Consider the following 110088-nt stretch of genomic DNA (forward strand, 5'->3'; position numbering starts at 1 on the left):
TTCGAGTCGCCGATGCCCCGCGGCTTCGAGACGCGCGAGCGGGCGATCGAGGCGGCCAAAGACCACGTCCGGACGCAGTTCGCCCGCGTCGGCGTGGCCGAGTCCGACGTCGAGATCGAAGTCATCAAAGAAGAACCGGGCGCTGAACATCCGTAGTCGGCCCCGAGTCACTACGTTCGGTCCCGACGCTCCGCTTTCTCTTTCTGCTACTCCAGATCGCCCCACCGAACCTCGTCGTAGCGCTTGACCTCGTCGCTGTCGAGCGTCTCCGAGAACTTCCGTCTGAGCGAGGACTTTTCTCTGGCGCTGATGCGGGCGAGTTCGTCGGCTTTCGCGACCGCCTCCGGCGGGCCGCGACGGGCCGCGACGTCGCCGAGAATCTGCCGGGTGATCGCCTCGCGAGTATCTTCGTCGCGGGCGAACGCGTAGGGCGTCTCGACGCGGTAGAGCACGTCGGTCTGGGGCTCGTAGACGACGAAGAAACACGTCTCGTAGAGCTGTGGGTCGAGTTTCCGCTCGACCCCGTACGCGTCGCCGTCCGTCGCGACGGTGGCGTCGACGCCGCCGCGGGAGACGAACCAGTTCGTGAACGTCAGTTCGTCCGTCCGGCGCCCCTCGGGGCCGCGGGTCCGCTCCCGTTCGGGTGCCGCCGTGTCGTCGTCGCGCCGTTCGAGTAGTTTGGTAAAGAACGCGGCGTCGTCGGTCCACGGAACGTCGATCTCTCGGTCGCCCTCCCGAAGCGTGCCGACGATCCGTTTCGAGGCCGGATTCTTGACGAAGCCGCAGATCGGCACGTCGCGCTCGACGAACGACTCGACCAGCCGGACGTAGTTCTCGACGACCGAGCGCGGTTTCAGTTCCTCTGAGAGGGCTCTGAGTTCGGCGTCGCGCTCGCGCCAGTTGAGCAGTTCGACGGGGTACAGCGGGCCGTCGAGGATCAGGAGGTCGGAGACGGTCTCGGCGTGCTCCAGCGCGTGGGAACTCTCGGCGAGGTAGAGCGCGAGCGCGTGGACGATCCCCTCGGCGTAGCGGTTGACCTTCGGGACCTGCATCACGCGCCACCGGCAGTACCCCTCGTCGACTTTCCGCCAGGGTTCGTCCAGCGGGACCGTATCGTCGGTGACGTGGGTCGCCGCGACCATACTCCGGTGGCGGTGTAGCTCCAGATCCGAGGGGACCGACGCCATCGCGGCCTGTGCGAGGTCGACGACGAGTCCGTTCTTGAACGTCGTGGGGTTGATCGTCCCCGAATCGAGGCCGTGGACCGTCTCGAACGGTGCCGACGCGAGCGCGACGTCTTCGGCGTCGACCGCGCGCAGTCGCTTTTCGTCTACTGGTTCGGCGACGACGCGCCCGTCGGGGCCGTAGAGGGGATCGAGAAAGCCCTCCCAGATCCGCGCCGCGACGTCGACGTGGTCGGCGTCGTCCACGTGGCGCGCGAGGTACGCCGCGAGGTCCGCGATGCTGTCGACGTGGACGGGGTCGAGTGTCACGTCCGTGTCGTGGCGACAGAGAGAGAAAAAGCCCCCGTCGTCGCCGTGAGAAAAGGCAATACGTCTCGGGGACGTACCGGCGTCTGTGACAATCTCTGCGGTGGGGTTCGACCTCGACGAGACGCTCGCCGTCCCGACGCGGGATCGGGCGACGATCCTCGGGGACGCCGCCGACATCGCCGGTGCACCGCCGCTCTCTCGGGAGGCGTATCTGGAGGCGCACGCACGGAACCTCACCGGTGAGACCCGCACGCCGATCTTCGCGGATCTCCTCGCCGACCACGAGACAGACACGGATCCGGAGTCAGTCGCGAGCGCGTATCGGCGGGAAATCGCCGACGCGCTCGTTCCACTGCCGGGCATCGAGGCGTTTCTCGACCGCCTGCGCAAGGAGTACCGGGTCGGCCTTCTCACGAACGGTCCGCGCGTGGCCCAGCGCGACAAACTGGGGATCCTGGGCTGGACCGACACCTTCGACGCCGCGCTGGTGACCGGCGAACTCGACGCGGGAAAGCCCGATCCGGCCGCCTTCGCGGCCCTCCTCGACGCCCTCGGGACCGACGCAGCGGAGACAGCGTACGTCGGTGACGACGTCGACGCCGACATCGCGGGCGCGGCCGACGCCGGACTCACGCCGATCCAGGTGCTCTACGAGGGCGGGCCGGAACCGTCATCGCGCGCGACCGTCCACCTGCCGAGAGAGGACCTCGCGACGCGACTGCCAGGACTTCTCGACGAACTCTGAGACGCGTCGCTCGCAGGCAGGCCCTACTCCGACGACGACGACGCGACCGCCCGGAGCGCCGGGAGCAGCCACTTGACCTGCGCGCCGTCTTCGACGAACACGAGCGTCCGCGGCGGTTCGACCGCCTTCGGCCGGACGCGAAGCCCCTCCTCGCGTGCCGCGTCGGCGACGTCGTCGACGGCGGCTTCGAACTCCACGCGAACGCGTTCGGGCTGGACGAACACCGACGCGACGCGGGTGCTATCGGCGTCACCGTCGCCGCCGTCGTCGCCGCCGTCGTCGCGCTCCGCTCGTTCGATTGCGTAGGCGAACGCGCCGTCCGGCGTCGGCTCGACGTCGGGATCGGCGTCCGTAACCGAGAGCGACCGCAGATCGTCCTCGTGCCCGGTCACCTCGGAGGCGAGAAACTGCGCGATGCGACGCCCGTCCGTCAGTCGCTCCTCGACCATACTGGCGCGTTCGACGCGCGGCGAAAAGAGGGCTCCGTTCGCCGACGGCGTTCACTCGAACGACGCGCCGAGATCCGCTTACTCGCTGAGATCGGCTTACTCACCGAGATCCGCTTTCGCCGCCTCGATCGCGTCGCCCGCGTCGATGTCCTGTTCGCGCGCGTACAGCGCCGCCGCGGCCTCCACCGAGACACCGAGTCGCCGCTGGCGGTCGTTCACCTCGGCGACGACGTCCTGTTTGTCGTAGCCGGCGGCGACGAGGGCGTCGAGGATGCGCTCGAAGGCCGACTGCTCGCGGAGGATCGACTGGTCGGGCTCGTACTCCTCGGGGACGACCACGTCCGCGGGCTCGAACTGCGCGACGATCCCGCCGTCTTCGCGCGCGAGCAGCCCGCGACCCGCCGCCACGTCGATGAGCCGCTTTGCCTGATCCGGCGAGAACCAACTCCGATCTAACGAGAGCGCGACGACGAACTCCCCCTCGCCCAGTCGCGTCGTCCCCTGTTGTTTGAACGGGACAGCGACCGCTACTTCCAGGCTCATATCACGTCTGGATACGCGCCCGCACAAGGAGTCCTCGGTTTCCGGTCAGTACTGACTGGCCGTGCCGAGCAGCAACAGGAGCGTCGCGATCACGGACGCCACGCCGCTCGCGGCGGCGAGCGGGACCGCGGAGACGATGCCGACGACGCCGCCGCAGGCGAGACTGACACCCATCCCACCGAGCACGTAGTCGAATCGCGTCGGAGCCTCCTGCGGAACGGCGTCGACCATTCTGTAATTAGATATAATTAGAACCGAAAAGGAATATCTTGTGGTCCCGCGCGGTCGCCGTCGCTACGATTCCGATGGCGTGTCTGTGTCCGTCGATCTCGACGTGAGCCCCTTCAGCGCCCACAGGACGAGCAATGCGCCTTCGATCCGAGCGACGGTGTACACCCACGACTTCACTTCGGCCTCGCCCCTCGTAGCGAGACCCACCCAGAAATCGGTGATTCGACGGGGTGCGAGCAGTTCGGCGATACCGAGCGCGAGTGCGGCGGCTCTGAGGAGCATACGATCTATCGTGTCGGAACGGTAATACGTCTTCCGTCGGGTCACTCGGACGAAAGCGCCGAACCGCCGGGCTGCCCGGTCCCGGTCACGACACTTGCGTCGTCGCCTTCCGACTCAGCGGTGGCTCTCTTCGGCGTCTCAGATGGGCCGGGAAAGACGATCGTCGCTCCCGTCATAATCGGAGCCAGGAGACCGGCAGTGACGACTTCTGGGTCCCCGAGTGGCCCCTGTACGAACACTTCTGTCCCGGTCTGGAGGTCGGCGTCGGCGACGGTGTCCGACGCAGCGGCGAGCGCCTCCGCGTGCGAGTAGGTCCGGCCGGTAGCCGCGAGCAGTGGGTCGCCGGGCGTGACCGTCGCGGGGTGGATCGCGGGGTTCTCACTCCAGACCTCGGTCTCCCAGTGAGTCGTCGAGGGGTCTGTCGGCTTATCGCCGTAGACCGCGAGGCGGTGGCCCGGCGGCAGATCGAAGTCGTCCTCGCGCTCTGCGGGTGTGACGACGGCGCGAGGGACGGTTTCGCCGACATCGTCGGCAAAGCGCGTCACCGCACCCAACTGCGCCGCGCCGAAGAACGTGAGCACTGGTTCGGGGAGCGCCTCCGGCACCACGAGGACCTCGTCGCCCTCGCGGACGCCGAGGTAGCGGAGGACGTTCCCGGCCTTGTAAGAGGTCGTGATGAAATCGTAGTAGCTGTACGTCCGACCGGGGTCGTCGGCCCGGAGCGCGAGGCCCGAGGTCCGGCGCTCGCGAGCGACGAGGTCGCCGACGATGTCGGGATCCACGCACGGCGATGGGAACTCGGCATCGGCGTCGTCGTCGGAGTCTGCATCCGAGTCGGCGTTCATACCAGTGGGTCGTCGCCGGGGTGCAAAACGGCGTCGGCCGCCGCTGCTCCGATCGTCAGGGCGCGCCGGCCACGACGAACGTGCTCGATTCGTCGGCGTGGAGCTGGCGGCTCGACGTCGGCGCGACGCGGACGACGTCGCCGGGGGCAAGTGACACGGTGTCGCCGTCGACGGTGATGCTGCCCGCGCCGTCGACGAGGTAGTACACTTCCTCGTGGCCGCCGTCGGCGTGGTCGTGTTCCATCCCGCTCCAGTCGGCGTCGACGTCGACGACCGTGAACCCGAGGTTCTCACAGTCGAGTTCGTCGCGGAGGAAGTACATTCCGGGCGCTTTCTCCTCGCCGTCTTCGTAGGTCGCTTTCGTGTAGGACATACAGAGAGTGTTCGGTCGAGAGACACGTGAAAGTGGGGGCCGCGGGGAGCACGGCCGACAGTGTGGAAAACTGCCGGGTCACACCAGTTTAGGGCAGTGTAGTGTCGCTCTGGCCGATAACACGTGCGTCTGGCTCGTCTTCGGCGCGCCGCGGGTCGGCACCGTCGACGACTCCAGGCCTACGTCGTCGACGAGGAGGAGTAGCGAGAACACTCGCAGAGCGGAGGCGGTGCGGTCGCGGTCACGGAGCGGTAGCCGAGCAGTAGCGGAGCGGTAGCCGAGCAGTAGCGGAGCGGTAGCCGAGCAGTAGCGGAGCGGTAGCCGAGCAGTAGCGGAGCGGTAGCGGTTCGGTAGCAGTCGCGGTGCGGAGGCGGTCTCCCCGTGTCAGTACCGCGAGGCGAGCGGGAGTGGTCTGCATAAGTTCTGAACTAGCCGGGACAAACGACGAGAACCACGACATCTCACCGTAGTCTCCCAGCATCTCCGTGCCGTGGCCAGCGTCCATCAATGGGTTCAACAGTTCTGCTGATCACTCGCGCTCGCCTCGCGGCTTTTTCCCTCTAGGTTTTTGCGCGGTGGGTTCCCGCAGCGGCGCTCCGCGCCGCGAGGAAACTCACCGTGGAAAAAGGTAGATTAGAACGAGTTCTTGATCTTCTCGAAGAAGCCCTCGTTGACGTCGATGTCCTCGCCGCCGGCCTCGGCGAAGGCTTCCAGCGCTTCTTTCTGCTCTTCGTTGAGTTCCTCGGGCGTCACGACCTGCACCTGCACGTAGAGGTCGCCGTGGCCCCGCCCCCGGAGATGCGGCATCCCCTCGCCGCGGATCCGGAACTCCTCGCCGCTCTGGGTGCCGTCCGGAACGTCGAGGTCGGTCGTGCCGCCCACGGTCGGGACCTCGACTGTGCCGCCGAAGACGGCCTTCGGGAACGAGATCGGGTGGCGGTGATAGAGGTCGTCGCCCTCGCGCTCGAAGTCGTCGTGCGCGCGGACGGCGACGTCGATGAGGAGGTCGCCGTTCGGGCCGCCGTTCTCGCCGGGCGCGCCCTCGCCTTCCATCCGGAGCGTCTGGCCGTCGCGGATGCCAGCCGGGATGTCGACCGAGAGCGTCGCCTCCTCGCGCGTGACGCCGTCGCCACCACAGGTCGAACAGGTCTCGCTGTAGGTTTCGCCCGAGCCCTCACAGCGCGGGCACGTCTGCGTCTGCTGCACGCGGCCCAGCGGGGTGTCGCGGACGGCCGTGGTCTGACCGCGGCCGTTACACTCCGGACAGGTGTTCACTTCGGCGTCCTCCGGGTGACCGCGCCCGTTACATTCCGAACAGGTCTCGGGGCGGGTGATCGTGAACTGCTTTTCGACGCCCTCGTAGACCTCCTCGAGGTCGAGCGTGACTTGCGTGCGGAGGTTCTGGCCCTGTCGCGGGCGGTTGCGCTGTCGGCCCTGCCCCTGACCGCGGCCGCCGCCGAAGAACTGGCTGAAGATGTCCTCGAAGGGGTTGCCCTGGCCGCCGCCGCCCATCCCGCCGAAGGGATTGCCCTGGCCGCGACCGCCGGCACCGCCCGCGCCGCCGACGCCCCCGCGCTTTTCGGCCTGTTCGAAGCGCTCGTGGCCCAGTTGATCGTACATCTGGCGCTTCTCGTCGTCGGTGAGGACCTCTTTGGCCTTCTTGACCTTCTTGAACTTCTCCTCGGCGTCCGGCTCCTCGGAGACGTCGGGGTGATACTCTGCGGCCTTCTTCCGGTAGGCCTGCGTGATCTCGTCCTCGGTGGCGTCCCGGGAGACACCGAGTACGTCGTAGAAGTCCTCGCTCATTCGTTGTCGAATCCGTAGTTGGTTGAACTACTTCAACGGAACGGGTCGCAGAGAGGACGCCGTGGCCGAGCCATCTTGGTCGGACCCCACAGCAGGTCCTCGTGGCCGGGCTTTTGTACACCGCGGGTGAGAGGGCAGGTATGAAAGCCGTCCAACTGACCGGGCACGGCGACCGCGACGTCATCGAATACGACGAGTTCCCCGACCCAGAAGTCGGCCGCGACGAGGTGCTCGTCGACGTGAAAGCCGCCGCGCTGAACCACCTCGACATCTGGACGCGGCGCGGACTCCCCGGGATCGATCTCTCCTTCCCGCACATTCCCGGGAGCGATATGGCCGGCACCGTCGCGGAGGTCGGTACGGACGTGACGCGCTTCGAGCCGGGTGACCGCGTCGCGCTCATCGCGGGCGTCGCCGGCGACGACGCCGAAGGCAGCGGCGCTTCGTTCCCGCGGCGGGACGATCCGACGCTCGCGCCGGACTTCCACATCATCGGTGAACACAGCCGCGGCGTCCACGCCGAGTACGCCGCGGTGCCGGCTGCGAATCTGGTTCCGGTTCCCGACCACGTCGACTGGGAGGTTGCCGGGTCGGCGTCCCTCGTTTTCCAGACCGCCTGGCGGATGCTGATCCACCGGGCCGAACTCCGGGCGGGCGAACGCGTGCTGGTCCACGGTGCGTCCGGCGGCGTCGGCCACGCCGCGGTCCAGATCGCCGACTACGCCGGCTGTGAGGTGTTCGCGACCGCCTCCTCCGAGGAGAAACTCGCGTATGCGGCCGACTGCGGGGCGGACCACGGCATCAACTACGAGGAGTCGGACTTCGCCCGCGACGTCCACGACCTGACGGACGGCCGTGGCGTCGACGTCGTGGTCGATCATATCGGCGAGGCCACCTACGACGACTCGCTGAAGAGCCTCCGGAAAGGAGGTCGATTCGTCACCTGTGGGGCGACGACGGGGCCGAATCCGGACGCCGCGCTGAACCGGATCTTCTGGAACCAACTGGAGGTGATCGGCTCGACGATGGCGACGCCCGAACAGGCCGAGGAAGCGCTCGAACTCGTCTGGGAGGGCGTCCTCGAACCGCGGATCCGGGCGACCCTGCCGATGAGCGAGTCCGCGCGCGCCCACGAGATGATCGAGAACCGTGAGGGCTTTGGCAAAGTGGTCGTAATTCCGGACAGTGAGCTCTGACGACGAGGGATACGTCCATCGGCCTGGTGGCGAGGAGACGGCAGCCAGCGGCGCCTCGGCCGACGCCGAGGCGGACCCCGATGGCTTCGGGATGCGCGGCTGGGTGCTCGTCGGCGTCCTCGTCGTCTGCACGCTCGTCGTCCCCGGTGTCATCTACATCCGCCCGGGAATCCTCTCTGCGATCGGCATTCCCTACATCGCTTCGTTGCTCGTGCTCCCGCTCGTTCCCGCGGCCGCGCTGGGTCTCACGGCAGTCTGGGCGATGACGGCCGCGACGAAAAACGAGTGAACGTCCGGCGAGTGATCCGATTTCTCGACGATGTAAACTGAATGCGCTTCGACTTGTAGGTTTCCAGAAAGACTTATCAGTATGTATGTGTGAGAACATCTCGCACAGATGTTCGAAACGTTCTCCACGAGCTACTACCTGGGACGACTGTACGTCGAGCCGTCAGATCGGGACGTCCCCGCGATCCAGCGGGCGGATCACGAGCGGGTAAACGAGCACCTCTACGGCGACGAGGGGCTCTTCCGCACCGACGCGCCGCTCGTGATGAAACTCGATCGTGGCCACATCCCGGTCCTCGGCGACGACGAGGTCCCCTCGGGAACGCTCGCCGTCCCCGAATCAGTCACTGACGCCGACCTCCCGGCCGAACGCGACGTGTTGCTGGCGCGACCCGACCGCGCGGCCGAACTCCTCCGGTACTCGGGCTATCGTTTCGGCGACGACGAAGCCGTGGCGTGAGGTGGGGCCGGTAGTGACCTCCCCGACAGCGCTTATTTTTGGTCGTTGCTCCGGTGTGTCCCGCAGTCTGAACGGCGACTGGAGCGCCTGCCGACCTGAGCAGTCGACGGTCGTCTCCGAGAACCGACAGTATAAGTGGCCCGGGGTCGCGCGTCGTGGTATGCTCGACGAGTTGCTCGGCCGCGCAGAGCTCAAAGCCCGGATCGAGGAACTAGAGGAGGAAAAACGCCACCTCGAACGCCGCGCCGAGGCCGAAGAGGAGCGCCGATCGGAGGCCGCCCGGAAACGACAGGAGGCCGAGGCGGAAGTCAATCGACTCGAAGACCGGATCGAAGGGCTCGAAGAGCGGGTCGAGCGGCTCTCGGGCGACGAGACGGCCGACGTCGACTTCCGCGACACTGAGGCCCTCCGCGGCGAGCGCCGGGATGAGGTTCTCTCGCGACTCGCGTCCTTCGAGACCGGACCAGAAGGCGCGCTGACCGCGATGGTTGACGAAGAGGTCCCCGAGGCCGTTTCGGACGCGCTCGGCGAGCGTGCAGCGCTGATCCGTCGCGCCGCGCCCTGCCTGGTCTGCGTCGACGACGCCGGGCTCGTCGCTGCCGCGCTCGACCCGCCGACGCCGCCCGCGCCGTTCGCCGCGTGGGATTCCGAGTTCAGGCTCGATCGGTCGTGGTTCGCTCCCGCCGCGCCGACCTGGGTCGCCCTCGTGCGCTCGGATCTGTTCGCGCTCGGGATCTACGACGGCGACGCCGTGACGCTCGTCGACGACATCGAATCCGACGTGATGGGATCGCACTCGAAGGGCGGGTTCTCGCAGGCACGCTTCGAGCGACGGCGCGACCAGCAGGTCGACGATCATCTCGGCCGGGCGCGCGACGCTATCGAGACACATCTTGATTCGGACGTGCGCGACGGTTCGATCGGGCTTTCAGACGACGCCGATCTGGTCGTACTCGGCGAACAGACGGTGCTGGGACAGTTCACCGACCTCGCCGACCGGACGGCTGCCGTCGACGCCAGTGGCGCCCCCGGCGAGGCGCTCCAGCGAGCGGTTCGAGAGTTCTGGACGGTCCGGCTGTCGCTGCTTTGATAGAGAGTATCGGAAGTCCTCATATAGCAGCGCCTGCAACTGAGTACATAGCCAATCGCACGACCGCGTGCGATTCGGTGCGTGAAGACTTACAAACGCTACGATAGATTTCTCTCCGGACGGTACGGCGAGACTCTCCGAGCAGTTACGACAATCCGTATGAAGGGTGTCCAAACCACGAGGATTAAAACCGCCCTCGGCCTCGGTTCAGGTATGACCGCAGGTTCAGACAGCGACGACCCCGAACGGGTCGTCGTCCTCGCACACGAGAAGTTCCCCGAGCGGGCGAAGACGGCCACGGGCGTCCTCAAATACGCCGATTACGACGTCGTCGCCGTCCTCGACCGTGACCGCGCCGGAACGGTCACGACAGACCACCGGCGCGACCTACCCGAGGTGCCGATCGTCTCCTCGATGGCGGACGCGCCCGAGGCGGACACGCTCCTGATCGGCATCTCGCCGATCGGTGGCGACTTCGACGACTCCTGGCGGCCCGACGTGCGTACCGCGATCGAACGAGGCTGTGACGTCGTCGCCGGCCTCCACTACTTCCTCTCCGAAGACGAGGAGTTCGCCGACCTCGCCGCCGAGCACGACGTCGCCCTCCGCGACGTGCGCAAGCCGAAAGCGGACTTGACCGTCGCCGGCGGCCAAAGTGCCGACATCGACGCCGAGGTCGTGCTGACGGTCGGGACGGACTGCTCGGTCGGGAAGATGACGGTCGCGCTCGAACTCGTCGAGGCCGCACGCGAACGCGGCGTCGACGCCGGATTCATCCCGACGGGCCAGACGGGCATTATGATCGCCGGCTGGGGCAACCCTATCGACCGCGTCGTCTCGGACTTCACCGCGGGCGCCGTCGAGGAGATGCTGCTGGAAGTCGGCGACGACTACGACGTGCTGTTCGTCGAAGGACAGGGCAGCATCGTCCACCCGGCGTACTCCGCGGTTACCTGCGGCATCCTCCACGGTTCGATGCCGGACTCGATGGTCCTCTGTCACACGGCGGGTCGTGAGGCGATCCACGGATACGAGTCGTTCTCGCTCCCCGCGCTCGACGAATACGTCGATCTCTACGAAAACCTCGCCGCGCCCGTCCACGAGGGTGCGGTCGTCGCGGGCGCGCTGAACACTTCGGACATTGAAGACGACGCGGAGGCGCAGGCCGCCGTCGATGCCTACGCCGAGGAACTCGGTCAGCCGGCGACCGACGTCGTCCGGTTCGACGCCGACGCGGTTCTGGACTCGATCCTCGGGGCGGAGTGAGCGATGCTCTCGACGGAGTTCGAGCGCGTCACGCTCCCGCTCGCGGACGCGTTCACGATCTCGCGCGGCACCCAGACCACCGCGGAGAACGTCGTCGTCCGGATCACCGACGACGAGGGGGCCACGGGCGTCGGTGCCGCCGCACCCTCGGCCCACTACGGGGAGACGGCCGCAACCGTCGAGGCGGTCCTGCCCGACCTGCTCGCAGTCGTCGAGTCCGTCGACGACCCGCACGCGATCGCGGCGATCGAGCGGAAACTCCGCGGCGTCGTCGAGGACAACCCGGCGGCGCGTACGGCGGTCGACGTCGCGCTGCACGACCTCGCCGCGAAGCGCTTCGGCGTGCCGCTGTACCGACAGTGGGGTCTCGACCCCGATGAGGCACCGAAAACGTCGTTCACGATCGGACTCGACGAGACCGACCGAATGCGCGAAAAGACGCGTGCAGCCGTGGACGACGGCTACGACGTGCTGAAAATAAAACTCGGTACCGGCCGCGACGAGGAGATCGTCGCCGCCGTCCGCGAGGAAGCGCCCGAAGCGCGGATCCGCGTCGACGCGAACGAGGCGTGGACACCGCGGGAGGCGGTCCGGATGACCGACCGACTCGCCGCCTACGACGTCGAGTTCGTCGAGCAGCCGGTTCCGGCGAGCGATCCCGAGGGCCTGCGGTTCGTCTACGAGCGTTCCGCGCTCCCGATCGCGGCCGACGAGTCCTGCGTGACGCTCCCGGACGTCCCGGCGGTCGCCGACCGAACGGACATCGTGAATCTGAAACTGATGAAGTGCGGCGGACTCCCGGAAGCGCGGCGGATGATCGCCGCCGCTCGCGCGCACGGACTGGAGGTGATGCTCGGCTGTATGATCGAGACGAACGCCGCCATCGCGGCCGCCTGTCACCTCGCACCGCTGCTCGACTACGCGGACCTCGACGGGGCGCTTCTCCTCGACGACGACGAGTACGCGGGCGTGCCGATCGACGGCAGCGAAATCCGTCTCGACGCGCTCGCGGATCGCGGGCTCACAGGGACGGGCGCACGCCGGTCTGAATGAGTCGACTCCCGCCGCGCAATCCGACGCCTCCGCAGGTTCTTATACCAATCCGACGACAGCGGGCGTGTGCGATGACGCTCGTCCCGCGTCGGGCCGCGGTCGTTCGGCACGTCGACGTGGGATTGATTGTCGGTGCCGACTGTTCGCCAACTCACAGCGACGCGTCGCGGTCGTGTCAGGCCGATCGCTGGACTCGGCCCACCACAGTCGCGACTCTCGGCCGCGTCCGTTCCGCCGGACACACACGCTTAACCGCGCGCGACGAATAGTCGGACGTAGATGTCCCAGGTCACGCTCATCGGCGACCGGCTCGCGTCTCCGGGGACGGAGTTCGTCTACGAGGGCGAGTCGTCGGCGTGCGAGGGCTGTCCCTACCGACAGCAGTGTCTGAACCTCACCGAAGGCGTCCGCTACGAGGTGACGGACGTTCGCGAGAACGGACAACTCCTCGATTGCGCCGTCCACGATACCGGCGTTCGCGCCGTCGAAGTCGAGCCGGCCTCGATCACGGCCAACGTCGCCTCGAAGGGAGCCTACGCCGGCAGCAAGGTGACGCTCCCCGGCCCGTGCCCCCACACGGAGTGTCCGAGCCACGAGTACTGCGTACCGGAGGGTGCGGACTTCGAGACGGAGTACCGGATCGACGAGGTCCGTGGCGACCCACCCCACGAGTTCTGTTATCTCGACCGAGAGCTGACGCTCGTCGAACTCGCCCCGCCGGAATCGTAGTCGGAGAACTCGTCTCGCGTCGTCGTTCGACAGCCGTCGCTTCAGATCTACCCGGTAGGTCCGGATGTCCTCCTCACGCGAGCGTGCCGAGCCGATCGGCCGCGTAGCCGAACACGTCCTCGTAGCCGTACGCCGAGAGGAGCACCGGATAGAACTCGCTGTCTGCGCTGTAGGACTCTCCATCGGCGGCGGCGACCGGATCGCCCGGCGCGACGCGCTGGAAGTTATCGACGAAGACTCGGTAGTCCTCGGCGGGGTCCTTCGGAATCTGATCGAGCAGGCGGAAGACCGTCACTTCGTCTTCCTCTCGCCGGGGTAGCGACAGCGGCGGTTCGACGTCGCCTTCGATCGGCGCGGGCAGCACACCCGTCGCCGACAGGAACGCGCGAACGAGCCAGTAGGCGTTCGTCGCAGCCTCCTCGGTTCCCTGCAGACCGGTCTCGACCTCGATCGTGTGTGCGTGATCGATGAGTCGACCGCCCGCGAACGAGCCCGTCTCGACGAGGTACTCGATCGGGAGGTGCGGACAGATCGCCCGCGACACCGCGCCGACCTCGTCGACGAGTGCGAACGGCTCGGCGTACGACTGCGTCGAGTGCAGCGAGAGGACAGTCTTTCCTCGGAGTTCGCGCACGAGATCGTGCGCGAGCCGGCCTTCGTGCGTCGTTGCGTTCGGATCGCCCGGGAACGCCCGGTTGAGGTCCTCGTCGAGGTAGCGGACGTCGGCCGCAAGCGCCTCCTCGTTGGCGACGATGAGCTTTACCGGCCGCTCGACGTCCGGATCGGACGCGACGAAGCGTTCGATCGCCCGCTCCCCGCAGGGTTCGTCCCCGTGGACTGATCCGACGACGGCGACCTCGGGTGTCCCCTCCCCGAGTTCGTAGATTCGCATTGATTCTCGTCAAGTGACGGAGAGTCAAATCTCTTTGTTTGTGGGGCCCGAAGCAGCGAACGTGACAGACCACACCCGCGACGACACAGTGGGGCCGCCGACGACCGGTACGCCGACCGGTTGGGATCCGACGCGGGCCGCGTCGAACGGGTGGGAGCACGGGACGCTTCGCCGGGCGACGATCCACGGGGTCCGACTCTACAACTCGGGGGCCTTCCACGAGTCGCACGACTGCTTCGAGGTGGAGTGGTACAACTACGGGTCGGGGACGACCGAAAGCGCGTTTCTCCACGGAATGGTCCAGGTCGCCGCCGGCGCGTACAAGCACTTCGATTTCGAGGACGACGACGGAATGCGCTCGCTGTTCCGTACCGCGCTGCAGTACCTCCGGGGCGTCCCCGACGACTACTACGGCGTCAACGTCCACGACATCCGAGGGACGCTGGGCGACGCACTCGAGGACCCGACAGTCCTGGAGGGGTGGCGGATCGAACTCGACGGCGAGTATCCGGCGGCAGATAGACTGGACCGCGAGTACGCCGAGCGGCTAGAGTAAGCGGACGACGGCAGTCACGCGCTGTCTTCCACGTCGCTCGCTCGCGCCAACTCCTCGAAGGCCGCCCACGAGGGATCGACGTCGGGATGTGCAATCTCCGCACCGTCGACTGCGACGCCCGTGCCGGATTCGACCGTTCCAGCGACGCCGACCGGCGTTCCTTCTGACTCCAGCGCGCCGACGACGTCCGCAGTGCGATCGGGATCGACCGTCAGCACGAGCGTCCCGCCGGTGGTCGCCTTCCACGGGTCGATCCCCAGCGCGTCGGCGGTCTCGCGGACGCCCGACAAGAGCGGGATGTCGCCCGTTGAGAGCTCGAATCGGACGCCAGCACCGTCTGCGACCTCGACGAACGCGCCGAAGAGTCCGCACTCGGTCGCGTCGTGCATCGCGTGAACGCCGCCCACCGCGGCCGCGGTCATCGCGTCGCGGACGCAGGACGCGTCGTCGAGGCGGGACTGCGCGGCCGCGAGCGTCGCCGCGTCGAGGTCGAACTGATCGGGGAACAGCGACGTGAGGAGCCCCGTGGCCTCCACGCCGGGACCCTTCGTCACGAGCACGTCGTCGCCGACGCGTGCGCCGTCCGGGCGGATCAGGTCGTCGTGATCGCCGACGCCGAGCGCCGTCGCGCCGCCGACCCACGGGAAGGAACAGCCGCTGTAGCGGGCGGTGTGGCCGGTGACGACCGAGACGCCGAGGTCCGCGGCCTCTCGGTGCATCGACTCCCACAGGGTCGCGAACGACTCGTCGTCGAAATCGGGCGGGAGCGTGAACGAGATGGCGAGATGAGAGGGAGCGAGTCCGGAGACAGCGACGTCCGCGAGGACGAAATCGAGCGCGAACCGCCCGGCGCGCTCGAATCCGAGGCCCGGAAGGACGGAGACGGGATCGGTCGCGATAGCGACGGCCGTACCGTCGAGATCTAACACGCCGAAGTCGACGCCGTGCGTCGGACCGAGCGCCACGTCGCCGCGGTCGGCACCGAGACGCGGGAAGACGTACTCGTCGAAGAACGAGCGATCGACTTTGCCGAGATCCGCCATATTCGACGGTCTCTCCGGGGCGATTTGAACGTGGCGCTGTCGTCCGATCGTCAGCGGAGACCAGTCGCTCACGACGTTGTTTCGACAGTCGGCCGCAGGGGTTCGCCCCCCGACCGACCGGCTCATGAAGGGACGCGAGCGCGAATCCAACGGAGCTCATCCCGCCGGCGCGACGACCTCGCGTCACCTGACCCTTTCCCGGGTCCGTATAAGTATCTCGCTAAGTGTACTCTTAAGATATATATAGTCCGAGGGGCGGCGATGGAGCCAACTGCGACACCGAAGCGATCGCCGGTTGGAACCGGAGAGCGGAGTTAGGGGGCCGTGCGAAACTGCCGCGTGAGTTCGGCCAGCACCCGATCCGGCTCTTCGTGGTGCAGCCAGTGCGTGGCGTCGTCGAGGACGACGAGTCGGCTCGTGGCGCAGTAGGCTGCGCTCTCTGCAGCCAGCGATTCCAGGAGGAAGTCGTCGTTCGCCCCCCAGAGCACGAGCGTCGGCGGCGTCACCCGTTCGGTTCGTGGGCGGGGGTTCGCACGACCCATCGCTCGATACCAGTTCACCATCGATCGATACGCGGCATCGACGCCCCAGGCCGTTCGATAGCGCTCGAAATCGGTCTCGTCGAACGTTCCCGGGCGGCTGGTTTGTTCGAGAACGTCGGTGAGAACGCGCCAGTTTCCGGCAGGTGCAAGCAGTTCCGGGACCCGAGGTAACTGGAAGAACCCCGCATACCAGCTTCGCAAGAGCTGTCGCGGATTCCGGGTGAGCGAGCGCCGGAACGCCGTCGGGTGCGGGACGTTGAGAATCGAGAGCGTCCGGAGTCGCTCGGGCGTGTGGAGGCCGACCCACCACCCGACGAGCGCGCCCCAGTCGTGTCCGACGAGGTGGGCATCCTGGATGTCGAGCGCATCGAGGAGTCCACAAACGTCGCCCGCGAGCCTGTCGGGGTGGTACGCCGAGACGGAGGTGGGCTTCTCGCTCCGGTGGTAGCCGCGCTGATCGGGGACGACGACGCGGTAGCCTGCGTTCGCCAGCGGTTCGAGATACGCGTGCCAGCCGTACCAGAACTCCGGGAAACCGTGAAGCAAGACGACCGGTTCGCCGTCTTCCGGCCCGGCGAGGACGGTGTGCAGCCTCACGTCGCCGACGTCGACGAATCGGGACGTTCCCGGGACGCCGACGCGGGACGGCGTCAGGTCGCTCGCTCGTCGGAGCCGCGTTTCCAGCGCGGTCACTGATCGGGGTCGACCGAGATCTGATCGACGAGCGCCTCTTCGACGGAGTCACGCTCCCACTCCCGCGGTGTACTGCCGCCGGCCTCGGCGCGGATCTTCTCTTCGAGGAGGTTCACTGCAACCGTGTTCGCTCCCTCCGGGACGATGAGGTCGGCGTGGCGCTTCGTGGGCTCGACGAACTGTTCGTGCATCGGCTTGACCGTCGAGAGGTACTGATCGATGACGCCCTCCAGATCGCGCCCGCGGTCGATCACGTCGCGTTGGATACGGCGAAGGATTCGGACGTCGGCGTCGGTCTCGACGTACAAGCGGAGATCGAGCATCTCGTTGATCTCCTCGTCGTAGAGCGCGAAGATCCCCTCGACGACGATGACGTCCGTCGGTTCGACCGTCTCGGGATCGTCGGTCCGATTGTGGGTCTCGAAGTCGTAGGTCGGCATCTCGATGGGCTGTCCTTCCAGGAGCGTCGATACCTGCTCGCGGATCAGTTCCCACTCGAAGGCCGACGGGTGGTCGTAGTTGACGTCCTCACGCTCCTCGAAGTCGAGGTGGCTCAGATCCTCGTAGTAGTTGTCCAGCGGGATCCGCGTGACGTCGTCGCCGACGTTCTCGGTGATGAGGCGCGCGACGGTCGTCTTCCCCGCGCCGGTGCCGCCCGCGATCCCGATGACGAACGAGGGGATGGTCATCTCTTGATGCGCGGGTCCCCGAGCGCTTGAGCGTGGCGATTTGGAGGTCTGCTGGTGCGCCTTTGGGACAAGTGAACACATCCGAACCGGACGAGACTGGACCATCACTGACACGCCATCCCAAAACGTCAGGAGTCGATCAGTACGCCCCCGCGCTCGTCTCGACCGGGAATAGCAGACACCGGGTACGGACGGATCTCACCACGTGAATTGTTGTCATTGTATAGTGCATATACCCGAACGCACAGTATTGTAACGGATACATTTATACGGAGGAGTCCCCTTCCGAGGGATATGGCACGTGATATCGTACGGCGCGACTTTATGAAGCGCGTCGGTGCGGCTGGTGCAATCGGTGCAACTGGACTCGCTGGCTGTATTGGAAGCCCCGGAGAAAGCGGCGGCGACGGTGGGGGTACCGAAGGCGGAGACGGTGGCGGCGAAACCACGACGACCGGCGGCGGTGGCGGCGGCAGCGGCGGCCCGGAAGGCCTCGTCGTCATCGGGTACCCCGAAAGTGGGATTCAGTTGTTCCGTGACTACTACAGCCAATCTGACGGTAGCGAGGAGATTCTCGTTCCTGACGGCCTCCGCGACGGTGCGATGCCGGGCCAGGTCGGGAACGATATGGCGAACGTCACCGGGACGGCCCCGGCAGCCGGCGGGCCGAACCAGGAGGCGTTCAACACGCTGTTCCAGGACGAGTACGGCTCCTCGCCCGGCGTGTTCACCTCGCAGACGTACGACTCCGTCGCGATTCAGCTCCTCGCGAACGCCGCTGCCGGCGCGAACGACGGCACGGCGATTCAAGAGCAGATGCGCCGGATCGCGAACCCGGACGGAATGACCGTCACACCCGAGAACCTCGTCGAGGGCGTCGAGGCGGCCGCCAACGGCGAAGACGTGAACTATCAGGGCGCGTCGTCGGCGACGAACTTCAACGAAGACGGCGACCCGGCGTCCGCAGCCTACTCCATCTGGGAGTTCGCCGACGGCGGGACGAGCCAGGTCGAAGTCCAGAACTTCGAGGGCGAGAATCCCGACGGCGCCGGTTCTTCTGCCGATAGCGGATCAGGCGGCAGCGACCGCGAGATGTCTGTCGGAATCCTGCTTCCCGAGACCGGTGACCTCGCCTCCGTCGGACAGCCGATGATCCAGGCGGCACAGATCCCCGTGACGCAGATCAACGAGGCCAACCCCGCCGGCCTGTCGGTCAACGCGCAGATCGAAGACACCCAGACGTCGCCGAGCGCCGGTACCTCGGCCGCCGAGACGCTCGCGAGCGCCGGCGTGCCGAGCGTCTGCGGGTCGGCGTCCTCGGGGGTCAACGTTCCCGTCTCACAGCAGGTGTTCATCCCGAACGAGATCGTCGGCTGTTCGCCGTCGTCCACCGCGCTGTCGGTGTCGAACCTCGACGACGACGACTACATCTTCCGGACGGCGCCCTCGGACTTCCTGCAGGGCCGCGTGATGGCGCAAGTGATGTCCGAACGGCTCGGCGTCAGTTCCGTCTCGACGCTGTACGTCAACAACGACTACGGCCAGCAGCTCTCGGACCGCTTCAGCAGCGTCTTCACCGAGCAGTTCGGCGGCGAGGTCTACCACAAGGTCGCCTTCAACAAAGGCGAGTCCTCGTACTCCTCCGTCATCGAGACGGCGCTGTCGGGACCGGACAGCTAGAGCGACCCGTTCGATCGATTCCGGATTTTTTCGACGGCGACAGCCGAGTAGCGTCGCGAGCGATCGCTACCCGGCACCGTCTGCTGTCGTCCGAGGTCGGTACCTGACACTGTCTACTGCAGTCCGTGGGATCGAAAAGAAGGTGCGACGGCCGTGTTATCCGCCGAGGAAGTCCTGACGGACCTGCTCGTCGTTCAGCAGCACGTCGCCGTCGTCCATATACCGATTCTGGCCGTTCGCGAGGACGTACCCACGGTCACAGCGACGGAGCGCCTCCTTGGCGTTCTGCTCGACCATCAGGATAGCCGTCCCGTCGTCGTTGATCGCGTCGATGCGATCGAACATGTCGTCGACGAGGTCGGGCGCGAGGCCCGCAGAGGGCTCGTCGAGCAAGAGCAGCGAGGGATCGAGCATCAGCGCGCGGCCCATCGCGAGCATCTGCTGTTGGCCGCCGGACATCGTGCCCGCCTTCTGGGTCTGTCGCTCCTCGAGGATCGGGAACCGATCGAAGACGGCGTCGAGGGCGTCCTGTGGCACCTCGTCGAGGATGTACGCGCCCATCTCCAGGTTCTCGCGAACCGTCAGCGACGCGAAGACGTTGTCGTTCTGCGGGACGTAGCCGATACCCTCGTGGATGATCTCCTCCGGACGGAGGCCGGTGATGTCCTCGCCCTCGAAGGTCACGGTCCCGCCCATATGGGTCGTGAGCCCGAAGACGGACTTCATCACCGTCGACTTGCCGGCCCCGTTCGGGCCGACGATGGTGACGTACTCGCCGTCGGCGACGTCCATATCGACGTCGGTGAGGATCTGGAGATCGCCGTAGCCGGCGTCGAGATCCCGAACTTCGAGTAAGGACTGGTCTCCGCGCTCCGGAATCGTCTCACGGGAGACCGCGGCGTCGTCGCCGTCGGCTCTCCCAGTCGTGTCGGCGCTCATACGTTCCCTCCGAGGTAGGCCTCGATGACCTCTTCGTTCGCCTGTATCTCCGCGGGCGTGCCCTCCGTCAGGACCCGGCCCTGGTGGAGGACGATGACGCGTTCGCAGTTCTCCATAATCAGGTCCATATCGTGTTCGACGAGCAGGAACGTGTAGCCCTGCTCGCGGAGTTCGTGAATGTGATCGAGGAGTCGTCGCTCCAGCGACGGATTGACGCCGGCGAACGGCTCATCGAGCAGCAGCATATCCGGGTCGGTGAGCAGCGCCCGCGCCATCTCCAGGAGTTTCCGTTGGCCGCCCGAGAGGTTCCCGGCGTACTCCTCGGCGATGTGGTCGATCTCGAAGAACTCGAGTACGTTCCAGACGCGATCGAGCAACTCGGACTCCTGCTCGATGACGTCGCCGCGGAACCCCGGCGTCACCGACCGCCACAGCGCCTCGCCGCGCTGGTACTTCGGTGCCAGCATCATATTCTCGAGCACCGTCATCTCCTGCAGCTCGCGGGCGATCTGGAACGTCCGGACGAGCCCCCTGTTCGCGATGGCGTGGGGCTTCTCCCCGGTGATGTCCTCGCCGTCGAACGTCACGGTTCCGGAGTCCGGCTGGAGCATCCCCGTGATGAGGTTGAACGTCGTCGACTTCCCGGCGCCGTTCGGGCCGATCAGTCCGGTGAGGCTCCCGCGTTCGACCTGGAAGGACGCGTCGTCGACGGCGGTGATCCCGCCGAAGGACTTCCGCAGACTGTCCACCTGCAGCGGGTACTCCTCGCTGACGCTCGGGCCGCCGGAGCCGAGGTTCAGTTCCGTCGGCGCGTCGCCGACGGCACCAGCGCCTGACGTGGCTCCGGATTCGACACCCGGTTCGTCGCCGTCGCCCGCGTCGGCCGCCTCACTCATCGGAACCACCTCCGGATTCGCCGCCATCGGTCTCCGCTGTTCCGCGCGCACGTGCCGCGGTCAGCGGGATGCCGGCGGCCGTCTCCTTGCGGTAGCCGAGCATTCCTTCCGGTCGGTTGTGCATCAGCCAGATGAGCACGAGTCCCATAAACACGAGTTGGAGTTGTCGGATGCTGTCGATCGTGTAGAAGAACAGCGGTGCCGGATCGAAATTCGAGATGAGCGGCGCGATCGCCGGGCCGAATCCCGACGGCGCGTCCGCGTTCGGCAGGACGGTGTCGACGAGGTTCTTCAGGTACCGCGGCCCCTGATAGAGCAGCGCGGCGAAGACCGCGCCGCCGAGAACGCTTCCCGTGTTCGAGCCCGCACCGCCGATGATCAGCGCGATCCACACGAAGAACGTGATTCGCGGCCGGAAGAAGTTCGGCGTGACAGCACCGCTCGTCATCAGCCAGAGGATGCCCGCCAGGCCCATCAGCGCACAGCCCAGCATAAACGCCTTAATTTTGAACCGGTTCGTGTTCTTCCCGAGCGAGTTCGCAACGTCCTCGTCCTCACGGATGGCCTTGAGGACGCGGCCGAACGGCGATTCGCCCGTGCGCTTGAGCAGCCAGTAGAACGCCGCGACGAAGAAGAGCAGCACCACGCCGTAGACGAGGCCATCGACGACGGGTTTCGGGTTGTTAGGAACGAGCACCTCGAACGAGTCGACGAAGCCCAGATACGCGTCCCAGAGGCCGAAGAAGCCGAAGAACGCCTCCAGCGGGTCGGTGAAATCGAGGATGAGCCCCGATCCGCCGCCGAAGCCGACGCGCTCGCCGAGCAGTTGGAACTGCTGGAGTTCGCCCGAGAGGAACGAGAAACGGACGATTTCGGACATCGCGATCGTCACGATGGCGAGATAGTCCGCCCGCAACCGGAGTGCCGGGAGCGCGATCACCAGCCCGAGAAGCGCCGCCGCGACCATCCCGGCGATGATGCCGACGACGAGCGGCAGTCCGAGCCCACCGACCTGCGCCGCGCCGCCAGATTCGTAGAGCGGTTTCGAGACCAGCGCCATCACGTAGATACCGACGGCCATGAAGCCGACGATACCGATGTTGAACAGCCCGGTGTACCCCCAGTGGAGGTTGAGCGCGAGCGCGAGCATCGCGAAGACGCCGATGTAGAACGTGAGGACCGCGATGGTGTTGAGTTGGCCGCGCAGCGAGTAGCCGAGGCCGACGCCGATCAGGACGTACGCGATGTAGATGACGACGAGGACGCCCACGATTAGCCCGGCGTCGCCACCCGGTAAGCGAGCGGAGACGTCGTCGCGGACGCTCATGCTGTCGACCTCCCGGAGAAGATGCCCTCTGGTTTCACGAGCAGCAGGACGATCATCACGGCGAACGCCGCCGCGCGGGCGAACGCCGACGGGATCCAGATGACCGACACCGACGCTGTCAGCCCGATCGCGAGGCCGCCGACGATGGCGCCGTAGATCGAGCCGATGCCGCCGAGGATGACCGCGGCGAAGATGAGGAGCAAGAGGAGCCACCCGTCGTTGAAGCCGAGTGTACCCTTCCAGAGGATGAACATATAGCCGGCGACGCCGGTGAGGCCGCCGCCGATGACCCACACCGAGCGCACGACGCGCTCGGTCGGGATGCCCGTGATCTGGGCGAGGTCCTCGTTGTCCGCCATCGCCCGCATCGCCTTCCCGAGTTTCGTCATCTGCAAGAGCAGGTGCACGGCGAGCATCAGCCCCCCGGCGACGACGACGAGCGCGATGTCGTGGGCGTTGATGCGGACGGCCCCGTCGACGAAGTACAACGAGAGCGACGGCGGCTGTGACGTCGTGCCGCGGACGCTCGACCCGAAGACGAACTGCATCAGATACCGCAGCGCGAACGCGACGCCGACGCTCGTGATGAGAAGCGTGATGCCGTCCTCGTCGCGGATGGGCTTGAAGACGAGCCGATCGATGCCCAGTGCGAGGACGACGGTGGCGACACCGGCGACGAGCGCGCCGGCGACGACGGCCAGCGGCGTCCCGGTGACGCCGATGCCGAGCGTCCCGCCGAAGACGGACCCGCCCGCGCCGACGAGCAACAGTGCCCCCACGTCGGCCCGACCGAGGCCGGCGACGAGGTACGTCGTCGCCCACCCGGAGAACGCGCCCGCGGTGATGAAGTCACCGTGCGCGAAGTTCGCGAAGTTCAGAATACTGTACGTCATAGAGAGCCCGATGCCCGCGAGACCGATCACCAGCCCGCGCATCAGCCCGTCCCAGACGAGCGAGCCGACGCTGCTGAACGACGTCTGTCCGGTCGCGAGACCGGAGAGCAGGTCGTACAACAGGATGATCCCGACGAGCGCCAAGAGAACGGAACCGGGCCGTGCCACCGCGAACTGACGTCCGCGTGTGTATGTCTCGGCGATACCCATTGATAACTATCCTCACGATGTTTGCGGTCGGGAAACGATGATAAGTCTTTCTTCCCGCGGTGACGCGCCGACGTGATTCGGTCCAGTATCGGGGAGGTACCGGACCATTCTAGCGACTGTCAGGTCCAGTTGCCCCCCTTCGTCACCTCTCATCCACCGATTCGTTCAAGCCGCCGGGGTGTCTCAACGGGGACGATGACGTCGCGCACGCGACCGTTGCTCGGACTCGCGACGCTCGTCGCGGGTATCGGCACCGCCGGAAGCCTGTATTTCAGCCTCGGGCTGGGGCTGGTCCCCTGCGAGCTCTGCTGGTACCAGCGCATCCTGCTGTATCCGCTCGTTGTCGTTCTGGGCGTCGCGACGCTCGAAGACCGTCCGGGCGTCGCTCGCACCGTGCTACCGCTCTCGCTGCTCGGCCTCGGCGTCGCGACGTACCACGTGATCCTCCAGGTCCGACCCAGCGTCGGTGGGACCTGTTCGGTCGGTGGCGGCTGTTCGTCGATCCTCTATCCGATGCTGGACGGCCTGTTGACGATCCCGCGGCTCTCGCTGATCGCGTTCGTGCTCGTGACGGCCCTCGTGACCGCCTCCTGGCGGCTTCGCGGCCGGGCGTGGCCCTAAACGGGATCGTCGCCCGACGTCGTAGGGTCGATCATCGGGCGCGGGTAGTCGACGCCGAGTTCGACCCCGTATCTCGCCTGTTCTGATTCCGACAGCGTCCACGGTTCGTGAGCCTTCTGTGGGACGAGCCCGTCGAGTTCGGGAATCCAGCGCGCGACGTACTCGGCTTTGGGGTCGTACTGGTGGGCCTGCGCGAGCACGTCGAACGCCCGCTGTCGGGAGTCGTTGCCGACGCCCGCGATGTACGCCCAGTTGCCGTAGTTCGAGGCCGGATCGTAATCGAGGAGTTGGGTCTCGAAGTACGCCGCCCCGCGTCGCCAGTCGATCGTGAGGTCGTTCACGAGGAAGGACGCGACGTTTTGTCGTCCGCGGTTCGAGAGATATCCGGTCGCGTTCAGTTCGCGCACGTTCGCGTCGACGAAGGGAATACCCGTCTGCCCGGTTCGCCACCGTTCGAACTCCTGTTCGTCCCATCGCCAGTCGACGTCGTCGCGTCGTCTGAGACCGCCGGGGGCGAAGAACTGCGCGCCGTGCTTCGCGAGCTGGAACTGAAAGAAGTCCCGCCAGCGGAGTTCGAAGAGCAGCCAGTACGTCGAGTCGTTCGAGACTCGCTCGCGCTCGTAGCGCTTGACCTCCTCGTAGATACGTCGCGGCGAGAGACAGCCCTCGTTGAGCCACGGCGAGAACTTCGAGGAGTAGTCGGGACCGACGAGTCCGTTTCGCGTCTCGCGGTACTCGCGGAGGTGGTCGCCCTCCCAGATGTACGACGTCAGGCGGTCGAGTGCGGCGTCTTCGCCGCCCGGAAAGGGGTGGACCGCGCGCTCGGCGATCTCGTCGGCGTCCGCACCGGCCCCGGGTTCCGCGTCCGACGATCCAGGCGAATTGCCCGCGACGCCGACGTCCGAGATCGAATCGGGGCGAACCGCGTCCGCGTCGACGCCTGGGTCGTCGCCGGCTGGGACCGGCGGCAGCGAGGGGCGCGGATACGTCTCTCGGACGATCGCGTCGGCCTCGACAGACTTCCGAAACTTCGTGTAGGTGTCGCTGATCGCGGTGTACGGCGCTGGGAGGTCGGCGATATGATGGAGCGTCCGCCCCCAGAACCGACGCGGCGTGACGCCGCGCTCGCGCAGTGCCGCTGTCACCGCTGCACGAACCGACCGCTCGTCCGGTCCTGGGAGGTCGTGGAACGTCACGACGTCGGCGTCCACAGCGTCAGCGAGGTTGGGCAGCACGACTTCGGGACGACCACGACGCACGAGGAGGTCCGAGCCGAGCCCGCGCAGTCGGTCGCGCAGGGCGTCGAGAGATTCGCGCCGGAAGCGCGCGCGTCGCGTCCCCAGTTTCTCGTAGGGGAAGGAGTCGGCGCCACCGTACGGCTGCACCCCGTGCGTCCGCGGGTCGACACAGTAGACTGGGAGGACTCGGTCTGCTGCGGCAGCGGCGGCAAGCGCTTCGTTGTCGTGCGTTCGCAGGTCCCGGCGGAACCACGCGATGGCCGTGTCAGGCATCACTGTCGAGAGAGAGCGGCACGTACCTGAGCGTGACGGCCACAGCCACCCGCAGTGTACGCTGCGTCCGGTCAGTTACCGCTGAGCCGGTGCCACAGGGAACTGCGCTGCGTGAGGAGCTGATAGAGTGCGGAGAGGACGACGACGCCGGAAAGCAACAACCCAATGAGCGCCGGGCTGAGCGCACGCACGACCGGGACGCCGATCATCGCCGCGACCTGTGAGAGCGCGCCGAGCAGCCCGAGCCCGAGGTAGTACTCCGCCCACGAGATGCCGTACTGTGGGACGACCTCCATATAGACGCCGACGTCTGCCGCGTTGTCGGCCAGCGAGACGGTCTTCGAATCGGGGTCGTACTCGACGATCCCGAGTTTGTCGAGCTTCGGAAGGTGCGTTTGATGCAGCGAAACGTACACGCTCTGTCGGACGTTCCGCGGTGGCGGAGACTCGTCGGCCTCGATGCCGCCGATGTGCTCGGAGAGATCGGAGACCGTCTCGGTACCGTCACCCGCCCGTAACTGTTCGAGTACGATCCGCCGCCGATCGTTTCGGAGCACGTCGTGAATCTCAGATGCGGCAAGCTCCGCGCTGTCGGCCTCCGGCTCACTCCCGCCCCCACTCATACTACCTCACTCTGTGCGGGCTACCTACATGAATGTGTCCGAAAATGACGTGTCTGCGACTACTGTCGTAGCGTTTGCAACTGATTGCGCCGCCGATCGAACGCTGCCGTGCGATCGAGTGTGTGAGGACGTGCAGACGCCACTATCGGTGTGAGAACGTGGATCGGTTGTGGACCCAGGCCGGTCCGGCGCCGAGACTGCGACGCTACTCGGTCGGACGCGGACGGGCGGTAAAGAGCGTCTGTACCAGACTGTACGGGTCGTAGACCGACTGGTGGCACTGGCAGTAGACGTCGTTTTCGGCGTTGAACTTCGCCGAGCCCTCGCTCTTGTACTTCGGGACGCAACAGAAGTGCGTGCACTTGTTGAGCCACGCGATGAAGCCCTCCTCCGTCGAGGCTTCGATCCAGGGGTCGTTCTGGGCCATCTGTTCGACCTGTTCGGACTTTATGACCTGGATCGGAATGACGTCCTCGGCGTCCTCCGAGCGCCACCGGCCGGTCGCGGGTTTCCCGAGGCCCGGATCACCGACGTCGTTGGACCACTCTTTGTAGTCGGAGAAGTCGTCGACGTGAAGCTTGTCGCCTTCGGAGTACACCTCGCTCTCCCAGTCGTAGCCGGGGTTCGAGCCGACGCGGAAGTAGTTGTCCGAGTCGTAACCGGGCTCGATCCCGGCGTAGGATTCGACGCCGCAGTACTGGAACCACTCCGACGTGTAGGCCACGCCCGATCCCTTGTAGTCCTGCGTCTCGGCGATCTGGATCGAGATTCCTCCTTGTTGTTCGGTCTTGACTTCGGGCCAGACGCCCTTGAGATACCCCTCGTCGTCGATCTCGACGGGGATCTGTGGCATTCCGCGCGGCGCCGGACCCGCGGTGTTCTCGATAGCGTACGCCTGCGTCGAACCGCCGCCCGCGCCGGGCGACTGCGTCGCAGAATTGATTGCGGCCGCACCCGTCGCGCCGACGCCAGCGAGTGCCGCGCCCCCCACGACACCTTTGACGAATCGGCGGCGACCCGAGTCCGCCGGGTACTTGTCGCGCTCGCTCATACCCGAGTGTTCGTCCCGCCGGTAAAAAGGATGACGAAACCCCCGGTCCGTCTCTCGTCGCTGGAACTCTCGACGGTCGCTTAGATAATATCACGGATTTCGATCCAGATCTGAAAGGGCGTTCGACCCGAAACACAGAATGGAAATTTCTCGACAACTCGGTGGTTTTTTACTCGGACGACAGAATATCCCACGGTATGGGATTACACAGTAGGGACGTAAATCAGGACGTCCGTGAGCTTGGAGCGCTCTTGGGCGACGTATTGGCCGAGCAGACGTCACGAGGATCGTTCGAGACCGTCGAAGACATTCGGACCGCCGCCATCTCGTACCGGAAGGGCGAACGGGAGTCCCGGGCGGAGCTCGATCGACTCCTCGACGGCCTCTCGCCGGAGGGCGAAAGCGTCGTCGCCCGCGCGTTTACGACGTACTTCGAGCTCATCAATCTCGCAGAGGAGCGCGAACGCGCACGCGTCGTCCGTGAGGCGTCCCAAGCGGACAACCTCGAAGACGGACTCGTCGCGACTGTCGAGACGCTCATCGAAGCCGACGCCGACGCCGAAACCGTCCAGCAGGTGCTCGACGACGTTCTCATCGAGCCGACGTTTACCGCACACCCGACCGAGGCCCGCCGAAAGACGGTGAAGGCGAAACTTCGATCGATCGCGAGCCGGCTAGAGGAACTCGACGAACGGCGCGTGACGGACCGCGAACACGATCAGTTGTGGCGGAAGATCGACGCCGAGGTCACGAGCCTCTGGCAGACGTCGCAGGTCCGCGAGCGCCGCCCCGAACCACAGGACGAAGCGCGGAACGTCCAGTGGTATCTGGAATCGATCCTCTTCGACGTCGTCGGCGAAGTCTACGCCGAGTTCGAGGATCTTCTCGCAGACGAGTATCCGGAGGTCGACGTTCCCAAACTCTTCGAGTTCCGGTCGTGGGCGGGTTCGGATCGTGACGGTAACCCATTCGTCACGCCCGAAGTGACGACCGATACGCTCGAACGGCAGCGATCGGTGGTGCTCGAAAAGTACAGCCAGTCTCTCAAGCGTCTCTCGGGCGTGCTGAGTCAAGACGGTCGGCGCATCGACATCGGCGCCGAACTGGAACGCTCGCTGAAGGCCGATCGCTCGCGGCTGCCGGGCGTCGCCGACGAGGCGAAAGAGCGCTACCCGGGCGAACCGTACCGTCAGAAACTGAAGCTGATGCGCGAGCGCCTCCGCCGCATCGAGGACGTCCGGCCGGACGGCTACGGCGACGAGACGGCGTTCCTCGACGACCTCGAAGTCATCGACCGTAGTCTCCGATCGACGGGCGCGGATGTCGTCGCCGACGAGTACGTCGAACCGCTGATGCGGCAGGTCGATACCTTCGGATTCACGCTCGCGAGTCTGGACCTCCGTGATCATCAGGAGAACCACACCGAAGCAGTCCACGAGGCACTCGAACACGAGGGCATCGACTACTACGGCCGCGACGAAGACGGGCGGATCGAGGTACTGACCGAGGCGATTCTCCAGGACGAACCGATCCTCGATCTCGACGAACCCGGCGACGTCTCCGAGACGGCCGCGCGCGTCCTGCGACGCTTCGAGATGCTCGGCGAGTGGCAACGCGAGTTCGGCGTCAGCGCCATCGACACGTACTGCATCTCGATGACCGAGGAACCGAGTCACGTGCTGGAGGTGCTCTTCCTCGCCGACCAGGCAGGTGTCGTTTCAATCCCGGACCACTGCGGACTCGACATCGTGCCGCTCTTGGAGACGGAGTCGGCGCTCAACGGCGCGCGCCGGATTATGGGGACGCTCTTCGAGAACGCGGCTTACGCGAAGGCGCTCGACGCCCGCAACGACGTCCAAGAGATTATGCTCGGCTACTCCGACTCCAACAAGGAAAACGGGTTCTTAGCCGCGAACTGGGACCTCTACAAGAACCAGCGTCGCCTCGCGAACATCTGCGACGACTTCGACGTGAAGATGCGACTGTTCCACGGGCGCGGCGGGTCGATCTCGCGCGGCGGCGGGCCGATGAACGAGGCGATGCTGGCACTCCCCAACGAGACAGTCACCGGACAGATTAAGTTTACCGAGCAGGGCGAGGCCATCGCCGAGAAGTACGCGAACCCACAGATCGCCGAGCGGAACCTCGAACAGATGCTGAACGCGCAGGTTCGCGCGCGGTATCAGGCGATCTGCGAGCCCGAAGAGGACGTCAGCGAGGAGTGGGTCGACGCGATGGACGAGATGGCGACGACGGCCCGAAAGCAGTACCGCGACCTGCTCGAATCCGACGGCTTCGTCTCGTACTTCGGGCAGGCGACGCCGATCGGCGTCATCGAGGACCTGAACCTCGGCTCCCGCCCCGCGTCGCGATCGGGCGAACGCACCGTCGAGGACCTGCGGGCAATCCCGTGGGTGTTCTCCTGGACGCAGTCGCGCTGCATCATCACCGGCTGGTACGCACTCGGCGCGGGGATCCGAACGTATCTCGACGAGGGCGGCGACCTCGGCGTTCTCCGGGAGATGTACGAGGAGTGGCCGTTCTTCCGGACGACGCTCGACAACGCGTCGCTGGCGCTCGCGCGGACCGACTTCGACATCGCAGAGCACTACGCCGAGCTCGCGGATCCGGAGCTCCGCGAGGAGTTCTTCCCGCACCTCCAGGCGGAGTACGAGCGCGCGCGCACCGCCGTACTCGACGTCACCGACCGGGAGGCGCTGCTCAAACGCGAGTGGCTCGACGAGAGTCTCCGGCGCCGGAACCCCTACGTCGACCCACTGAACCTCCTGCAGACACACCTGCTCGCCCAGACGCACCGAACTGACGACGAGGAGCAGACGCTCCGGCTGACGGTGAAGGGCATCGCGGCAGGGATGAAGAACACGGGGTAGACTACGGGTCAGATCCGCTGAGACACTCCGCCTCCGAAGGGAATCTGGGCGAACAGTCGGCACAGCAACACCCGATGACTCGGGCTGACTCCCACGTCGACGTGCCGAACGACCGCGGCCCGACGCGGGGTGCGTCCTACGTCACGGCGGGGATGGTCCCGGTTTCGTATATAAACGCTCGTTCGATGGAGTCGTCTCTTCCCGCCGAGATGATGAGACGGCTACGGCAGATTCCAGGGCGCATCGGGAGCGTCGACGACGCGGTGGCGGCGGTCGATACCGTCGATCGCGGCGACGTCTTCTGCCTCCAATTCGAGGTCGAGTGCCGCGTAGTTCTCGCGGATGTGCGCCCGCGTGGCCGCCTTCGGGATCGGTGTGACGTTTTCCTTCGTCAGTAGCCACGCGAGCGACACCTGCGCCGGCGTCGCGTCGTGTTTCTCGGCGACGTCGACGATCCGCGGTACGTCCGCGACCCGTCCGCGGACGATCGGCGAGTACGCGACGAGCCGGTGCTCGTGTTCGACCGCGAGTTCGTGGAGTTCCCGCTGGGGGAGCAGCGGATGCATCTCGACTTGGTGCGCCGCGAGCGGGGCGTCGAGGCGCTCGATCGCCGTCTCCAGTTGGTCGGCGCCGAAGTTGCTCACTCCCACGCGGTCGACGACGCCTTCGTCGACGAGCGCGTCGATCGCCGGCAGCGTCTCGTCGGGATCGTAGCCCGCCGCGGGCCAGTGGACGTACAGGAGATCGATCGTGTCGACGCCGAGGCGCGCGGCGCTCGCGCGTGCGGTCTCGATTACGTCGTCGTACCCGAGATTGTCCGTATCGAGCTTCGTCGCCACGAGCACCTCGTCGGCGCCGCGGTCGGCGCGCGCGAGACCGTCTCCGACGAGCGCCTCGTTGCCGTACCCCTGGGCGGTGTCGACGTGGCCGTACCCGAGGTCGAGGGCTGCCGCGACGGCGGCCGGGCACGTCTCGGGGTCAGTCAGCTTGTACGTTCCGAGTCCGAGCGCCGGGAAGTCCATACTCGACGTTCGGATACTAGGCTCTCGACAGTTTCGGTGCCCGGAGCAAGTGTCGATCCACTGACGCCGGTGTTCCTTTGTCAGTCCCGCACCAACGTGGCTGTATGTCCCACTCCGACTCTCCCCGACTCCTCGTCTACGGTGCCTACGGCTACACCGGTCGTCTCGTCGTCGAACGAGCAGTAGCACACGGGTACGAACCGCTGGTCGCCGGCCGCGACCGCACGAAGACGCGCGGCGTCGCCACCGCCCACGGCCTCCAAGCACGACCGTTCGCGGTCGAAGACGCCGCCGACCACCTCGGTACCGTCGACGTCGTCCTCAACTGCGCGGGGCCGTTCGACCAGACGGCCGACCCGATGGTCGACGCCTGTATCGAGACCGAGACCGACTACCTCGACATCACCGGCGAACTGCAGGTCTTCGAGCGGATCCACCGCCGCGGCGGCGACGCCGAGGCCGCCGGCGTGACGCTTCTGCCGGGAGTCGGCTTCGACGTCGTCCCGACGGACTGCCTCGCGACGCACCTCCACCGTCGCCTGCCCGACGCGACTCACCTCTCGCTCGCGCTCGAATCCGAGGGCGGCGTCTCGCCGGGGACGCTGAAGACGATGCTGTCTGACATCGGGTCCGGCGGAGCGGTCCGACGCGACGGCGACCTCCGCTTCGAACAGATCGGCGCGCGGACCCGCGTCGTCGACTTCGGCGAGGGGCTGCGCCGGGCGATCTCGATCCCGTGGGGCGATCTCTCGACGGCGTATCACTCGACTGGGATTCCGAACATCGACGTGTACCTCTCGCTCCCGAAGAACGCACGCCGGGCGTTCTCGCTCTCCCGGTACGCCGGCGGCGTGCTCGACGCCGACCAGGTGCAGCGCGCCCTCTCGTGGCTCGTCGACCAGTACGTCGAAGGCCCCGACGAAGCGGCCCGCTCCGCGGGCGAAGCGCACATCTGGGGAGAAGCCAGGTCGAGCAACGACCGCGTCGTCTCGCGCCTCCGCACGCCCGACACGTACCGAATGACCGTCCGGACGGCACTGTTGGTCGCGGAAAAAGTGCTCGACGGCGAGGCACCGGCGGGCTATCAGACGCCGGCCTCGGCGTTCGGGCCGGATCTCGTCCTCGAAGTGCCCGGCGTCGAGCGGGTCGATCTGAACGGCGACGAGGTCGTGAGAGAAGAGTCGACCGCGGCGGAGTAACGCGCTGCAGGAAGGGTGAGACGGGAAGATTCGGACAACTATGCGTGTGGGTCGCTCGCAGGGGATCAGTCGCTCCGAAACGGTTTTGATGCGGCCTCGCGCACACTCGGTATGCCGAAGGAACCCGACACCGGGTACGACCCCACGCTGGGTCGGAAGTTCATTTTCGTGACCGGCGGGGTGATGTCCGGACTGGGCAAAGGTATTACCGCGGCCAGCACCGGCCGTCTGCTCTCGAACGCCGGCTTCGACGTGACGGCGGTCAAGATCGACCCGTACCTCAACGTCGACGCGGGGACGATGAACCCCTACCAGCACGGCGAAGTGTACGTCCTGAAAGACGGCGGCGAGGTCGACCTCGACCTGGGGAACTACGAGCGCTTCCTCGGGGTCGATATGACCTCGGATCACAACATCACGACGGGCAAGACCTACCAGCACGTCATCGAGAAGGAACGCGCGGGCGATTACCTGGGCAAGACCGTCCAGATCATCCCGCACATCACAGACGACATCAAGCGGCGCATCCGAGAGGCCGCCGAGGACACCGACGTCTGCATCGTCGAGGTCGGCGGCACCGTCGGCGACATCGAGGGGATGCCGTATCTCGAAGCGCTGCGGCAGTTCGCCCACGAGGAAGACGACGAGGATATTCTCTTTACCCACGTCACGCTCGTCCCCTACTCGAAGAACGGCGAACAGAAGACGAAGCCCACCCAGCACTCCGTCAAGGAACTCCGCTCGATCGGGCTGCAGCCCGACATCCTCGTCGGGCGCTGTGAGAACGAACTCGACCCCGAGACGAAAGAGAAGATCGCGCTGTTCTGTGACGTCCCGACGGAGGCCGTCTTCTCGAACTCCGACGTCGAGGACGTCTATCACGTCCCGCTGATGGTCGAAGAGGAGGGTCTCGACCAGTACGTGATGGAACGGCTCGACCTCGACTCCGAGGCGCTTCCCCCGGCCGAGCGCGACAACCGCTGGCGCGAACTCGTCACCCGCGAACGGACCGAGGAGGTCGACATCGCGCTGGTCGGCAAGTACGACCTCGAAGACGCCTATATGTCCGTCCACGAGGCGCTGAAGCACGCGGGCATCGAGCGCCGGACAGAAGTGAACGTCCTGTGGGTCGACTCCGACGAGATGCTCGATCACCACGAGGATCGGCTCAAAGGGGCCGACGGCGTCGTCGTCCCCGGCGGCTTCGGCTCCCGCGGGACCGAGGGCAAACTGAAAGCAATCGAGTACTGCCGCGAGAACGACGTGCCCTTCCTGGGGCTCTGTCTCGGCTTCCAGATGGCGGTCGTCGAACACGCGCGGAACGTCCTGGGACTCCCAGACGCCCACTCCGCGGAGCTCGACCCCGACACCGAACACCCCGTCATCGACATCCTGCCCGAGCAGTACGAGGTCGACGAGATGGGCGGTACGATGCGGCTCGGCGCACACGACACGCAGATCGAGTCCGGCTCGCTCGCCGCGAACGTCTACGGCGACACGGTCTGTACCGAGCGGCACCGGCACCGCTACGAAGTCAACCCCGAGTACATCGAGCGGCTCGAAGAAGGGGCGCTCGACTTCTCCGGCCGGGCCAACAACCGGATGGAGATCCTCGAACGAACCGATCACCCGTTCTTCCTCGGGACGCAGTTCCACCCCGAGTTCCGGTCGCGACCGGACCGAGCCAGCCCGCCGTTCGTGGGCTTTCTCGACGCGGTCACCGGCGAACTGGACGCGCGTGAACTGACTGACGAAACTGAGGTGCAAGCCTAATGGTCGACGTAGATTCATTCATCGACGAAGCAGTCGAAGAGATTTCAGAACAGGTCGGCGACGAAAACGCCATCATCGCGCTTTCGGGGGGCGTCGACTCCTCGGTCGCCGCGGCGCTGACGTACCGTGCTATCGGCGATCAGCTCACGTCTGTCTACGTGGACACCGGGCTGATGCGGAAAGAGGAGACCGAACAGATCCGCGAGACGTTCTCGTATATGGACTCGCTGCGCGTCGTCGAGGCGCAGGACCGATTCCTCGACGCGCTCGCGGGCATCACCGACCCCGAGGAGAAGCGCCACGCCATCGGCGAGCAGTTCATCCGTGAGTTCGAGCGCGAGGCGAAAGACGCCGACGCCGACTACCTCGTCCAGGGGACGATCTACCCCGACCGGATCGAGTCGGAAGGCAACATCAAGTCCCACCACAACGTCGGGGGGCTCCCGGACGTCGTCGACTTCGAGGGCATCGTCGAACCCGTCCGCGAACTGTACAAAGACGAGGTTCGCGAGGTCGCTCGCGCGCTCGACTTAGAGGAGATCATCTCCGAGCGGATGCCGTTCCCCGGTCCGGGGCTCGCGATCCGCGTCGTCGGCGAGGTCACCCGCGAGAAGGTGGAGGTCGCCCGCGAGGCGTGCCACATCGTCGAAGAAGAGACCGAAGAGCACGATCCCTGGCAGGCCTTTGCGGCCGTCATCGGCAAGGGGACCGGCGTCAAGGGCGACAACCGCGTCCACGGCTGGATCGTCTCGGTGCGCTCGGTCGAGTCCCGTGACGGGATGACTGCGCGGGCACAGGAACTCCCCTGGGAGACGCTGCAGCGCATCCAATCGCGGATCACCGGCGAGAACGAGAACGTCGCCCGCGTCGTCTACGACGTGACGCACAAACCGCCCGCGACCATCGAGTACGAGTGATGATCCTGGTCGCCGGCCCCGACATCGACGGACTCGGGGATGCGCTCGAAGCGCTCGGTGCGGACGTCGTCCGCGTCGAAGGGATGGCGAACCGCGAGTCGCTCTCTGCGGCCGGTCTCGACGACGCCGACACGCTCGTCCTGACCGATATGGACGACGCGTCGGCCATCCCGGTCGCGAAGGAGGCGAACCCGGACATCAAGGTCGTGACCTACGCCACCGACTCCCTGCCGGAGTTCGCGCGGGGCCAGACCGACCTCGCTATCGATCCCGCGCTCCTATCGGTCGAGGTCGTCGCCGACGAACTGGTCGAGGGGCTCGTCGGCGAGCAGGCGGAGTAGCACGGCGTTTCTGCGTCCGCGTCCGACGCGTCGAACGCGGACGATTCCTGAAACAGTTTTTTTGTCACTCGGCGAGGCCGAGAACCGCCGTCGCTGCAGTCTCGACGTCGTCGACTGCGTCGCCGGGCGCGTAGACGCCGAGTCGCCACTGTGCGCGTTCGGCGGCACGAAGCGCGCCGACGAGTTCGGAGGCCTCCGAGAGTCGTTGTACGGCCCCGTCGACGACGACGCGCGAGCGGGACTCCGTGAACCGCGGTCGCGGCGGCACGTCCAGCAGGACGTGGTCCCGGTCGACGCCGGCGCGGTCGGCAATCTCGGCGGCCGCCTCGCGAGACCCCTCGTGTCCCATCTCGACGACGTCCGCGGGGACGCTCTCACGCGGAACCCAGACCGCCCGTTTGTAGAGGTCACGGTACTCGATCCGGCGGGCGAGGTCGGGCGTCGTCCCCCGGAGTGCGACCAGCAGGTCGTGGTCGGCCATCCGGCGGAAGGTCTCGACGTCGACATCGCCCCGCGGCCCGGTCGGGTTCGAGGCGTCGCCCTCGCTGTCGAGCAGTCGGATCGAGGCGCGTTCGAGCATCGCGCCCGCGATGCGGGAGACGTGGTGTCGGTACACCGTCCCGTTCATCAGCGCGCGGGCGAGCAGCAGCGACTCGGCCGTCTGGACGTTCCCCGCCGCGAGAACGAGCCGTCCGTCGCGGTAGCGAAGCTCCCGGACGAGTCGCCCCACGTCGATCGTGCCGTAGGGGACGCCGGTGTGGTGGGCGTCGCGGACGAGGTAGTCCATCCGGTCGACGTCCAGTTCGCCCGACACGAGCTGTCCGAGTTCGCCCTCGCCGCGGACGAGCGCGGCGACACGCGCCGGATCGAGGTCGTGCCCGCGGAGGACCGTCGCCGCGTCAGTATCCTCCAGCAGCCACCCGATCTCGTCGTGGTCCGCCCCGGTTCGTCGCCGGATGACGTCCTCCGTCTGGTGACCGTACGGGCCGTGCCCGACGTCGTGTAGCAACGCGGCCGCGCGGACGTGTCGCGCCCGCGTACCGTCGATGCCGAGGTGGTCGAGCGCGCGGTCAGCGAGGTGATAGACCCCGAGCGAGTGTTCGAGGCGGGTGTGGTTCGCGGAGGGATAGACGAGTCGGACCGTCGAGAGCTGTTTGACGTGGCGGAGGCGCTGCAGCAGTGGCGTATCGAGGAGGTCACGCGCGACAGGGCCGAGCGAGATGTAGTCGTGGACGCTGTCCTTGATCGCGTTCATACCCGACCTGCGCGAGCCGGCCGCAAATAGCCCCTGCCCGGACAGCCCTCGGCTGGCCGGTCGTAGTCCGGCGGCGCTCCTCGAATGTCGGGCGCACAGAGACCGCTGCCGGTGAAGGAACGTTCAAACGGCCGGGCTGTGTTTTCCCGATATGGTCACGTTTCTCGCCGGCGGAACGGGCACGCCGAAGCTTCTCGACGGCGCGGAGCCGGTGTTCGATCCTGCGGAGACGACTGTCGTCGCGAACACCGGCGACGACGTCGAACTCGGTGGGCACCTCGTCTGCCCGGACGTCGACACCGTGCTCTTCCACGGCGGCGGCGTCCTCGACACCGAAACGTGGTGGGGGATCGCCGACGACACGACCGCGACGCACGAGGAACTCCGCCGGCTGGCCGACGCGGCCGGATTCGACGAGGGGCCGCGCTACCTGGACGACGACGCGCAGACCGCCGGCCGCGACATCGCCCGCTGGCGGCGCTTCTCGGGCGTCGCCGAGTTTATGGAGATCGGCGACCGCGACCGCGCGGTCCACGTCACCCGGACTTCGCTGCTCGACGAGGGGCACTCGCTCACCGCGGTCACGAGAACGCTCGCGGACGCCTTCGGTCTCGACGTCGAACTGCTGCCGATGAGCGACGACCCGGTCGCGACGATCGTCCACACCGAGGAGGGTCCGATGCACTTCCAGGAGTACTGGGTACACCGGCGCGCGGAGCCTGCGGTGACGGACGTGGAGTTCCGCGGCGCGTCGTCTGCGACGCCGACGCCCGACGTGCGCGAAGCGCTCTCGGAGCCGGTCGTCGTCGGGCCGTCGAACCCCGTGACGAGCCTCGGGCCGATGCTGGCGATGGAGGAATTCGCCGACGCGCTCGATTCGACGCCCGTCGTCGCCGTCTCGCCGTTCGTCGAAGACGAGGTCTTCTCGGGTCCCGCCGCGGAGTTGATGGCGGGAGTCGGCCGCGAGCCCTCGACTGCGGGCGTCGCCGCCGCGTATCCGTTCGCCGACGCGTTCGTCCTCGACGAGGCGGACGGAACCGACCTCGACCGGCCAGTCGTGCGGACGGACACGCGGATCGACGGCCCAGGCGACGCCGAGCGCGTCGCTCGCGCCGCAGCGACGGCGCTCGCGGAGGTCGCCTGATGTTCGAACCGCGCGTCGCGCTCGCGAGTCTCAGCGGGGAGGCCGACGCCGCCTGGGCTCGCGCGGGGAGCGACCACGCCGGCGCGGCGTTCCTCGGCGGCGTCGCACTCGACGAGGCGACCCGCGAGGCGGCCCGCAAACTGGTTGCACGCGACCGCGAGGAGTTTCTCCCCGACGATCCCCTCGCATTCGTCGAGGACCAACTCGACACGCTCTCTGAGGTGCCGATCCGTCCGGGTGTAAACGTCAGGAGTGCGACGCTGGAGCCGATCGCGGACGCGGCGCGAATCTGCGCCGAACACGATGCGATCCTCGAAATCAACGCCCACTGTCGACAGGCCGAGATGTGCGAGGTCGGCTGCGGGGAGTCACTGCTCCGCGACACCGATCGCCTGTGTGACTACGTCGCGGTCGCGAGCGACGCCGGCGCGGCGGTGAGCGTGAAGGTCCGCACAGAGGTTTCCGGCGTCGACCTCGTCGAGATTGCACAGGAAATCGACGCCGCCGGTGCGAATGCGATCCACGTCGACGCGATGGACGCCGAATCCGTCGTCGCCGACGTCGTCGACGCCGCACCGGACCTGTTCGTCGTCGCCAACAACGAGGTTCGGGACCGCGAGAGCGTCCGCGAGTACCTCCGGTACGGTGCCGACGCGGTGAGCATCGGCCGGCCGAGCACCGACGCCCGAGTCCGTCGTCGCGTCCGTCGCGCGGCCGAGGGGTGGTTCGCAGAAACGGATCGCGGCGAGCAGACGGACGCCGCACAGAGCAGCGGGACGACCCCCGGCTCGCACGAGGAGGTCGACGCACAGTGAACGATCCTCGGGCCGGCGGGGCGGCCGGCGGCCGGCGTGGACCGGCCGAGAACGCCCAGCTCGCGCTGCTGCTCGACGTCGGGTCCGCACCCAAGCCGGGGAACGTCGACCGCGACCACGACCTCGCGGAGCTCCGGATCGAGCACTTCCTCGCGGGCGCGGTCGGATCGGGCGCGGGCCTCCGGCGCGCGGCCGCCGGCGCGCCGGTCGGCGTCGCCTTCGAGCGCGCAGTCGCGGGGATGAGCGAGCAGTCCGGCGGCAACACGCAGTTCGGCTGTCTCCTCTTGCTCGTCCCGCTCGTCCGCGCGGCGGCGGTCGACGGACGATCGCTCTCACCAGAGGGAGTCGCGGACGTCGTCGAATCGACGACCGTCGCCGACGCGGCGGACTTCTACCGCGCGTTCGAGCACGTCGACGTCGCGGTCGGCGATCCGCCGGAGGACCTGTCCGATCTGGACGCGCGCCGCGGCGCGGACGCGATCCCGGCGCTGCGCGATCGCGGGCTGACGCTCTACGACGTGATGGCGCGGAGTGAGGGCGACGGCAACGCGAGAGAGTGGACGACGGGATTCGAGCGGACGTTCGAGACCGCCGCGGCGATCAGCGACGACGACGGGCCGATCACCGACCGCATCTCGCGGGCGTTCGTCGACCGACTCGCCCGCGACGAGGACACGCTCGTGCGGACGAAGCACGGCCCCGAGGTCGCTGCCGACGTGATGCAGCGCGCCGCCGACGCGCGGGACGATCCCGAAGCAGTCGCCGAACTGGACGAGGAATTCGTCGCGGCCGGGATCAATCCGGGCACGACCGCCGACCTGCTCACTGCGGCGACGTTCGTCGCGCTCGAATGGGGGGTCGAGGTGTGAGCGGCGGGAGCAGCGACCCGAACGGTGTGGGCGCCGCCGACGGCGACGAGTGGCCGGTCGACCTCCGCGGCGTCACTGAATCGGTGGTGACGACGCTCGGTCCGAACGGCCGCTGGAACGTCGCCGCACTCGGACTGCACGCGCCCGACGCGAGCGACGACGACGAGACTCCGGCCCCGGTGACGGCGACGACGTGGGGAAACACCCGGACGCGCCGGAACTTCCACCGGCAGGGCGGCGGCGTGGTGCAGTTCGTCTCCGATCCGCGGACGTTCGTCGACGCGGCGGTGACGATTCGCGAGGAGGACGATCCCGTGCTCCCGGACGCGCACGCCTGGGTCGACATCGAGGCCAGGCAGGTCGACGCCGGCGAGTCGGGCGGGACGCGCTGGGAGCGGTGGGAACTCACGCCCGTCGAGTCAGCGGTCGTCGAGACGACGGTCCCAACCATCAACCGCGGCTTCGGGGCCGTGATCGAGGCGACGGTCGCGACGTCCCGACTCGACGTCCCCGCCTACGACACCGACGAACTGCTCGCACGGCTCCGCTACTTCGCCGAGACCGTCGAGCGCTGCGGGGGACGCCCCGAACGCGAGGCGTTCGCCGCGCTCGACGATGCGACGGGATGGCGCGAGCGACTCCCCCCAGACACGGACGTGCCGCGATTCGACGGTGAGGGGGGCTGAGCCTCCCGGAACGTCCTGTGCGCGTGGTATCCGACGCCGGTTCGCATCGAAGACTCCTTGTTCCCCCTCGCCGACGAGACGAATATGAGTGCAGATCAGCGCGACGACGCCGCCGCGACCGCCGAGAGCGGTGAGAGCGGCGGGGCCGACCTCCACGAGAACGCTATGCAGGACGTAATCGCCGTCGACAGCGACGACAACCGGACGGGCCTCGTCAACCGGCTCGACGCCCACACCGGCGACGGCATCCGTCACCGGGCGTTCACCTGCCTCGTCTTCGACGGCGACGGCCGCATCCTGCTCGGCCAGCGCGCGCCCGGAAAGCGACTCTGGGACACCCACTGGGACGGCACCGTGGCCTCGCACCCGGTCGAGGGACAATCCCAGGTCGACGCGACCGCGCAGCGACTCGAAGAGGAACTCGGCATCACGCCGGATCAGTACAGCGACCTCCGCGTGACGGACAAATTCGAGTACAAGCGCTACTACGAGAACGCCGGCCTGGAGTGGGAGGTCTGTTCGGTCCTGAAGGTGACGCTCGACGACACCAGCCTGGACCCCGACGAGGACGAGATCGCGGGGCTGCTGTGGGCTGATTACGAACACCTCCACGACAACCCGCAGTGGTATCGCCAACTGCGCCTGTGCCCGTGGTTCGAGATCGCGATGCGTCGCGACTTCGAGGAGTAGCCGGCACCTGCGGCAGCCGAGACGGAATCCCCTTTTACGCCCGACGCGTTCCTCCGACGATGACCGCGGACCCACCGGAGCCGGAACTGTACGACTCGCTCGACGGACAGGTCGCACTCGTCACCGGGGCCAACCGCGGCCTCGGCCGCCAGATCGCCGCGAACCTCCACGACCTCGGCGCGACGGTCTTCGCCGCGACGCGCTCTATCACCCACGACGTCCCCGACGAGTGGGAGCACCTCCTCGTCGACGTCACCCAGGAGGGCGAAATCTCCGATGCGGCCGACGAGATCTTCCAGTCGGCGGGCCGACTGGACATCGTCGTCAACAACGCCGGCGTCGCGGAGTTCGATTCCGACATCGTCTCCGAGTCGGTGAAGACGATCGACCGCACGCTGGCGACGAACCTCCGCGGCCCGATGCTCGTCTGCAAGCATATGGTGCCGCTGCTGTTGCAGACCGACGGCGGTCGCGTCGTCAACCTCTCCTCGGGGATGGGCGCGCTCGGCGAGGGACAGTCCGGCGGCTCGCCCGCCTACCGCGTCTCGAAGACGGGACTTAACGGCCTCACTGCCTATCTCCACGGCGAGTACGCTGACCAAGGACTGCTCGCGAACTCGGTCTGTCCGGGCTGGGTGCAGACCGAGATGGGCGGCGCGGACGCCGACCGCTCGATCGAGAGGGGTGCAGAGACACCGACGTGGCTCTCTCGCTTCCGGCCGGAGTCGCCGGCCGGCCTGTTCTGGCGCGACCGCGAAGTCATCGACTGGTAGCGACGGGGATCGCTCGTAGCTCCGCACGACGCGCCTCGCTTGCGACGCGCGCGACGCGATGGGGACAGTTCTTTGATGCCGGCCCGCGTCGGGTCGGATATGTCGAAGGAACCCGGCGTCCGGGAGATTCCGGGCGCGCTCGCGGACTACGCGGCGGGCGTCGCCGACGTGGTCGCACGCGGACTCGTCGTCGTCGCCGCGCCGATCCTCCTGCTCGCGCTGCTCGCGCTGGCGGTCGTCGGTGGCGGTGTCGCACTCGTCGTCCTCGCGGTTCTGGCGCCCGCAATCGCCGCTGCGGTCGCACTCGAAGTCCCTTCGCGGGTCCGCGAACGGTTCGCGTAACGCCGGCCGGGATACGCGCCGTTCGCCCGCGACGTGAGTCGGCGAAAAATCGGAGGGTTAAACCTCCGGGAAACAATATCGGAGACTGCGCGAGGGTGGCCGAGTCTGGAAAAGGCGGCGGACTCAAGATCCGCTTCCGTAGGGATCCGTGGGTTCAAATCCCTCCCCTCGCACTCGAATCCGTGAGCGTCAGCGAACGGTTCAATCGCCACGGAGGGGTTTGAATCAGGGAGCAGTCTCGCTGCGACCGTGGTTCAAATCCCTCCCCTCGCATTCCGATCTACATCCACGAGCGACAGCGTCTCTCAGGCGGTCACGACGCCGTCTCGTTCAGATAGTAGAACTGTGGCCTCTCGGCGTTCCGAACAGTCGTGATCGTCTCGCCATCGAGCCGAACGGCGAGCGTCTCGTAGTCAGGCGGGAGCGCGACGGACGAACTCACTATCGTGCGGGGGACACAGTCGGGATCGGCGGGCTTGCTCGGCGTCTCCGGGCGCGTCGTGAACGCGAGCACCCAGCGACCGTCTGTGGTCTCGCTCAGATTCGCTCGGATTTCGATGTCGGGATCGTCGTGCGTGAAAGTGTAGTTCTGGAACACGACGCTTCGGTACTCGGACGTCGGCGTCTGACCGACCCACGCCCGCGGCGCGTCGGCGTCGGCACAGCCGGTCGCCGTCGTCGTCGTCATCGATGGGACTGCGACGGACGACTGTGGAACTGGCGTGACGTACACGGCACTGCCCGCGACCAGCAGGCCCACGACGAGGCCAGCGAGGAAGACCGATACCCGTTTCGCCATACAGATGGTTGAACATCTGACACTGTAGTCTTTCCGTGTCGCGAGCAGCCGCGGCGCTCTGGTGGCCGGTCACTGCCCGAAGCGGGCGACCGGATCGGCGGACGCGGGACGCGTCGAGAACAGGTCCCGATTCGAGGGGGCTCTCGCTGCTCGGAATCGGTGCCCGGAGCGACGACACGTCACTCCAGCAGCGACTCGCCGGTCATCGCCGCCGGTTTCGCGATGTCCATCAGTTCGAGCATCGTGGGTGCGATGTCGCAGAGCGACCCGCCGCTCCGGACCTGCCGGCCGTCGTCGTCGCCGTCGGGCGACAGGTAGATGAACGGCACCGGGTTCGTCGTGTGCGCGGTGTGGGGCTCCTCGGGCGTCCCCATATCGTCGGCGTTGCCGTGGTCGGCAGTGATGAGCGCGTGCCCGCCCGCTTCCTCGATTGCGTCGACGAGCCGGCCGAGCTGTTCGTCGACGGCTTCGACGGCTTCGACGGCCGCCTCGAAGTCGCCCGTGTGGCCGACCATATCCGGGTTCGCGTAGTTGAGCACCATCGCGTCCGGGTCCGCCGAGTCGATAAGGTCGATCGCCGTGTCGGTCACTTCGGCGGCGCTCATCTCCGGCTGGAGGTCGTACGTGGGCACGTCGGGGCTCTCGACGATGCGGCGGATCTCGCCGTCGAACTCGACCTCGCGGCCGCCGTTCAGGAAGTACGTGACGTGGGCGTACTTCTCCGATTCGGCGAGGCGGAGTTGCGTCTTCCCGGCCGCCGCGAGGGTCTGGCCGAGCGTGTCTGTCGGCTCCTCGGGCGGGAACGCGACCGGGAGGTCGAACGTCTCGTCGTACTCGGTCATCGTGACGACTCGCGTCTCCGGCGGGTGGGTCTCGAAGGGCCACGCGGGGTCGATGTCGGCGAGGAGGCGAACGAGCTGGCGGGCGCGGTCCGGCCGGAAGTTGAAGAACAAGACGGCGTCGCCGTCTTCGAGCGCGGGGCCGCCCTCGACGAGCGTCGGTTCGACGAACTCGTCGGTGTCGCCGCGGTCGTAGGACCCGCGGACCGCCTCGACGCCCGTGGTCGCCTCGTGGTCGGCCTCGCGGTGGACGATGGCGTCGTAGGCGCGTTTGGTCCGCTCCCAGTTCTGGTCGCGATCCATCGCGTAGTACCGCCCGGAGACGGTGGCGACGTCCCCGGTGCCGTTGTCGTCGACGACCGCTTCGAGCGTCGCGAGGTAGTCCTCGCCGCCGTAGGGGTCGGTGTCGCGCCCGTCGGTGAACGCGTGGGTGACGGCGTCGACGCCGCGGTCGGCGGCGAGTTCGATCAGCGCGTGGAGATGACCCTGCTCGGAGTGGACGCCGCCGTCCGAGAGAAGCCCCATAAAGTGCACGCGGCCGCCCGTCTCTGCGACGTGGTCGAAAGCCGAGACGATAGCCTCGTTCGTCCGAAACGAGCCGTCGGCGATGGCGTCCTCGATGCGCGTGTACGCCTGCTTGACGACTCGTCCCGCGCCGATGTTGAGGTGTCCGACCTCGCTGTTGCCCATCTGCCCTTCGGGGAGGCCGACGCGCCGCCCGGACACGTCGAGCGTTCCGTACGCACCGGCGTCGGCGAACCGGTCGAAGTTCGGCGTCGATGCCGCTTTCACCGCGTCCCGCCGGTCGTGATCCCCGAGGCCCCAGCCGTCGAGGATGACGAGCGCTGCCTGCATACGCGGGGTGAGGCGAGGCCGCCGTGAATAGGCTTCGTTTCGCCGCGCCGTCGAGACGGCCGGGACAGCCCACCGCAGCGTGCGCGCGGACGCGACACCTTCTTTCGGTTTCCCACCGTCGGTGGATTCGATGGCTGGTCGGCACGATGAATCCGGAGCGAAACGCGACTGGCGGGCGCGACTTCGCCGCCCGTTCCCCGAGCGCTGGGTGGCGTACTATCTCGGCAACGGCGCGAGCCTCGGGTGGCTCCTCGTCGTCGACGGAGCCGCGTTCCTCCTGGGCGTCAGTTTCTACGTCCATTCGGACCCCTCGCTCGCAGACCTCAGTTCGCTCCTGTACCCGCTGTTCGGCGACTCCCCGACGGCGCTCGCGCTCGCGACGCTCTCGGTCGCGACGCTGCTTCCCAACCTCGGACGCCGGCTTTCGGATGCGCCGTCGAACAGACTGTTGACCGTCGTGCACACGCTCGCGTTCGTCTGGCTCGTGAAGTACGGGCTCTGGACGGCCGTCGCGCTCAACCTCCGGCCGGATCTCTACTTCGGCTTCACCCCCGCCCTGCTGTGGGAGTACTGGGGCATCCTCGTCACGCACCTGTTCTTCCTCTTGCAGGCGGCGGTGATCCCGTACTACGGTAAGACCTCTCGGGAGGCGCTGGCGGCGGCGCTCGTCTTGCTCCTCGTCAACGACGCCTTCGACTACGGCTTCGGCTTCTACCCGCCGCTGCGATACGATGCGGGCGCTCTCTTGGCGGGAATCACCGTCGCGCTCTCGTTTCTCGTCGTCGGGTACGCCGCCTGGACGTTCGACCGCAACGACTCGCGCTGACCGGGAAAAAGCGTGCGAGCGTCCATCTCGCCCGAAAATGCGTCAGCGTCTTACGTCTCCGAGATTTACCTGCGGTTATGGACTCTGCGGTACTCCTGGATCTCCTCGGGAACGAGAACCGGCGGCGCATCCTCCGGCTCCTCTCGCATAAACCCTGTTACGTCACCGAGATCAGCGAGTACCTGGGTGTCAGCCCGAAAGCCGTCATCGACCATCTGCGACGGCTCGAAGAGGCCGGCCTCGTCGAAAGCCGCACCGACGACCAGCGGCGGAAGTACTTCCACATCGCGCGGAACCTCCGATTGGAGGTGAGCGTCTCGCCGTATCGTTTCGGCGCGAAGAGCGCCTATCCGGCCAGCCGGAGTCTCGATATGCGTGGCCGTTGTCAACACATCTCACTCGACATCCCGGGCGAGCAGACGGGCTGTGAACCGTGCGAGGACCGCGAGCGCGACGGCGACGACGACCGGGCGCAGGCAGCCGATGGGTCGATCGAGAGCGGTGCAGACGCGCCGCGGGACCTCGACGAAATCCGGCGGCGCGGCAGCGACGCGGGCGGTGTCGACAGCGACGACGACGTCGCCTCGCTCGCACGCCAGTACGCGTATCTCGAAGACGTCGAGAGCGAACTCTCGCTGGCGCAGCGGTGGGTGCACGGGCGGGTGACCGACGTCCTCGATCAGTTGACAGAGCAGATCGGCGCGGAGGCCGACAGCCGATTCTACGCCGAAGTGCTCGCCGCCATCGCCCGCGAGACGCGGAGCGCCCGCGAGGTCGCCCGCGAACTCAACGCCAGCCCCGAGCGGGTCGAGACCGCACTCGATCGGCTCTCCGAGCGCGGACTCGTCTACCACGACGGGACGGGCTGGACCGTCAGCTGAGACCGAGACCGCGTCGCACTCACTGCTTCGCGAACCCTGCCGACCCACTCGCTTTTTTCGCTCGGGGTCGAGAGCACGAATATGGACGAAGCAGAACTCGCCGCCCGCATCGATCACACGGTCCTGGGGCCGACGACGACGGTCGACGACGTCGAGCGCGTGCTCGAGGAGGCCAGCAAACACGGAATGAACGCGTGTATCCCGCCGTGCTACGTCGCTGAAGCGGTCGCGTACGCGCCGGACGTCACGCTCGCGACCGTCGTCGGCTTCCCGCACGGACAGCACTCGACGGCCGCAAAACACGGCGAGGCCGTCGACGCCTGGCAGACCGGCGCGGACGAACTGGATATGGTGCTCAACGTCGGGCGATTGAAAGCGGGTGACGACGAGCGCGTCGCCGCGGACATCGCCGAGGTCGTCGCCGCCGTTCCGATCCCGGTGAAGGTCATCCTGGAGACGGCGCTCTTGACCGACGACGAGAAACGCCGCGCCTGCGAGGCGGCAGTCGAGGCCGGTGCCGACTTCGTCAAGACCTCGACGGGGTTCGCCGACGGCGGGGCCACTGTCGCAGATGTCGAACTGATGGCGGAGTACCTGCCGGTCAAAGCCAGCGGCGGCATCGGCTCCTACGAAGACGCGGTAGCGATGATCGAAGCCGGTGCGGAACGGATCGGCGCGTCCTCGGGGGTTACGATCCTCGACGGCGCGCCCGAGGCGGCGGAGGAGTCCTAGAAACGCGCCCCTTAGTCGTCGCGCATCTCGCCGAGTCGGTCGACGAGCGCGTCCGTGTCGACGTCGGACTCGACGTTGACGTCGCCGTCGTGGTCGTGCTCGTGGACGTTGACCGCTTCGCTGTCGTCGTCCTCGTCGGTCGTCTGCTCTTGCTGCTCGGATTCGTCGTAGCTTCCGAAGCCCATACCCTCCCATCCCGCCCGCCGGTGAAGAACCACACGAAGCAAACGGGCGCGCGGGAGACGGTCTCACTCAAGGCACTACTCGGTGCCGATCACTCAAGACCCCCCGCTACCGAACAGTCGTCCAATCGACGCACCAAAACGTTTTGACACCGCTTTGTGTTGGTCGACGTAGATGAAGATCGGTCGGTGGAAGCAGACAGCGAGTGGGGCGAGCATCGCGTTTCTCGGAATCGTCTTCGCGTCCGTGACGCTCTTCGACGTCTACGAGGACTACGCGCTGCAGGCCGACCCGCTCTATCTCACCCTTCTGGAGAACGCCGCACCGATCGGACTGGATCTTATTCTCGTCGCCTCGGGAGTGGCTCTTGCGAGACGGACAGATGTGCGGACGGCATTCGTCGCGCGGACCACAACGTGGAGTTTCCTGGGCGCGCTCGTGATGCTCGCGATCACGCTGTGGGTGTATCTCTTCCAGGTCGTCCAAGGCGAGATCAAACCGCACATTGTATTCAGCCACGTCGTCGCGATGGGCGCGGTCGCTGGCCTCGGTGTCGGCGTCTACGACGGCCAGCGCCGCCGACGCGAGGCGGAACTCGAAGTCGAACACGACAAGATCTCGGCGCTCTTCGACAATAGCTCGGAGTGTATCGCCGAAGTCGAGTTCGTCGACGACGCTCCCGTCGTCCGCGCGGTCAATCCGGCGTTCCAGGAGGTGTTCGGGTACACTCCCGGGTCAGTCGAAGGGAAGTCGCTAGACGACGTCGTCGTTCCGCCGGGCGACGAGCAGCGAGCCAGCGCGATCAGCGCACGAGCGCAACGCGGCGAGCGGTTCGAGATCGAGGAGCTGTTCCGGCTGACGGCATCGGGTGAAGTCCGCGTCTTCCGCCTCCAGGCCATTCCGTTCGAGGCGGCCTCCGCGGACACTGACGGGTACGCCGTGTACACCGACATCACTGCCGAGCACCGCCACGAACGGCGTACGACTGCGCTCCACGAGGCGACGCGTGAACTGGTGACAGCCGGCTCCGTCGAGGGGATCGCAGACGCTGCCGTCGACGCCGCGACCGAGATTTTGGACCTCGATTTCACCGGGATCCACCTCTACGACGAGGACTACGGGGAACTGCGTCCGGTCGCATACTCTCAACAGGTGGCGGAGGTCCTCGGCACGCCCCCGACGTTCGGCCCGGGCGATGCGATCGCCTGGAACGTGTTCGAGAGCGGCACACCGCGATACGTCAGAGATCTCGCGGCGTCGGAGAAGGCGTACAACGAAGACTCGACGCTTCGGAGCGAACTCATCGTCCCGCTCGACGACCTGGGCGTGCTGATGATCGCCGCGCGGCGGCCCGGTGCGTTCGAGGAGTCGGAGTACTCGCTGGCGAAGATCCTCGGGGCCAACGTCGCCGCCGCGATGGAGCGTGCAGAGCGGGAATGCCGGCTCGAAGAGCAGAACGAGCGGCTGGAGACGTTCACGAGCATCGTCTCACACGACCTCCGTAATCCGCTGAACGTCGCCGACGGCTATCTCGAACTGGCGCGCGAGGGCGACGAGGCCGCGTTCGACCGCGTCGACGAAGCGCTCCAGCGGATGGACGAACTGATCGAGGAGCTGCTCACGCTCGCGCGGCAGGGCGAAGCCATCGACGAGGTGAGCGAAGTCGACCTGAACCAGACCGCGCGGCGGGCGTGGACCAACACGGCCACGGCGGACGCGACGCTTCACGTCGACGGCGCAGACGCGATCGAAGCGGATCCCGGTCGACTGCAGCAGCTGTTCGAGAACCTCTTCACGAACGCCGTCGATCACGGCGGCGACGACGTCACCGTCCGCGTTGCATCGATCGACGCCGGATTCATCGTCGAAGACGACGGGCCAGGGATCCCGCAGGCGGAGCGTCAGCAGGTATTCACCGAGGGGTACACTACCGAGGACGACGGCACGGGATTCGGGCTCGCGATCGTCGAGGAGATTGCCGACGCGCACGGATGGACGGTAACGGTCGGCGAAAGCGACGCCGGCGGCGCGAAGTTCGAGTTTTCCACCGGCTGTTCGTCCGCCTGAGCCCAAGTCGATGACTGTTCGCTGATTGTACCAACCCGCACGCACAGCGCACCCGTGGATTCGGTACGTCGGACGGTCTCCAGCGACGGGGACGGCGACTGCGCGCCGTCGACGCCCAATTCCGTCGAAATCGCCTTCGTCAATCGTCTAAAAGCCGATTCGAAAATATGGAGTTATCCCGCTGGAGTGCAGTCACCGAGGTAGACTCACCCACAGGACAGTACTATGTCTGGAAAATACGATCTCGTAATCGTCGGCGGCGGCATCAGCGGGGCATCGCTTCTCTACACGACTGCAAAGTTCACCGACATCGATTCGATCGCGCTGATCGAGAAGGAGCCGGAGATCGCGGCGATCAACTCCCATCACACGAACAACTCCCAGACGCTGCACTTCGGCGACATCGAGACGAACTACACCTTAGAGAAGGCCGAAGGCGTCAAGACGGGCGCAGAACTGCTCGCGGGCTACCTGGAGAATCACGATCCCGACCGCGAGATGCACGCAAAGCGCAGCAAGATGGTCCTCGGCGTCGGCGACGAGGAAGTCGAAAAGCTCGAACAGCGCTACCACAAGAACGGCTTCGGCGACCTGTACCCGAAGCTGCAGCCGATCGGTCGCGACGAGATCGCAGAGATCGAGCCGAAAGTCGTCGAAGGGCGCGACCCCGGCGTGGATATGCTCGCGCTGCAGACGCCCGACGGCTACGTCGTCGACTACGGCGAGACCGCGAAGTCCTTCGTCGAACTCGCCCGCGAGGAGTCGAACGTGGACGTGTTCACGGGCACGAAGGTCGAAGACGTCACGAAGAACACCGAGGGATACACGCTCACGACGCCGCAGGGACCGTTCGACTGCGACGTCGCGGTCGTCGCCGCCGGCTCGCACAGCCTCCAGATCGCGAAGGAACTCGGCTACGGCGAGGATATGGCGCTCCTGCCGGTCGCCGGGAGCTTCTTCCTCGCCGACGACGGCCTCCTGAACGGCAAAGTCTACACGCTGCAGATGAAGAAACTGCCGTTCGCGGCGGTTCACGGCGACGCGGACGTGCACGACGACGGCATCACGCGCTTCGGGCCGACCGCGAAGCTCGTGCCCGCGCTCGAGCGCGGCCGGCTCTCGACCGTCAGTGACTTCCTCGACGTGTTCGGGCTGAACGCCGCGTCGTTCCTCAGCTACGCCAACATCCTTGCCGACCGGATTCTGCTCCCGTACGTCCTCACGAACCTGCTGTACGACGTGCCGGAGGTCGGCGCACGGTCGTTCCTCCCCGAGGTCCAGAAAGTCGTCCCGAGCGTCGAACTCGACGACATCGAGCGCGCGAAGGGCTACGGCGGCGTCCGCCCGCAGATCGTCGACACGAGCGCGAAATCGCTGGATATGGGCGAGGCGAAGATCGTCGGCGACGACATCGTCTTCAACATCACGCCCTCGCCTGGCGCGTCGACCAGTCTGAAGAACGCGATGCGCGACACGAAGACGATCCTCGACTTCTTCGAGGCGGACTACGAGTTCGACGAGGACGCCTTCCGCGCGGACACGATCGAGAACTTCCCGCGCGGGGAGTGAGGCGCGCGTCGACGCTGCGTCTCGCCGAGTACCAGCCACTCAGTTCTGCGGCCCGAGATAGCCCCACGCCTGGAGGCGATCGCCGTCGCCGTCGATCCACCGCTCGCCGATGTCGTCGCGGTAGTAGCAGTTCGGGATCACGATGTCGTCGACGCGTCCGTAGCACTGCTCGCGGGCGGCCTGCATCGTTTCGCCTTTCCCAGTCACGACCAGCGGCATCCCGCTCTCGCCGGCGGCGCGCCACTGTTCGTCGACCCGCTTCGTGTCTTCGAGATGGATGCCGCGTCGATCCGGGGTGTCGAAGACGATCGCGGCGTTGCGCGAACTCTCGTCGTAGGTCGTCTGATCGTCGAACGGGAACGGCGGCAGCACGACGCGAACGCCGACCTGGAACCCACGGTGCGTCGCGAGGTCGGGGTCGTCCCCGCGAGCGAGAGCCGCGAAGAACTGTCCGGTCGGTGACTCGAAAGACTCCTCTTGGAGCGCGATCGTCGGGTAGCCGAACCGCGGCGTGAACTCGAGCGGGAAGATCCCGCTCTCGTTGACGATGCAGTTGAGGTCGATGCTCCCGACGTAACCCTCGCCTGCGAGCCAGCCTTCCAGCTTCCCGAGCGTCTCCTCGAACAGTTCGTTCCGTTCGCTCCAGAACATCGAGGTCCCCATTTCGCCGGTCGAGGGGCCGATGTTGCCCGGAAACAGCTTCTTGTGCTCGAAATTGAAGTTCACGCGGTCGACGAATCGCTCGCCGTCGAAGAAGCCGCAGACGGCGACCTCGACGCCCTCGACCTTCCGCTGGAGTTGGAAGCCCTTCATCCGGTGGCCCCACGCCTGCTTGTACGCGCGGAGGACGTCGACGACGTCGCTGCCGTCGTCTTCACTGCCGACGTACAGGAGCCGCTTCACGTTCTGGACTTCGCCGAGCGGCTTGATCACGTAGGGAGCGGGACGCTCCCGGACGTACTGGATCCCGGCGTCGAAGTCGTGGAACACGTGGTGTTCGACGGTGTTTACGCCGTGTGCTTCCAGGATGTCCATCGCGTACCCGCGGTCCTCTTCGAGGCGGTCCGTATTCGGCGTCCCGCCGATCACGGCGTGGCCGTCCGCGCGAAGTTCCTGCGCGAGCTCGCCGGTGCCGACGTCGGAGCCGACCCAGATGTCGTCGAAGACGATCACGTCGGCCCACTCGACTTCGGCGCGCCACTCGTCGGTTTTGGGGACGAAGCCGTCGCCGATCTCGCGGTCCGCCTCGGCCTCGATGTAGTACTTCACCTCGTGGCCCTCTCGGTGGATCTGCCACGCGAGGTCCGTGATCAGGGCGGCATCGGCCGAGACGAAGAGAAATCGCGCTGGGTCCATAGGGGAAATTTCGGTCGGAATCAACTTGAGTGTGTGCAGTGGTGTCACGGATCGTCCGGCGGTATTAAGAAAGTCGCTACCGAGATGTAGCCTGATGGTAGACCTTCGACGCGTCGCCCTCGACATTCTGAAACCACACGACCCGTCGATGCTGGAGTTCACGGAACGAATCGCGGCCGTCGAGAGCGTCGACGGCGTGTCCACGTCGCTCATCGAACTCGATCAGGAGGTGCAGAACGTCAAAATAACCGCGGAGGGGACGAGCCTCGAGTACGACGCGATCGAGGACGCGATCGAGAGCCTCGGCGGCACCGTCCACTCGATCGACCAGGCCGCCTACGGCGAGTACGTCGTCGAAGAGCGGCGGACGTTACAGGACGACTGACCCGACGTGCCCTCGACACGCCGCCTCCTTCGGGAACTGCTCGGGCGAGAGGACGTCCTCTCGATCGCGCGACGGTACTTCGTCTCGAACGGCTTCGACGGCACCCTGACGAGTATCGGCGTCATCGTCGGCGCGGTCCTCTCTGGGATTCCCGACGGCCTCACCGTCATCAAGATCGGCCTCGGCGCGGCGGTGGGGTTGGGAACCTCGGCGATCTGGAGCGTCTGGGAGATCGAGCGCGCCGAGACGACCGCCAAGATCAAACGCATCGAGCGGGCGATGCTGACCGACCTCGACGACACGCGCGTCCAGCGCGAACAGCGGGGTGCACGCGTCGTTCACGCCGCAGCCAGCGGTCTCGGTCCACTCATCGGGATCTTGATCCCGCTCGTCCCGTTCACCGTCGAGGGGACGATGCTCTCGATGGCGGAAGCCGGCGTAGTCGGGGTCGCGCTCGGGATCGGGATCCTGGGCGTCTTCGGGGCGTATATGAGTTCGATCTCGGGGCAGCGCTGGTACGTTTCGGCGATCCGAATGGCGCTCGCGGGCCTCGTGGTCGCAGTGATCAATCTGTTTCTGCCCGGGTGAGTGAGGCCGGGGGGCTCACGAAGACTCTGTCGAGTCCGGCTCCGGATCCGACTCCGAATCCGGTGTCGAGGCCGACTCCGACGTCATATGGTGCTCTATGTCGTGACGTCGCGTCAGCCACCCGACCAGGACGAGAAGCGGCGCGCCGAGGACGAATACGATCCCCAGCAGCCCCCAGTCCGCGAGGCTGAGCGGGACGGTCCCGAAGTAGTCGTTCAGCGGCGTGTACAGCACCGCCAACTGGAGCGCGAGCGACGTGGCGACCGCACCGGCGAGCCAGCGGTTCGTGAGGACGGGCGTCCCGCGCGCCCACCGGACCACGTACAACTTCACGAACTCGAAGCCGACGAAGCCGGTGAAGACCATCGTCATCGCATAGGGCGTGACCGACGGCGCGCCGTCGAGCGTGTAGAACAACAGCCCGAGCAGTAGAACCGTCGCCGTCAGCCCGGCCCCGGCGATGAAGCCTCGCATATCGGCGTCGATGATCCCGACCACCCGCTCTCGGGGCTGGCGCTCCATCACGTCGCCAGTGGGGTCGGTGCCGAGCGCGAGCGCCGGCAGGCCGTCAGTCAGCAGATTGATCCAGAGCAGTTGGACCGCCGGGAGGACGAGATAGCCGAACAGAGAGCCGATGAAGACGACCGCGACCTCTGCGGCGTTCGCGCTCAGCAGGTACGCGACGAACTTCCAGAGGTTGTCGAAGATCGTCCGCCCGCGCCGGATCGCGTTGCGGATCGTCGCGTAGTTGTCGTCGAGGAGGACGATGTCGCTGGCCTGTTTGGCGACGTCGGTGCCGCGGATCCCCATCGCGATGCCGACGTCGGCGTTCTTGAGCGCGGGCGCGTCGTTGACGCCGTCGCCCGTCATCGCGACCGCGTGGCCGTTCGACTGCAACGCGTCGAGTATGCGGACCTTGTGCGTCGGTTCGGCCCGGGCGAACACGTCCACCTCCTCGACGCGCTCGCGCAGGGTGTCGTCGTCGAGGGCCTCGACCTCCTGACCAGTCAGGACGTCCGACTCGATACCGACCTGTGAAGCGATGGCGCGCGCGGTCAACGCGTTGTCGCCGGTGATCATCTTCACGTCGATTCCGGCGCGGTGAGTGTCGGCGATGGCTGATCTGACTTCCTCGCGCGGCGGGTCGATCAGCCCCTGCAGGCCGACGAACACGAGGTTCGATTCGGGTCCGCCGTCGTCGTCGCGACCTTTGTACGCGAACCCGAGGACGCGGAGCGCCTGCTCGGCGAACGCGTCTATCTGCGCTTCGATCCGCGCTTTCGTCTCCTCGTCCATCTCGACGGGGCCGTCCGGACCGAGGACGCGCGTCGACCGCCCGAGGATCTCCGTGGGCGCGCCTTTGACGTAGACGACATCGTCGTGGATGGTCGCCATCCGCCTGCGCTCGGAGGTGAACGGCACTTCGTCGCGACGGGGGCGTTCGCTGCGTCGGCTGTCGACGTCCAACCCCTGGGCGGCCGCGGCGGCGACGAGGGCGCGCTCTGTCGGGTCGCCGTCGTCGGTCGTCGCGTCGTTGCAGAGCGCGCCGATCTCCAGCAGCCGTTCGAGGCGTTCCTCGCGCATCGCGGCGTCGGAGTCGGTCGCGTCCGCGGCCTCGTCAGCGCTCGGTGCGCCGACCTCGAACTCCTCGTCGAGGACCCACGCGGCCCGGACGCGCATCTCGCCCTCGGTCAGCGTCCCGGTCTTGTCCGTGCAGACGACGTCGACAGCCCCGAGCGCTTCGACGGCCGGCAGCGTCCGGACGAGCGCGTTCTCGCCGGCCATCTTCCGCACTCCGAGCGCGAGCGTCAAGGTCACGACCGCTGGAAGTCCCTCGGGGATCGCCGCCACTGCGAGCGAGACGGCGGTCAGGCCCGCCTGGACGAGCCCACGCCCGCGGAGGACGAGCAACGGAACGATCAGCGCCGACAACCCCACGACGCCGATTCCCAGTCGCCTGGCGAGGCGGTCGAGGTCGCGCTGGAGGGGCGTCTGGGGGTCTTCGGCTCCGATCAGCGCCGTCGCGATCTCGCCCATCTCCGTCTCCATCCCCGTCTCGACGACGACGGCGACTGCGCGGCCGCGGGTGACGTTCGTCCCCTTGTAGAGCATACTTCCGCGCTCGGCGAGCGGCGTCTCGGCGTCGACCGGATCGGCGCCTTTGCCGACGGGAACGCTCTCGCCCGTCAGCGCCGCCTCGTCGACTTCGAGGTTGTGGGCTTCCAGTAATCGGGCGTCGGCGGGGACGACGTCACCCTGGGAGACGAGCACGACGTCGCCCGGAACGAGGTCCGTCGCTTCGATCCGCTCCTCGCGTCCGTCACGTCGGACGCGGACGTCCGGGGCCGCCATCTCCCGGAGGGCCTCCAGACTCTGCTCGGCGCGGTACTCCTGGACGAAGCCGAAGATCCCGTTCAAGAGGAGAATGATCCCGATGAGAACGGCGTCGACGACGTGGCCGATCGCGAACGAGAGGATCGCCGCGACGAGCAACACCCAGATGAGCGCGCTCGAAAACTGTGCGAGGAAGATTCGAAGCGCGCTCCGCCCGTGACCGCCGGTGATCTCGTTCGGTCCGACGTCGGCGAGGCGCTCGGCGGCCTCCTCGGGTGCCAGTCCGGCAGATGTCGTCTCCAACTCCTCACACACCTCGTCGCCGGAGCGGCTGTGCCAATCCATCGCTCGTCCGTAACGTCGCAGCACCGACATATATACTGTGTGCCGTGAGACTATATAGCACGCTGCAGTGACGGCGACGCGACTCTGCCGCGCTGGGGTGTCCGACTGCTCCGGTGAGCGGAAATTCTCGCGATCGGAGGTGGCTTTTTGGTCTCTGCCCGCGCCTCTGGGAGTATGACGACGTACGTACTCGCAACCAACCACGTCGACACGAGCGCGAAACTCTGCGATTACCTTCTCGATCGGGTGTCGGGGAGCGACGAAGTACACGCGGTCAACTCCCTGCCGGGTGGCAGCGCGACCGACACCGACGACGTCCGCGACGGCGAGGAGGCGCTGAACGTCGTCTCCTCGCGACTCGACACGATCACGACCGTCGAGTCCCACCAGTTCGTCCGCGGCAACGAACCCCACGAGGACGTCCTCGAACACGCCGAGGAGATCGACGCCGACGAGATCGTCATCGGCATCCGGAGGCGCAACCCGACCGCGAAAGTGGTCTTCGGCAGCACTGCACAGCAGATTATGCTGCATTCGAACCGACCGATGGCGGTCGTCCCGCTCGTCGACGTCGAGTAAGTACAGCCGACGCCAGCGGGGAGTTTCCGATTCAGTGTTCGGCGTTGCTCTCGCTCTCCGAATCCTCGATCCCGCCGCCTCGCTCCGCGTCGAGAACTGCCTCGGCGAGCATCGGGATGAACGTCCCGATGTCTGTCACCATCCCGATGGCCTGAGAACTCCCGCGGTCGAGCAACTGCGTCACCGTCGCCGGATTGATGTCGACGCAGACGACGCGGGTCGTCGAGGGGAGGCAGTTACCGACGGCGACCGAGTGCAGGAGCGTCGAGAGCAACAGCACCAGATCGGCCTCTCTGGCCTGCTCGCGGATAGCGTTCTGCGCCTCGATGGCGTCCGTGATCGTGTCCGGGAGGGGTCCGTCGTCGCGGATCGACCCCGCGAGCACGTACGGCACGTCGTTTTCGACGCACTCGTACATCACGCCCTCCTCGATGAGTCCCTCCTCGACGGCGGGTCCGATTCCGCCGGCGCGGATGACCTCGCTGATCGTGTAGATGTGGTGTTTGTGTCCCTTTCGGGGGTGCTCCATCGTCTCCATATCCATTCCCAGCGACGTCCCGTAGAGGCCGCGCTCGATGTCGTGCGTCGCGAAGCCGTTGCCCGCCGAGAGCATATCGACGTAGCCCTCCCGCACGAGGCGCGCGAGTTCGTCGCCGCCGCCGGCGTGGATCACCGCCGGTCCGGCCACGACCAGCACGGATTCGCCCCGCTCTTTCGTCGCGACGAGGGCCTCGGCGACGTCGTCGATCAACGACTCGGAGGGGCGCTCCGCGGAGACGCCGCCCTGCATAAACCCGAACGGGCCCGAGCCGTCGCGTGGTCGATCCGGGGGCTTCACGCGAATCCCCGCCTCGTCGGTGACGACGAGGTCACCCTCGCGGATCGCGTTCAGTACCTTCGTCTCCGCTCTGATGGGTTCGCCCTCGTCGCCCTCCTCGACGACGATGGCGCAATCCATCTCGATGTTCTCGACCGGTACCCACTCTCCGTCGTAGCGGATCTCAGTCGGGTGATTGGTCGTCGAATAAAAGCCCTTGGGGACGACTTGGTCTTTCGGTGCGGGCGTGACGTGCGCGTCGACCGGGTCGGTGAGGTTCGCGCCGTTCTGGTGGAGTTCGTGGAGGATCTCCTGGAGCGTGTCGGCGTCGTCGGCACTGACGCTCATCCGACAGTAGGAGGTCTCGTCTTTGTGCCGTCCGACCTCGAACGTCTCGATCTCGAAGGAGCCGCCGAGATCCATCACGATGCCGAACGTGCGCTGTAGCGTCCCCGAGTCGATAATGTGGCCGTCGAGTTCGACCGTTCGCGTGGCGCTCATTCGGGCAACTGCGTTCGGGAGCTAAAAGACGGTTGCGACGAGACCGCGAGAGCGACGTGCCGTGAGTGGCCCGGCAGGTCAGTCATCCACCACAGCATCGAGGAACGCCAGGCCGTGGCCGACGGCCTGCTCGAAGCCGTCCCCGTCGTAGAGGCCGAAGTGCCCGACCGGGAGTCGGACGAGAGTCGCGTCCGCAACGTCCTCGGCGGCCGCTTCGATCTCCTCGACCGGGACGACGTCGTCGTGCTCGCCGCCGAGGAAGAGCACCGGGCAGGCGAGTCTATCGCGGTCTTCGCCGCCGGTGTGCCGCGCGAGCGAGAGGACCGAGCGTGCAGGCGTCTCGTTCTCCCACTCGCCGTCGCCGACGAGGTCGCGGTAGCCGCGATAGGCGCTCGGCGTGGCGACGAGTGCGAGGTCCCCATCGTCGCTACCGCCGTCGTCGACGACCGGAACGGTGTGGGGACCGACGAGGAGTGATTGGACTCGGTCCCGGACGCCCGCGAGTGTCCCGCGGGCGAGGAATCCGATCCCTCGGGCACGGAGGAACGCCCGCCCGGAGAGGATCGGCGTCTGGGAGACGACGGCTTCGATCCGTGGGTCGTCGGCCGCGACGTCGAGCACTGCGCCGCCGGAGAGATCCGTCCCCCAGAGGACGATTCGATCGGTGGCGACGTCGCCGCGACCGCGCAGTCCAGCGAGTGCCGCTTCCCAGTCGGCGCGCTGGCGAGCGGGCGAGAGGAGATTCCGCGGCTCACCGTCGCTGTCGCCGGCGTGTCGAACGTCGAAGTGGAAGACGCCGTAGCCGGCCGCGGCGAGCCGTTCGGCGTAGCGGTCGAGCCCGAACGCGCTCGCGCCGACGAGGCCGCCGGTCATCACGACGAGCGCCGGATCCGCGGGTCGGTCGGGGCGGTACAGCCGCCCGACGCAGCGCTCGTCACCGCTGTGGAACGTCATCCTGACCGTCGAGAACTCGTATCTCGACGGTCGGTTTCGACGCGCGCGCTGGTCGGGCTCTGCGTCGTTCCACTCGCTGTTCGCACCGGGACGGGTCACTGTTCGCCCTCCGCGAGAGTGTCGATGACGCGTTCGGAGAACTCCTCGCCACTGATGTCGTAGTCTATGTACTGTCGAAACCACTCGGCCTCGGCGTACCACGTCCCCTGGACGTCGTCGTCGTGTCGGAGGACCGTCGCCTCGACACGCGTGGGCTCCCAGTCGTCGTGTTCGGCGGCCTCGATGAACGTCCGAAGCGCGCGACCCATCTCCTGGTGGTTCACCGACACGTCGGGAAACGCCGTGAGATAGACCAATTCGACCGTCTCGCCGGTCGGGTCGACCGACTCGACGCTGATTCCGTTGGACCGAAGTTCGCCTTCGAGTCCGGAGATGACGTCGTTCATACGTTCCCCTTCCGCGTGGAGCGAGTAAACTGTTGTCGCGCGGACGAAACGTCGAACCTCACCGGCGACCCGTTCGACCGAAATCCACTTTTTTCTCTGACCCTTCTGACGTACGTGACTTCCAGCCGTGCTCCCCTCTCGATCCTCTACGTCGACGACGACCCAGATCTGGTCGCACTGGTGAAGACGTATCTCGAAGGCGACTCGACTGACGTAGACTGCACCGTCTCGACCGAGACGTCGCCGACGGCCGCACTCGATCGGATTCGGTCGGCCGATGCGGACGTCGACTGCGTGATCAGCGACTACAATATGCCCGAGATGAACGGGATCACGTTCCTCGAATCCGTTCGCGAGAACCGTCCCGAACTCCCGCTTCTCTTGTTCTCCGGCGAGGAGACAAACGACGTCGCCGCAGAAGTCGTGCGGGCGGGCCTCACGGACTACCTTCAGAAGGGAATGGGTACGGATCAGTACACGATGCTGATCCGGCGGGTCGAACACGCCGTCGAGAGCGGAGGACAGTTCGATCCGGAGACCCAGACCGAACTCGACGGCGTCGGGGTCGTCGGGACGGACGAACACTTCGAGGAGGCCGACGACACCTACGCTTCGTTCTACGGTTACGAGTCCGACGACGTCGAGGGCAAGCACTGGACGGAACTGCACCCCGACGAGGAGGTCAAACACATCCGCACCCACGTCCTGCCGGTGGTCCGCCGTGGCGGCGAGTGGAGCGGCCGCAGTCGCGGACTACGCGCGGACGGGAGCACGTTCACCGAGTCGAAGATGGTGACTGCACTCGACGACGGACGGCTACTGATCGCCGTCTCGGAACTCGACGACTCCCAACTCAACACAGACGGCTGAGGGACCGCACTACGCGTCTTCGACGCGGAGTTCTAGCCCCCACGTCGCCCGGGAGGTCGGCTCTGCGTCCATCTCGGACTCCGGAGGCGCTGTCGACACCGAGTGCGTCCAGCGGTACGTTCCTGGCACATAGTAGCCCTCGGTTACGGGGTCGTCCCAGACCGAGTAGACGTACGTCTGGGACTCGTCGGCCGACCAGACGCGCCGCGCGCACCCGTAGGCGGGGTAGCCGATCGGACCGTCGGGGTCGTACTCCCAGCGACCATCGACGCGCGGCTCCGGTTCGTCGCGAGCGCCGTAGAGCCACAGCCCGCCGTTCTCGCTTCGGCCACGAGATCGGTTGAACGGACGACAACCGTCGACGCCGACGCTGATCGCGCGCTTTGCGCCGAGATTTCGGGCGGTGAGTACGAGCGTCCCCGGATGTCGATCGGTGACGGTCGGCGTCGGCAGTTCGGCGTCGATCGCGAAGGCGACGTCGTCCGGAAGTGTACCGATGTGGACGATAGAGACGCGACGTGGGTGGGGATTCGCTTCGGGACCGAGCGGGAGCGGCGACCGATCGAGACAGCCGGCGATCGCACCGGCGGAGAGCGTCCCGAACGCAGCGAGGGCTTGGCGGCGACGCATACGATTCCGTCGCCGGAGCCACGCAAAAGGTCTTCTGCGTGGTGCGGTGGCGGCCGGTGCTCATACTGTCGGACAGCAGTTCGTGAACGATGGTGGCACCCACGGAGTGCCGATACGCTTCACACAGTTCTGTCCGACAGTATCACACCTCGACGCGTAGCCCGTCGCGAGCGAAGCGCACGTCGCCGTCGTACTGTGATTCGATCGAGGCCAACATCTCCTCGTGGCGGCCTTCGGTGTGGGGATAGAGGTGGGTCAGATACACGCGGCCGATGTCGTGGCCCGCCAGCACCCCGCCGAGTTGCGACGGCGTCGGGTGATTCGAGACGTCCACGTCGTCCGGGAACGAGCAGTCGTGAGCGAGAATGGCCGCACCGTCGGCGAAGTTCGCGAGGCTGGAGGACGCCTCCCCGTCGCCGGAGTAGACGACATCTCTCGATACGTCGGACGACCCGTCGCTCCCGCCGTCGCCCGCCGAGAACCGATACGCGAGGCAGTCCAGCGAGTGCACCATCTCCGTCGCCGAGACGTCGAAGCCGGCGACCGAGAACTCGGTCGGCCCGACCTCGCGGACGCTCAGGTCGACCCGATCCTGGAGGTAGTCGTGAACGTCGAGGAGTCCGTCGACGAGCGACTTCGTCCCCGCGGGACCGACGACTTCGAGGTGTTCCTCGCCGGCCAGCCAGCGCGCCTTCAACAGCGGGAGGAGGTCCGCGACGTGATCGAGGTGGTGGTGGGTGAGAAGCACCGACGAGACGCCTTCGTATCCCACGTCCGTGCTCGCCAGTCGGTGGAGGACGCCGCTCCCGCAGTCGACGAGCAGCGAGCGGTCGCCTGATTCGAGGAGGAGCCCCGTCTGCACCCGGTCGGGGACGGGCATCGCGCTTCCGGTTCCGAGGAAGGTGAGACGCATCGCCGGGGCTACGACGGGCGACCGGATAGTCGTTCGGGACGGGTCCGTCTCGAACCGGGCGGTAGTCTGAGAACCCCGTAGTTCCGGTGGCAAACAGTCGGCACAGAGGGTGACACCCCGCGTCGGCGTGCCGAACGACCGCTGCCCGACGCGGGACAGTTCCTACGTCACGGGGTCGCTGGTCCCGTAATCGGTTATAAACCCACGTCGAGTCCCGGTCGGGTTCTACCACCCGGTTCGGGCAGAACCCACTTACTCTTGGGACCCAACCTACGGACGATGGCACAGAGCGGGCGTGAACTGCTCCGATCGGCTGCTGCGGATGCGGCGGGCGAAGACGCAGGAAACGCCGACAGCGTCGCGGGCGACGGCGCCGCAGACGACGGTGATGTGGGAAGTGTTGAGCCCTACGATTTCGACCCCGATGCCGTCGAAATCGCCGACAGCGACGTTCTCGCCCGGCTGGAACCCGCGGTGCGTGAGTGGTGGGTCGATCAGTTCGGCCGCTACGTCGAACAGAACGGCGGATTCTTCACGCCCCCACAGCGCGAGGCGATCCCGCTGGTCGACGCGGGGACGAACGCGCTCGTCTGTGCGCCGACCGGATCGGGCAAGACGCTCGCGTCGTTCACGGCGATCCTGAACGACCTGTTCCGTCGGGGACGCGAGCGCGAGGACGGCCTCGACAACGCCGTCCACTGCCTCTATATCTCGCCGCTGAAGTCGCTCGCGAACGACATCCACCGCAATCTGACCGTTCCGCTGGAAGGGATCCGCGAGCGGATGGACGAGCGCGGTACCGACGTCGAAGTCCGGCACGCGATCCGTCACGGCGACACTGACTCCGCGGAACGGCAGCGGATGCTGGATGAGACCCCACACATCCTCAACACGACGCCGGAGACGCTCGCGATCCTGCTCAACGCCCCGAAGTTCCGCGAGAAGCTCCGATCCGTCGAGTACGTCGTCGTCGACGAGATTCACAGCCTCGCGGAGAACAAGCGCGGGACGCACCTCTCGGTCTCCTTAGAGCGCCTCGAAAACCTGGTCGATACGTCGCCGACTCGCATCGGCTGTTCGGCGACGGTCGAACCGCTGTCGACGATGGCGGAGTTCCTCGTCGGCCGCGACGCCGACGGCGACCCCCGTGAACACGAGATCGTCGACACGCGGTTCGTCCGCGACTTCGACCTCCAGTTGGAGTGTCCGACCGACGACCTGATCCACACGCCCCGTTCGGAGGTCCAGTCGGAGTTCTACGATCGACTCGACGAACTGATCCGCTCGCATCGGAACACGCTCGTGTTCACGAACACCCGTTCGGGCGCAGAGCGCGTCCTCGAAAACCTCCGGGAGCGTTACGACGACTACGGCGACGCCAACTCGGGCTGTCACCACGGCAGTCTCTCGAAAGAGCGTCGGCAGGCGGTCGAGGAAGGACTGAAAGACGGCTCACTCGACGTCGTGACCACCTCGACGAGCCTCGAACTCGGGATCGATATGCCACACCTCGATTTGGTCGTACAGGTCGGCTCGCCGAAGTCCGTCGCCGCGCTGCTCCAGCGGGTCGGACGCGCGGGCCACAGCCTCGGCCAGACTGTCGAGGGGCGCGTGATCGCGCTCGACCGCGACGAACTCGTCGAGTGCGCGGTGATGCTGCAGAAGGCCGAAGACGGTTTCGTCGACCGCGTGTTCGTCCCCGAGAACGCCCAGGACGTCGCCGCTCAGCACGTCTACGGGATGGCGATCAACGCCGTCCGACCCGAGCGGGAAGTCGTAGACACCCTCCGCAGAGCGTATCCCTACCGGAACTACGCCGAGGCGGACTGGGAGCAGTTGCTCCGCTATCTGACCGCGGACTACGAGGGACTCGAAGACAAGAACGTCTACGCGAAGGTCTGGCGCGACACCAACGACCCGCCATCGGGTGAACACCACTACGAGGAGTTCGACGTGGGTGAGCACCTCCTCGGCAAGCGCGGGCGGATGGCGCGCGTCATCTATATGACGAACATCGGAACGATCCCGGACTCGTTCACCTGCGAAGTCTTGACCAGACAGAGCGAGGAGTGGGTCGGCACGCTCGACGAGAACTACCTCGATACGCTGGAGAAAGGCGACGTGTTCGTCCTCGGCGGCGATCGGTTCGCCTATCGTTACCGCCGCGGCTCGAAGGTGTACGTCGATCGGACGAACGCGCGCGCGACAGTCCCCTCGTGGTTCTCCGAACGCCTCCCGCTCTCGTACGATCTCGGTCGGGAGATCGCTGCTTTCCAGCGAGACCTGCTCGATCGCCTCTCCGCCGGCGGGCGGCCCGCCGCCCGGGCGTGGCTCCGGGACTTCCCGGTCGACGAGAACGCCGTCCGCGCCATCGCGCGCCTCTTCGACGAGCAGCGCCGCTACGCCGGGGCAGAGAGCGTCGCCACCGACGAGCGTCTCGTCGTCGAGGAGGAACTCGACCGCGAGACCTACCGGCGGCACTTCTACGTCCACTCGACGTACGGCCGGCGGTTCAACGACGGCCTCTCGCGGCTCGTCGCCGCCCAGTGTGCCCGCCGCTCGAACGCGAACGTCCAGATCGCCGTCGCCGACAACGGCTTCTCGCTGTCGATGCCGCTGAATCGGAAGGTGGACGTCGGCGCGATCCTCCGCGACCTCGACCCCGAGGCGGTCCGTTCGGAACTCCGCGCGTCGCTCGACGGCACGGACTTACTGAAGCGCTACTTCCGCATCGACGCCACGCGCGCGCTGATGATTCTGAAGCGTTACAAGAGCTACGAGAAGTCCGCGGCCGAACAGCAGGTCTCCGCGGAGATGCTGCTCTCTTTCGCCGACGACCTCGACGACTTCGCGGTGATAGACGAGACGTATCGGGAGCTAATCGAGGACAAACTGAACGTCGCCGCGATAGAAGACGTGCTGAAAGCGATCCGCGCGGGCGACGTCGACGTGGTCACGACGCAGGTGGAGTCGCCGACTCCCCGTGCGTTCGGTCTCGCGACGCTGCTGGCGAGCGACGTCGTCCTCGCCGAAGACGAGAGCGCGGCGTTACAGGAGTTCCACGCGCGGGTCCTCGAAGAAATCGACGAGAACGTGGCCCGCGCGTCCGACGGCGGGACTCCCTCCGACCCCGACTGAACTGGCAGACGCCGCTGTGGACGGGAGTCGTTGCAGTCGTTCGTGACTGTTTAGACGGTTCGACCGACAAACATCGACGATGGCTACCACGCCGTCCGTCGACGTGGCCGATCTCTCCCCGCAGGCCTGGCGACTCCTCCGCGTCGCCGCGGACTACGAACAGCGGACGGTAGAACAGGAAGTCGACGACATCCTCCAGGCGCACGTCTCGATGCTCGAATCCGGGACGCGAGCGCTCTCGCAACCGCGCAAGCAGGAACTTTTCGACCTCTATGCGGCCGAACTCGACGAGAGCCAGATCGAGGCGCTCGCGACGCACTTTTGATCGTACACGAGGTCTAGCATACGAGGGCGAGACGGACCGACTGCTCTCTCGTCGCTTTCGAAAATATTAATGATTCAGTTTCGCTAGAGCCGCGTATCAATGATATAGCTGGGTAACTCGCAAACGCAGAAGCGACTGATACTGTTCGCGGTCGCGATTCTCGGCACGGCCGTGATTGCGGCCGCGCCCTCGCCGGAGGGGCTCTCGATACGGGGGCAGTACGCGGTGGCGACGATGTTCTTCGCCGGCTTCCTGTGGGTGACCGGAACGCTCCCGCTGGCGGTGACGGCGGTGTCGATTCCGTTCGTCCTGACGGCGCTTGGCGTGTACGACGACCTCGACACCGCGCTCGTCGGGTTCGCCGATCACCTCATCTTCCTGTTCATCGCGGGATTCATGCTGGCGAACGCGCTGCAGAAGTACGACATCGACCGCCGCATCGCGCTGTGGATGATGTCGAAGATGGGCTCGTCGCCGCGGCGCCTCGTCGCGGCCGTGATGCTCGCGACTGCCTTCCTCTCGATGTGGGTCTCGAACACGGCGACGACGGCGATGATGACGCCGATCGCGCTCGGGGTCCTCACGCAGGTCCTGGGCCGCGAGGACGTCGCTGCCGCTGCCGCCGACCCCAGCGCCGACATCGACGCCGACGTCGCCACCGACGGCAGCACCGGGACTGTCGGAGTGGCAGATTCGTTCACCAACCTCCAGATCTCGATGCTGCTCGGCACCGCTTACGCCGCCAGCGTCGGCGGGGTCGGCACGCTCATCGGGACGCCACCGAACGCAATCTTGGCCGCCCAGCTCAACGAGATTCTGGGATACGAGATCGGGTTCGCACAGTGGCTGCTGATCGGCCTGCCGATCGTCTTCGTCACGCTCCCGCTCGTGTGGTACATTCTGACGTACCAGATCTACCCGCCGGAAGTCTCGAACGTCGAGTCCGCGCGCGAGGAGGCGGCGAAATACCTCGAAGAGGAGGGCGCGCTCAGTACGCGCGGCAAGCGCGTCGCGTACATCTTCACCGCGACGGCGGGGCTGTGGGTGCTCGGCGGCCTGGGCGATCTCGTCGGTCCGTTCCTGCCCTCGGTCTGGGCGACGACGATCTTCGGCGGCGGCGGGATGACCGTCTTCGGCGTCGAAGGCCACCAGGGCATCCTCTACTACGTGATGGTCGGGCTGGCGGCGATTCCGGCGCTCGTGCTCGCAGACACGATGGAGTGGGACGAACTGGTCGACATCGACTGGGGGACGATCCTCCTGTTCGGTGGCGGGATCGCACTCGCCGACGCGCTGGCCGCGACGGGCGCGACGAACTGGATCGCAGACACCGTCTTCAGTTCGCTGACGGGCGCGCCGATCGTCGTCGTGGTCGGCGTGGTCGTCCTGCTCGTCATCTTCCTCACGGAGATGACCTCGAACACGGCGACGGCGACCATCATCATCCCGATTCTCATCAGTATCGGGAGCGTCTTCGCCGCCACGCTCGGTCTGGCCGAGGTGTCTGCCGCGGTGTTCCTCGCCGTGTCGGGCGCGGTCGCGGCGAGTTTCGCGTTCGCGCTTCCGGTCGCGACGCCGCCGAACGCCATCGTCTTCGGGTCGGGATACATCGAGCAGCGACATATGATGAAGGCGGGCGTCATCCTGAATCTCGTGATGACAGCCGTCCTCACCGGGCTGATCTGGCTGCTGTTCCGGTTCGTCTGGCCGGTCGTACTCTGGTGAGCGCGAAAAGCAGCGTCGAATCCGCGTCCGCGTCCTACGCCTGATTCGAATTTTCGTCGGCCGACCACTCGCCGCCGACGCGGTCGACGCCCATCAGATCCTCGCCTTCGTGCTCGGTGAAGGATACCTTCAGATTCTCCTCGGGGACCGACCACGTGTCCGCGATCAGATCCATCACCGCGAGCGCGAACGAGCGACGGCGCTCGAAGGAGCGGCCCTCGCGGATGTCAGCACTCAGGAAACAACACGGCCCCTCGACCGCGCGGCCGAGCGAGAGGTTCGCATCGGGGTGTTCGCGGATCACCACGGCGACGTGACCCGTCGTGGTCGCCATCTCGTCGGCGTAGAGCCCCGTCACCGCGTCGGTGAACGCTTCTTCCTCCGCGTCGGTCGCGGACACCGTCGTATCGAACTGTAGCAGTGGCACGCCCACGCCTACGCGAGGAGTCGGATTATACCATTGGAGAATGCGACGACCTCGTGGACTGGCGACCCCAGCGCACGGAAGCACGCAGTGCAGCAACGTGAGTCGCGAACGTCTGGCTCTGCTCCCCGTCGCGCTCAGCGCCGGGCCCACTCTAAAAGCCGCTCGTAGAACGCGTTCGAGGAGAGGGCCTCGGCGTCGCCGACGAGCGCGAGCGCCTTCTTCGCCCGCGTGAGCGCGACGTTGGTGCGGCGGAAGTCCTCGAAGATCGGCCCGTCGAGCGCGCCGGTGGCGACGAACGACACCACGATCACTTCCTTCGAGGAGCCCTGAAAGCGGTCGACCGTGTCGACAGTCACGTCCGTGCGGCGGGCGATCTCGGCGACCTGCGCGCGGAACGGGGCGATGACGCCGATGTCGTCGGGATCGACGCCGGCGGCGACGTACGCGTCGACGATCTCGGCCACCCGATCCGCCTCGACGGGGTTCGTGTTGCCGACGCGCTCGCCGTCGGGATCGACGAAAGCGACGGGATCGCGAAGTGCCGGCGGCAGCGATGCCTCGTCGACGCCGAGATCCGAGAGGCGCTGGGCCGCGACGGCACCGTTCGCCGGGCGGAGCGCGCCGTCGTAGAACTCCGTCGAGGAGAACGCCTGGATGCGCTGGGACATCCGATACTGGCGATCGAGCAAGACCGAGGCGTCTGGATGGGATTCGATCAGCCGCTCGAACAGCGACGTCTGGAGGTCGTTTTCGGCCTGGACGACCGGCGGGAGCTGCTCGTGGTCGCCGACGAGGACGAACCGGTCGGCCAGCGAGACCGCCGCGAGCGTTCCGGGCTCGGTCAACTGCGAGGCCTCGTCGACGAGCGCGACGTCGAAGGACTGCTCGCGCATCACGCGCGAACCGCAGGTGGCCGTCGTGGCGGCGACGACCGGCGCCTCACGGAGCGCCGCGGCGCGTTCGTTGGGCTCTCCGCCGCGTTCGAGCCGCACGTCCATCATATCCTCGCGGACGCCGTTCTCGGTCCCGACGCGGACGACGTCCGCGACGCCTTGGTCGCGCACCGCTTCGAGCGCGTTGTCGACCGCGCGGTTCGTGAACGCAGACAGCAACACCCTGTCGCCGCGGTCGACCAGCGCGCGGACGATCTGGGCGATCGTGTAGGTCTTGCCCGTCCCCGGCGGACCGTGGACGAGCGCGAAGTCTTCAGCGTTGACCGCCAGCCGCACCGCGCGGTTCTGTGCGTCGTTGTTGTCGACGTACGTCTCGGCCGCTCGGTCGGCGAACGCCGGATCGCGACGGCCGAACACGGCGTCTTTTCGGTCGGGATTGCCCTTCAGAATGAAATCGTGGAGCGCGGTGAGCATCCGATCGACGCCGATCTCGGAGGGATAGACGTCGAGTCGACGGACGTCGAGCGGTTCGTCTGCGGTGATCACGACCTCCTCGCCCAACTCGCGGATCCGACAGAGCTCGGCGTGTCCGTCGACGGGGTCGCCGTCGCTCGCGAGCGCGACGTCGCCGGCGCGGAGTTTCGAGACGGCGTCGCCGGGCTTTCTCGCGCGGAGTTCCCACCGGCCGTCGTCGAGTTCCGTTCGCCCCGCGGGTTCGAGGTCGATCAGCGCTCGGTCGTCGTCGGCTCGCTCGTCGGCGGACTGCTCCCAGAGCTTCCGGTATTCGGCGTGGACCTCCCGGCGCTCGGCCTCGATGGCCTCGTAGAACCGATCGAAGTACTCCCGTTCCTCCGTGGGGACCGCGGTGCCGACCTGGCCGGCCTTCGACTCCTGGTCGAGGCGTCCCGAGACGACCATACAGGTGTCGCGCTCGAAGCAGTACTCGCACTTCGCGTCGGCCTCGTAGCCGGTCGGGATGTCGGCGTCGTACTCCATCGCGGCGATCTCGTTTCGCGTCCGGACGACGAACTGCAGGAGGCCGGTGCCGATCGAGAAGTCCTTGGCCGGCGAGAGGTCACCCGTCTCCTCGTTGCGCTCTAAGGCGGTGTTTTTGGTGTAGAGCAGTGTCCCCGTATCGGCGGGCACGCCGCGCTCGGAGAGGACGAGCGCGTAGGCGGCCGCCTGAATCTTGTCGTGGAAGCGCGGCTCTCGCTTCGTGTTCTTGCCGGTCTTGAGTTCGACGGGCATCCCGCGGCGGAGCGCGTCGGCGCGGCCCTTGATCCCGAACGTCGGCGAGATGAGGGTGTACTCGGAGCGCCACTTGTCCTCCTCGGTGAGCGTGCCCTGGGCGAGCCATCCCTCGATCGCGGCCGCGTTGCGACGCACCTCGTCGCGGACCTCCTCGGCGTCGTGGCCGAGCAGTCCCAGTTCCAGGCCGGCTTCGTGGACTCGGTCCTCGATCGCCGTGTCGAGGTCGCGGTCCCGAAGCAGATCGCCGAACACCTCGTGGACGATCGTCCCCTTGACCACCGGGTAGTTGAGCGGGATTCCCGAGAGCTTGTTCAGGTAGTACATCCGCGGACACTGCACCCACGAGCGAACGTCGGTCACGTCGACGAGAAAGCCCGGTTCGAGGACGACGTAGGACTCGCCGGTCGTCGAGTAGGTCGTCTCGCCCTGATACTCCGACTCCTCTACCCCCGTCGCGAGAAGTTCCATCCCGGCCTCGGCGTGCTCGACGGTCTGCGTCCACTTGCCCCAGAGGGTGAGTTGGACTGTCGCCGCGTCGGCGTCCACGTCGGTCTCGTCCAGCACCGGCGCAGCGCCGAGCGCGGCGCCGTCGGGACGGACTGTCACCTCCGCGAGCGAGCGCGTTCCGTAGGTCGTATCTACCTCGCGTTCGTCGCCAACGTCGACGATGCGGCCGCGCAGCTTCACGTAGCCTACCTGCGGGTCGGGCGGTAAGACGCTATCGGTCGGTCGGATTCCATCGTCGGTCGGATTCCATCGTCGGTCGGATTCCATCGTCGCCCGGGTCTCACTGTCCCCCGCTCTCGCTGTCGACCGGACCTCACCGCCGACCGCGGTCCGGCGCCGGGAGGAACTCCGCCCACCAGCGGATCAGGAACCACAGGAGGACGGCTCCGAGTACGAGACCGGCAACGAAGCCTGCGGCGACGAGTGTGAGCGACCCGCCGGCCTGGATGGCGATGAGTGCCCCCGAGAACGCGACGAGCGCGATAAAGCCGATCTTGAGTCGCTGGCTCGCGAGGTCGCGCTCCTCGTCTGTCATACTTGGCCCGACCACTCAGGACCCCTCCATCCGAGTCCCCATCGGCTGGCATCTACCGGAAGATGCACAGACTGCACGTGGGTCCGCAGGACGACGGCTCACTGGAACCCGCGGCCGACGCCGTCCTCCTCGACGAGGTCGTCGAGATCGTTCGAGAGCAACTCGTCGGCGTCGGCGAACTCGTCTGTGAGGTCGTCGAGGCGATCCGGTCGGCCGTCGAACTCGTAGTCCATCGGGCCGAACGCCGGGCTGTCGAGCGCGTCCATCATATCCGTGAAGAAATCCTCCGGCGTGGTCGGCGCCTCCGCGTGGACTTTGACCGTCTCTTCGAGGTGCTTCGCCATCGACTTGGCGTGGTCTTCGTCCTCGGGCGGCGACTGGACGGCGAAACGACCGCCCTCGTCCCGGTCTCGATTCGGAAGGAGGGGTTCGAGGTCGTCGTCGATCCGTCGGGCGACGTGGCTCCCGACGCCCCGGAGTTCGGTCGGGTTCTTCGTGTACGTCTTCAACGCGTACACGCCGGCGTCCGGGTGGCCGAGAAAGAGATCCTCTCCGAGTCCGCCGCGTCGGTCGCCGGCGACGGCCCGCCACCCGTCGGGGTCGACGTCGGCGTCGGTCACGTCCGCGAGGATGTCCTGCCAGTCTCTGACGCGCATACGCGACCGTACAGCCCCCGACAGAAAGAGTATGACGGTTGCTCCCGGGGTGTCTCGCCGTGCTACGGGTCGACGCGGGCGAGCCACTCGGCCGGATTGTCGAGCTCTGCGTTAGTCGGGAGGTTCTGCGGACGCTCCCAGACGGCCGCGGCGGCCGCGACGCTCCGACGGTCGGCGATCGTCTCGAAGAAGCGCGCGCCGCGCTCGTACTGTCGGCGCTTCAGGCCGAGACCGAGTAGCCGGCGGGCCAGGCGTGCCAGCGGACCGCCACCGCGACGCCGCGCGTCGAGTTTCGCGCGCAAGTCCTCGTATTCGGCGTCGAACGCGCGGTCCATCAGCATCTCCGCGTAGCCCTCGACGGCGGTCATCGCGACGTTGAGGTCGTGAAACGCTTCGCTGTCGAGACCGCCGCTGGCGAGCGTCTCTAAGCCGTCTTCCATCCGAGATTCGAGGTACTCCGACAGCCACGGGGCGGCACCGAACTCCGCGGCGTGAGCGACTTCGTGGAAGGCGATCCAGCGGCGGAAGCGGGGGTAGTCGACGTCGAGCTCCGCGGCGGCCGCGACGATGTTCGGGTGGACGAAGTAGAGGCCGTGGTCGCCGTTTCCAGCGTCGCCACGCCCGTGTCCGTCGCGGTCGGCCAAGAGGAGCGGATCGTACTGTCCGAGGACGTGGGAGGCGAGGAACGCGAGCACGAACGACATCGACCCGGTGTTTATCACGCGCGTCGCGTTCGGGAAGGCGACGCGAACGTCCGATTCGAGAGGGTGCATCACTCGGCTGAACGTCGAGACGTTCGCGTCGATCCAGTGGTGGCGGTTCTGGACTTCGATCGAGTCGGGCACGTCGAAGGAGAGGCCACCGACCGCTCGCAGTCGCTCGCGGGCGTCGCGGACGTCGGCCGCGTAGCCTTCGCGGTCTGCGGGTGTCAAGTCGAGATCACCCGCGTCGGCGGCCCCCTTCGCAGCCGTCGCGACCGCCGTCCAGTCGATCGTTCGATCGCTACCGCCGCCGGACGCGCCCGCGATCGCCCGAACGCTCCGATAGAGGTCCATACACACTCGTGGGGGCCAGCCCGCAAAACCCTTGTTCACGGACGGGCAGGTCTCCGGGTCGTGGGAGCCACTACACGGCGCAGTTGTTGGGGCCGAGTTCGACCCCGGTCGCTTCGTCTTCGTCGAGGTCACGCCGCCCGCGATTCACGTCGATGACGGTCTCGTAGTTCGGCGGCTTCTCGGTCGTTCGATCGGTGACGCGATCGACGAACGCCGACTTCTCGAGCCGGAAGAGTTCCAGCCCCTCGCGGAGTTCGCCGAGTGTCGCCGCGACGAGTTCGCCCGGTTGGCCGGCGCCGAAGCGCCCCTCGGCGTCGACGGAGACGTGGCCGGGGAGGACGACGACGTCGTCCGAGAGTGGTGCGTACGTCTCGTGTAACGTCTCGTAGAGGAGTTCCGCGCCGTGCGCCGCGCCGCCCTCGCCGAACTCAAGTTCCGTCCGCCCCACGGATTCGACGAACAGCGCGTCAGCCGAGAGGAGATACTGCTCGTCGACGACGAGGTTCATCTGTTCGGTGGTGTGGCCCGGTGCGGCGATGACATTCGCGCCGACGTCGCCGACGGCGAGCGTGTCGCCGTCCGCGATCGGCTCGTACTCGTAGGCCACGTCGCGCTCGGTCGCCGCCGCGCTCAGGTAATAGGGGACCGAGAGCCGCTCGGCGAGCGCGCGCCCCCCGGAGATGTGATCCGCGTGGACGTGCGTGTCCACGACGCCCGTGATCGTCAGCCCCGCGTCGGCCGCGACGAGTTCGAACTCGTGATCCTGGCGGGTGGCGTCGACGACGATCGCCTCACCCGCGTCGTGGTCGCCGACGACGTAGCCGAGACAGCCCTTCGCACGCCGTTGCACCTGCGCGAGGAACAGGCCGCTGTCCGTGTCGACGTCGACGACGTCGTAGAGTTTGCTCCAGTCCTCCATTCCACCTTTGACGACGGCGACGTCGTCGTGACCGCGGTTCGACAGTTCGAACCCGAACGACGTCGAGGTGAGCCCCCTCGCGCAGATCACAGCGACTGGGCCGCTGCCGGCGATCGCGTCGACGTCGTCCCAGTCGAGACCGTCGCCGAGCCCATCGATCGGATGATACGGGACGTTCACTGCGTCCGGGACGTGCCACGCCTCGAAACTCTCGGGTTGGCGCGTGTCGACGATGGTGAGATCGTCACCGGCGTCGATCGCCGCCGCGAGGTCTTCGACGGTGAGCTGGTGAAGTAGCGTCGGCATACGTGTGTGTGTATGCGTGTCACACGAATAACTATTGCCACGGTGCGAGCCCGACGGCGCGGTCGCTATCTGTCGTCAGCCGTGCACCGAGAAAAGGCGATCGAGCGTCGGAAAGCCGCGTTAGATCTCGGCCTCGAAGTCTTCGAGGGCGTAGACGGTGTCGCTTCCGCGGCGGTCGAGCGTCTCGTTGGCGAGCAGCCAGTAGACGACCGACAGCGCGCGTCGACCCTTGTTGTTCGTCGGCACGACGAGGTCGACGTTGCTCGTCTGGTTGTTCGAGTCACACATTGCGATGACCGGGATGCCGACCGTGATGGCCTCCTTGACGGCCTGGGCGTCGCCGATCGGGTCGGTGACGACGAGGACGTCGGGTTCGATGTAGCCGTCGTAGTCGGGGTTCGTCAGCGTCCCCGGGATGAATCGGCCGGTCCGGGCGCGCGCGCCGACCGCGTCGGCGAACTTCGTCGCCGGGAAGCGGCCGTACTGGCGCGAACTCGTGACCAGGATCTGCTCGGGGTCGTAGTTCGCGAGGAAGTCTGCGGCCGTCCGGATCCGCGAGTCGGTCCGGCTGACGTCTAAGACGTACAGCCCGTCGTCGCGGACGCGGTGGATGAACCGCTCCATATCCTCGGTCTTCTGTTGGGTCCCGATGTGGACTCCCGCGGAGAGGTAGTCCTCGACGGGGATGAGGAGGTCGGCCTCCTCGTCGGGCATCACGTCCTCGTCGAACGTGGGTGCCGCGTCCTCTTCTTCGGGTGCTTCGGCCTCGGCAGCCTCGTCGGCCGCGCTCTCGTCGGCGACCTCGTCTTCGGCAGCCTCGGCGACCGTTTCGGCCGTCTCGGCGTCGGCCTCGGTCGTCTCGACGTCGTCTGCGGCTTCGTCCGCGTCCGTCTCGTCGTCGACGACTTCGACCGCGTCGTTGTCGTTCTCTGTCATACTGCGTCGTCCGCGATGCGGATGAGTTCGTTGAGTTTGGCAGTTCGCTCGCCCTGCACCGTGCCGGTCTTGATGAAGCCGGCGTCGGTGGCGACGGCGAGGTGTGCGATCGTCGTGTCCTCGGTCTCGCCCGAGCGGTGGGAGACGACCGTCTCGTACCCGTTCTCGGTCGCCAGTTCGATCGCGTCGAAGGCGTCCGACAGCGATCCGATCTGGTTCGGTTTGATGAGGATCGAGTTGGCGGCGTCGGCGTCGATACCCGCCTGCAGGCGCTCGACGTTCGTCACGAAGAGGTCGTCGCCGCAGATGAGCGTCTGGTCGCCGACGCGTTCGGTGAGGTCCGCGAAGCCCTCGTAGTCGTCCTCGTCGAGGGGGTCCTCGACGTAGACGAGGTCGTACTCCTCGACCATCTCGGCGACGTAGTCGACCTGTTCGGCGGTCGATTTGACGTCGTCACCGTAGACGTAGCCGTCCTCGTCGGCGTCGTAGAGTTCAGCGGCGGCCATATCCAGGCCGAACTTGATCTCGAAGCCGAGTTCGTCAGCCGTCTCGGAGACGGCCTGATCGACGACCTCGAACGCCTCGGCGTCCGAGATCGGCGGTGCCCACGCGCCCTCGTCGCCCTTCGCCGCGGGAACCCCGCGGTCGTCGAGGATCTCGGAGATGCGCGCGTGCACGGCGGCGTTCGCGAAGACGGCCTCGGAGATGCTCGGCGCGCCGACCGGCGCGGCGAGGAACTCCTGGATGTGCGTCGCTTCCTTGGCGTGCTCGCCGCCGCCGACGACGTTGCCGAGCGGCGTCGGGAACGACGCGCCGCGGAACGTCCCACCCAGATGCTGGTACAGCGGAGCACCGAGCACGTCGGCGCCAGCCTTCGCGGCCGCCATCGAGATGGCGACGGCGCTGTTGGCACCGATCTGCGAGAAGTTCTCCGTGCCGTCTGCGGCGTGGAGTGCGGCGTCGACGTCGCGCTGGTTGCCGGCGTGGACCGCCCCGACGAGACGCGGGATCGCGTGTTCCCGCGCCGCCGCGATGGCCTCTGCAGGCTCCAGTTCGATCGCCTCGTACTCGCCCGTGCTCGCCCCGCTGGGGGCCGCTGCACGGCCGAACCCGCCGGATTCGGTCAGCACGTCAGCCTCGACCGTCGGGTTGCCGCGGGAGTCGAGAACGCGCCGGAGCGCAATACTCGTGATGAGCGTCATTTCAGTTGCCCTCGCGGTTTACCGTGAACGGCAGCACGCCGGCGTCGTACTCTTCGGCCGCGACCAGGATCGGTTCCGACTGGTCGGTGTCGACGAGTACCGGGGCGCCGTAGGACACCTGCAGCGCTCGCGCGCCGAGGATGCGGGCCTTCTCGTATCGGTTGTACTGGGTGCGTCCGCTCATTGGTAGGGTGCGACGACGTCGACGAGGTCTTTGTGCGAGACCATCATCCGCCGACAGCAGTGTCGTTCGACCCCGAGGTCGTCGAGGACCGTCGCCGGATCCTCGTCGCCCTCGCGGGCACGCTCCTTGAACTCGTCCCAGTGTTCGCCGACGACGTTGCCGCAGGTGAAACACCGGACGGGTATCATCATAGTTGGATCACCTCAGCGGTAGGACTTCTGATAGCGCGCTCGTGCACCCGGTCCGCCCCACTTCTTGGGCTCGGACTGGCGCACGTCGTTGACGAGGAGCGAGCGGTCGAAGTCCATGTACGCGTCGCGAAGCTCCGCGTCGTTGAGATGCTGCACTAGCCCGCGGGCGATGGCCGTCCGCGCGGCGTCAGCCTGCCCGGCGAAGCCGCCGCCGGAGACGCTGACGTCGATGTCGACCTGCGATCGGAGATCCTCGCCGGCGATGCGGAACGGCTCCAGCATCTTCAGGCGGGCCATCTCCGGCTCGACGAGCTCGACCGGCTGGGAGTCGATTCGGACGCGACCCTCGCCGTCGCGCACGGTTGCGCGGGCGATGGCCGTCTTCTTCTTGCCAGAGGTATTCGTTACCATGTGACTTTCGCACCCAGATTCTCGGAAATCTCTCCGAGCGAGAGGAACTTGATGTTCGAGAGTCGATCCAGCGTGGTGCCGTCGATCGCCTCGCCGTCCTCGTCGAACGGGTTGCCCACGTAGACGCGGACGTTCGAGAGCGCTTCTCGGCCTCGCTGTTCTTTGTACGGGAGCATTCCGCGAACCGAGCGCTTGAACATACCGTCGGGGCGCGTCGGGTAGTGCGGGCCGCGGTCGGAACCGACGTTGGCGCGCTTGCGGTAGGTGCTCATCACGTCGTCCTCGGACCCCGTGATGACGGCGTCCTCGGCGTTGACGATGGCGACCGACTCGCCGGCGAGGGCCTTCTGGGCGACCTCGCTGGCGACACGGCCGACGATGCAGTTTCGCGCGTCGACGACGACGTCGGCGTCGAATTCGGCGAGGCTCATCGAATCACCCGTACGTTGCTGCCGTCGGGGTTCTCTTCGATGATGCGTTCGAGCGCCACCGTGTCCCCGACCTGTTCGATCTTCTTTCGAGCGGACGACGAGAAGTCGACCGCCGCAACTGTAACGTTCTTCTGCAGCGCACCACTCCCCAGCACTTTGCCGGGGACGACGACGGTCTCGTCTTCTCGCGCGTATCGTTCGATACGCCCGAGGTTGACCTCCGCGTGGGTGCGCCGCGGCTTCTCCAGACGGTCCGCGACGTCCTGCCAGACATTGGCACCGGACTCGCGAGAGACCGCCTTCAGCTCGGCGATGAGACTGTTGAGTCTCGGATTCGTCTTACTCATTGTCTACCTCCTGAGAGTGAGAGAAAACGGAGTGCAGGGAGCAGGATTTGAACCTGCGGACCCCTATGGGACAGCGCCCTGAACGCTGCGCCGTTGGCCAGACTTGGCTATCCCTGCTCGCACTCCGTTCTACTGCATGCCCCTTCAAACTCCTTTCGATCTGGCGACGCCGTCCGCGACCGCGTGCGACCGCGCCGTTCGCGGCGCTCAGGGTGCGCGTCGCCGGATTCGGCGACGCGGCGGGCGAGCGTCGGGTGATGAGTGAAGGGACAGACATCGTACTATATCGCTACCTTCTCTTCGAGTTCGGCTGCGCGGTCGCCGAGCGATTCGGCGGCCCGCAGGACCAGTTCCTCGACCGTGAACGACCCGTCCGTCTCCACGTGGAAGACGAACGCCTCGGGCACGTCGTGGACCTCGACCTCCTTCCCCGGATACCGGTTCGTGAGGTCGTTGTCGAACGTGTCGGTGGCGACGAGATCGCCGTCTTCGGCGCTCTCGTCTTCGGCGTGTTCCGCGGCCGCCTCCTCGATCACGCCCCGCAGGATGTTGGGCTCCTGCGACTCGAACTCGCCGGCGTCGCCGACGGCCTCCACGCGCTGGAGGTGTCGGTAGCCGACGGAGACGCCGCCCTGGTGTTTGGCGTGCGCCTTCCCGCTGTCGAGAACCGCGTCGGCCTCGAATTCGAGGTGTTGGTCCTCTTTCAGCTCGACGATGGGGACGTTCTGGTCGGCCGGCTGCACGAGGTCGTCGGCCGACACGAGGTCGCCCGAGTACGCCGTCGCCGGCCCCTGAACGTCCAGCGAGAGGGTGACGACGTCACCCTCTTCGAAGTCGTCGAGGGGCGTCGTCAGCGGCACGAGCCCCAGTCGGAGGCCGATCATCTCGTCGAACATCACCGACGAGTTCTCGACGAACCGGACGGTGTCGATGCTGAACGTCGGCACGTCGGCGACCATCGCTCGGCGGATGCCGTTAGCGACGGCTGGCGACACGCCGCGGACGAGGAACCGGGCCTTCCGGTCGCCGCGTTCGATGAACTCGACCTCGAAATCGTTCGTCATCTGTTAATCCTTAGAGACGGCTGTTTTTCGGCGCTCGAGTCCCGTCGTGCGGGATCGGTGTGACGTCCTCGATGCGGCCGATTTCGAGACCAGCACGGGCCAGCGCGCGGATCGTCGCCTGCGCGCCGGGGCCGGGGCTCTTGTTGCCGTTCCCGCCCGGGCCACGGACGCGAACGTGCAGGCCCTCGATGCCGGCTGCTTTGATCTCTTCTGCGACGGACTCCGCCATCTGCATCGCGGCGTACGGCGACGCCTCGTCGCGGTTCTGCTTCACCACGGCACCGCCGGACGACTTCACGATCGTCTCGGCGCCGGTCAGATCCGTCACCGTGATGAGCGTGTTGTTGAACGACGCGTGGACGTGGGCGATACCCCACTTGTCTCGGGTTGTCTCGGATTCGCTCATGGATTACTCCTGCCCCTCTGCGCGCTCGGGGTGTAGCTCGTCCGCGAGCGGACTCGTCTCGTCGAACTCGATGCCGTCCTCTTCCGCGACCTCGACCTTCTTCGAGGGACGGGAGACGCGGGCGTCGCCGACGACGACGTGGCCGTGGACGATGAACTGACGCGCCTGCTTGGGCGTGCTCGCGAGGCCCTTGCGGTACGCGACAGTCTGGAGTCGGCGTTCGAGAATGTCGGTGACGTCGAGTCCGAGGACGCGACTGATGTCGTCGTCCTCCGAGAGGATGCCGTAGCGGCGGAGCCGAGTGAGGAACTCCACGCCGGCCGCCTCGGCTTCCTCCAGGTCGCCCTGGGCCTCGCCGATGAGACGTCGTGCCTCTCGTCGGTAGTTACGGAGCTCCGATTGGGCTCGCCAGAGCTCCTCTTTGTTCTTCAGGCCGTAGCGTCCGAGAAGATCGCCCTCCTGAGCGATGCGCTCGCCCTGGTAGGGATGATTCGGCGTCTCGTAACGCTTGGTGTTGTTTCCGGTCGCCATCGTTTACTCTTCCTCGCCGCCTTCGGCGGCCTCCTCGGCCGCCTCCTCTTTGATCGCCTCGACGTTGACGCCGATCGTCCCCTCGGTACGTCCCGTGGACTTCGTCCGCTGTCCGCGGACCTTCTGTCCGCGCTGGTGTCGGACGCCCTTGTAGGAGTCGATCATCTTCATCCGGTTGATGTCGTGGCGGCGCTTTTCTTCGAGGTCCGAGCCGGTGACGTGGGTGGTCTCCCCGCTGAAGAAGTCGCTTCGGCGGTTGGCCATCCACTCGGGGATGTGCTCGTCGAAGTTCTCGACGGCGTCGACGACTGCGTCGATCTCGTCGTCCTCGAGCAGACCGAACGTCGCGTGTCGGTCTACGTCTGCGGCCTCGGCAACGATGCGCGCCGTGCGCTTGCCGATACCTTTCATGTCGGTGAGACTCCGCTCTACCGTCTTCGTCCCGTCGAGATCGGTTTGTCCGATCCGGACGAAGTATCGGAGGTCTTCCTCCTCCTCGGGAGCGTCGTCCTGTGGTTCTTCTGCACTCATGACTTTTTGGAAAGTCTGGTGAGCGTTGCGGCGGGGATTCGAACCCCGGAGGCATTACGCCACAGAGTTAGCAACCCTGCGCCTTGGGCCAGGCTTGGCTACCGCAACACACTCGGTCTGGTACTGTCGCCCTCTCGGACTCGGGAGCGGACCTCCCTACAGCGTATCGCAGTCGGAACAAGTCGTGGTCACTACTTAAACATCACGATAGGGCACTGGAGTGAGACCGCTCCACACGGCCTCGTCGGCGTCGAAAAGTGGCCGACAGCGACCACCCGGCGGCCACGAACCGCAGCCCGCTTCGAGCGGCGCGTCGGGACTGATGCCACCGGCGACGGACCCACGCAGCGAGGCCGCTCTCAAGTGCGGCTCCCGCTCCGTCACGTCGGTGTGGTACGAGATTCCGTACCGGGTGTGCGCGGGATCGGTCAGGCTGCCGGCAATATATATCCGTGGACGACCATTTCACACCTGTGAGCACCGACGCCCCCGCAGCCGATTCGACACCTGGACGACCCGTACGCCTCGACAGCGAAGCCGACCTCGACGCCCTCGTCGCCGAGCACGAGCGTGTGCTCGTCGAGTTCTACACCGAGGGCTGTGCGCTGTGTGCGAGCATCGAGCCCGTGATCGGCAACGTTGCCCGCGCGCACGACGACCTCGCCGTCGGCGTGGTGAATCCGCGTGACGATCCAGGGCTCATCGAGCGCTTCCAGATCCAGAGCGCGCCGACGCTCGTCCTCTTCGAGGACGGCGAAATCGTCGGGAGGCTGGCCAGCGGCTTCCAGGGCGGCGACGCTATCGACGCGTTCCTCGAAGATCCAGACTCGGTGTAATCGGCCGCTGAGCGACTCTCCCGCCGCTCGATTGCTGACGCTATCTGTTCTCTGACCCGTTCGTCGCTGACGCTGTCTGCTCTTTGACCCGTCGTATCTCCAACTGACGGTCGCCGCTTCCGATTCGGAGAGAAACGCGGCATCCCGAGTCGGTCGACGACCTAATCGTCGACGGCAGGGACTTGCTGTCCCGTCACCCGTTCGACCACGGCCAGGAAGTTGTCGAAGAGCTGTGTCACGACTTCCGTCTCGGCGTGTCGCTCGGTGGTGATATCCGCGAGGACCGCCTCGACCGTCGCGTCGGGGACGTCGCCGCGCTTGTCTTCTGCGACCTCACGCGCCGTTTCGAGGTCGTACTCGGGGTGGAACTGAACGCCGAACGTCGGTCCCAGCGAGAACGCCTGACAGGACTGCTCGTTGCCGGCGAGTTCGATCGCGCCGGGGGGGAGCTGCAGCACCTCGTCGGAGTGCGACTCGAAGGCGAGAAACTCGCCGGGCAGTCCCGTGAAAAGCGGCGAGTCGTCGTAGCGCTCGATGCGGCGATAGCCGAGTTCGTACTCGTCCATCTCGGCGACGCACCCGCCGAGCGCGTCGGCGAGCAACTGGTGGCCCCAACAGACGCCGAGCATCGGGACGCCGAGTTCGTGCAGGTCACGGACGAGCTCGACGAGGGTGTCCATCCACGATTCGCGGTCGTAGACGGCCGTCTGCGACCCGGACACGACGACGGCGTCGTAGGGCCACGAGCCGTCGGCACCGGGCCACTCGGGGAACTCGCTCTCGCTCACTTTGAAGACCGTCACGTCTGCGTCGAGCGCGCGCCGGAAGTTCCGCTCGGCCGCAGTGTCGCCCACGGATGCGTCGAAGAGGGCGATCTCGGGCGTGGTCATATCTCCCGATACGTGGCGGCGAGGCATTAATATTGTTTAGAATGTTCACCGACGCGCACAACCGCCGCGAAAGCCGGGCCGGTCGGCGTACGTCGGCACTGAGCAGTCACTACTGCGGGGCCGATTCTTCTGCAGGTATGTCCGACAAGTCAGGAGTGTGAGATCGGCGCGTCGATGTACTCGTCGTTGACGACCCACTCGCCGTCCTCTCTGATCATATACTCGCCGTAGTAGGGGACGCGGTTGGCGACGGTCTCGCGGAAGGTCTCGCGGATCTCCTCGCGTGTCATCTCGCCCATCGAGCGCAGATCGTCGTTGCGGTTCAGACAGCCCTTCAGATACCCTTCGTGCGTGACGCGTACGCGGTGACAGTTCGCACAGAAGTTCGGGTTCTCGACGGGATCGACGATCTCGACCATCCCCTCCCCGACGTAGTACCGCCGGCGGTTGTGCATCTCGCGGGTCTCGACCCGATCGGCCGTCTCTGCGAGCCAATTGTGGACGCGCTGGATGTCGATGTTCCACTCGGGGTGGCCGGTCAACTCCGGCATATACTCGATGAGTTGGAGTTGGAGTCCGGGGTTCTCCGCGACGTGGTCGACCATCCCCTCGACGTAGCCGGCCGTGTGTTCGAAGACGACCATGTTCAGTTTCACCGGATCGAGTCCGGCTTCGAGCGCGGCTTCGACGCCTTCGATGACCTTCTCGTACGCGCCGGACTGCGTGATTTCGGCGAACGCCTCGGGGTCGAGCGCGTCCTGTGAGACGTTGACGCGTTCGAGGCCGGCCTCCCGGAGGTCCTCGGCACGACCCGGGAGGAAGGTACCGTTCGTCGTCAACGAGACTTCCATCGAGTCGGGCGTGCGTTCGATGATCTCTTCGAGGTCTCCTCTGAGCATCGGCTCTCCGCCGGTGAACTTTACCTTCCGGACGCCGAACTCCGAGACGACTTCCAGAAAACGCACGACGTCGTCGGCGCTCATCTCGTCGTCCTGTGGGTCCATTGGGCCACGGGTGTCGCCGAGCCCCTCGTTGTGACAGTAGACGCAATCGAAGTTGCATCGGTCGGTCAGGGAGACGCGAACGCCGGACACCTCGCGCCCGAAGTCGTCTTCGAGCATCGTCAGTGTCTTCGTGGGGATGCTGATAAATTCGCCGCCGCTCTGGACCGCTACGTAATCATTTATATTTACATATTGGGTCGATATTACCCAGATCCGTTACCGTCCTGGGCAAAACCCTTATCGGCCGTTCCCACCGACTGCGCTGTATGAACGTCGAAGCCGTCCGCGAACGCCTCCGCGCGGTCTCGGATCCAGACCTCGGCGACGACATCGTCTCGCTCGGTCTCGTCAACGCCGTCGACGTCGACGACGACGCCAACTCCGTTCGTATCTCGCTCGCGCTCGGCGCGCCCTTCTCGCCGACCGAGACGCAGATCGCGAACGACGTCCGGGACGCACTTTCGGACACCGGGTACGACGTCGACCTCACAGCGAGCGTCCCCTCGGAAGTCGATCCCGACGAGGACGTCCTTCCCGACGTGACGAACGTGATCGCGGTCGCCTCGGGGAAGGGCGGCGTCGGGAAGTCGACCGTCGCGGTCAATCTCGCCGCCGGGCTCTCGAAACTCGGTGCCCGCGTCGGCCTGTTCGACGCCGACGTCTACGGCCCGAACGTGCCCCGGATGGTCGCCGCCGACGAGGCCCCGCAGGCCGCCGACGACCAGACGATCGTCCCGCCAGAGAAGTACGGGATGAAACTGATGTCGATGGCCTTCCTCGTCGGCGAGGACGACCCGGTCATCTGGCGCGGCCCGATGGTGCACCAGCTTCTCACCCAACTCGTCGAGGACGTCCAGTGGGGCGAACTCGACTATCTGGTGCTCGATCTCCCGCCGGGCACCGGCGACACGCAACTGACCGTCCTCCAGACGCTCCCGCTCACGGGCGCGGTGATCGTCACGACGCCACAGGACGTCGCGGTCGACGACGCACGCAAGGGACTGGAGATGTTCGGCAAACACGACACGAACGTCCTGGGGATCGTCGAGAATATGTCGTCGTTCCGGTGTCCGGACTGCGGATCGAGTCACGACATCTTCGGCGCGGGCGGCGGCGAGGCCTTCGCCGCCGAGAACGATCTGCCCTTCCTGGGTGCGCTCCCCCTGGATCCGTCGGTCCGAACCGGCGGCGATGGCGGCGACCCGGTCGTCTTAGAAGACGGGGAGACGGCCGACGCCTTCCGCCTGATGACCGAGAACGTGGCGGATATGGTCGGCGTGGTTCGCCGGCGCGACGCCGCGACGCGGCAGTAAGCCCGCGCCGGAGCGCTCACTCGCGGCGCCGCCGCTTCCCGGATGCGACATCTTTTGACTGCGGGGGACCGACACCCGGTGTGGACGCCGAACAGGACTCGCTCGAGAACCCGTTCAGTATGGACGCCGACTGCCGGAACTGCGCCGGCCTCTGTGACGCCCGGACCAACGTCGTGCACGGCTACGGCGACGTCGGCGGGGAGTTCCTCTTCGTCGCCGAACGGCCGCACGCCGGCGCCGACCGGACCGGCGTGCCCTTCACGGGCGATACGCCCGGTGAGCGCCTCCAGTCGATTCTGGGCGAACTGGGCTTCGCGCGCTCGGCCCCCGACGCCGACGAGCCGGACCTCCAGAACGTCTTCGTAACGTACCTCACGCGCTGTCGACACCCCGAGCGCCCGCCGACCGACGAGGAGGTCCGGACGTGTGAGCCGTACCTCAACGCCGAAATCCGGATGATCAACCCCGAGATCATCGTCCCGATCGGCCAACGGACGCTCGACGCGCTCGCGACCGACTACACGACGAACAGTCCCGGCGACGTCGACGTCGAGGACGCGCACGCGACGACGATCCGCGGGCGCGGCTTCGAACTCGTCCCGATGCTCCCACTCGAATCCCAGACCGACGCCCAGACCGAGGCGTTCGTCGAGCACCTCCTCGACAACGTCTTCTCGCGGGACTATCGGCAGACGAAGGGCCGTCGCGGACGCTGAGTCGCTGACGCAAGCGCAGGGTGAGCGGCCGTGCCGAGTCGGATGCGGGAACGTCGGGTTGAAGAGCGCCGACCGCCGAGAGGAAGGTATGACCGTCGTCGCCGTCTTGGCCGATCCGCCACGCCCGGGACTCGCACTACCGCGGCTCGCAGCGACGAGCCCACTCTCGGAGTCGGAGGCCGCAGCGCTCTCGGAGGCGATGCTCCGCGATACGCTCCGTGCTGTCGAGCGCTCCGGGGGCGAACTGCTCGTGAACTACCGTCCGGACGACCACCTCCCGGACGCCTCCGTCGATCCCGACGAGTCGGCCGAGGACGCGCTGCGTGCGATCGCAACGGACGTTCTCGACGATCCCGAGGAGGCGCGCTTCGAGGTGCAGGTCGGCTCGAATTTCTCCGCGCGTGCGGGGAACACGATCACACACCTCCTCCGCGAGGAGGGTGTCCAGTCGGCCGCCGTCGTCCGCGGTGACGCACCGTTCTTACTCCGCTCGACGGTGGATTCGGCGGCGATGAAGCTCCGCACCAACGAGGTCGTCCTCGGGCCGTCGACCGACGGACGCGTCTACTTCGCGGGCTTCAAAGCCCCGATCGACTTCGAGGGCGCGTTCACCGCGCCGGAACTGGAGACGCTCGTCGCCAGCGCGAACGACGCCGACCGCGGCGTCGGATTTATGCAGATGCAGCCGACGGTCCGGACCGGCTCGGACCTCGCCACGCTGGTCTCGTCGATCCGCGCACGCTGGCAGGCCGAGCGCGTCGTCCCCGAGCACACCGCGGAGTTCGTCGTCGACGCGGGACTCTCGGTCGTCGCGGACGACGCGGCGGACGGTGACCTGACGCTCGTACGGGAGTAGGCCGGGCCGGCGCCTTACCTTGATCTCTCGCGTCCGCGGGCCGTCGGCCGCGACCGACAACTCTTAGACGCGCCGTCAGAAACGACCACCTGCGGTGGGATGGCAGAGCGGCCTATTGCGCCTGCCTTGAAAGCAGGTGGCGTTATGCCTCCTGGGTTCGAATCCCAGTCCCACCGCATATCCTCCCGCACACGACCCCACACGAACACCGCGAGCCGTGCGTCCGCCGTGACCGCGTCGCCGTCGCACCCCGCGCCGACAGATGCGTAACGGCTTTGCCGTGGCCTCCCAACACGCGGGTATGGACTGGCCACACGACCCCGACGGCGAGCAGGGATCTGAGGGACGACGCAAGTACGGCCACGCGGTGATCGCGAAGAAGGTCGACGAGGACGAGGATTTCCCGCTGTCCCGCGAGGAGTTCGTCGCGGAGTACGGCGACGACCCCGTTCGACTCGACTACGAGCGCGTCGTCTCCGTCGCTGACATCTTCGAGCACGTCGACCAAGCGGAGTTCGACGACCTCGTCTCGTTCCACAAGGCCGTCGGTCGCGCGATGCGCGAGAACGGCTACTGGTTCTACGAGGGCGCAGAGAAGTTCGTCGGCTCGAACGAAGCCTGATCGCTGACCGCTGTCGATCGTTTTTCATACTGTCGGACGGACGTTCGTGAATCATATTGACACCCCGCGGGTGGCATATGATTCGTGAACGGCTATCCGACAGTATCAGGACCCGCCGCCGAAGAGCCGCTGCCACAGCGACCGATCCCGTGCCCGCTCGGCGAGCAGCACCGAGCACTCGACCTCTTCGATGACGTCGAGGACGAGCGTGCCACGGACGAGTCGCGAGAGGAGACCGCGCTCCGTCGCGCCGACGACGAGCATCGACGCGTTGGCGGCGTGGCGTTCGATCGCTTCCTCGACGTCGCCGGTCTCGACGATCAGCGTCGCGTCGGCGAGGTTGTTTTCGTCGGCCCACGCTTCGAGGAACGCCTCGCCTTCGGCTTTGTCGTCCGCGACGTGGAGGAGCGACACCTCGGATCCGTACTCCTGCTGTAGCGCGTTCGCGATGCCCGCCGAGAGCTCCGAGTCCGGGCCGCCAGCGGTCGGAAGCAGGATCTCCGAGGGATCGAAGCCGCGGTCCTTCATCACGAGGAAGTCACACGGGAGCGACGACGCGAGTTCGTCGATGGCGCTCTCGGCGCGACCCGGCGCGCCGTGGGAGTCCGGCCCCCAGCCCATCACCGTCAGGTCAGCGTCGTAGGTCTTCGCGGCGTCGAAGATACCCTCGAAGCTCTGGTGGGAGAGCACGGTGTGGGTCTCGACAGGGACGTCGAACGTTTCTGCGTCCTCGCGTGCTTGATCGAGGAGTTGGTGCGACGCCGAGAAGTCCCACTTCTCTCGCGCGGATTCGAGTGCGGTCTGGTCCGGCACCTGCTCGATGTGGACGGCGACGACCGTCCCATCCCGCTGTTTCGCGAGCGCGCTCGCGAGGGTGATGAGGTCCGTCTCGTGCTCGGGGTTCGCGAGCGGGACCAGAACGCGGTAGTTGCCGCCGTCGGGTTGGACCGACGTGGCGGCCGAGACGGCCGCATCCGGCATCGACTCCGAGCGCTGGAGGACGTACTCGCCGAGGATACCCTGCTTCGTCGTTTTTCCGCGAGCGTACACGAGGTACCAGACGATAGCTGCGGCGGCGATGACGAAGGACAGCAGTCTGGCGTCGGACTCGACGTACGCCAGTAGCGCGAAGGAGAACACGGTCCCCAGAATCGGTAAGATGGGGAACAGCGGGACCGTGAAGTCGGGCTGGTAGTCTTCGGGATCCACGTAGCGCATCGCGACCAGCGCGACGTTCAACAGCCCGTAAATGATGAGGTGCAGTCCGGACGCGGCCCCGGAGAGCAGATTGATGTCGCCCAGGAGGATGAACACGAGGATGAGTCCGCCCGTGATCCCGATCGATCGGTACGGCGTCCCGAAGCGGGGGTGGATCTCGTTCAGCGCGGGCGTGACGATGCGGTCGCGACCCATCGCGAAGTTGATCCGCGAGGACGCGAGGATCGAGGCGTTCGCGCTGGAGGCTGTCGCGAGGAGGCCGCCGAACAGGAGCGCCCCACCCATCAGGGCGCCCTGGATCTGTCGGCCGACTTCGACGACGGCGATCGGCTGTGTCTCCCCCGGCGCGAGATCAGTGACGAGATCCGCGATGAACCCCTGGGGGACGGCGGCGCTCATCACGACGAGGACCAGCGCGTAGATCGCCGTGACGAGCACGACGCTTCCGATGACCGCCCGCGGGAGGTTCCGCCCGGGATCTTTGATCTCCTCGGCGACGCTCGTGATCTGGACGAACCCGAGGTACGACACGAAGATGAACCCCGTCGTGCCGAGCGTCTCACCGACGGTACTGGGCGCGGGGAGATTTGCGGGATCGGCCCGGAACGTCCCCAGTAACGTGAACACGGCGAGAATGGCGACCAGGAGGACGACGATGACGTTCTGTAACCGTCCCGTCTCTTTCGCGCCCACGTAGTTGATGAAGACGAAGAACGCGCCGCCGACGAGCGCGGCGATCGTCACGACGTTGAGCCCGATCGGACCGATCCCGATCGTCCCGCTGACGCCGAAGATCCGGGAGATGTAGCGCCCGAATCCGACCATATAGAACGCGCTGGCGAAGGCGAGTCCGAGCCAGTTCGCCCAGCCGGCGACCGACCCGAGTAGCGGCCCGAGCGCGTGGTTGACGTAGTAGTACGCGCCACCGGAACGGGGCATCGCCGTGCCGAGTTCGCTGGCCGACAGCGCCGTGAACATCGCGATCACGCCGCCGAGAATGAAGGCCACGGACGCAAACGAGCCGGCTCGCAGGATCGCGTCGCCGGGCAGCACGAAGATACCGGCCCCGATCATCGTCCCGACGCCGATCGTCAGCGCGGCGAGGGGGCCGAGGTCTTTGGCGAGTTCCTCCTCTTGACTCACGCTGCGTCACCTCCGTGTGACGGTACGGTGAGGCGAGAGGAGTACGAGTGACTCACGCTGCGTCACCTCCGTCGGAGTCGGACGATTCGTCGGACGTTTCTGCGTCGTCCTCGGCGGACGCGTCTGCGTCGTCGTCAGGCGTCCCTGCGTCGTCGTCATCACCAGGCGTCTCGGCGTCGTCGACGCCTTCCGGGAAGACGACCACTGGCACGTCGCTTTCGGTGGTGAGCGTCTCACGGACGTCGCCGCTGAAGAGGTTCCACCACGCTCGCCCGCCGCGGTGGGCGAAGACGATCGCGGTCGCGTCGGTCTCGCGTGCGGCGTCGAGGATCGTCTCCGCGACGTCAGTGCCGTAGCGGAGTTCGGTCTCGACATCGACGCCGGCGTCGGCCGCCGCCTCGCGAACGTCCGCGAAGAGTTCCTCGGCCAACTCCTCGCGCTGTTCGAGTGGAGCTTTATCGGGAGCACCGCCGGCTTTCTCGATCACGTGAACGACCGTAGCCCGTCCGTCGACGGCCGCGAGGTACGGAAAGACCGCCGCGGCCGTTCGCGCCGCGTCGGCGTCGTTCGAGACGGGGACAAGGGGCCGGGCGAACAGCGGATCGACCTCACTCATCGGCTGGGTGTGTCGACCGCTCGTCGTCCGCCGCGTTCGTTGCGTCCGTCGACGGCCAGCGGGGTGCGAACTGATGGCTGAACGAGACGCGTCGCCGACCGAGAGGAGGTGTCGTTCCGGAGTGCAGTCATACGGGATTCGTATGGCGCCATCGGGTATAGTGGTTCCCACTTCGGGTCGCACAACTGTTCAAATCGCGGTCACCCACGCGCGGTAGCCCTCGGCACGGTCGTACACGTCCACGAACACCCGATCGGCGAACGCCGCCAGCCGATTGGCGTCCGAGCGCGCGGTGATTCGAACGTTCGTCCCCTCGGCTTCTTCTGGGGACTCCAACTGCTCGATTCGGAACTCGGGAAAATCGTCGACGAGGTCGTTCAGCCGCTCCAACTCTGCGTCGTCGACGTCGAGATTGAACGTGCTCTCGGCGAACTGGACCCACGGAGCCGGGGAGTCCTCCCCGTCGACGTCGGCGTCGTGGTCGGCTTCGAGGGTCAGGAAGGCGCTCGCCCGCTCGCGGTGGGCGGCGATGGCGTCGGCGAACAGTTTGCGTCGCTCCGTCGGGTCGTCGGCGTCGAATCTGCTCATACGGATTCCTCTCGGGCGGTCCTGAAAAGACTGCTCGAAGCATTGATGTCGGACGTTAACATACATCTCGGTATTGTACACGGTCGACAGACGCGTTTCTTCAACGTTATACGGGCGGACGCAGACTGGTGCGATATGGGCAAGCACATCCTGCTTCTGGGCCCGCCGGGCGCCGGAAAGGGAACGCAGTCGAAACGTCTCGCCGCCGAGTTCGACCTCGAACACGTGACGACCGGCGACGCGCTCCGTTCCAACAAGCAGATGGACATCAGCGATATGGACACGGAGTACGACACGCCGGGCGCGTATATGGACGCCGGCGAACTCGTCCCCGACGAGGTCGTCAACGCCATCGTCGAGGAAGCGCTCACGAGCGCTGACGGCTACGTCCTCGACGGCTACCCGCGGAACCTCGAACAGGCCGAGGTCCTCTCGGGGATGACCGACCTCGACGCCGTCGTCTACCTCTCGGTCGACACCGAGGAACTGGTCGACCGGCTGACCGGTCGCCGCGTCTGCCCGGAGTGCGGCGCGAGCTACCACGTCGAGTTCGAACCGCCGGAGGAATCGGGCGTCTGCGACGAGTGTGGCGCCGAGCTCGAACAGCGCGACGACGACACCGAGGAGACGGTCCGCGAGCGCCTCCGCGTCTACGAGGAGAACACGGCCCCCGTCGTCGAGCACTACCGCGACGAGGGCGTCCTCGTCGAAGTCGACGGCGAGGGCACGCCGGACGAGGTCTTCGACTCGATCGTCGGCGTCGTCGACGAGTAACGACCGCCAGAAGCGAGCGGCCGCCACGGCGGTTCCAGTTATTTCTTGGCGATCAGGCGTGGGCTGACCCGCCGAGTGACGCGTGCTGACACGCAGAGAGTAAAAGCTTCATAACCGATGGGGGGTTATCTGCGGGTAGATGCCACGAATCGAATCGAAGGTTCGCACCCTCGTCTCCAAGGACGACGGGATGCGCGAGGCCGTCGAGACGGTCCTCGATCAGGCCGACGACGGCGAGGTCCGGTGGCTCGACGTGAAGGGCGACCTCACGTCCGGCCAGTGGGGCCGCCTCATCGAGAAGGAGATCCTCGTCGAAGGCGAGGAGGGGTTCCGACTGGCCGACGTCGAAGCGACTCGGGAGGGTCTGGAACCCGCTTCGAGCACGGCCACCAGCGGGTCCCCCAGTAGCGCGTCGACGTCGGACTCCGACGACGAGTCGTCGTGGTCGACCTACGACAAGGGTGCGGCCGTCGTCACGCTCGGGCTCTTCGTCGGCTACTCCTGGAAGCCCCTCCGGGACGTCATCGGCACGACGATGGACGTCGCGCTCGGACCGCTCGGAGAGATGCTTCCCTTCTACGCCGTCGTGATGATCCTCGCGCTGGCGACGGGGCTGTACTCGACGCTGCTGCAGGCGAATCTGATGGATATGGACAAGATGTCCGCCTACCAAGAGCGGATGAAAGACATCCAGGAACGCCGGAAGGAAGCGAAGGAAGCCGGCGACGACGCCGCCCTCGACGCAATCCAGGAAGAGCAGATGGACGCGATGGGCGATCAGCTCGGGATGTTCAAAGAGCAGTTCCGGCCGATGGTGTGGATTATGTTCCTCACGATCCCAGTGTTCCTCTGGATGTACTGGGCGATCGGCGTGGGCCAGAACGCGACCGCGCACGTCCCGCTCGACCCGCTGGTGCTCCCGCTCCGCGGACAGGTCGCGTGGACCGAGTCCGTGATCGGTCCGATCCAGGCGTGGATTGTCTGGTACTTCCTCTGCTCGATGGGCTTCACCCAGATCATCCGCAAGAGCCTGAACATCGACATCTCGCCGACGACCTCCTGAGCGGACACGACACGTCTGCCTTCGCACGGCGTCGGCCGTAAAGACAACCTCTTTTACCCGCCTTCCCCCAGCAAGAGTATGTTGTTGACCGTCTCTGGCCCCCCGGGGGCCGGCAAGAGTACTACCGTCACGGCTCTCGCGGAGGCGTTCGACCTCGAGCACGTGAGCGGCGGCGACATCTTCCGCGAACTCGCAGCCGAGCGCGGGATGACCGCCGTGGAGTTCAATCGGCTCGCCGAGGACGACGATCAGATCGACCGCGACCTCGACCGCCGGCTGCGAACCGTCGCACTCGAACGCGACGACGTCCTGCTGGAATCGCGGCTCGCCGGCTGGCTCGCGGGCGACGCCGCCGACCTCCGGCTGTGGCTCGACGCGCCGATCGAAGTCCGGGCCGCACGGATCGCCGAGCGCGAAGCCAAGTCCGCAGAGACTGCACTCGCAGAGACCCGCGAACGCGAGGAAAGCGAGGCGCTCCGGTACCAGGAGTACTACAGCATCGACATCTCCGATCTCTCCATCTACGACGTCGCGCTGAACACGGCCCGCTGGAGCGAGGAGGACGTCCCCGACATCCTGACGGCGGCAGTCGAGGCGTACGATCCGGCCGCAGACGAAGGAAAGTACCCCGTCGAGGGCGTCAGCTACGACTTCTAATCCGACCCGTCGACAATGACATCACTCCGCGGACCCCCTGACGAACGCTCCGTCGACGAACTGCTGTCGTTTGGCGTCGTAAATCTCGACAAGCCACCCGGCCCGTCGGCGCATCAGGTGTCCGCGTGGGCCCGCGACCTGACGGGCGTCGACCGCGCCGCACACGCCGGGACGCTCGACCCGAAGGTGACGGGCTGTCTCCCCATCCTGCTCGGCGACGCGACGCGGCTGGCACAGGTGTTTCTAGAAGGCGCCAAAGAGTACGTCGCAGTCTTGGAACTCCACGGCCCGGCACCCGCGGATCTCCACGCCGTACTCGCAGAGTTCGAGGGCGAGATCTATCAGAAGCCCCCGCGCAAGAGCGCCGTCGCGCGTCGCCTCCGCTCTCGGGAGATCTACGACCTCGAACTGCTCGAAGTGAAAGACAGGCAAGCCCTGATCCGGATCCGTTGTGAGAGTGGGACGTACGTTCGAAAGCTCTGTCACGACCTCGGGCTGGCGGCGGGGACCGGCGCGCATATGGGTCATCTCCGGCGGACTGGAACCGACCCCTTCGACGACAGCGATCTCGTTTCGACGGCCGACCTGACGGACGGGCTCGTCTTCGCAGAGGAAGGAGACGAGGAACCGCTCCGCGACGTCGTCAGCCCGGCCGAACGAGCGCTGACGCACCTCCCGCGACTCACCGTTGCGTTCTCGGCCGCCGAACAGATCGCCGAGGGCGCACCGGTCTATGCCCCCGGAATCGTCGACGTCGACGACGCCACAGCGGCTGCGACCAACGGGTCGCTCGTGGCGTGCGTCACCCCCGACGACGCAGCGGTGTGTCTCGGACGACTCGTCGGCGATCCCGACGCGGAGGCGGGCGAGGTCGTCTCGCTCGAACGGGTACTCGTTTAAGAACCCGGAGCAGCTGTCGGGTCTTCGATAGCGCGCGACCGTCACGTGTGAGCGACTGTCTTCCGGCGCGAGGAAACGAAGGACTTAACGGTGATAGCAGTCTCTGAACGAATGCACCCTGGGACCGTGGGGTAGTGGTATCCTCTGCCGATGGGGTCGGTAGGACCTGAGTTCGACTCTCAGCGGTCCCATAGTTGTTTTCTATGACGCAATCTGCTGCCCGTCGAGTTTACCGGTTATCCTAGCGTGCGTCATCCCTTCGTATGCCCACAGCAGCCGATTCGTCGGCCACCTGTCAGGACACAAATCTTCTGCCCCCGATATAAATCGGTTATACCGTTAAGCTACAGAACAATGCGGTTACGGGCCTCCTATTCAGGTGTATGACGCAGAGAACCCCTACCGACGAACGAGGCAGCGAGACCGAACCGAACTTCTATCTCCCCGCCGGGTCCCCCTCGACGTCCGTCGCCGGCCGGATCGAGCGCATCTGGGCGAAGCTGTTCAGCCACGGCGTCGAAACGCCGGCGTAGCTGCGAACGAATGCGGTGAGACACCCGGTCCAGTAGATTGGGTCGAGTTCTGAACGGAACTCGTATTCTGACTACCGTGTACGAGGCGTAAGCACTCGAGACAGTATGTATCGTATCAGCCCGTCTTAACTAACCGACTCACTTAACACACCACAGGCCCACCGATACGACCCGATAACAAACATTGCAGGGCACGTCTTCGTCACGCGTCTCAAAGCGGGCAATTCGTTGATTGCGGAACCCCCACATACGACAACTACGCACCTACAGAACAATGACCGACATTAAAGCGGTCGTCAGAGTCCAGCACCCAGACATAGTGCTCACAGAGACAGTCAACCACGACCGAAGCGCGAAAGTCAAATCAGTGTCTGAGGCGGGCACTGACCCCACATCGGGAAAGTTCTTCTATCGTATCGAGTCCTCGGACTTCTCGCGATTTGAGGAAGGATTGCGGAGAGATAACACCGTCGGCGAATTCGAGCGCGTCATCGAAACCAGAGACAGTGAAGCCATCTATAGCTTCGAGTACACGGACGAAGCGAAAATCCTCTCGTCAGTTATTTCGACCGCGAATGGTGTCACACTCGAAATGGAGAACGAGGGACGGGCCTGGATATTCACGATATGGGTGCCCGAACGAACGAACCTGACCCATCTCTGGAACTATGCACAACAGCACGACATCGATATCGACTTACTGCGCGTGAACGAATACGACAGTTTGGGTACCAAGGACGCGGGGTTGACCGATAGCCAACGGGAAGCACTGCTCGTTGCATTGGAAACAGGGTATTTCGAGGAACCACGGAACGCAACTCTCAGCGAGGTCGCCGCTGATCTGGACATCTCACAACCCGCCGCCAGCGGTCTTCTTCGCCGTGGAACCAAGCGACTCGTCGTATCGTCTCTGGTGGATGACAGTGACGAATCAGATTGATCAACGTCTCATAGGGATTATCGTAACTGTTCGGAGATTCTCGCCGTACCGTCCGGCGAGAAATCTATGAGAACTTACGATAATCCCTATCAAAACGCACTGCCCACCTACCGTCTCTGACAGCAGGCTCGGTGGTCAATCTGTAGACTCGTTCTGACAGGCGATTCAGCAGCGCTCAGCGGCCCCCGGGAGATGCGTCTCTAACTCCGCTTTCGAATCGTTCAGCATCGCTTTTCAGAGGGCGATCGCCGCTGCGCCGACCACAGGTGCAAGGACGATCAGATACACTGCCGCTTCGATGCTCCACGCGCGCCGGATCGCGGACAGCCGCTGGCGGGATAGGCCTCGAGACCGCGGGAGAACCACTAGCGCGAAGAAACCGATCATCAACGGATAGCAGACGGCAGCGGCGACGACGACCGCCACCACGCCTCCACCGAAGATTCCGGCCGCAGCGAGATACAGCCAGACGAAAAGCGGGCCCGTGAGCGTTCCGGCAATGTAGTGTACGGCCGACGCGAGCCGGTCCGGTGCACGGTCGGGGTGTGAGTCCGTTAGGACCCCGCTGGCGATCTCCGGTGGCGTCTTGCCCTCGTCCAAGCGTGCCATAACGACGTCCATCGCAAGTGTGGCGACACCGCCGGCGGCAATGCCGATCAGGAATAGCAGCGGGACCGAGAGTGGGGTGGACAGTTGCAAGATACTCATAGCGGCCGGTAGGCTCGGATCGCCCTATCAGTTCTGGCCATAGGAATCGTGTAGCGAGGAGACTGAACCTACGCCGTGAGGTACCGCACGTCGACGGAGTTCTTCCTCGACGGGTGTCCTCACGTATCGAACTCGGAGTTGACTATGACACACTCGGTATGGGCTATGCAAATGCCAGACGTAGGTGGTAGGGAGATAATGCTTATCTCTTCAGGTGTCTTCCTATATCCCCGCCGTGAGGTACGATACCAATCGAAGGACGGCGGTGAAAATGATCGGCGGCGCGAGTGCAGTGCTACTCGGCGGCGTCGGGACCGCCAGTGCACGCCGCGGCCTACGCCAAGGGGCGAGCGCGGAGAAGAACATCGTGAAAACGGCGATCGAACTCAATACCAGTGGCCCATACGCCGGGCAGTTCGACACCCTGATTGCGGCGGTCGTCGAGGCCGGCCTCGACGACGCACTCAGCGGGCGCCGCCAGCTATCGGTATTTGCGCCTGTCGACGACGCATTCGAGACGGTGTTAGGGATCGGTCCTGGCGATGTCGGCGACGTCGACGACGAGGAGCTCGTACGCGTGCTCACGTATCACGTCACGCCTGGGCGTCGGTATGCCAACTCAGTTGTCAACGCCCCGAGAATCCCTACGCTGAACGGTGCCCGAATCGACGTCGAAGCCGAACTGCTCGAAAACATCGTCGCCACCGACATCGAGGCATCGAACGGCGTCATTCACGCAATCGACACCGTGTTGCTTCCGTAGGAACACACCGGTCTTTCAGCGTCGGTGCTGACGAGGTGATGCCTGGGCCCCGGGAAACCGCGATCCGGGCCACATTCCCCCCACAGAAAGTGCAGGACGGGGCGCTTCGACATCCTCCCGGGCTTCCGCTCGCTACGCGTCAGTCCGAAGTCGACCGCACGCCAGACAGCAGCGAGGCCGCCTCGAAGTCCATCTCCAGCCGGTCTTCGACCCCGAGAAGCGTCGCGATCGTCGGCGCCACGGCCCGCGCGTCGACCGGTCCGTCGGGTGACAACGCCTCCGGAGCGGCAGGGCCGCCGAGCCCGTACACTCCTCGCGTCCCCTCGTCGACGCGGCCGTGTGAGCCACCGATCTGTGTCGGGTCGAGCGAGGCCAGCCCAGCATCGCCGACGAAGAGCTCGCAGGGGTCGAAGCCGGGCTTGGCGTGGATGTCCATATCCGTGGCGTACGACGGAGCCACCTCGTGAGTGTCCCACCAGTAGTACTGGAACCAGGCGTCCGGTTCGGCGACTAACACGAGGTCGCCCGCGTTCGGGTGGTCGATACCGCGCGCCGCCAGCCGGTCGTCGTCTAACACCGCCGCCACGCCGTCGAGCGCTTCGAGCGTCTCGCGGGCGTCGACGATTGCGTCAGCGTCGGCGTACACGTGCGCGACTTGGTGGTCGACCATCGCGAAGGCTGCCGAGCGTGAGAGATCGACCTCCTCGCCGCCGTGGCCGTCGTCGGTCACCGAAAGCAGTCCCGCTTGCCGAAGCGCGCGGTTGGGGAATACCGGCGTATCGACCGAGTGGAACCCGTACTCGCTGACGACGTTCACGACCGTCTCCTGCCAGCGCTCGTCCGCACGGAGGAACGACAGAAACGACCCGAGGAGTTCGTCGACAGTTTCGAGCGCCGCGTCGGTCTCGGGCGCGTCGGGGCCGTGCCGTTGCGCGTCGTAGTCGAGGTGCGGGACGTACACCCAGAGTAGGTCGGGGTCGAACCGTTCGATCGCCTCGCGCGCGGCGGTCAGGATCCACTCGCTGCTTCGCTCGTTCGCGGCCGGCCCCCAGTAGTTGTGGAGCGGGAAGTGGCCGTACTCGGCCTCCAGATCGTCGTACAACCCGTCGGGATTGGTCCAGCAGTTCATCTCGAGTATGTTGTTGTCCTCGTCTTCGATCGGCGACGGCGTTACCGACACGTCGGCGTTCGTCCCGACGAGGTGCTGGAAGAACAGCGCGCCGGTGGTGAGACCGGCGTCGGCGGCGGCTTCCCAAATCCGAGTGCGGTCACCTCGGTCGCGTTCCCAGAAGGCCACCGCGTCCGCGTCGCGGTCGTACTCGCCGTTCGCCACGTCGCCGTGGGCCGCCGGCGAGCGTCCGGTCGCGAGCGTCGTCTGGGCCGGGACCGTGACTGCGGGAAACGGAGGCTGGAGGTCGGCCGTGTGCTCCTCGTCGAGCAACCCGGTCAGATTCGGCGCGTGGCCACCACCGAGGTGGTCGGACTGGAGTCCGACGACGTCGAGGACGACGACGCGCCGGTCCGCGGCCGGCCCGTCGGAGACGGTCATTCGACAGCCGCCTCCATCGAGTGGCGGTCGACGTACGCATCGAGCAGCGCGAACTGTCGCGAGAGGTCGTGTTCGTCGACGCCGAGTGGGGCCTTGAAGAACGACGCGAGATGTCGCTGGAGGCCGCCCTCGCCGCGCTCGTCGGCGTGGGCGAGCAAGCGAACGAGGTCGAGCACGAGCGGGGCGGCAAGTGCCGAGTCTGAGCCTTCCCAGGTGAACTGCATCTTCATTTCGGTGTTCAGGAAGCCCTCGAAGTGGACGTAGTCCCAGGCGGTCTTCCAGTCCCCCAGCGACGGTGTGTAGTCGATTCGGACCCGGTTGTGCTCGATATCGGGGAGGATGGAGTCGAGCACGCCGCCCTTGCTCGCCAGTTTGCCGGCCTTGTTGGCCTCGTCTTCGAGGACCTGACCGTCGTCGTTGCCGAGAACGTTGTGGCCCTCCCAGGACCGCACGTGGAGGTTTCGCCCGCCGAACATCGGTGCGAGTGCCGACTTCACGAGGGTCTCGCCCGTCTTGGCGTCCCGCCCTGTGTGCGGAACGTTTCGATCGTCGGCGAGTTCCCGGAGGCCGCCGAGCGCCGAGCCAGTGCTCGGCGTGAAGTTGACGTAGGGGTGTCCGTCGACGATCGCGGCGTACGCGTAGAGTGCGCTCGCGGGGAGGTCGCGGTCGTTTTCGGAAATCGCCCGCTCGAACGCAGCGAGCGTGTCGTAGCGGTTCGGATCCTCCAGCGGCGGTTCGGTCGAGGCGACGTTCACCACCACCACACGATCGAGGTCGTGCGCCCGGCGGAACGCCCGGTAGTCGTCTCGGATGCGGTCGACGACGTCGCCCACCGGGAGCCGGTCGTCAAGCGAGCCCCGGTCGGCGAGGTCGTCGACGGCCGCCCCGCAGTTCAGCGCCGTGCCCGTCTCGATTCGTCGGTCGATGTGGCGGAGGTCCTCAGCCACCGCGTCGACGGTCTCCGGAGCCGGAACGCCGTTCTCCGAGAGGTTTCGCGCCGACTCCAAGAGGCTCTGCTCTCGGATGTCGTGGCCGCCGAAGACGAACTCTTCGACGTCGGGGAGCGCCAGCCGCGAGTACGGCTTCCGGGCCGTCACTAGGCCAGTCGTGTCCGTTTCGCCGCGGGCCAGTGCGCGCGCGCCTGCTATCGCGGTGGTCGCGACGTTTCCGCGCGCGCCGATCAGCCAAACACCTGTGCTTGTCATTGGCGTAGGTACTCCGTGTCGAACTAGCGACATTGTTATGACACGCCTGAACGGGGCGAGTACCGCTGGAGATGTGGTACTCGGTCGAACGGGTCTAAGTGGACTTAACAGGCCTTTTACCCGCGCTTTTTAGCTTTTGAAGCCGGTAGTAGGTGACTCATAACGAAGTGAGAACTACCTGATAGCTGAACCGATGCGCGTTATCGATCCCCACATGCATATGGTATCACGGTCAAGCGAAGATTACCGCCGCGCCCGGCGGGCGGGAATCGAGTGCTGCGTCGAACCGGCATTCTGGAGCGGGACGGACAAACGTCACGCGGGCTCGTTCTTCGACTACTTCGAGCACATCACCGACTTCGAGACCGAGCGCGCCGAGCGCGCCGCCGGGATGGACCACTACGTCACCATCGGGCTCGAACCAAAGGAGGCGAACTACCCCGAGATGGCCGAGGAGGTGATGGAACGGCTCCCCGAGTTCCTCGACCGCGAGAACGTGGTCGGCGTCGGCGAGATCGGGCTCGATCAGGGGACCGACGCCGAGGAGTACGCGTTCCGCAAGCAGCTCCGGATGGCCGAGGAGCGCGAACTCCCCGTCATCGTCCACACGCCCCACGAGAACAAGCCGGAGGGGACCGAGCGGCTCGTCGAGATGATCCGAGACGAAGACGTCACCGAGGAACGGATCATCATCGACCACAACACCGAGCACACGATCGACACCAGTCTGCAGACCGACTGCTGGATCGGATTCACCCTCTATCCGGGCAAAATTGCGGACGAGACGGCCATCGACCTGCTCGAGGAGTACGGCACCGATAGGATGATACTCAACAGCGCGGCCGACTGGGACCCCTCGGACCCGCTGGCGGTGCCGAAGGCCCGCGACAAGATGCTCGACCGCGGCTGGGATCGCGAGGCGGTCCGCACGGTCGTCTTCGAGAACCCCTACGAGTTCTTCGACCAGTCGCCCAACTTCGATTACGAGCCCTGAGAGCCGATGCAATTTGCATTCTCAGCCAACGCGTTCCAGGCGTACGATCCGCTCGAAACCGTCGAGATACTGGCCGACATCGGGTACGACGGGGTGGAACTCCTGCTCGGCGCGTCGCATCTCCACCCCGCAGAGACGGACCGAGCGGACGTCGCCGCGGTCGAGAACGTGCTCGACGATACGGGCCTCGAGATAAGCAACTGTAACGCGTTTATGATGACTGCGGAGGGCTTTCAACACCCTTCCTACGTCGAGACCGACCCCCAGTACCGCCAGCAGCGCATCGACTACACGCACGAGTCGCTTCGTCTGGCGGACGCCATCGGAGCCGACTCGATTTCGATCCAGCCGGGCGGCCCCGTCCCTGCAGACCGGTCCTCCGAGTGGGCGATGGAGACGTTCAAAGAGAGTATGCGGTCGATCGTGCAGATCGCCGAACCCCTCGACGTCGACGTGCTGATCGAACCCGAGCCGGACCTGCTGATCGAGACGACCGACCAGTATCTCGACATCGCAGACCGTGTCGACTCGGAAGCGGTCGGCTGCAACTTCGATGCGGGCCATCTCTTTTGCGTCGGCGAGGATCCCGCCGAGGCCGTCGGCCGGGTCGTCGATCAGACGCCCCACTACCACGTCGAGGACATTCCGGCCGACCGCACGCACGAGCACACCCAACTGGGCGACGGCGCGATGGACATCGACGGCTTCCTCGAGGCTGTCGAGGAGACGGGCTACGACGGATTCGTCACCGTCGAGCTATACCCGTATCAGGAGACCGCGGCTGAGACGGCGCGCGAGGCGTACGAGTATCTCGACGAGCACGGGTGGATCTGATCGGACGATGGCTCACTCTCGACGCGGCACACACCGGGTGCGACGCACCGTGGCCGCGTACGCCGAGTTGGTTCGCGTCCCGAACCTCTTCACTGCGCCGCCGGACGTGATAGCCGGGGCCGCGCTTGCCGTCGCCGCCGGCGGGACGGCCACGGTCCCGGCCGTCGCCGGCGTGGCCGCCGCTTCGGTACTGCTGTACGCCGCTGGGACGACCCTCAACGACTTTTTCGACGCCCCCGTCGACGCGGAGGAACGTCCGGAGCGACCGATCCCTGCCGGTCGGGTGCTGCGGCCGGCGGCCGGTGTTTTCGGAGCCGCATTGCTGCTCTGTGCGGTGCTCCTCGCGGTCGCTGCAGCCGGGACTGCGGCCGGAATCGGGGCACTCGCAGTCGCAGCGGCGGTGGTCGCGTACGACGGCGCGCTGAAGGGCGGACCGGCGGGCTTCCTGGCGATGGGCGCGGCGCGCGGACTGAACGTCCTGTTCGGGACGACGGCAACAGACGCGTCGGTCGCGTCACTGCCGCTGTGGGCGCTTGGTATTCCAGTCGTGCTCGCCGCGTACGTCGCGGGCGTGACGCTGGTGGCCGCAACGGAGACGACCGGGGCGTCGCGGCGGTCGGTAGTGGTCGCTGGCGGCGCCGCCGGCGTCGCCGGGACGGTCGCAGTGACGCTCCTCGCGACCGTCGGTCTCGCCACCCGCGCGCTCGCTGCCGGCGTCGGCGTCCTACTCGCGACGGGGTTTCTCGTCGTGACGGGGCGAGCGCTCGCACGGGCCTACCGTGACCCGTCGCCGGAGACGGTCGGCCCGGTCATCGGGACGTGCGTGCTCGCGATCGTGCCGCTCGATGCAGCCGTCGCGGCCGTCGCGGGCGCCGGATGGGCGCTGGTCGCGATCGCGTTCGTCGGTCCCGCAGTCGGACTGTCGCAACTGTTCGCCGTCTCCTAACGAGGATGATGACACGTATGCACCAGAGACACAGGATTCACCGACCCGGATTCGACGCGACGACGGCGCACCGACGACGAACCGTCGCTGCCGGCCGCCCCGGCAGGCGCAGAGGGGGGCAGTGATGGTCGAGTTGGCCTTCTCGACGAACGCCTACTCCGAATACGGACTTCCGGAAGCGGTTCGGCGCATCGCCGACCACGGCTACGGTGGCGTCGAGATCCTCGGCGACGAGCCTCACGCCTACTTCCCGACGTTCGACGGTCGCGAGGAGCGCGCGCTGTGCGACGCCCTTGCGGAGACAGGCCTGTCGGTGGCGAACGTCAACGCGAACACGGCGATGGGCTACTACGACGACGCGCCGCCCTCGGCGTTCTTCGAGCCGAGCGTCATCACCGACGACGAAGCGGCCCGCCGGTGGCGCATCGAGTACACGCACCGCGCAATCGACCTCGCGGAGGCCGTGGGGTCGCCCGCGGTCTGTCTCGCGACCGGCCGGCCGCTCGCAGGCAACCCGCCGGAGCGCGCGCGCGAGACGCTCCGCGCGTCGCTCTACGAGATCCTCGACTACGCGGAGCCGCGGGGCGTCGACGTCGGCATCGAGTTCGAACCGGAACTACTCGTTGAGTGCACCGACGAGGTGCTCGCCCTGATAGACGACGTCGACCGCGAATCGCTGGGCGTCAACCTCGACGTCGGACACGCGGCCGTGTACGGTGAGGACCTCACAGAGACCATACACCGGAGCGCGGGCCACATCACCGGCGTGCACGTAGAGGACATCGTCGGCGGCCGCCGGGGCAAGCACTACCACCGGATCCCGGGCGAGGGCGACCTCGACTTCCGTGCCGTCTTCGACGCGCTGGACGACGTCGGCTACGACGGGTTCGTCACCGCCGAACTGTACACGTACTCGGACGAGCCCGATCGGGCCGCCGAACGTGCGTACGAGGAACTGGCGCAATACTGCTGAGGTGCAGGACTACTGAGATCACTCACGCTTCCTGTCGGGCCTGCGGCGGAGCGACACGTGGCCACTGGACACAACGGTCGGCACTTCCGAGACAGCTCTGGAGTGCTGCAATACGTCACGGACGTCCGGCAGACAGCATCAACACTCGGAGATCGACCGACACCACCTTCCTGCTACGCCACAGACTACCGCTGTGTCAGAGACGTTTCACGGCGACGTACTGCGTGTCATTCCACCAGACGAACTCGCCGAGCACGATCTCGAACCGGCCTTAGCGGAACTGGCTGCATCGCGTGGCGTCCTGGTCTGTCGCCGCGGTGGCCATCCCTCGCTGTTGGAACTCGTATGGGCGTTCGTGAGGCGGGACCCAATCGAGGCGGTCACTGTCGTTGCGGACGTCGAAGACGAGGACATCAGCGAGGGCGACGAGATAACCGCACAGATCACAGAGACGGAACTGTTCGGCGTCTACGAGGTAACCGGCACTATGGACGTCGACCGGGCTTGATACTGTTCGGGAAATGGTGAGGGCCTGATGATCGCAGCGAACGGCAGCGCGGATGGCTGCGTGCTCGTTGTCAGGATCGATCGCGGGGTCCAGAGACCGAACCGAGTCTGTTCCGATAGCTAACGTCACTCTCCCCGACTCCCCTGCCGGTAGAACGCGGCATAACCCGCGGCTATTGGCCGATTAGTGTGGAAATATGCGTTCTATAACAATACACGCGCCAGCGAACTACAGAGACTGTGACCGACATACCTCGACCAGCGTTGCAACTCTACAGCGTACGGGACCTCGACGATTCGCTCCCGGACATCGTTCGCCGGGCCGCGGCGGCCGGCTACGAGGGCGTCGAATTCGCCCATCGCTTCCGGGAGGAACCGCCGGAGGCGGTCGCGGCCGCCCTCAGCGAGACCGAGACCGTCCCCGTCGGCGTCCACGCCGAACTCCCGCTCGTCGAAGCGGCCCTCGAAGGCGACAACGACCTCCTCGATCGCTGCTCGACGATCGGCTGTGACCGACTGATCGTGCCGCACATCTCGTTCGCCCACCTCAGAACGCGGACCGCGGTCCACTCGCTCGCCCAGCGACTCCACGACGCCTCGGTGGAGTTAGACGACCACGGCATCGATCTGGGCATACACAACGTCCGACACTACCTCTGGCCGCTGCTGCCGGACGTCGTGGAGACGATTGCGGCTGCAGCACCGCTGCCTCCCGGCGTCGAGAACGCCGCGACGATGGCGGCCAGTCGTGCACTCCGCGCGGGTCGCCAGCCGAAAGCCACCAACACCGGCCTCTGGAATCTGATCACACAGACGGAGGCTGCGGACCTCTTCTTCGAGGTCGAAGTCGGCGAGATCCGTGCCGCCGGGTTCGATCCCGTCTCCGCGTTCCAGATGTTCGGTGACCGACTCGAACTACTACATCTGCGAGACGTCGCACCCACCGGACGATTCGGAGCCTTCGAAGACGCGCCCCACGGCGAGGGCGTCCTCGATATGGAACGGATCTTCGCCGCTGCTCGCGACACGGGCGTCGAGTGGATCGTCTACGAGAACGAACTCGACGTCGACGCCGACTCGAAGATCGATCACGGGGCCGCGTTCCTGCGCACACACCTCGGCCAGAGCCACGATCCCGTTCGCGTCGCCGACGCCGAGTAGGGGACGATCACGCGGTCACACAGCGGGCGGGGTCACGCCGCGAGCCACTGTCGGATCGCGCCCACGAGCAATCGATCGAGCGCCCGGGTCGCGGTTCCGAACGCGACGAAGAAGACGACCGTCTCCAGGAACTCACGAATCACGAAGCCACCGGGATCGGCCGTCGAAACGACCCGGACGAGGGAGGGAATAGTCGTCATCGCGGTATCGAAGGTCCAGGCGGCGACGACCCCGCCGACGAGCAGCGCTGCGAGATAGAGCTCCGTTTGCGGTTCCGAGAGCGTGCCGCGCTGTGCCGTCTCGTGACGGACTGCGTCCGCTGTCCCGACGCCGAGCGCCGCCAACTGTCGCCGCGCCTGATCGAGCACCGTAACCACCAGCACGAACCAGAGCGCGGCTGCGAGCCCGAATCCGACCATCGACGGTGCGACGGACAAGATATCTGCGAGGACTGCAGTGACGCTCGGAGTGACGCGGTCGACGACGACGTAGAACAGCGCGTAGCCGAGGACGGCGTCGATAGGGCCGTACGCCGGCACGGACGGGCTACTGTCCGCTTCGGCCGGGCGGTCGGCGTCGGGGGCCATACGTACACAGACGTATCGGTGCAGTATCAAAACCGCCCCCGACGCCACTCTGGTAGCGTCCCCGGTTCGGTCTGCTGTTCGCTGTCGTGACCGCCCCGTCTACCGGAAGAGCACGGTCGGCCGGCGGGCGACCGACGCCACCGATTCGTCCGCGTCGATGCCGGGCAGTCGAATCGTCGCCGTCGTGCCACCGTCGTCGTCGGCGCCGATCCGGAACGACCCGCCGTAGCGCGTGACGATCCAGTTGACGAGCCACAGCCCCAGCCCCGAGCCGTGTTGCAGTGCGGTTTCGTTACCAGAGGCGATGACCCCCGCTTCCATCTCGTCGATCCCGGGGCCGTCGTCCCTGACCGTGAGTTCGATCCAGTCGCCGTCGTCGACGACGTCGATCGCCACCCGCGGAGTGGGCGACGGGTCGTGCTTGATGGCGTTCTCGACGAGTTCCGAGACGGCCCGCCGTAGCTCCGGGCCGGCACAGATGTCTGTACTCGTTCGGATCGTTCGTTCGATCGTCGCCCCGGCGAAGGCGTCTCGGTGACCTTCGAGGACCGCCGCGACGAGCGCGTCGGGGGCGAGCCGCTGGGGGTCACGGTCGCCGCGTGCGTACTGTTCCAGTTCGCGAGCGCGATCGGACAACTCGACCAGTTCCTGTGCGATGTGCCGGATTCGGTCTGCGGCGTCGGTCCCGGTCTCTATGGAACGCTGTCGCTCGCCGTTCCATCCCAGGATCGCGTTCAGGTCGTTGCGCAGATTGTGCCGGAGCACCCGATTGAGGAGTTGGATCAGTTCCTCGGTTCGCTTGCGCTCTGTGACGTCGTTCTGGAACCCGAGATAGTGCGAGAGCGTCCCCCCGTCGTCTTCGACGGGCGCGAGGCGGACCTGATTCCAGAAGGGGGTCCCGTCCTTCCGGTAGTTGATGAGTTCCACCGTCACCGGATCGCCCGCGTCGATCGCCGACCGGAGGCGACTCACCGCGTCCGGGTCCGTCGCCTCGCCCTGGAGAAACCGACAGTTTTGGCCGGTCGCCTCCGCGGCCGAATAGCCCGTCACGCGCTCGAACCCGCGGTTCACGTAGACGAGCGGGTTGTCCGGCTTGCGCACGTCCGCGATCGAGATACCGACCTGCGCCTCCTCCATCGCTCGGTTTTTGACGCGTAGTTCCTGCTCGCGCTCTTTCCGATCCGTGACGTCCCGACCGACGCCCTGGATCCCGACGACCTCGCCTCCGCGCGTCACCGGCGTCGCGTTGACCTCGATGACGACGACAGTCCCCGACTGGTCGAGGAAGTCCAGTTCCATCCGCGCGACACCCTGTTCGTCGAGGACGTCTACGTAGCCCGCCATCGCCTCCTCGGCCGACGATTCCGTCATGAAAGCGACGAATGGTTCGCCGACCAACTCGTCGGGGTCGTAGCCCAAGATCCGCTCGACGGCCGCGGACACGTAGGTGAATCTGGCGTCGAGATCGAGCCGAAACAGGATGTCGAAGCTCGTTTCGGCGATCCCCTCGAACCGACGTTTCTCGCGTCGCAACCGTTCGTTTTGCTTCTCGATTTCGCGCTCGTAGGCGTCCCGTTCCAGTTCGCTACTGACGAGTTTCGCCAAGAGCTCCTGAAAGACCTCCTCGGCTTCCGAGAACGGGTCCTCGCGCTCGTCGTCGTCGGCAAAACAGACCGTGCCGTAGATCTCGTCGTTCACGACGACTTTGGCGCCGATGTACGTGCCCAACCCGAACGTCTGGATCGCTTGCTCGTCGATAGAGGACGCGGCCGCGTCGTGCGTCGCAAACGGGCTCTCGAGTTCGATCGTTCGCTTACAGTAGGCGTCCCGAAGCGGGCACTGTTCGCCCGACTGGATGAGCGGGTGATCGCCTGTCGCCTGGACGATCTCTTGCATCCCCTGGTCTATTCGAGTGAGAAATCCGATAGGAAGGCCGAGGTAATCGGATCCGATTTCGAGCGCGCGCGTGATCTTCTCTTCTGTCTCCCGATTCGGATCGGCGAACACGTCGTAGAGCCGCTCGCGATACGAATCGGAATCCATACTGTTTCACCGTGAGCGCGGTGGTTAGAAAAGCATGACGGCTAGCCGCAGAGAGAATCGAGATTCCCGCCTCCTTTCGGTGCGGCCGGTGTCCAGTCGGGAAGTGCGATCCCGTGGCTGAGTGCAAAGTTGTACAAAAATCCATCGACGGCCTGCGCCCCTCCGCGGTCGATGTCGGGTTTATACGGACGAGCCGACCGTCGGACGGACTGCAGTATGTCCCCCGACTCTCGGCCCTCCACCGATCGAACGCGACGGCAGTTGCTCTCCGGCGGCGGCGCGGCACTCGCGGTGTCGCTCTCGACACTGACGGCTGGCTGTCTGTCCAGTCTCCCGCCGCTCGGCGGCGACCAGCGCTACGGCCGCGTCGGCGTCCCGCCAGCAGGCGACCCCGGATACCGAAAGTGGTTGCCGGCGCCGTCGAGCGTCGACTCCTCGGCCGATCCGTACCACTTCGCTGCGCTTGGATCGACCGCGCTCCGCCCGGAGGCCCCCGAAAAGTTCGTTTCATACCAGGCCCACGCCCGAGCGGCGCTGGATTACTTTGGCATCGGCTTCGAGAACTACGATCGGCTCGTCGCCTCGAATTTCGGAACTGTCGTCGAGGCATCCTACGACCGCGCCGCGGTCACACGAACCGTCGCCGACACCCGCTACGAACGCGACGGCGACTACCGCGGATACGCGACGTTCGTCCGGTCTGACGTCCCCCGCCGGGTCGCGATCGGCGACGACGCCATCGTGTGGACGAGCGCGTACCAGCACGACGCCCCGAACCTGGAAGCGCTCGTCGATGCCGGCGCGGGCGAGCGACAGCGGTATCACGAAGCCAACGCCGCCTTCGATCGACTTACGGCAGCCGCGGGCAGCAACCCCTATCTGGGCGTCAACACGGGTGTTCGCGATCCGACAGACCGCCCGGTGCTGCTCGCCGACGCGATTCGGTTCGACGACGACACCGCCTATCAGGTCGTCCACTATCACTACGCCGACGGCCGGGCGCCGACGAGCGCGGCGCTCGAAGCAGCGCTGCGCGAGGACGACTACCGGTTCGTCGACGGCGCCGACGAGTTCGACGTCCGGGTCGACGGCCGCGTCGCGACCGTCGAGACGCAGGTCCCGCTTCGCTCCGGCCGCGAACTCGCCCCCGAGTACGACCTCCCGCAGGTGACGTGGGGGGCGACCTACGATCCCGAGGCCGACGCGGTGACGTTCCGACACGAGGCCGGCGAATCGGTTCCCGCCGACAGGCTCTATTACGACCTCGACCGCCCGTCTGCGCCCGGGAAGATCGAAACGCGCGACCTCTGGACCGGCACCCGGGAGGTCGCGGCCGGTGCAGAGACGACCGTCGATCTGAGCGACGATCCGGAGGCCACTGGTGTGAGCCTCGTCTATTCGACCGGCGGCGTCGGGTTCCACGTGCTCTTCGGCCGCGACGTTCGGGGTGGGACCGATGGCTAGCGTCGCTGTCGGGCCGCCGAGCGCCGGTTCGTCGCGTTCCGCAGCCGACCGACTACCAACCGCAGAGACGATCCAGTATGAGACCCAGAATCTATGCCGGAGTCGGATGATACGTGAGGGTGAGATGGCCGACGTGGACCTCGCAACCGTCGTCGCGCTGCTCGACGACGAGCACGTGCGGTCGATCCTCGTCGCGACGAGCGAGACGCCGCGTTCGGCCACCGAACTCGCAGCGCGCTGTGAACTCTCGACCTCGTCGATCTATCGGCGACTCGACCGCCTGACAGAGGCCGACCTCGTCGGCGAGCGGACCCGACCGCGATCGGACGGCCACCACGAGACGGTCTACGCCTCTCGGCTCGACCGTTTCGAGGTCACGATCCGCGACGGCGAGTTGTCGTGGGAGATCGAACGCGAGAGCGACGACGTCGCCGACCAACTGACGCGGCTGTGGGGGAAGCTCTGATGTCTGTCGCCGGACTCGGCTCCCCGATCGGCCTGCTGGCGGGTGCTGCCGCGACACTCTCGGCTGTCCTCGGCCTCTACATCGGCTATCAGGCGTATCGCGGCCTCCGCCGGAACGACGAGCGATCGATGCACTGGCTCTCGGTCGGGATGATTCTCCTCTTCGGGCTGACGTACACGCTCGCGGTCGCCGGCCAAGGGCTGATCGCGTTCCGCGTCCTCCCGATCCGCTTTCAGAACGTGATCCGCCTGCTCGTCCGGACGACCCAGGTCGTCGGACTGGTATGTATCGCCTACTCGCTTCAGATCGCGACCGGGCGCTGACCACCTCCCGCGCTTCGACAGGATCTGTTCTGCGCCCCCGACAGCGACAGTATAATACCGGACCGGGGTCGCTGTAGCCATATGGAGCGATTCGACGTAGCAGTCGTCGGCGGGGGGCCTGCGGGGTCGGCCGCCGGACACGCCGCCGCGTCGGCCGGCGCGTCCGCGGTAGTCCTCGAAAAAGGGGTTCCGCGCGCGGATCGGCCGGACCGACTGGGACCGGACTCGACGGACGCCGCGGGCATCCTCGACTACTGGGTCGACATAATGGGCATCCACCCCGACGAGATGCCCGACGACGTCGTCCTCGGCGAACTGGATCGAGCGGAGTTCATCGGGCCCAACGAGTCGATCACGCTGCGGTCGACCGGGATCGAATCGTCGTACGACAACTTCGGATTCTGTATGCAGCGGGCGCGCTTCGACGACTTCCTCCGCGGCCGCGCGGAAGACGCCGGGGCGTCCTATCGGGTCGGGGTCTCCGTTCGGGGTGTCGAGAGCGATCACTCCGGCGGCGGACCGCGGCACTGCGTCGAGCTCGCGAGCGGCGACGCCATCGGCGCCGACTTCCTGATCCTCGCCGACGGCCCGCAGCGACAGGTCACGACCGGTGTGCTCGACGAGTATCTCTCGTTCGACGTCACCGAGCGCCTCTCGACGCGGCAGACGAACCACATCGCCTACCAGGAACACCGTCGCCTCCCCGATGAGGTCTTCGAGGAGGTCGCGGGCGCGATCAAGTTCTGGTGGGGGTATATGCCGGGCCACACCGCTTACCCGTGGATCTTCCCGAACGACGACAACGTCGCGCGGATCGGCCTGACGATGCCGATCGGGATGGAACTCGACGACGTGGCGAACCCCGAAGACTACCCGCTCTTGGACCCGGACGACGACCGGATCCCGCAGGGCCGCGAGTACATCCGCCGGCTCCTCGAACGAGAGTACGGCGACGAGTACGACATAGAGGAGGATTTCCCCCTCGTCGAGGACCGCGGGAAGTCCGGTGGGACCGAGACGTACGCCATCTCCTCGACGCGGCCGATCGACTCGCCGACCGACGCGGGCATCGCCGTCGTCGGCGGCGCGATGGGGTCGACCTCGGCGTTCCACGAGGGCGGCGATCACACGGCCGTCCGAACCGGCGCGATCGCGGGCGAACTCGCCGCCGCCGGGGATCTCTCCCCGTACAACGACCGCTGGAAGGACGCCATCGGCGACGAAATCCTCCGCAACGTCGCGATGGCGGACGTCGTCCACGATTACGCCCCGGACGACTGGGACTGGGCGTTCTCGACGGCCCGGAAACTCCTCGACAACAGCGAGGGCTATGGACTGTTCGACACGAGTAACATCAGCGCGGGCTTCAGCGCCGCGCGACTGGTGACGACCTACAAGCGCACGAAGTTCTCGTTCCGAAACGGGAAGTACGTCCAACTTTCGGAATCCGAGTACGCCCTGTAGCGCGCTGAGTCGGAACGGCCTTGAGCGTCGACTTCGTACTACGAGTGCGCACCCTTAGTCCCCGCCCGAGTACTCCCATCACGGGAGCGATGACGAGGCGGCGAACCCGGGTGTGCGACATATGGGACGTCCGCGCCCCAAAGACGGGCCGCCTGACACGAGGGTTTCCCGGCCGACGCGGCACGCAGCCCCGGGATGAGGCCGGCCGTTAGTGTTCCGGGCGCACATTTTACGATTCACGAGCAGCGACGAGATTTCAG

The 110088-nt window shown here is 66.4% G+C and carries 118 protein-coding genes and 5 tRNA genes (2 of these 123 running past the window's edge); 61 read left to right on the top strand and 62 right to left on the bottom strand.

Features of this window, described 5'->3' with window-relative positions:
• Positions 1-156 carry the 3' portion of a hypothetical protein gene (locus D3D02_RS06895; protein WP_121569257.1) on the top strand. It extends 192 nt beyond the left edge of the window, so only the last 156 of its 348 coding nucleotides appear in the window; the start codon falls outside the window, past its left edge; it ends in the stop codon at positions 154-156.
• 50 nt (positions 157-206) lie between these two features.
• Here D3D02_RS06895 and D3D02_RS06900 read toward each other — a convergent pair whose 3' ends face one another.
• Entirely contained in the window at positions 207-1493 is a 1287-nt protein-coding gene (locus D3D02_RS06900) for a DNA double-strand break repair nuclease NurA (RefSeq protein ID WP_121569258.1), read from the bottom strand.
• Between the two features lie 85 nt (positions 1494-1578).
• Here D3D02_RS06900 and D3D02_RS06905 point away from each other — a divergent pair, with 85 nt between their 5' ends.
• Positions 1579-2238, top strand: a complete 660-nt coding sequence (locus tag D3D02_RS06905) for an HAD family hydrolase (RefSeq protein ID WP_121569259.1) — start codon at positions 1579-1581, stop codon at positions 2236-2238.
• Between the two features lie 23 nt (positions 2239-2261).
• Here the strand turns inward: D3D02_RS06905 and D3D02_RS06910 are convergent, their stop codons facing one another.
• From D3D02_RS06910 to dnaJ, 7 genes are all read right to left on the bottom strand, one after another.
• Positions 2262-2687, bottom strand: a complete 426-nt coding sequence (locus D3D02_RS06910) for a hypothetical protein (protein ID WP_121569260.1) — start codon at positions 2685-2687, stop codon at positions 2262-2264.
• Positions 2688-2783: 96 nt separating this feature from the next.
• Positions 2784-3230: a DUF2240 family protein gene (locus D3D02_RS06915; protein WP_121569261.1), complete on the bottom strand. Its 447-nt coding sequence runs from the start codon at positions 3228-3230 to the stop codon at positions 2784-2786.
• Between the two features lie 45 nt (positions 3231-3275).
• On the bottom strand, positions 3276-3461 hold the full coding sequence (locus tag D3D02_RS06920) for a hypothetical protein (protein ID WP_121569262.1): 186 nt from the start codon (positions 3459-3461) through the stop codon (positions 3276-3278).
• Between the two features lie 63 nt (positions 3462-3524).
• Positions 3525-3743, bottom strand: a complete 219-nt coding sequence (locus D3D02_RS06925) for a hypothetical protein (RefSeq protein WP_115821724.1) — start codon at positions 3741-3743, stop codon at positions 3525-3527.
• 41 nt (positions 3744-3784) lie between these two features.
• Positions 3785-4588, bottom strand: coding sequence for an AMP-binding protein (locus tag D3D02_RS06930; RefSeq protein ID WP_121569263.1), 804 nt, complete (start codon positions 4586-4588; stop codon positions 3785-3787).
• A 55-nt stretch (positions 4589-4643) separates the two neighbouring features.
• Positions 4644-4961 (bottom strand): cupin domain-containing protein, encoded by a 318-nt coding sequence (locus tag D3D02_RS06935; RefSeq protein ID WP_121569264.1) that lies wholly within the window; start codon positions 4959-4961, stop codon positions 4644-4646.
• A 633-nt stretch (positions 4962-5594) separates the two neighbouring features.
• Positions 5595-6767 carry a molecular chaperone DnaJ gene (gene dnaJ / locus D3D02_RS06940; RefSeq protein ID WP_121569265.1) on the bottom strand — a complete coding sequence of 391 codons (1173 nt, stop codon included), beginning with the start codon at positions 6765-6767 and terminating at the stop codon, positions 5595-5597.
• Between the two features lie 140 nt (positions 6768-6907).
• Here dnaJ and D3D02_RS06945 point away from each other — a divergent pair, with 140 nt between their 5' ends.
• From D3D02_RS06945 to D3D02_RS06980, 7 genes are all read left to right on the top strand, one after another.
• A complete protein-coding gene (locus D3D02_RS06945) occupies positions 6908-7963 on the top strand; it encodes a zinc-binding dehydrogenase (RefSeq protein WP_121569266.1) in 1056 nt (351 codons plus the stop codon).
• Entirely contained in the window at positions 7953-8252 is a 300-nt protein-coding gene (locus tag D3D02_RS06950) for a hypothetical protein (protein ID WP_121569267.1), read from the top strand. The genes D3D02_RS06945 and D3D02_RS06950 overlap by 11 nt, the downstream gene beginning before the upstream one ends.
• 108 nt (positions 8253-8360) lie before the next feature.
• Positions 8361-8711 carry a DUF5802 family protein gene (locus D3D02_RS06955; RefSeq protein ID WP_121569268.1) on the top strand — a complete coding sequence of 117 codons (351 nt, stop codon included), beginning with the start codon at positions 8361-8363 and terminating at the stop codon, positions 8709-8711.
• A 160-nt stretch (positions 8712-8871) separates the two neighbouring features.
• Complete coding sequence (locus D3D02_RS06960; protein ID WP_121569269.1) at positions 8872-9801, top strand: Vms1/Ankzf1 family peptidyl-tRNA hydrolase; 930 nt, start codon at positions 8872-8874, stop codon at positions 9799-9801.
• Positions 9802-10014: 213 nt separating this feature from the next.
• Positions 10015-11067 carry a DUF1611 domain-containing protein gene (locus D3D02_RS06965; protein WP_121569270.1) on the top strand — a complete coding sequence of 351 codons (1053 nt, stop codon included), beginning with the start codon at positions 10015-10017 and terminating at the stop codon, positions 11065-11067.
• Positions 11068-11070: 3 nt separating this feature from the next.
• Entirely contained in the window at positions 11071-12120 is a 1050-nt protein-coding gene (locus D3D02_RS06970; RefSeq protein WP_121569271.1) for a dipeptide epimerase, read from the top strand.
• A 279-nt stretch (positions 12121-12399) separates the two neighbouring features.
• Entirely contained in the window at positions 12400-12849 is a 450-nt protein-coding gene (locus D3D02_RS06980; protein ID WP_121569273.1) for a UPF0179 family protein, read from the top strand.
• A 73-nt stretch (positions 12850-12922) separates the two neighbouring features.
• On the opposite strand, the gene D3D02_RS06985 is transcribed toward D3D02_RS06980, so the two are convergent.
• Positions 12923-13741 (bottom strand): succinylglutamate desuccinylase/aspartoacylase family protein, encoded by an 819-nt coding sequence (locus D3D02_RS06985; protein WP_121569274.1) that lies wholly within the window; start codon positions 13739-13741, stop codon positions 12923-12925.
• A gap of 61 nt (positions 13742-13802) precedes the next feature.
• Between D3D02_RS06985 and D3D02_RS06990 the strand changes: the two genes are divergently transcribed.
• Positions 13803-14297 carry a DUF309 domain-containing protein gene (locus D3D02_RS06990; RefSeq protein WP_121569518.1) on the top strand — a complete coding sequence of 165 codons (495 nt, stop codon included), beginning with the start codon at positions 13803-13805 and terminating at the stop codon, positions 14295-14297.
• A gap of 14 nt (positions 14298-14311) precedes the next feature.
• Here the strand turns inward: D3D02_RS06990 and D3D02_RS06995 are convergent, their stop codons facing one another.
• The 3 genes from D3D02_RS06995 to udk all read right to left on the bottom strand — a co-directional run bounded on the left by D3D02_RS06995 (position 14312) and on the right by udk (position 17264).
• The gene (locus D3D02_RS06995; RefSeq protein ID WP_121569519.1) at positions 14312-15340 is read right to left on the bottom strand and encodes an AIR synthase family protein; all 1029 of its coding nucleotides are present in this window, start codon (positions 15338-15340) and stop codon (positions 14312-14314) included.
• A 314-nt stretch (positions 15341-15654) separates the two neighbouring features.
• Positions 15655-16566, bottom strand: a complete 912-nt coding sequence (locus tag D3D02_RS07000) for an alpha/beta fold hydrolase (RefSeq protein WP_121569520.1) — start codon at positions 16564-16566, stop codon at positions 15655-15657.
• Between the two features lie 5 nt (positions 16567-16571).
• Positions 16572-17264 (bottom strand): uridine kinase, encoded by a 693-nt coding sequence (gene udk, locus D3D02_RS07005; protein WP_121569275.1) that lies wholly within the window; start codon positions 17262-17264, stop codon positions 16572-16574.
• Positions 17265-17558: 294 nt separating this feature from the next.
• Between udk and D3D02_RS07010 the strand changes: the two genes are divergently transcribed.
• Positions 17559-18944, top strand: a complete 1386-nt coding sequence (locus tag D3D02_RS07010) for an ABC transporter substrate-binding protein (RefSeq protein WP_121569276.1) — start codon at positions 17559-17561, stop codon at positions 18942-18944.
• Between the two features lie 156 nt (positions 18945-19100).
• On the opposite strand, the gene D3D02_RS07015 is transcribed toward D3D02_RS07010, so the two are convergent.
• From D3D02_RS07015 to D3D02_RS07030, 4 genes are read right to left on the bottom strand one after another with little or no spacing between them, the layout of a single operon-like run.
• A complete protein-coding gene (locus D3D02_RS07015; protein WP_121569277.1) occupies positions 19101-19883 on the bottom strand; it encodes an ABC transporter ATP-binding protein in 783 nt (260 codons plus the stop codon).
• Complete coding sequence (locus D3D02_RS07020) at positions 19880-20779, bottom strand: ABC transporter ATP-binding protein (RefSeq protein WP_121569521.1); 900 nt, start codon at positions 20777-20779, stop codon at positions 19880-19882. The genes D3D02_RS07015 and D3D02_RS07020 overlap by 4 nt, the downstream gene beginning before the upstream one ends.
• Positions 20772-22106, bottom strand: a complete 1335-nt coding sequence (locus D3D02_RS07025; RefSeq protein WP_121569278.1) for a branched-chain amino acid ABC transporter permease — start codon at positions 22104-22106, stop codon at positions 20772-20774. The genes D3D02_RS07020 and D3D02_RS07025 overlap by 8 nt, the downstream gene beginning before the upstream one ends.
• Positions 22103-23041, bottom strand: a complete 939-nt coding sequence (locus D3D02_RS07030) for a branched-chain amino acid ABC transporter permease (protein WP_233560610.1) — start codon at positions 23039-23041, stop codon at positions 22103-22105. The genes D3D02_RS07025 and D3D02_RS07030 overlap by 4 nt, the downstream gene beginning before the upstream one ends.
• 363 nt (positions 23042-23404) lie before the next feature.
• On the opposite strand from D3D02_RS07030, the gene D3D02_RS07035 reads away from it, so the two are divergent.
• Positions 23405-23830: a disulfide bond formation protein B gene (locus D3D02_RS07035; RefSeq protein ID WP_121569280.1), complete on the top strand. Its 426-nt coding sequence runs from the start codon at positions 23405-23407 to the stop codon at positions 23828-23830.
• On the opposite strand, the gene D3D02_RS07040 is transcribed toward D3D02_RS07035, so the two are convergent.
• The 3 genes from D3D02_RS07040 to D3D02_RS07050 form a co-directional block, all read right to left on the bottom strand.
• Positions 23827-25344 (bottom strand): DASH family cryptochrome, encoded by a 1518-nt coding sequence (locus D3D02_RS07040; RefSeq protein ID WP_121569281.1) that lies wholly within the window; start codon positions 25342-25344, stop codon positions 23827-23829. The genes D3D02_RS07035 and D3D02_RS07040 overlap by 4 nt on opposite strands.
• 68 nt (positions 25345-25412) lie before the next feature.
• The gene (locus D3D02_RS07045; RefSeq protein ID WP_121569282.1) at positions 25413-25964 is read right to left on the bottom strand and encodes a hypothetical protein; all 552 of its coding nucleotides are present in this window, start codon (positions 25962-25964) and stop codon (positions 25413-25415) included.
• A 205-nt stretch (positions 25965-26169) separates the two neighbouring features.
• Complete coding sequence (locus tag D3D02_RS07050; protein ID WP_121569283.1) at positions 26170-27015, bottom strand: Rieske 2Fe-2S domain-containing protein; 846 nt, start codon at positions 27013-27015, stop codon at positions 26170-26172.
• A 197-nt stretch (positions 27016-27212) separates the two neighbouring features.
• Between D3D02_RS07050 and ppc the strand changes: the two genes are divergently transcribed.
• Complete coding sequence (gene ppc / locus D3D02_RS07055; protein ID WP_121569284.1) at positions 27213-29906, top strand: phosphoenolpyruvate carboxylase; 2694 nt, start codon at positions 27213-27215, stop codon at positions 29904-29906.
• Positions 29907-30127: 221 nt separating this feature from the next.
• Here ppc and D3D02_RS07060 read toward each other — a convergent pair whose 3' ends face one another.
• A complete protein-coding gene (locus tag D3D02_RS07060) occupies positions 30128-30928 on the bottom strand; it encodes an aldo/keto reductase (protein WP_121569285.1) in 801 nt (266 codons plus the stop codon).
• Between the two features lie 104 nt (positions 30929-31032).
• On the opposite strand from D3D02_RS07060, the gene D3D02_RS07065 reads away from it, so the two are divergent.
• The 4 genes from D3D02_RS07065 to D3D02_RS07080 all read left to right on the top strand — a co-directional run bounded on the left by D3D02_RS07065 (position 31033) and on the right by D3D02_RS07080 (position 35158).
• Positions 31033-32127, top strand: a complete 1095-nt coding sequence (locus tag D3D02_RS07065; RefSeq protein ID WP_121569286.1) for a trans-acting enoyl reductase family protein — start codon at positions 31033-31035, stop codon at positions 32125-32127.
• 111 nt (positions 32128-32238) lie between these two features.
• On the top strand, positions 32239-33900 hold the full coding sequence (locus D3D02_RS07070; protein ID WP_121569287.1) for a CTP synthase: 1662 nt from the start codon (positions 32239-32241) through the stop codon (positions 33898-33900).
• On the top strand, positions 33900-34817 hold the full coding sequence (guaA, locus tag D3D02_RS07075) for a glutamine-hydrolyzing GMP synthase (RefSeq protein ID WP_121569288.1): 918 nt from the start codon (positions 33900-33902) through the stop codon (positions 34815-34817). The genes D3D02_RS07070 and guaA overlap by 1 nt, the downstream gene beginning before the upstream one ends.
• Positions 34817-35158, top strand: a complete 342-nt coding sequence (locus D3D02_RS07080; RefSeq protein WP_121569522.1) for a CTP synthetase — start codon at positions 34817-34819, stop codon at positions 35156-35158. Before guaA ends, D3D02_RS07080 begins: the two co-directional genes overlap by 1 nt.
• 64 nt (positions 35159-35222) lie before the next feature.
• On the opposite strand, the gene D3D02_RS07085 is transcribed toward D3D02_RS07080, so the two are convergent.
• Positions 35223-36413, bottom strand: coding sequence for an HD domain-containing protein (locus tag D3D02_RS07085; protein ID WP_121569289.1), 1191 nt, complete (start codon positions 36411-36413; stop codon positions 35223-35225).
• A 151-nt stretch (positions 36414-36564) separates the two neighbouring features.
• On the opposite strand from D3D02_RS07085, the gene cofD reads away from it, so the two are divergent.
• The 8 genes from cofD to D3D02_RS07125 all read left to right on the top strand — a co-directional run bounded on the left by cofD (position 36565) and on the right by D3D02_RS07125 (position 41905).
• Positions 36565-37557 (top strand): 2-phospho-L-lactate transferase, encoded by a 993-nt coding sequence (gene cofD / locus D3D02_RS07090; RefSeq protein ID WP_121569290.1) that lies wholly within the window; start codon positions 36565-36567, stop codon positions 37555-37557.
• A complete protein-coding gene (locus tag D3D02_RS07095; RefSeq protein ID WP_121569291.1) occupies positions 37557-38372 on the top strand; it encodes a tRNA-dihydrouridine synthase in 816 nt (271 codons plus the stop codon). The genes cofD and D3D02_RS07095 overlap by 1 nt, the downstream gene beginning before the upstream one ends.
• Positions 38369-39241, top strand: coding sequence for a triphosphoribosyl-dephospho-CoA synthase (locus tag D3D02_RS07100; protein WP_121569292.1), 873 nt, complete (start codon positions 38369-38371; stop codon positions 39239-39241). Before D3D02_RS07095 ends, D3D02_RS07100 begins: the two co-directional genes overlap by 4 nt.
• Entirely contained in the window at positions 39223-39927 is a 705-nt protein-coding gene (locus tag D3D02_RS07105; protein ID WP_121569293.1) for a DUF447 domain-containing protein, read from the top strand. Before D3D02_RS07100 ends, D3D02_RS07105 begins: the two co-directional genes overlap by 19 nt.
• Positions 39928-40092: 165 nt before the next feature.
• Positions 40093-40617 (top strand): NUDIX domain-containing protein, encoded by a 525-nt coding sequence (locus D3D02_RS07110; RefSeq protein WP_233560611.1) that lies wholly within the window; start codon positions 40093-40095, stop codon positions 40615-40617.
• Positions 40618-40676: 59 nt separating this feature from the next.
• On the top strand, positions 40677-41390 hold the full coding sequence (locus D3D02_RS07115; RefSeq protein WP_121569294.1) for an SDR family NAD(P)-dependent oxidoreductase: 714 nt from the start codon (positions 40677-40679) through the stop codon (positions 41388-41390).
• A 99-nt stretch (positions 41391-41489) separates the two neighbouring features.
• Positions 41490-41732 (top strand): hypothetical protein, encoded by a 243-nt coding sequence (locus D3D02_RS07120; protein WP_147435583.1) that lies wholly within the window; start codon positions 41490-41492, stop codon positions 41730-41732.
• A gap of 89 nt (positions 41733-41821) precedes the next feature.
• Positions 41822-41905, top strand: a tRNA-Leu gene (locus D3D02_RS07125).
• Between the two features lie 140 nt (positions 41906-42045).
• Here the strand turns inward: D3D02_RS07125 and D3D02_RS07130 are convergent.
• Together D3D02_RS07130 and gpmI are read right to left on the bottom strand one after the other, a co-directional pair.
• The gene (locus D3D02_RS07130; RefSeq protein WP_121569296.1) at positions 42046-42531 is read right to left on the bottom strand and encodes a hypothetical protein; all 486 of its coding nucleotides are present in this window, start codon (positions 42529-42531) and stop codon (positions 42046-42048) included.
• 179 nt (positions 42532-42710) lie between these two features.
• A complete protein-coding gene (gene gpmI / locus D3D02_RS07135) occupies positions 42711-44225 on the bottom strand; it encodes a 2,3-bisphosphoglycerate-independent phosphoglycerate mutase (protein ID WP_121569297.1) in 1515 nt (504 codons plus the stop codon).
• Between the two features lie 130 nt (positions 44226-44355).
• Between gpmI and D3D02_RS07140 the strand changes: the two genes are divergently transcribed.
• The 3 genes from D3D02_RS07140 to deoC all read left to right on the top strand — a co-directional run bounded on the left by D3D02_RS07140 (position 44356) and on the right by deoC (position 46664).
• The gene (locus tag D3D02_RS07140; RefSeq protein WP_121569298.1) at positions 44356-45051 is read left to right on the top strand and encodes a DUF1405 domain-containing protein; all 696 of its coding nucleotides are present in this window, start codon (positions 44356-44358) and stop codon (positions 45049-45051) included.
• A 77-nt stretch (positions 45052-45128) separates the two neighbouring features.
• A complete protein-coding gene (locus D3D02_RS07145; RefSeq protein WP_121569299.1) occupies positions 45129-45932 on the top strand; it encodes an ArsR family transcriptional regulator in 804 nt (267 codons plus the stop codon).
• An 81-nt stretch (positions 45933-46013) separates the two neighbouring features.
• Positions 46014-46664 (top strand): deoxyribose-phosphate aldolase, encoded by a 651-nt coding sequence (gene deoC, locus D3D02_RS07150; RefSeq protein WP_121569300.1) that lies wholly within the window; start codon positions 46014-46016, stop codon positions 46662-46664.
• An 11-nt stretch (positions 46665-46675) separates the two neighbouring features.
• Here the strand turns inward: deoC and D3D02_RS07155 are convergent, their stop codons facing one another.
• Complete coding sequence (locus D3D02_RS07155; protein WP_121569301.1) at positions 46676-46849, bottom strand: DUF5786 family protein; 174 nt, start codon at positions 46847-46849, stop codon at positions 46676-46678.
• Positions 46850-47021: 172 nt separating this feature from the next.
• Between D3D02_RS07155 and D3D02_RS07160 the strand changes: the two genes are divergently transcribed.
• Both D3D02_RS07160 and D3D02_RS07165 read left to right on the top strand, forming a co-directional pair.
• Entirely contained in the window at positions 47022-48914 is a 1893-nt protein-coding gene (locus tag D3D02_RS07160) for an ATP-binding protein (protein WP_121569302.1), read from the top strand.
• Positions 48915-49139: 225 nt separating this feature from the next.
• Positions 49140-50483: an FAD-dependent oxidoreductase gene (locus D3D02_RS07165; protein WP_121569303.1), complete on the top strand. Its 1344-nt coding sequence runs from the start codon at positions 49140-49142 to the stop codon at positions 50481-50483.
• 39 nt (positions 50484-50522) lie between these two features.
• On the opposite strand, the gene D3D02_RS07170 is transcribed toward D3D02_RS07165, so the two are convergent.
• On the bottom strand, positions 50523-51839 hold the full coding sequence (locus D3D02_RS07170) for a phosphoribosylamine--glycine ligase (protein ID WP_121569304.1): 1317 nt from the start codon (positions 51837-51839) through the stop codon (positions 50523-50525).
• Positions 51840-51933: 94 nt separating this feature from the next.
• Between D3D02_RS07170 and D3D02_RS07175 the strand changes: the two genes are divergently transcribed.
• The gene (locus tag D3D02_RS07175; RefSeq protein WP_121569305.1) at positions 51934-52224 is read left to right on the top strand and encodes a DUF211 domain-containing protein; all 291 of its coding nucleotides are present in this window, start codon (positions 51934-51936) and stop codon (positions 52222-52224) included.
• A 6-nt stretch (positions 52225-52230) separates the two neighbouring features.
• Positions 52231-52812: a VIT1/CCC1 transporter family protein gene (locus tag D3D02_RS07180; RefSeq protein WP_121569306.1), complete on the top strand. Its 582-nt coding sequence runs from the start codon at positions 52231-52233 to the stop codon at positions 52810-52812.
• 15 nt (positions 52813-52827) lie between these two features.
• On the opposite strand, the gene D3D02_RS07185 is transcribed toward D3D02_RS07180, so the two are convergent.
• The gene (locus D3D02_RS07185) at positions 52828-55491 is read right to left on the bottom strand and encodes a cation-translocating P-type ATPase (protein WP_121569307.1); all 2664 of its coding nucleotides are present in this window, start codon (positions 55489-55491) and stop codon (positions 52828-52830) included.
• 174 nt (positions 55492-55665) lie between these two features.
• Here D3D02_RS07185 and D3D02_RS07190 point away from each other — a divergent pair, with 174 nt between their 5' ends.
• On the top strand, positions 55666-56070 hold the full coding sequence (locus D3D02_RS07190) for a universal stress protein (protein WP_121569308.1): 405 nt from the start codon (positions 55666-55668) through the stop codon (positions 56068-56070).
• A 31-nt stretch (positions 56071-56101) separates the two neighbouring features.
• On the opposite strand, the gene D3D02_RS07195 is transcribed toward D3D02_RS07190, so the two are convergent.
• From D3D02_RS07195 to D3D02_RS07205, 3 genes are all read right to left on the bottom strand, one after another.
• Positions 56102-57388 carry a TIGR00300 family protein gene (locus D3D02_RS07195; protein ID WP_121569309.1) on the bottom strand — a complete coding sequence of 429 codons (1287 nt, stop codon included), beginning with the start codon at positions 57386-57388 and terminating at the stop codon, positions 56102-56104.
• A gap of 78 nt (positions 57389-57466) precedes the next feature.
• The gene (locus D3D02_RS07200) at positions 57467-58441 is read right to left on the bottom strand and encodes an alpha/beta hydrolase (protein ID WP_233560599.1); all 975 of its coding nucleotides are present in this window, start codon (positions 58439-58441) and stop codon (positions 57467-57469) included.
• The gene (locus D3D02_RS07205; protein ID WP_121569310.1) at positions 58438-58788 is read right to left on the bottom strand and encodes a hypothetical protein; all 351 of its coding nucleotides are present in this window, start codon (positions 58786-58788) and stop codon (positions 58438-58440) included. The genes D3D02_RS07200 and D3D02_RS07205 overlap by 4 nt, the downstream gene beginning before the upstream one ends.
• A gap of 114 nt (positions 58789-58902) precedes the next feature.
• Between D3D02_RS07205 and D3D02_RS07210 the strand changes: the two genes are divergently transcribed.
• Positions 58903-59658 carry a response regulator gene (locus D3D02_RS07210; protein ID WP_121569525.1) on the top strand — a complete coding sequence of 252 codons (756 nt, stop codon included), beginning with the start codon at positions 58903-58905 and terminating at the stop codon, positions 59656-59658.
• 9 nt (positions 59659-59667) lie between these two features.
• Here the strand turns inward: D3D02_RS07210 and D3D02_RS07215 are convergent, their stop codons facing one another.
• Positions 59668-60288 (bottom strand): hypothetical protein, encoded by a 621-nt coding sequence (locus D3D02_RS07215; protein WP_121569311.1) that lies wholly within the window; start codon positions 60286-60288, stop codon positions 59668-59670.
• A gap of 142 nt (positions 60289-60430) precedes the next feature.
• Positions 60431-61201 (bottom strand): MBL fold metallo-hydrolase, encoded by a 771-nt coding sequence (locus D3D02_RS07220; protein WP_121569312.1) that lies wholly within the window; start codon positions 61199-61201, stop codon positions 60431-60433.
• Positions 61202-61480: 279 nt separating this feature from the next.
• Here D3D02_RS07220 and D3D02_RS07225 point away from each other — a divergent pair, with 279 nt between their 5' ends.
• The 3 genes from D3D02_RS07225 to D3D02_RS07235 all read left to right on the top strand — a co-directional run bounded on the left by D3D02_RS07225 (position 61481) and on the right by D3D02_RS07235 (position 66389).
• Positions 61481-64339 carry an ATP-dependent helicase gene (locus D3D02_RS07225; RefSeq protein ID WP_121569313.1) on the top strand — a complete coding sequence of 953 codons (2859 nt, stop codon included), beginning with the start codon at positions 61481-61483 and terminating at the stop codon, positions 64337-64339.
• Positions 64340-64418: 79 nt separating this feature from the next.
• Positions 64419-64664 carry a hypothetical protein gene (locus tag D3D02_RS07230; RefSeq protein WP_121569314.1) on the top strand — a complete coding sequence of 82 codons (246 nt, stop codon included), beginning with the start codon at positions 64419-64421 and terminating at the stop codon, positions 64662-64664.
• A gap of 171 nt (positions 64665-64835) precedes the next feature.
• Complete coding sequence (locus D3D02_RS07235) at positions 64836-66389, top strand: SLC13 family permease (RefSeq protein WP_394337716.1); 1554 nt, start codon at positions 64836-64838, stop codon at positions 66387-66389.
• Positions 66390-66423: 34 nt separating this feature from the next.
• On the opposite strand, the gene D3D02_RS07240 is transcribed toward D3D02_RS07235, so the two are convergent.
• The 19 genes from D3D02_RS07240 to D3D02_RS07330 all read right to left on the bottom strand — a co-directional run bounded on the left by D3D02_RS07240 (position 66424) and on the right by D3D02_RS07330 (position 79280).
• Positions 66424-66816 carry a tautomerase gene (locus tag D3D02_RS07240; RefSeq protein WP_121569526.1) on the bottom strand — a complete coding sequence of 131 codons (393 nt, stop codon included), beginning with the start codon at positions 66814-66816 and terminating at the stop codon, positions 66424-66426.
• Between the two features lie 134 nt (positions 66817-66950).
• Positions 66951-69647: an AAA domain-containing protein gene (locus D3D02_RS07245; protein WP_121569527.1), complete on the bottom strand. Its 2697-nt coding sequence runs from the start codon at positions 69645-69647 to the stop codon at positions 66951-66953.
• Between the two features lie 133 nt (positions 69648-69780).
• Complete coding sequence (locus D3D02_RS07250) at positions 69781-70002, bottom strand: hypothetical protein (protein ID WP_394337717.1); 222 nt, start codon at positions 70000-70002, stop codon at positions 69781-69783.
• 98 nt (positions 70003-70100) lie between these two features.
• On the bottom strand, positions 70101-70658 hold the full coding sequence (locus tag D3D02_RS07255) for a hypothetical protein (protein ID WP_121569317.1): 558 nt from the start codon (positions 70656-70658) through the stop codon (positions 70101-70103).
• 62 nt (positions 70659-70720) lie between these two features.
• The gene (locus D3D02_RS07260) at positions 70721-71713 is read right to left on the bottom strand and encodes a zinc-dependent metalloprotease (RefSeq protein WP_121569318.1); all 993 of its coding nucleotides are present in this window, start codon (positions 71711-71713) and stop codon (positions 70721-70723) included.
• Positions 71714-71783: 70 nt separating this feature from the next.
• Positions 71784-72938 (bottom strand): rhodanese-like domain-containing protein, encoded by a 1155-nt coding sequence (locus tag D3D02_RS07265; RefSeq protein ID WP_121569319.1) that lies wholly within the window; start codon positions 72936-72938, stop codon positions 71784-71786.
• Positions 72939-73058: 120 nt separating this feature from the next.
• On the bottom strand, positions 73059-73874 hold the full coding sequence (gene rpsB / locus D3D02_RS07270; RefSeq protein WP_121569320.1) for a 30S ribosomal protein S2: 816 nt from the start codon (positions 73872-73874) through the stop codon (positions 73059-73061).
• Complete coding sequence (gene eno, locus D3D02_RS07275) at positions 73871-75076, bottom strand: phosphopyruvate hydratase (RefSeq protein ID WP_121569321.1); 1206 nt, start codon at positions 75074-75076, stop codon at positions 73871-73873. The genes rpsB and eno overlap by 4 nt, the downstream gene beginning before the upstream one ends.
• Position 75077: 1 nt before the next feature.
• Positions 75078-75260, bottom strand: a complete 183-nt coding sequence (locus tag D3D02_RS07280; RefSeq protein WP_121559356.1) for a DNA-directed RNA polymerase subunit K — start codon at positions 75258-75260, stop codon at positions 75078-75080.
• A complete protein-coding gene (locus tag D3D02_RS07285; protein ID WP_121569322.1) occupies positions 75257-75451 on the bottom strand; it encodes a DNA-directed RNA polymerase subunit N in 195 nt (64 codons plus the stop codon). The genes D3D02_RS07280 and D3D02_RS07285 overlap by 4 nt, the downstream gene beginning before the upstream one ends.
• Before the next feature lie 12 nt (positions 75452-75463).
• On the bottom strand, positions 75464-75862 hold the full coding sequence (locus tag D3D02_RS07290) for a 30S ribosomal protein S9 (protein ID WP_121569323.1): 399 nt from the start codon (positions 75860-75862) through the stop codon (positions 75464-75466).
• Positions 75856-76293 (bottom strand): 50S ribosomal protein L13, encoded by a 438-nt coding sequence (locus D3D02_RS07295; RefSeq protein WP_121569324.1) that lies wholly within the window; start codon positions 76291-76293, stop codon positions 75856-75858. The genes D3D02_RS07290 and D3D02_RS07295 overlap by 7 nt, the downstream gene beginning before the upstream one ends.
• The gene (locus D3D02_RS07300) at positions 76290-76640 is read right to left on the bottom strand and encodes a 50S ribosomal protein L18e (RefSeq protein WP_121569325.1); all 351 of its coding nucleotides are present in this window, start codon (positions 76638-76640) and stop codon (positions 76290-76292) included. The genes D3D02_RS07295 and D3D02_RS07300 overlap by 4 nt, the downstream gene beginning before the upstream one ends.
• A 32-nt stretch (positions 76641-76672) precedes the next feature.
• Positions 76673-76757, bottom strand: a tRNA-Leu gene (locus D3D02_RS07305).
• Positions 76758-76921: 164 nt separating this feature from the next.
• Positions 76922-77704, bottom strand: a complete 783-nt coding sequence (locus D3D02_RS07310) for a DNA-directed RNA polymerase subunit D (RefSeq protein ID WP_121569326.1) — start codon at positions 77702-77704, stop codon at positions 76922-76924.
• A 10-nt stretch (positions 77705-77714) separates the two neighbouring features.
• A complete protein-coding gene (locus tag D3D02_RS07315; protein ID WP_121559362.1) occupies positions 77715-78110 on the bottom strand; it encodes a 30S ribosomal protein S11 in 396 nt (131 codons plus the stop codon).
• A gap of 3 nt (positions 78111-78113) precedes the next feature.
• The gene (locus D3D02_RS07320) at positions 78114-78641 is read right to left on the bottom strand and encodes a 30S ribosomal protein S4 (protein WP_121569327.1); all 528 of its coding nucleotides are present in this window, start codon (positions 78639-78641) and stop codon (positions 78114-78116) included.
• 3 nt (positions 78642-78644) lie between these two features.
• Positions 78645-79172, bottom strand: coding sequence for a 30S ribosomal protein S13 (locus D3D02_RS07325; RefSeq protein WP_121569328.1), 528 nt, complete (start codon positions 79170-79172; stop codon positions 78645-78647).
• Positions 79173-79195: 23 nt separating this feature from the next.
• Positions 79196-79280: transfer RNA gene (locus D3D02_RS07330), tRNA-Ser, on the bottom strand.
• A gap of 365 nt (positions 79281-79645) precedes the next feature.
• On the opposite strand from D3D02_RS07330, the gene D3D02_RS07335 reads away from it, so the two are divergent.
• Positions 79646-80008: a co-chaperone YbbN gene (locus D3D02_RS07335; protein ID WP_121569329.1), complete on the top strand. Its 363-nt coding sequence runs from the start codon at positions 79646-79648 to the stop codon at positions 80006-80008.
• A 161-nt stretch (positions 80009-80169) separates the two neighbouring features.
• Here the strand turns inward: D3D02_RS07335 and D3D02_RS07340 are convergent, their stop codons facing one another.
• Positions 80170-80898, bottom strand: a complete 729-nt coding sequence (locus D3D02_RS07340; RefSeq protein WP_121569330.1) for a type 1 glutamine amidotransferase — start codon at positions 80896-80898, stop codon at positions 80170-80172.
• Between the two features lie 149 nt (positions 80899-81047).
• Entirely contained in the window at positions 81048-82019 is a 972-nt protein-coding gene (gene moaA, locus D3D02_RS07345; RefSeq protein ID WP_121569331.1) for a GTP 3',8-cyclase MoaA, read from the bottom strand.
• A 149-nt stretch (positions 82020-82168) separates the two neighbouring features.
• Between moaA and D3D02_RS07350 the strand changes: the two genes are divergently transcribed.
• The 5 genes from D3D02_RS07350 to D3D02_RS07370 all read left to right on the top strand — a co-directional run bounded on the left by D3D02_RS07350 (position 82169) and on the right by D3D02_RS07370 (position 85409).
• Positions 82169-83215, top strand: a complete 1047-nt coding sequence (locus D3D02_RS07350) for an Mrp/NBP35 family ATP-binding protein (RefSeq protein WP_121569332.1) — start codon at positions 82169-82171, stop codon at positions 83213-83215.
• 80 nt (positions 83216-83295) lie between these two features.
• Positions 83296-83931, top strand: a complete 636-nt coding sequence (locus tag D3D02_RS07355; RefSeq protein ID WP_394337718.1) for a uracil-DNA glycosylase family protein — start codon at positions 83296-83298, stop codon at positions 83929-83931.
• Positions 83932-84019: 88 nt separating this feature from the next.
• Positions 84020-84787: a DUF2064 domain-containing protein gene (locus D3D02_RS07360; protein WP_121569333.1), complete on the top strand. Its 768-nt coding sequence runs from the start codon at positions 84020-84022 to the stop codon at positions 84785-84787.
• Positions 84788-84880: 93 nt separating this feature from the next.
• Positions 84881-84963: transfer RNA gene (locus tag D3D02_RS07365), tRNA-Ser, on the top strand.
• A gap of 125 nt (positions 84964-85088) precedes the next feature.
• Complete coding sequence (locus D3D02_RS07370; RefSeq protein ID WP_121569334.1) at positions 85089-85409, top strand: DUF5785 family protein; 321 nt, start codon at positions 85089-85091, stop codon at positions 85407-85409.
• A gap of 105 nt (positions 85410-85514) precedes the next feature.
• Here D3D02_RS07370 and D3D02_RS07375 read toward each other — a convergent pair whose 3' ends face one another.
• The 4 genes from D3D02_RS07375 to D3D02_RS07385 are packed head-to-tail and all read right to left on the bottom strand — an operon-like array spanning position 85515 to position 88974.
• Entirely contained in the window at positions 85515-87770 is a 2256-nt protein-coding gene (locus D3D02_RS07375) for an amino acid permease (RefSeq protein WP_121569335.1), read from the bottom strand.
• Positions 87771-87822: 52 nt separating this feature from the next.
• Positions 87823-88386 (bottom strand): universal stress protein, encoded by a 564-nt coding sequence (locus D3D02_RS07380; RefSeq protein WP_121569336.1) that lies wholly within the window; start codon positions 88384-88386, stop codon positions 87823-87825.
• Positions 88383-88517 (bottom strand): hypothetical protein, encoded by a 135-nt coding sequence (locus tag D3D02_RS21475; RefSeq protein WP_255410147.1) that lies wholly within the window; start codon positions 88515-88517, stop codon positions 88383-88385. The genes D3D02_RS07380 and D3D02_RS21475 overlap by 4 nt, the downstream gene beginning before the upstream one ends.
• 58 nt (positions 88518-88575) lie before the next feature.
• Positions 88576-88974, bottom strand: a complete 399-nt coding sequence (locus D3D02_RS07385) for a hypothetical protein (RefSeq protein ID WP_121569337.1) — start codon at positions 88972-88974, stop codon at positions 88576-88578.
• A 135-nt stretch (positions 88975-89109) separates the two neighbouring features.
• Here D3D02_RS07385 and D3D02_RS07390 point away from each other — a divergent pair, with 135 nt between their 5' ends.
• From D3D02_RS07390 to D3D02_RS07415, 7 genes are all read left to right on the top strand, one after another.
• Positions 89110-89748: an adenylate kinase gene (locus D3D02_RS07390; protein ID WP_121569338.1), complete on the top strand. Its 639-nt coding sequence runs from the start codon at positions 89110-89112 to the stop codon at positions 89746-89748.
• A gap of 139 nt (positions 89749-89887) precedes the next feature.
• Positions 89888-90811: a DUF106 domain-containing protein gene (locus D3D02_RS07395; RefSeq protein WP_121569339.1), complete on the top strand. Its 924-nt coding sequence runs from the start codon at positions 89888-89890 to the stop codon at positions 90809-90811.
• A gap of 78 nt (positions 90812-90889) precedes the next feature.
• Positions 90890-91468, top strand: a complete 579-nt coding sequence (cmk, locus tag D3D02_RS07400) for a (d)CMP kinase (protein WP_121569340.1) — start codon at positions 90890-90892, stop codon at positions 91466-91468.
• A 15-nt stretch (positions 91469-91483) separates the two neighbouring features.
• On the top strand, positions 91484-92368 hold the full coding sequence (locus D3D02_RS07405; protein WP_121569341.1) for an RNA-guided pseudouridylation complex pseudouridine synthase subunit Cbf5: 885 nt from the start codon (positions 91484-91486) through the stop codon (positions 92366-92368).
• 120 nt (positions 92369-92488) lie between these two features.
• Positions 92489-92559: transfer RNA gene (locus tag D3D02_RS07410), tRNA-Pro, on the top strand.
• A gap of 192 nt (positions 92560-92751) precedes the next feature.
• Complete coding sequence (locus D3D02_RS20610; RefSeq protein WP_158599327.1) at positions 92752-92901, top strand: hypothetical protein; 150 nt, start codon at positions 92752-92754, stop codon at positions 92899-92901.
• 274 nt (positions 92902-93175) lie between these two features.
• Positions 93176-93841, top strand: a complete 666-nt coding sequence (locus D3D02_RS07415) for a helix-turn-helix domain-containing protein (RefSeq protein WP_121569342.1) — start codon at positions 93176-93178, stop codon at positions 93839-93841.
• A gap of 234 nt (positions 93842-94075) precedes the next feature.
• Here D3D02_RS07415 and D3D02_RS07420 read toward each other — a convergent pair whose 3' ends face one another.
• The gene (locus D3D02_RS07420) at positions 94076-94549 is read right to left on the bottom strand and encodes a hypothetical protein (RefSeq protein ID WP_121569343.1); all 474 of its coding nucleotides are present in this window, start codon (positions 94547-94549) and stop codon (positions 94076-94078) included.
• Between the two features lie 271 nt (positions 94550-94820).
• Here D3D02_RS07420 and D3D02_RS07425 point away from each other — a divergent pair, with 271 nt between their 5' ends.
• Complete coding sequence (locus tag D3D02_RS07425) at positions 94821-95312, top strand: fasciclin domain-containing protein (protein ID WP_121569344.1); 492 nt, start codon at positions 94821-94823, stop codon at positions 95310-95312.
• Between the two features lie 139 nt (positions 95313-95451).
• Here the strand turns inward: D3D02_RS07425 and D3D02_RS07430 are convergent, their stop codons facing one another.
• Together D3D02_RS07430 and D3D02_RS07435 are read right to left on the bottom strand one after the other, a co-directional pair.
• Positions 95452-96861, bottom strand: coding sequence for an alkaline phosphatase family protein (locus D3D02_RS07430; RefSeq protein ID WP_121569345.1), 1410 nt, complete (start codon positions 96859-96861; stop codon positions 95452-95454).
• Complete coding sequence (locus tag D3D02_RS07435) at positions 96858-98099, bottom strand: inositol-3-phosphate synthase (protein WP_121569346.1); 1242 nt, start codon at positions 98097-98099, stop codon at positions 96858-96860. Before D3D02_RS07435 ends, D3D02_RS07430 begins: the two co-directional genes overlap by 4 nt.
• Positions 98100-98259: 160 nt before the next feature.
• Here D3D02_RS07435 and D3D02_RS07440 point away from each other — a divergent pair, with 160 nt between their 5' ends.
• The 6 genes from D3D02_RS07440 to D3D02_RS07465 all read left to right on the top strand — a co-directional run bounded on the left by D3D02_RS07440 (position 98260) and on the right by D3D02_RS07465 (position 103481).
• Entirely contained in the window at positions 98260-99060 is an 801-nt protein-coding gene (locus tag D3D02_RS07440; protein WP_121569347.1) for a TatD family hydrolase, read from the top strand.
• A 6-nt stretch (positions 99061-99066) separates the two neighbouring features.
• On the top strand, positions 99067-99894 hold the full coding sequence (locus D3D02_RS07445; RefSeq protein ID WP_121569348.1) for a sugar phosphate isomerase/epimerase: 828 nt from the start codon (positions 99067-99069) through the stop codon (positions 99892-99894).
• Between the two features lie 7 nt (positions 99895-99901).
• Positions 99902-100840 carry a UbiA family prenyltransferase gene (locus D3D02_RS07450; protein ID WP_121569349.1) on the top strand — a complete coding sequence of 313 codons (939 nt, stop codon included), beginning with the start codon at positions 99902-99904 and terminating at the stop codon, positions 100838-100840.
• 124 nt (positions 100841-100964) lie between these two features.
• On the top strand, positions 100965-101813 hold the full coding sequence (locus D3D02_RS07455) for a sugar phosphate isomerase/epimerase (protein ID WP_121569350.1): 849 nt from the start codon (positions 100965-100967) through the stop codon (positions 101811-101813).
• A 193-nt stretch (positions 101814-102006) separates the two neighbouring features.
• On the top strand, positions 102007-102321 hold the full coding sequence (locus D3D02_RS07460) for a hypothetical protein (RefSeq protein ID WP_121569351.1): 315 nt from the start codon (positions 102007-102009) through the stop codon (positions 102319-102321).
• Positions 102322-102584: 263 nt separating this feature from the next.
• Positions 102585-103481 carry a sugar phosphate isomerase/epimerase gene (locus D3D02_RS07465; protein ID WP_158599328.1) on the top strand — a complete coding sequence of 299 codons (897 nt, stop codon included), beginning with the start codon at positions 102585-102587 and terminating at the stop codon, positions 103479-103481.
• Positions 103482-103513: 32 nt separating this feature from the next.
• Here D3D02_RS07465 and D3D02_RS07470 read toward each other — a convergent pair whose 3' ends face one another.
• Together D3D02_RS07470 and D3D02_RS07475 are read right to left on the bottom strand one after the other, a co-directional pair.
• A complete protein-coding gene (locus tag D3D02_RS07470; RefSeq protein WP_121569353.1) occupies positions 103514-104068 on the bottom strand; it encodes a hypothetical protein in 555 nt (184 codons plus the stop codon).
• Between the two features lie 99 nt (positions 104069-104167).
• The gene (locus tag D3D02_RS07475; protein ID WP_121569354.1) at positions 104168-106111 is read right to left on the bottom strand and encodes a PAS domain S-box protein; all 1944 of its coding nucleotides are present in this window, start codon (positions 106109-106111) and stop codon (positions 104168-104170) included.
• Between the two features lie 216 nt (positions 106112-106327).
• Between D3D02_RS07475 and D3D02_RS07480 the strand changes: the two genes are divergently transcribed.
• The 4 genes from D3D02_RS07480 to D3D02_RS07495 all read left to right on the top strand — a co-directional run bounded on the left by D3D02_RS07480 (position 106328) and on the right by D3D02_RS07495 (position 109828).
• Entirely contained in the window at positions 106328-107575 is a 1248-nt protein-coding gene (locus D3D02_RS07480; protein WP_121569355.1) for a hypothetical protein, read from the top strand.
• Between the two features lie 124 nt (positions 107576-107699).
• Complete coding sequence (locus tag D3D02_RS07485; protein WP_121569356.1) at positions 107700-108041, top strand: winged helix-turn-helix domain-containing protein; 342 nt, start codon at positions 107700-107702, stop codon at positions 108039-108041.
• Positions 108041-108364 (top strand): hypothetical protein, encoded by a 324-nt coding sequence (locus D3D02_RS07490; RefSeq protein WP_121569357.1) that lies wholly within the window; start codon positions 108041-108043, stop codon positions 108362-108364. The genes D3D02_RS07485 and D3D02_RS07490 overlap by 1 nt, the downstream gene beginning before the upstream one ends.
• Positions 108365-108445: 81 nt before the next feature.
• Positions 108446-109828, top strand: a complete 1383-nt coding sequence (locus tag D3D02_RS07495; RefSeq protein ID WP_121569358.1) for an NAD(P)/FAD-dependent oxidoreductase — start codon at positions 108446-108448, stop codon at positions 109826-109828.
• A 256-nt stretch (positions 109829-110084) separates the two neighbouring features.
• On the opposite strand, the gene D3D02_RS07500 is transcribed toward D3D02_RS07495, so the two are convergent.
• Positions 110085-110088, bottom strand: partial view of a type II toxin-antitoxin system VapC family toxin gene (locus D3D02_RS07500; RefSeq protein WP_121569359.1) — the final stretch only. The gene runs 425 nt beyond the window's last position; only the last 4 of its 429 coding nucleotides appear in the window; the start codon falls outside the window, past its right edge; its stop codon occupies positions 110085-110087.

The organism is Halobellus sp. Atlit-38R, assembly GCF_003665925.1.
GTDB classification, from domain to species: Archaea; Halobacteriota; Halobacteria; order Halobacteriales; family Haloferacaceae; genus Haloquadratum; species Haloquadratum inordinatus.

What these genes read in the sequence shown, in the direction of transcription:
- D3D02_RS06910 (WP_121569260.1), bottom strand. Translation starts at nt 2,687, where the DNA reads ATGGTCGAGGAGCGACTGACGGACGGGCGTCGCATCGCGCAGTTTCTC.
- D3D02_RS06915 (WP_121569261.1), bottom strand. Translation starts at nt 3,230, where the DNA reads ATGAGCCTGGAAGTAGCGGTCGCTGTCCCGTTCAAACAACAGGGGACG.
- D3D02_RS06920 (WP_121569262.1), bottom strand. Translation starts at nt 3,461, where the DNA reads ATGGTCGACGCCGTTCCGCAGGAGGCTCCGACGCGATTCGACTACGTG.
- D3D02_RS06925 (WP_115821724.1), bottom strand. Translation starts at nt 3,743, where the DNA reads ATGCTCCTCAGAGCCGCCGCACTCGCGCTCGGTATCGCCGAACTGCTC.
- D3D02_RS06930 (WP_121569263.1), bottom strand. Translation starts at nt 4,588, where the DNA reads ATGAACGCCGACTCGGATGCAGACTCCGACGACGACGCCGATGCCGAG.
- D3D02_RS06935 (WP_121569264.1), bottom strand. Translation starts at nt 4,961, where the DNA reads ATGTCCTACACGAAAGCGACCTACGAAGACGGCGAGGAGAAAGCGCCC.
- dnaJ (WP_121569265.1), bottom strand. Translation starts at nt 6,767, where the DNA reads ATGAGCGAGGACTTCTACGACGTACTCGGTGTCTCCCGGGACGCCACC.
- D3D02_RS06945 (WP_121569266.1), top strand. Translation starts at nt 6,908, where the DNA reads ATGAAAGCCGTCCAACTGACCGGGCACGGCGACCGCGACGTCATCGAA.
- D3D02_RS06955 (WP_121569268.1), top strand. Translation starts at nt 8,361, where the DNA reads ATGTTCGAAACGTTCTCCACGAGCTACTACCTGGGACGACTGTACGTC.
- D3D02_RS06960 (WP_121569269.1), top strand. Translation starts at nt 8,872, where the DNA reads ATGCTCGACGAGTTGCTCGGCCGCGCAGAGCTCAAAGCCCGGATCGAG.
- D3D02_RS06965 (WP_121569270.1), top strand. Translation starts at nt 10,015, where the DNA reads ATGACCGCAGGTTCAGACAGCGACGACCCCGAACGGGTCGTCGTCCTC.
- D3D02_RS06970 (WP_121569271.1), top strand. Translation starts at nt 11,071, where the DNA reads ATGCTCTCGACGGAGTTCGAGCGCGTCACGCTCCCGCTCGCGGACGCG.
- D3D02_RS06980 (WP_121569273.1), top strand. Translation starts at nt 12,400, where the DNA reads ATGTCCCAGGTCACGCTCATCGGCGACCGGCTCGCGTCTCCGGGGACG.
- D3D02_RS06985 (WP_121569274.1), bottom strand. Translation starts at nt 13,741, where the DNA reads ATGCGAATCTACGAACTCGGGGAGGGGACACCCGAGGTCGCCGTCGTC.
- D3D02_RS06995 (WP_121569519.1), bottom strand. Translation starts at nt 15,340, where the DNA reads ATGGCGGATCTCGGCAAAGTCGATCGCTCGTTCTTCGACGAGTACGTC.
- udk (WP_121569275.1), bottom strand. Translation starts at nt 17,264, where the DNA reads ATGACCATCCCCTCGTTCGTCATCGGGATCGCGGGCGGCACCGGCGCG.
- D3D02_RS07010 (WP_121569276.1), top strand. Translation starts at nt 17,559, where the DNA reads ATGGCACGTGATATCGTACGGCGCGACTTTATGAAGCGCGTCGGTGCG.
- D3D02_RS07015 (WP_121569277.1), bottom strand. Translation starts at nt 19,883, where the DNA reads ATGAGCGCCGACACGACTGGGAGAGCCGACGGCGACGACGCCGCGGTC.
- D3D02_RS07020 (WP_121569521.1), bottom strand. Translation starts at nt 20,779, where the DNA reads ATGAGTGAGGCGGCCGACGCGGGCGACGGCGACGAACCGGGTGTCGAA.
- D3D02_RS07025 (WP_121569278.1), bottom strand. Translation starts at nt 22,106, where the DNA reads ATGAGCGTCCGCGACGACGTCTCCGCTCGCTTACCGGGTGGCGACGCC.
- D3D02_RS07030 (WP_233560610.1), bottom strand. Translation starts at nt 23,041, where the DNA reads ATGCGCGGGCTGGTGATCGGTCTCGCGGGCATCGGGCTCTCTATGACG.
- D3D02_RS07035 (WP_121569280.1), top strand. Translation starts at nt 23,405, where the DNA reads ATGACGTCGCGCACGCGACCGTTGCTCGGACTCGCGACGCTCGTCGCG.
- D3D02_RS07045 (WP_121569282.1), bottom strand. Translation starts at nt 25,964, where the DNA reads ATGAGTGGGGGCGGGAGTGAGCCGGAGGCCGACAGCGCGGAGCTTGCC.
- D3D02_RS07050 (WP_121569283.1), bottom strand. Translation starts at nt 27,015, where the DNA reads ATGAGCGAGCGCGACAAGTACCCGGCGGACTCGGGTCGCCGCCGATTC.
- ppc (WP_121569284.1), top strand. Translation starts at nt 27,213, where the DNA reads ATGGGATTACACAGTAGGGACGTAAATCAGGACGTCCGTGAGCTTGGA.
- D3D02_RS07060 (WP_121569285.1), bottom strand. Translation starts at nt 30,928, where the DNA reads ATGGACTTCCCGGCGCTCGGACTCGGAACGTACAAGCTGACTGACCCC.
- D3D02_RS07065 (WP_121569286.1), top strand. Translation starts at nt 31,033, where the DNA reads ATGTCCCACTCCGACTCTCCCCGACTCCTCGTCTACGGTGCCTACGGC.
- D3D02_RS07070 (WP_121569287.1), top strand. Translation starts at nt 32,239, where the DNA reads ATGCCGAAGGAACCCGACACCGGGTACGACCCCACGCTGGGTCGGAAG.
- guaA (WP_121569288.1), top strand. Translation starts at nt 33,900, where the DNA reads ATGGTCGACGTAGATTCATTCATCGACGAAGCAGTCGAAGAGATTTCA.
- D3D02_RS07080 (WP_121569522.1), top strand. Translation starts at nt 34,817, where the DNA reads ATGATCCTGGTCGCCGGCCCCGACATCGACGGACTCGGGGATGCGCTC.
- D3D02_RS07085 (WP_121569289.1), bottom strand. Translation starts at nt 36,413, where the DNA reads ATGAACGCGATCAAGGACAGCGTCCACGACTACATCTCGCTCGGCCCT.
- cofD (WP_121569290.1), top strand. Translation starts at nt 36,565, where the DNA reads ATGGTCACGTTTCTCGCCGGCGGAACGGGCACGCCGAAGCTTCTCGAC.
- D3D02_RS07095 (WP_121569291.1), top strand. Translation starts at nt 37,557, where the DNA reads ATGTTCGAACCGCGCGTCGCGCTCGCGAGTCTCAGCGGGGAGGCCGAC.
- D3D02_RS07105 (WP_121569293.1), top strand. Translation starts at nt 39,223, where the DNA reads ATGGGGGGTCGAGGTGTGAGCGGCGGGAGCAGCGACCCGAACGGTGTG.
- D3D02_RS07110 (WP_233560611.1), top strand. Translation starts at nt 40,093, where the DNA reads ATGCAGGACGTAATCGCCGTCGACAGCGACGACAACCGGACGGGCCTC.
- D3D02_RS07115 (WP_121569294.1), top strand. Translation starts at nt 40,677, where the DNA reads ATGACCGCGGACCCACCGGAGCCGGAACTGTACGACTCGCTCGACGGA.
- D3D02_RS07120 (WP_147435583.1), top strand. Translation starts at nt 41,490, where the DNA reads ATGTCGAAGGAACCCGGCGTCCGGGAGATTCCGGGCGCGCTCGCGGAC.
- D3D02_RS07130 (WP_121569296.1), bottom strand. Translation starts at nt 42,531, where the DNA reads ATGGCGAAACGGGTATCGGTCTTCCTCGCTGGCCTCGTCGTGGGCCTG.
- gpmI (WP_121569297.1), bottom strand. Translation starts at nt 44,225, where the DNA reads ATGCAGGCAGCGCTCGTCATCCTCGACGGCTGGGGCCTCGGGGATCAC.
- D3D02_RS07140 (WP_121569298.1), top strand. Translation starts at nt 44,356, where the DNA reads ATGGCTGGTCGGCACGATGAATCCGGAGCGAAACGCGACTGGCGGGCG.
- D3D02_RS07145 (WP_121569299.1), top strand. Translation starts at nt 45,129, where the DNA reads ATGGACTCTGCGGTACTCCTGGATCTCCTCGGGAACGAGAACCGGCGG.
- deoC (WP_121569300.1), top strand. Translation starts at nt 46,014, where the DNA reads ATGGACGAAGCAGAACTCGCCGCCCGCATCGATCACACGGTCCTGGGG.
- D3D02_RS07155 (WP_121569301.1), bottom strand. Translation starts at nt 46,849, where the DNA reads ATGGGCTTCGGAAGCTACGACGAATCCGAGCAGCAAGAGCAGACGACC.
- D3D02_RS07160 (WP_121569302.1), top strand. Translation starts at nt 47,022, where the DNA reads ATGAAGATCGGTCGGTGGAAGCAGACAGCGAGTGGGGCGAGCATCGCG.
- D3D02_RS07165 (WP_121569303.1), top strand. Translation starts at nt 49,140, where the DNA reads ATGTCTGGAAAATACGATCTCGTAATCGTCGGCGGCGGCATCAGCGGG.
- D3D02_RS07170 (WP_121569304.1), bottom strand. Translation starts at nt 51,839, where the DNA reads ATGGACCCAGCGCGATTTCTCTTCGTCTCGGCCGATGCCGCCCTGATC.
- D3D02_RS07175 (WP_121569305.1), top strand. Translation starts at nt 51,934, where the DNA reads ATGGTAGACCTTCGACGCGTCGCCCTCGACATTCTGAAACCACACGAC.
- D3D02_RS07185 (WP_121569307.1), bottom strand. Translation starts at nt 55,491, where the DNA reads ATGGATTGGCACAGCCGCTCCGGCGACGAGGTGTGTGAGGAGTTGGAG.
- D3D02_RS07190 (WP_121569308.1), top strand. Translation starts at nt 55,666, where the DNA reads ATGACGACGTACGTACTCGCAACCAACCACGTCGACACGAGCGCGAAA.
- D3D02_RS07195 (WP_121569309.1), bottom strand. Translation starts at nt 57,388, where the DNA reads ATGAGCGCCACGCGAACGGTCGAACTCGACGGCCACATTATCGACTCG.
- D3D02_RS07205 (WP_121569310.1), bottom strand. Translation starts at nt 58,788, where the DNA reads ATGAACGACGTCATCTCCGGACTCGAAGGCGAACTTCGGTCCAACGGA.
- D3D02_RS07215 (WP_121569311.1), bottom strand. Translation starts at nt 60,288, where the DNA reads ATGCGTCGCCGCCAAGCCCTCGCTGCGTTCGGGACGCTCTCCGCCGGT.
- D3D02_RS07220 (WP_121569312.1), bottom strand. Translation starts at nt 61,201, where the DNA reads ATGCGTCTCACCTTCCTCGGAACCGGAAGCGCGATGCCCGTCCCCGAC.
- D3D02_RS07225 (WP_121569313.1), top strand. Translation starts at nt 61,481, where the DNA reads ATGGCACAGAGCGGGCGTGAACTGCTCCGATCGGCTGCTGCGGATGCG.
- D3D02_RS07230 (WP_121569314.1), top strand. Translation starts at nt 64,419, where the DNA reads ATGGCTACCACGCCGTCCGTCGACGTGGCCGATCTCTCCCCGCAGGCC.
- D3D02_RS07250 (WP_394337717.1), bottom strand. Translation starts at nt 70,002, where the DNA reads ATGACAGACGAGGAGCGCGACCTCGCGAGCCAGCGACTCAAGATCGGC.
- D3D02_RS07255 (WP_121569317.1), bottom strand. Translation starts at nt 70,658, where the DNA reads ATGCGCGTCAGAGACTGGCAGGACATCCTCGCGGACGTGACCGACGCC.
- D3D02_RS07260 (WP_121569318.1), bottom strand. Translation starts at nt 71,713, where the DNA reads ATGGACCTCTATCGGAGCGTTCGGGCGATCGCGGGCGCGTCCGGCGGC.
- D3D02_RS07265 (WP_121569319.1), bottom strand. Translation starts at nt 72,938, where the DNA reads ATGCCGACGCTACTTCACCAGCTCACCGTCGAAGACCTCGCGGCGGCG.
- rpsB (WP_121569320.1), bottom strand. Translation starts at nt 73,874, where the DNA reads ATGACAGAGAACGACAACGACGCGGTCGAAGTCGTCGACGACGAGACG.
- eno (WP_121569321.1), bottom strand. Translation starts at nt 75,076, where the DNA reads ATGACGCTCATCACGAGTATTGCGCTCCGGCGCGTTCTCGACTCCCGC.
- D3D02_RS07280 (WP_121559356.1), bottom strand. Translation starts at nt 75,260, where the DNA reads ATGAGCGGACGCACCCAGTACAACCGATACGAGAAGGCCCGCATCCTC.
- D3D02_RS07285 (WP_121569322.1), bottom strand. Translation starts at nt 75,451, where the DNA reads ATGATGATACCCGTCCGGTGTTTCACCTGCGGCAACGTCGTCGGCGAA.
- D3D02_RS07290 (WP_121569323.1), bottom strand. Translation starts at nt 75,862, where the DNA reads ATGGTAACGAATACCTCTGGCAAGAAGAAGACGGCCATCGCCCGCGCA.
- D3D02_RS07295 (WP_121569324.1), bottom strand. Translation starts at nt 76,293, where the DNA reads ATGAGCCTCGCCGAATTCGACGCCGACGTCGTCGTCGACGCGCGAAAC.
- D3D02_RS07300 (WP_121569325.1), bottom strand. Translation starts at nt 76,640, where the DNA reads ATGAGTAAGACGAATCCGAGACTCAACAGTCTCATCGCCGAGCTGAAG.
- D3D02_RS07310 (WP_121569326.1), bottom strand. Translation starts at nt 77,704, where the DNA reads ATGACGAACGATTTCGAGGTCGAGTTCATCGAACGCGGCGACCGGAAG.
- D3D02_RS07315 (WP_121559362.1), bottom strand. Translation starts at nt 78,110, where the DNA reads ATGAGCGAATCCGAGACAACCCGAGACAAGTGGGGTATCGCCCACGTC.
- D3D02_RS07320 (WP_121569327.1), bottom strand. Translation starts at nt 78,641, where the DNA reads ATGGCGACCGGAAACAACACCAAGCGTTACGAGACGCCGAATCATCCC.
- D3D02_RS07325 (WP_121569328.1), bottom strand. Translation starts at nt 79,172, where the DNA reads ATGAGTGCAGAAGAACCACAGGACGACGCTCCCGAGGAGGAGGAAGAC.
- D3D02_RS07340 (WP_121569330.1), bottom strand. Translation starts at nt 80,898, where the DNA reads ATGACCACGCCCGAGATCGCCCTCTTCGACGCATCCGTGGGCGACACT.
- moaA (WP_121569331.1), bottom strand. Translation starts at nt 82,019, where the DNA reads ATGCTCGAAGACGACTTCGGGCGCGAGGTGTCCGGCGTTCGCGTCTCC.
- D3D02_RS07350 (WP_121569332.1), top strand. Translation starts at nt 82,169, where the DNA reads ATGAACGTCGAAGCCGTCCGCGAACGCCTCCGCGCGGTCTCGGATCCA.
- D3D02_RS07360 (WP_121569333.1), top strand. Translation starts at nt 84,020, where the DNA reads ATGACCGTCGTCGCCGTCTTGGCCGATCCGCCACGCCCGGGACTCGCA.
- D3D02_RS07370 (WP_121569334.1), top strand. Translation starts at nt 85,089, where the DNA reads ATGGACTGGCCACACGACCCCGACGGCGAGCAGGGATCTGAGGGACGA.
- D3D02_RS07380 (WP_121569336.1), bottom strand. Translation starts at nt 88,386, where the DNA reads ATGAGTGAGGTCGATCCGCTGTTCGCCCGGCCCCTTGTCCCCGTCTCG.
- D3D02_RS21475 (WP_255410147.1), bottom strand. Translation starts at nt 88,517, where the DNA reads ATGACTGCACTCCGGAACGACACCTCCTCTCGGTCGGCGACGCGTCTC.
- D3D02_RS07385 (WP_121569337.1), bottom strand. Translation starts at nt 88,974, where the DNA reads ATGAGCAGATTCGACGCCGACGACCCGACGGAGCGACGCAAACTGTTC.
- D3D02_RS07390 (WP_121569338.1), top strand. Translation starts at nt 89,110, where the DNA reads ATGGGCAAGCACATCCTGCTTCTGGGCCCGCCGGGCGCCGGAAAGGGA.
- D3D02_RS07395 (WP_121569339.1), top strand. Translation starts at nt 89,888, where the DNA reads ATGCCACGAATCGAATCGAAGGTTCGCACCCTCGTCTCCAAGGACGAC.
- cmk (WP_121569340.1), top strand. Translation starts at nt 90,890, where the DNA reads ATGTTGTTGACCGTCTCTGGCCCCCCGGGGGCCGGCAAGAGTACTACC.
- D3D02_RS07405 (WP_121569341.1), top strand. Translation starts at nt 91,484, where the DNA reads ATGACATCACTCCGCGGACCCCCTGACGAACGCTCCGTCGACGAACTG.
- D3D02_RS20610 (WP_158599327.1), top strand. Translation starts at nt 92,752, where the DNA reads ATGACGCAGAGAACCCCTACCGACGAACGAGGCAGCGAGACCGAACCG.
- D3D02_RS07415 (WP_121569342.1), top strand. Translation starts at nt 93,176, where the DNA reads ATGACCGACATTAAAGCGGTCGTCAGAGTCCAGCACCCAGACATAGTG.
- D3D02_RS07420 (WP_121569343.1), bottom strand. Translation starts at nt 94,549, where the DNA reads ATGAGTATCTTGCAACTGTCCACCCCACTCTCGGTCCCGCTGCTATTC.
- D3D02_RS07425 (WP_121569344.1), top strand. Translation starts at nt 94,821, where the DNA reads ATGATCGGCGGCGCGAGTGCAGTGCTACTCGGCGGCGTCGGGACCGCC.
- D3D02_RS07430 (WP_121569345.1), bottom strand. Translation starts at nt 96,861, where the DNA reads ATGACCGTCTCCGACGGGCCGGCCGCGGACCGGCGCGTCGTCGTCCTC.
- D3D02_RS07435 (WP_121569346.1), bottom strand. Translation starts at nt 98,099, where the DNA reads ATGTCGCTAGTTCGACACGGAGTACCTACGCCAATGACAAGCACAGGT.
- D3D02_RS07440 (WP_121569347.1), top strand. Translation starts at nt 98,260, where the DNA reads ATGCGCGTTATCGATCCCCACATGCATATGGTATCACGGTCAAGCGAA.
- D3D02_RS07445 (WP_121569348.1), top strand. Translation starts at nt 99,067, where the DNA reads ATGCAATTTGCATTCTCAGCCAACGCGTTCCAGGCGTACGATCCGCTC.
- D3D02_RS07450 (WP_121569349.1), top strand. Translation starts at nt 99,902, where the DNA reads ATGGCTCACTCTCGACGCGGCACACACCGGGTGCGACGCACCGTGGCC.
- D3D02_RS07455 (WP_121569350.1), top strand. Translation starts at nt 100,965, where the DNA reads ATGGTCGAGTTGGCCTTCTCGACGAACGCCTACTCCGAATACGGACTT.
- D3D02_RS07470 (WP_121569353.1), bottom strand. Translation starts at nt 104,068, where the DNA reads ATGGCCCCCGACGCCGACCGCCCGGCCGAAGCGGACAGTAGCCCGTCC.
- D3D02_RS07475 (WP_121569354.1), bottom strand. Translation starts at nt 106,111, where the DNA reads ATGGATTCCGATTCGTATCGCGAGCGGCTCTACGACGTGTTCGCCGAT.
- D3D02_RS07480 (WP_121569355.1), top strand. Translation starts at nt 106,328, where the DNA reads ATGTCCCCCGACTCTCGGCCCTCCACCGATCGAACGCGACGGCAGTTG.
- D3D02_RS07485 (WP_121569356.1), top strand. Translation starts at nt 107,700, where the DNA reads ATGGCCGACGTGGACCTCGCAACCGTCGTCGCGCTGCTCGACGACGAG.
- D3D02_RS07490 (WP_121569357.1), top strand. Translation starts at nt 108,041, where the DNA reads ATGTCTGTCGCCGGACTCGGCTCCCCGATCGGCCTGCTGGCGGGTGCT.
- D3D02_RS07495 (WP_121569358.1), top strand. Translation starts at nt 108,446, where the DNA reads ATGGAGCGATTCGACGTAGCAGTCGTCGGCGGGGGGCCTGCGGGGTCG.